Origin of the sequence: Ectothiorhodospira marina, assembly GCF_900109495.1 — a bacterium.
Lineage (GTDB): Bacteria > Pseudomonadota > Gammaproteobacteria > Ectothiorhodospirales > Ectothiorhodospiraceae > Ectothiorhodospira > Ectothiorhodospira marina.
In genome coordinates this window covers 1-115,343 of record NZ_FOAA01000008.1, presented here as the reverse complement: position 1 = coordinate 115,343, position 115,343 = coordinate 1, and the positions used below count along the sequence as shown (strand labels likewise).

Here is a 115,343-nt window from a genome sequence, read left to right as displayed (position 1 = left end):
GTCAGCGCTTAGGTTGAGCATGCCCGGCGTTCATCGCACAAAGAGTTTAGAGTCAGTCTAACCAAGCTGACCGATCATGCGCCTCCAAGGCCGAGGGTTGATCAGGAGCAGCAGTGGCCCCTGGCGATCTTCAGCCTGAGCCGGGGCCAGGCCATTCCCCGAAACTGTCTCTAAGCGGTTACACTTTCGGGATGAATCTGGATACAGGGAAGCCCATGCAATCCACCATCCTGATTGTGGATGACGAGCCTACCAATCTGGCATTGCTGACTGAACTGCTCCGTCCGCATTATCGGGTGCGGGCGGCTCAGTCCGGTCACCATGCCCTGCGTGCGGTGCGCGTGGATCCGCGACCGGATCTCATCCTGCTGGATGTGGTGATGCCGGAACTGGACGGCTATGGGGTGCTCCGGGAATTGCGGTCCCATCCTGATACCCGCGGGGTTCCGGTCATCTTCCTGACGGCCCTGTCGGATTCCAGGGACGAGGAACAGGGTCTCGAGGCCGGCGCCTGCGACTACATCACCAAGCCCATCAATGCGGCGGTGCTCAGGGCTCGGGTGCGGACCCAACTGGATGTAAAGCGGGCTCAGGCATTCCTCCAGGATAAGAATGCCTTTCTGGAGAGTGAGATTGCCCGGCGCATGGCCGAGCATGAACTGGCTCAGCAGGTGGGGATTCGCGCCCTGGCGCACCTGGCTGAAACCCGGGATCCGGAGACTGGCAACCATATTCTGCGCACTCAATTCTATGTGCGAATGCTGTCCGAGCATTTGAGTCACCATCCCCGGTTCCGGCATGTTCTCAGCCCCGCCCATATCGACCTGCTGGCCAAGTCTGCCCCCCTGCACGATATCGGCAAGGTGGGCATTCCTGACGCCATTCTCTGCAAACCTGGTCCTTTGACCGCAGAGGAATGGAGCATCATGAAGACCCACGCCCGTCTGGGATTTGATGCCATTGAACGGGCTGAGGCCGATGTGGACAAGCCGGTCCCCTTTCTCATGCTAGCCAAGGAGATTGCCCGCTGGCACCATGAGAAATACGACGGCAGCGGTTATCCGGATGGGCTCAGCGGCGGAGACATTCCGGTGTCCGCGCGTATCATGGCCGTGGCGGATGTCTTCGATGCCATGACCTCCCCCCGGGTGTACAAGCCGGCCATGCCTCTGGAAAAGGCTCGCGAACTGATTGTTCAGGGGAAGGGCTCGCAATTTGATCCGGATGTCACCGAGTGTTTTCTGGCCATTTTTGATCAGTTTGTTGCCGTGGCGCGCCGCCACCCGGATACCGTTCCTTGCTGAGGCACGCCGCTTTGCATGATCCGCGATAGTGCCTGCCCCCTTGCCCTTTCATTGCGGAGTCTGATCCGATGACCACTCCTTGCGGGGATTCCAGTGCCCGTCTCCGCGAGCGGGAAGAGCTCCTGGGGCAGTTCATCGAGCATGCTCCGGCCGCACTGGCCATGTTCGATAATCGCATGTGCTACCTGGCCACCAGCCGCCGCTGGCGGGAAACCTATGGTCGGGGCAATCAGGAAGTGCCGGGTACCTGTCATTACGATGTCTTCCCCGAGATCGGTCCAGGGTGGCGCGAGGTCCATCGCCGCGGACTGGGCGGAGAAGTCCTGCGGGCGGAGGAGGATTGCTTTGAGCGCGCCGATGGGGTGGTGCAGTGGCTGCGCTGGGAGGTGCGTCCCTGGTACCGGGCGGGCGGTGACGTGGGGGGCATCATGATCCTCTCCGAAGATATCTCCGAGCGCCACGAAAACGCCCTCATGCTCCGCCTTCAGGCGCGCCGTGCCGAAGCGATGCTGGCCATGCCCCGGGAGGCGGAGGCCCAGGGCGAGGCAGGCCTGATGCAAGTTGGTCTGGAGGCAGCCGAGGACCTCACGGACAGTCATGTGGGCTTCATTCGGTTTCTTCACGACTCTTCAGCCGGGGGTGAACGGATGGCCTGGTCTCGCCGTGATGTGGACGAGGACGGCAACGTCACCCTTCAGCGTTTTTGTCCTCTGGATGGTGGACGGGCTTGGGCTCACGTCTTGCGTGACACCGCCCCCCTGACGATCAATGATGCCCCGGCCCTGGCGGAACGTCTTCACGGGGGGCAGGACTATCCTGCGTTCACGCGTCTATCGACGGTGCCCGTGCTCGAGGAGGGACGGGTGGTGATGGTCCTCGGCGTGGGCAATAAATCACAGAATTACACCCCCATGGATGTGGAAACCTTACGCCTGATGGCCGAGCAGATCTGGCATCTGGTGCAGCGGCGTCGTACCGAGGCCGAATTGCGGCAACACCGGGATCATCTGGAAACGCTTGTCCAAACCCGCACCACTCAACTGGAAGAGGCGCGGCAGCGGGCCGAGGAGGCCAACCGCGCCAAGAGTGCCTTTCTGGCCAACATGACTCACGAAATACGCACGCCTTTGAATGCCATTGTCGGCCTGGTGCACCTGTTGCGCACCGGCGAAAAGGCCGCTGGGCAAGATGAAAAGCTACAGAAAGTGGACAGCGCCGCCAAACACCTGCTGTCCATCATCAGTGACATCCTGGATATCTCCAAGATCGAGGCGGGCCGCTTTGTTCTGGAAACCAGGGATTTTCATCTATCGGCCGTGCTGGATCATGTGGCTTCGGTGATCTCTGAGGCGGCCCAGGCCAAGGGATTGCTGTTGGAAACCGATGCTGAATCCGTGCCCCAGTGGTTGCGCGGCGATCCGGCCCGGTTGCGCCAGGCCTTGCTCAACCTGGCAGGGAATGCCATCAAGTTCACCGAGCATGGCAGCATTCATCTGCATGCGCGTCTCATGGGGGAGGATGCGCATGGCCTGAGGGTGCGCTTTGAGGTGCGTGATACGGGCGTGGGGATTGCCGCGGAGCACCGTGATCAACTCTTCGAGGCCTTTCGACAGGCGGATACCTCCATCACGCGACGCTACGGCGGCACCGGTCTGGGGCTGGTGGTCACCCGGCGCCTGGCAGAACTGATGAACGGCAGTGTGGGGCTGGAGAGCGAGGAGGGGCAGGGCAGTCTGTTCTGGTTCGAGGTGGCCCTTGAACGCAGTCGGGGTGAGCGGGCGCAGCCTGTTCGGTTCCCGCTGCTTGCCCCGGCGCCCGGGCCTGCGCCCGAGGCCTTCAAGGCTCATGCCGGCGCACGTGTACTGGTGGTGGAGGATAATCCGATCAACCGAGAGGTGGCACTGGAACTCCTGCAGCGGGTGGGCCTTGTCGTGGACACAGCCGAGGATGGCCGGGCTGCCCTGGCCATGGCTCGGGGGGTGCACTATGACCTGATTCTCATGGATGTGCAGATGCCACGCATGGATGGTCTCACCGCCACGCGGCGCATGCGCGCACTGCCTCAGGGGGGCAATACCCCGATCCTGGCCATGACGGCCAACGTGTTTGCCGAGGATCGTCTTGCCGCCCTGGAGGCTGGCATGAACGATTTCATACCCAAGCCTGTGGAGCCCGATGCCCTGTATCGGGTGCTTTTGAGGTGGCTGGGAGACAAGGATATCGCAACTCACTCATCTCCCTCAGGGGCAACGCCACCGGCGAGTGGATACGAGACCGGCGGGCATGTTCATGGGTTTCGGATGCCCCGTGGGCTGGAGGTGGACACCGCCCGTCGGCTCGACAGCGCAAGGCTTGTACCGTTATTTCTGGAATATCATCAGGAGGATGCGAACAAGCTGAGGGAGATGGGGGCGCGGGGGGATTGGCAGGGCGTCAAGCGCCGCGCCCATTCGCTCAAGGGTGCCGCCGGCAACCTGGGCGTGGGGCGTATTGCCACCATGGCGCGCAGCCTGGAAAAGGTAGGGGGCGATCCGGGGAGCCTGGAAGACTTCATTGGCTTGTGCGAGCAACTGCAAGTGGAACTGGATCAACTGGTGCGCGAGGTGGAGGGCGAGCACCGCACTTCGGAGTCCGGCCGGGCGGTGGCGGTCGGGCTGTCGGCTGACGAGGCACGGACGGTGCTGAGACGCATGGAGGCACTGCTGGCCTGCGATGACACTGCCGTCATCGATCTGTTCGAGCAATACCGGGAGACGCTGGCGCCCCACTTGGGAGGTCGATACTCGGCTCTGACCCGCAGTGTGGAAGGTTTCGATTATCCTGGCGCACTGAGCATCGTGCGCCTCTGCCGCCAGGCTCTGTCATGAGGAATGGGGTTCTGGGAAAAAGGCTTCAGGGAATGGTGCGGATGCCGATAAAACCCACATGCGCTCCGCTCAACGGCCCGGGCGAGCCCCATGGTGCGAGCCTCAAAGCACAGATATCCGGAGAATGACAAGTGCTCAAGAATATCAGTCTTAAAGTGCGTTTGATCGTGGTGATCGCTTTCCTTTCGGCCCTGTTGATGGTGATCGGAGGCATGGGGTTGGCTGGAATGCAGGCTGCCAACGGTGGTCTGGAGACCGTCTATGAAGATCGACTGATCCCCTCGCAACAGATTGCCGAGATCGAGAGCCTGATGCAGGCCAATATCATTCAACTCAATCTGGCGGCCATGCATGATCCCCGCCTGGAAGAGAGCCGTCTGCACGATCATCCCATTGGTCTGCATACCAATGCGGTACGCGATAACATCAGTCGCATCGACCAGATATGGAATACCTACATGGAGACGTTCCTCACCCCCGAGGAGGAACGCCTGGCACAGCAGTTTGTGGACCGGCGCGGGCGTTTCGTGCGCGAGGGCCTGCTGCAAAGCGTGGAACTCTTCGAGCAGGGGCAATACGCCGAAGGGAACATGCGCATGGTCGAGGTGACCAATCCGCTGTTCGGCGAGGCGGTGGAGTCGGCCCGGGCACTGCTGGAACTGCAGCGTACCGTGGGCAGCCAGGAGTTCGAATCAGCAGTGGCCGCCTACGAAACCACCCGCAATCTGGCCGTGATCATGATCGTGGGGGGCGTACTCATCTCGGCCCTCATGGGCTTCCTGTTGATCCGCGCCATCGTCACGCCGCTGAACCGGGCCGTGGGGTATTTCGATGCCATTTCGCACGGCAATCTGGATAACGAGATCGTCATCACCAACCATGACGAAGTGGGCAAGGTGCTGGGTAACCTTGCTGAGATGCAGAGCAAGCTGAAGGCGGATATCACGGAAACCCGTCGGGTTGCCGCGGAGAATCTGCGTGTGCGCTTCGCCCTGGACAGTGTGTCCTCCAGTGTGATGGTGGCGGCGCCGGATATGGAAATCATCTACACCAATGCAGCCCTGAACGACATGTTCCGGGTCGCCAGCCGGCAAATCCAGACGGAGTTGCCCGGTTTCGACGCGGATGCCTTGCTGGGCGCGCACATTGATGTCTTCCGCGACAAACTGGGTCAGTCTCGCCAGCAAATGGAAAACAGCAACGTCAGCGTGAGTACGGAGTTGAATATCGGCGGACGGATATTCAGCCTGACCGCGAACCCGATTTCCAATGACGAAGGTCAGCGGGTGGGCACCGTGATGGAATGGGCCGATCGCACCAGTGAGGTGCAGGTGGAGAAGCAGGTCACCTCATTGGTGGAAGGCGCCGTCAAGGGGGACTTCTCTCGCCGCGTGGCCACCGAGGAACTTGACGGGTTTTTCGAACGCCTTGGACTGGGGGTGAACAACCTGATGGAAAAGACGTCCGTTGGCCTGGCCGAAGTGGCGGGCGTCTTGAATGCTGTTTCCAAGGGTGATCTGACCCGACAAGTGACGGGTGAGTACGAGGGTACCTTCGGTGACCTCAAAGACGACACCAACAAGACGGTCGCCAGCCTTCAGGATCTCATTGGCCAGATCAAGGATTCCGTGGATGCCATCAATACCGCTTCGCGGGAGATTGCCGTGGGCAATACGGATCTCTCCCAGCGCACGGAGGAGCAGGCGTCCAGTCTGGAGGAGACCGCTTCAAGCATGGAGGAGCTGACCTCCACGGTGAAACAGAACGCCGACAATGCGCGCCAGGCCAATGAGATGTCCAGCCAGGCCAGTGACGTGGCCCAAAGCGGCGGCGAAAAGGTACGCGAGGCGGTGGAGTCCATGAAGGAAATCACCTCAAGTTCCGAGAAAATCAGTGACATCATCACCGTGATTGATGGCATCGCCTTCCAGACCAATATCCTCGCCCTGAACGCCGCTGTGGAAGCCGCTCGCGCTGGAGAGCAGGGGCGTGGATTCGCGGTGGTGGCTGCCGAAGTGCGCAACCTGGCTCAGCGCTCCGCTTCAGCTGCGAAGGAAATCAAGGATCTGATTGCCGAAGATTCCGTAACGGTCGAGAGGGGTAGCAGGCTGGTGCTGGAGGCAGGAGATGCCATGGACGAGATGGTCTCTCAGGTGAAGCGTGTCTCTGATCTCATCAGCGAGATCGCCGCCGCCTCGGATGAGCAGAGCACGGGTATCGAGCAGGTGAATAGTGCCGTCACCCAGATGGACGACGTGACCCAGCAGAATGCCTCGCTGGTGGAGGAGGCCGCGGCAGCGGCGGAGTCCCTGGAGGAGCAGGCCCAGAGCCTGGCACGGGCGGTGAGTGTTTTCCGGGTGGATGCACTGGGGAGTGGCGGTGGTTTGATGGGCCGGACGGGCCCCTCGCCGGCACTTCCGAGGCCCTGAGAGGGGATGTGCCCACCGCGCCCCTCATCCCCGGCCCTTCTCCCCGAAGGGGAGAAGGGAGTGCTAGAGAGGATAGGCCTGTCGCCTTAAAGCCCCTCCCCCCGAAGGGGAGAAGGGAGTGTTAGAGAGGATAGGCCTGTCGCCTTAAAGTCCCTCTCCCCGAAGGGGAGAAGGGAGTGTTAGAGAGGATAGGCCTGTCGCCTTAAAGCCCCTCCCCCCGAAGGGGAGAGGGGAGTGTTAGAGAGGATAGGCCTGTCGCCTTAAAGCCCCTCCCCCCGAAGGGGAGAGGGGAGTGTTAGAGAGGATAGGCCTGTCGCCTTAAAGCCCCTCCCCCCGAAGGGGAGAGGGGAGTGTTAGAGAGGATAGGCCTGTCGCCTTAAAGTCCCTCTCCCCTTCGGGGAGAGGGGTTGGGGTGAGGGGTGCTTAGGCCAGCACGTGACTTATCGGGCCCCCATCTGCTTCTCCAGTTTGGCCCAGGTATCCCGCAAGGTGACTGCCCGATTGAACACCGGTCTTTCCGGCGTGCCGTCCGGGTCCGGCACGAAATACCCCAGGCGTTCGAACTGAAAACACTCACCCGGCCGGGCCTTGGCGGCGGCGGGCTCCAAGCGGGCATTTTCCAGCGTGACCAGGGATTCGGGGTTGATGTGCTCGACGAAATCCTTGTCCTTGTCACCTGCCGGATGGGGCACCTGAAATAGCCGGTCGTACAGGCGTACCTGGGCGGGCACGGAGTGCGCTGCCGAGACCCAGTGGATGGTCCCCTTCACCTTGCGATCCGCCCCGGGCTGACCGGAGCGGGTTTCCGGGTCCAGGCTGCAACGCAGTTCCACCACCTCGCCGGCCTCGTCCTTGATCACCTCGTCACAGCGGATGATGAAGGCGTTGCGCAGGCGCACCTCGCCACCCGGTTTGAGCCGGAAGAACTTCTTGGGGGCCTCCTCCATGAAGTCATCCGCCTCGATGTAGATCTCCCGGGTCATGGCCACCTGGCGCGTGCCCATCTCCAGTTTCTGGGGATGCACTGCGGCCTCCAGCCACTCCGTTTCGCCCTCGGGGAAGTTGGTCAGCACCAGCTTCAGTGGCTTGAGCACGGCCATGGTGCGCGGGGCACTCTCGTTCAGGTCATTGCGCAGGGCATTTTCCAGTACACCGAAGGGGATGATGGAATCCGCCTTGGTGACCCCGATTTCCTGGCAGAACTGGCGAATCGACTGGGGCGTGAAGCCTCGGCGACGGATGCCGGCCAGGGTGGGCAGACGCGGATCATCCCAACCTTGCACGTAGCCCTCGTCCACCAGGCGGGTGAGACGTCGCTTGGAGAGAACGGTGAAATCCAGGTTCAGCCGGGAGAATTCGATTTGTATCGGGCGCGAGGGCACCGGCAGGTGCTCCAGCAGCCAGTCGTAGAGGGGGCGGTGGTCCTCGAACTCCAGGGTGCACAGGGAATGGGTGACATGCTCGATGGCATCACTCTGCCCGTGGGCGAAGTCGTAGCTGGGGTAGATGCACCACTGGTCACCGGTGCGCGGGTGAGTGAGCCGGCGGATGCGGTAGATCACCGGGTCGCGCAGGTTGATATTGCCGGAGGCCATGTCGATGCGTGCCCGCAGCACATGGGCGCTGTCGGCAAATTCGCCGGCACGCATGCGCTCGAACAGATCGCGGCTCTCCTCCGGGGGTCGGTCGCGAAAGGGGCTCTCGGTACCTGGTTCGGTGAGCGTGCCGCGCTGCTGGCGGATGGTGTCGGCGTCCTGGCTGTCCACGTAGGCCAGGCCGTGATCGATCAGGTACAGGGCCCACTCATAGAGTTGCTCGAAGTAATCGGAGGCATGACGCTCGTGTTTCCAGGTGTAGCCCAGCCAGCGGACGTCTTCCTTGATGGCATCGATATACCGCTGCTCTTCCTTGGCCGGGTTGGTGTCGTCAAAGCGCAGATTGGTGTGGCCCCCGAACTCCTCGCCCATGCTGAAGTTCAGGGCGATGGACTTGGCGTGACCCAGGTGCAGGTAGCCGTTGGGCTCTGGCGGGAAGCGGGTGATCACCTGCTGGCAGTGTCCGGCCTCCAGTTCCTTGCGGATACGGTTGCGGATGAAGTGGCTGGGGGCCTGGGGTTCGGATGTGGTCATGGGGTCCGGTGCGCTATGAATAAGTCAGCGCCGGATTATAAGTGTCCGGCCAACCGGGAGCCAGCGTGGGCCATTCGTGTACGCGTTTTCCCAGGGCGCACGGCTCCCCTTTTCGACCGACTCGACGGACTCTCCGCCGAGCCGGTTTTTTGACTCATCCATAGCTTTGCGTGTGGGTGGGCATTGATCAAGTGGCTACCGCCTCTATACTTGGGCTGTTTCGGGGGGATCCTGCCCCTGGTCCAGGAGCATGCCCATGGGTGGCCATACGCGGGAATCCCCACTCGCAAAACAATCCAGATCCCGTTCCGCGTTGCGGACTGCCTTTTCCCTTCGGTGGCTGATTGGCATCCCTGTGGTGCTGATCACCGTCCTTTCCGCTGGCTTCGTGGCCTGGCTGGCGATTGCGGACGGGCGGGATGCGGTGAACGATATTGCCCGGCAACTGCGTACCGACATACTCACGCGGGTGGAGGATCAGCTCACCCACTACCTGGGCATTCCTGCACAGGTCAATGAAGATAATGCGCGGGCATTGCGCAGCGGGATCCTGGATCTGGATGACCCCACCCTCGTGCAGCGTTATTTCCATGGTGTGATCGAAAGCCAGCCATCGCTGGCTTATTCCTTTTTTGGTACCCCTGAGGGCGAGTTCTACGGGGCGCGTCGGACAGCCGATGGCAGTGTACAGGTGGTGCGCGCGGGGAAAGTGACCGGGGGCGATTCCCATAATTTCTCCACCAACGACTTGGGCGATGCCCTGGAACTGAAGCAGGTCTACCCGAACTTTGATCCCCGCACCCGCCCTTGGTACCAGGCTGGCGTAGCCGCCGGACGTTCCACCTGGACCCCCATCTACCGACACTTTGTCATCCACGACCTGGCCCTGACCGCCTCCCGGCCCCACTATGACGCCGATGGAGAGTTGCTGGGGGTGTTTGCCGTGGACTATGTTCTCACCCAAATCCATGATTTTCTGCGCTCCCTGGATTTGACGCCGAATGCTCAGGTGTTCGTCATGCAGGGTGATGGTCATCTGGTGGCGGCCTCCACGGCCCCGAAAGGGGGCTTTTTTGAGGAGGTACAAGGCCAGTTCCTGCCCATCCCCGCGGCGGAGTCGGGGGTGGCCTCTGTTGAGGCAGCGGTCGGGTTGCTGCAGCAGCGCCCGGGTGGGTTGGTATCCATATTCGAGGACGAATTCCTGAGCTTTTCCCTGGACGGAGAAACGAAGTACCTTCAGCTCAGGCCGTTCTCTCCCGCTCCGGGGCTGGATTGGCTTTTGGCGGTGGTGGTGCCGGAAAAGGACTTCATGAGCGGGATTCAGGATCAGACCCGTGCCACCCTGACGATCATCGCAGCCGTGCTTTTGCTGGCGGGGTGGCTGGGGTTCGTGATGGCCGGTCGCCTGGCCGCGCCCATGGAGCGTCTGGGGCACGACGCTGATGAACTCGCCAGGGGGCAATGGGACCGCAAACCGCGTCGCACCCCGATCCGTGAATACAATCGACTGGACCGGGCCTTCCAGGCCATGGCCCGGCAGTTGCGGGATCAGTTTCAACGTCTTCAGGAGCAGTCCGCGGAGATTCAGGAGCAGAATCGCCAGCTCGAGCAGCGCGTGGCGGAACGTACGGCGGAACTGAGCCGCACCACCAGCCGGCTGCGTGCCTTCTTTGAGAATATCCCGGGCTACATTGTCATTATTGATCGGGATTACCGCATCGTCAGTGTCAGTCAGAGCTTGTTGGAGGTATTCGGCATCGACGATCTGGAAAAGGTACTCCATCAACCCTGCTATCAACTGGCCTGGGAACAGTCTGGTCCCTGCGTACAGTGTGCACTGGAAGTCTGTTTCCAAACCGGGGAACCCGTGGTGCGCTACTCAACGCCTGCCGAGGAGGCCAGATTTGGGGGCCGTTCCATGCAGATCTTCAATGGTCCCATCCTGGACGATCAGGGGGAGATCATTGGCGGCATGGTCTACTACTCGGATGTGACCGATCTGCGTGTCCTTGAACGTCAGTTGATCGCGGCACGGGAGGTGGCCGAGGCGGCCAATCAGGCCAAGAGTGAGTTCCTGGCGCGCATGAGCCATGAAATCCGTACCCCCATGAATGCCATCCTGGGCCTCAGCGAATTGGTGATGCTGGAGGGGCTGGAGGGACAATCCCGTGAATTCATGCAGATCATCCAGCATTCGGCCCAGCACCTGCTGACGGTGATCAACGACATCCTGGATCTTTCCAAGATCGAGGCAGGACGCATGGAATTGTTGGTGGCGGATTTTGATCTGCACCTGGCACTGGAGCAGATGGTGGGTACTCTGCGGGTGTCTGCCCGCGAAAAGGGGCTGGAGTTGGTCATGGACCTGGCCCCCGATGTGCCTCGTTATCTGCGCGGTGACAGGCACCGCCTGGGACAGGTGCTCATCAACCTTGTGGGGAACGCCATCAAGTTCACCGCAGAGGGCGATATCCAGGTACGTGTCCGGCTTCTCGACACCATCGGAGCAGAGGTGGACATCGGCTTTGAGGTCATCGACACCGGCGAGGGTATACCGGAGGACCGCCAGGGAGAGATCTTCGATACCTTCACCCAGGTGGATGGATCGGCACGACGCCGGTACGGAGGCACTGGGCTGGGGCTGGCCATTACGCGGCAATTGGTGGAGAAAATGGGCGGGCGTATCCGCGTGGCCAGCCGACCCGGACAGGGCAGTGCCTTCCGCTTCAATGTGGTGCTTGAGTTGGGCGATCCGGAGAAGGTGCCCGTGACCGAGGACGCCCATTCGTTGGGGGCGACCGTGCCCCATCAGCCCCGTGCCTGGCGGACGCTGTTGGTGGAGGATACGCCTGCCAATGTGGTGGTGGCCGAACAGTTGCTCAAGCGTCTGGGTCATGAGGCCGTTGCGGTGACGGATGCCGAGTCTGCCTTCGAGCAACTTCTCTTTGAACACTTTGATCTGGTGCTGATGGATGTGGAAATGCCTGGGATGAACGGCTTTGAGGCCACCCGGCACATCCGTGACGGTGGCACCGGTGAAGCCAACCGGACGCTGCCCATCATCGGACTGACTGCCCATGCCCTCAGTGAGTACCGTGAGCGGGGGCTGGACGCGGGGATGGATGACTACATCTTCAAGCCCATCAGTCTTGGGGAGCTGGGGCGAACCATTGATCATGTCATGAGCCACTGCACCACGACGGCCTCGGCACGTTCAGATGTCTCGGAGCCGGCGCCCACCGCACCTGGCGTGGATCTGGGCGTGGATCTGGCACTGGTGATGCAGCGCCTGGGCGGGGATCGGGAACTGCTCATCGAGATCCTGCTCACCATTCTTCCGGACCTGCCTGAGAAGATGAGTGCACTGGCCCAGGCCCTGGATGACGCAGACGGCCACGCCGCTGCACGGATTGCGCACACCCTCAAGGGGCATCTGGGAACCATTGGCGCCCAGCGGGCAGCTGGGCAGATCGAGGCCCTGGAAACGCTGGTGCGTCGGGATCACCTCCAGCAGGCCTCAGCCTGGCTGGATGCCATCACGGCCGAACTGCGTCATGTCTACGATGGCATCCCCACCGCCCTCAAGGGGGTATTGGCGGGGATGCCGGGGGAGGATGCCGCCGTGCGTGATGGTCTGTCTCAGGTGGAGACGCTGGCGCGCGAGTTGCGTGCCGCGGGGGGGGGATCCGGCAATGCCTCAAACTCCAGGGGGGCGGCCTCTGGCTGATAGAGATAATCCCGGGTTTCGGGGACCACCCCGTGAAGTTTCGCCAACTGCACCTGGAATACCACCTGGCCCCAGTAGCGAAAACTGCCTTCGCAGGTGGCCAGGTAAAACTCCCACATGCGGCAGAATCGTTCATCAAAGTGTTCGGTGGCCTCATCCCGAATCACCTGAAAGCGCCGGTACCATTCGGCGAGGGTGTCGGCATAGTGCAGGCGCCATACGTCCACGTCGGTTGCCATCAATGGCGTTTTTTCCACCGCGGCAGCCACTTCCGACAGGGCTGGCGTGTAACCGCCCGGGAAGATATGTCGGGCCAGCCAGGCGTTGGTCTTGCCCGGTGGATCGACGCGGCCAATGGTGTGCAGCAAGGCCACCCCCTCGGGCTTGAGCAGGTCGTGCACGTGTTGAAAATAGCGCCGATAATAGGGTTGCCCCACGTGTTCGAACATGCCCACGCTAACGATTCGATCGTAACGGTTCCGGTGTTCCCGATAGTCCTGCAGGTGAAAACGCACCCGATCCGACAGTCCGCGACGTTCAGCCTCCGCACTGGCAGCGCGCAACTGTTCCCGGGACAGTGTGACGCCGTCCACCTGGACATTCGCCTGTTCCGCCAGATGAAAGGCCATGCTTCCCCAGCCGCTGCCAATGTCCAGGACACGCATGCCCGGCTGTAATAACAGTTTGCGGTGAATGATATTTGCCTTGGCCTGCTGGGCCTCTTCCAGGGTCATGTCGGGGCGGCTGAAATAGGCGCAGGAGTAGAACATGTCCTGGTCCAGAAAGCGTCGGAACAGCCATTCTTCCAGATCGTAGTGATGTGAAACGTTGCCGTAGCTGCGGGTGATGCGGTTGCCTTGCTCCCAGAGTCTGCGCAGCATGACGAAGGGCAGGCTGCGCCGTTTGCGGAACAGCGGCGCGAAGTTGCGCATCACCAGATGCACGAGCGGTCGCAACCCTTCAGGCCCTGGATCCCATCCGCCCTCCATGTAGGTTTCGCCGAAATTCAGGGCTGGATCCCAGGCGAGGCGTGTGAGCACCTTGCGATCGTGCACATGCAGATTGACCCGAGGTTTGCCGTGACCAAACTGCTTGCTGGAGCCATCGGGCAGGTGCAGTACAAGGGAACCCTCGCGCACCTGCCGATGCAGCTGTCGTTCAAGCCACATCGGTGTTGCCCTCCCTATGACGCTTCTGGTTGTCTTTCTGGTGAGTATAGTTCTGATCGACATAAGGACAATGCGTGCTGGGTCCTGAATTCCTTCGGGTGCCCGGCCTGACAGCGGATGGGCTGGCGTGAGAATATTGGAAACGATCTATCCATCCCGCCTCCAGGCAGCCGGATCCTTGAGCATGACCCAAACCGCAACGTGTCCCATCGTGATCCGGCAGACGCCGGAGATGCATCTGAAATCCCCACGGCACCTTGACAGCACACATCTGCCCCGAAAGATCAGGGTGTCCCGGGCCGCGGCCTGATCCATGGATATCTCATTGGAATGGATTCAACCATGATCCTTGAAGCCTGGTTCACGGCCCTGTTGATCCTGGGCATGCTGGCGGTGCTGACCTTCACCCGTGCCGCTCCCGACCTGGTGTTTGTGGGCGCGGTGGTGATCTTGCTGCTGGCAGGCATTGTCAGCCCGCAAGAGGCATTTGCCGGTTTCTCCAACGAGGGCGTGATTACCGTGGCGGCCCTGTATGTGGTGGTGGCCGGCCTGCGTGAGACCGGCGGTATTCAGTGGATTGTGCAGTCCTTGCTCGGGCGACCGCGTTCCCTGTGGCGGGCGCAAGTGAGACTGACCACCCCGGTGGCGGTGATGAGCGCCTTTTTGAACAACACGCCTGTGGTGGGCATGCTGATTCCTGCGGTGAACGAATGGGCCCGCAAGCTGGATCTGCCGGTCTCGCGATTGATGATGCCGCTGTCGTTTGCTGCCATCCTGGGGGGCACCATCACGGTCATCGGTACCAGTACCAACCTGGTGGTCAATGGCCTTTTGATCGAACAGACCGGCACTGGCCTGGGCCTGTTCGACATCGCCTGGGTGGGTGTGCCTGTGGCGTTGCTTGGTCTGGGCCTCATGCTGGTCTTCGGGCGGTATCTTTTCCCCGATCGCCGTCCCCCCATGAGCCGGATCGATGATCCCCGGGAATACACCCTGGAGATGCTGGTAGAGGAGGGCGGACCTCTGGTGGGACGGAGCATCGAGGAGGCGGGATTGCGGCACTTGCCTGGAGGATATCTCATGGAACTGGACCGCCAGGGTACCCTCATCCCCGCCGTGTCTCCCCAGCAGAAGCTGTGTGCGGGAGACCGTCTGATCTTCGTCGGGGTGGTGGAATCCATGGCCGATCTGCAACGCATCCGCGGCCTCACCCCGGCTACCGGACAGGTGTTCAAGCTGGATGGGCGACGTTCTGACCGGGCCCTGCTGGAAGTGGTGGTATCCAATACCTGTCCGCTGGTGGGCATGACCATTCGCGATGGCGGATTTCGCAACCGCTATAACGCGGTGGTGATCGCCGTGGCCCGCAATGGCGAGCGATTGAATGACAAGATCGGGGATATCGTGCTGCGCCCCGGTGACACCTTGCTGGTGGAGGCCGGTTCGAGCTTTCTGGCCCAGAATCGCAATCGCCGGGATTTCTTCCTCATGACCCAGGTACAGGATTCCGCAACCCCTCGTCACGAGCGGGCCCTGGTGGCCATGGGGATTCTGGCAGCCATGGTGGGCAGCGCCAGCCTGGGCCTGCTCAGCATGCTGGAAGCGGCCCTGGCGGCGGCGGGGCTGATGATTCTGAGTGGGTGTGTGAGCATGTTCAATGCGCGCGGCAGTCTGGATTGGTCGGTGCTGTTGACCATTGCTGCCGCCTTCGGCGTGGCCGCTGCCATGAATAACACGGGCCTTGCTCAGACGATTGCATTGAATGTGACCGCACTGGCAGGCGAGCAGCCCTGGATGAATCTATTGGTGGTCTATCTGCTCACGGCCCTGTTCACTGCGCTGATCACCAATAATGCCGCTGCCGTGCTCATGTTCCCCATCGCCTGGGCCGTGGCACAGGACTTGGGCGTGAGCCTGATGCCCTTTGCTGTGGCCATCATGTTCGCTGCTTCGGCCAGTTTCGCCACGCCGTTTGGCTACCAGACCAACCTGATGGTTTATGGCCCAGGGGGCTATCGTTTCAGTGACTATCTGCGCGCCGGCATCCCCATGACCGTGGTCACCGGGGCGTTGGTGATCCTGCTGGTGCCGCTCATCTGGCGCTGGTGAACCCGGCCTTCCCGCGAGGAATCATCGCCCCATGAATCTGCAGGAGCTGCAACGTCTTCACCTCTTCGAGCCGCTGGACAGCGATCAATTGGGTCGTATCCAGTCGAGCCTGCGCGAACGTCATTACCGCGCGGGCGAGCCCCTGTTTGCTCAGGGTGATCCGGCCGCGCATTTTTTCCTGGTAAAGAGCGGGACGATGAAGCTATACCTGCTCTCACGAGATGGCGACGAGAAGGTGGTGGAGGTCATTCAGTCCGGACAGTTGTTTGCGGAGGCCGTGATGTTCATGGATGAGGGACGTTACCCGGTGAGCGCTTCGGCCTTGTCGGACACCCATCTGGTCATCTTCGATAACAGCTGTTTTCTGCAACTGTTGGCGGAATCCCCCGATCTCGCTCTCAAGCTCCTGGGTAGCGTGAGCCGCCGCATGCACGGGCTACTCAGTCATATCGATGAACTGACCCTGCATAATGCCACTTACCGCCTGGTCTCCTACCTGCTGGCTCAAGTGCATGCCCAGGCCGGCCAGGTGCGCCTGGCCATTCCCAAGCAGGTGATTGCTTCACGGCTGTCCATGAAACCAGAGACCCTGTCCCGCATCCTGGGCCGCCTGCGGGAGCGAGGTTTGCTGGCGGTGCAGGGGGAAACGCTGGTCCTGCTGGACGAGGCGGGGTTGCGACGGGTGCTGGAGTAGTGTGAGTCGGTGGCCTGTCAGAACGGTAGGAACGGTTATCCGTGTGTGGGCGCGCGGCGTGCAGCCCCCGGATGTCATCCGGGTGAACATCCGGCATAATTAGCAGTCTCTAATAAACACTCACATTGCCCACAAGGCTGCATATTTTATGTCCGATCAAGGCAAACGCCGTTCCAATCCCGTCCCCAGTTCCCGTTTTGGCCGTCTGTGGCACCTGGGTATGGCCTCCGGCACGCTGGCAGCCGGGATCGGCTTCAAGGGGCTGACGGAGCTCACCCGCAAGAGCAACGGCAGTCGCCCGGCCCGCATCGATCTGCCGGGCAAGCATGCGCAGCGTTTCACCAATCGTCTGGCGCGCATGCGGGGGGCAGTGATGAAGATGGGGCAGCTCATGTCCATGGATGGCACAGACTTGCTCAACGAGGAGGCCTCGGAGATCATGGGCGCACTGCGCCAGGCAGCGGAGCCCATGCCCTTGGGGCAGTTGAGCGGCGTGCTCAACCGGGAATATGGCAAGGGTTGGGAGCAGCAGTTCAGGCACATGGATCTTACCCCCATTGCAGCGGCTTCCATCGGTCAGGTACACAGGGCCGAAACCCGCGATGGTCGCACCCTGGCGCTGAAGATCCAGTTTCCCGGTGTGCGTGAGAGTATCGACAGTGACATCAATAACCTGGCGTTTTTGTTCCGCCAGTTCCGGGTCATGCCCGCTGGTGTGGATCTGGGGCCCTTGTTCGAGGAAGCCCGTCTGCAATTGCACCGGGAGACCGATTACCAGACCGAAGCAGAGTCCCTGCAGGCCTATGGCGCCATGGTGGGGGATGATCCGAACCTGTTCGTGCCCCGATTGCATCCCGATCTGTCCACGGAAAACATCCTGGCCATGGACTTTGCTCCTGGCGAGCCGGTAGACCGTATGATTTCAGGCGACTATCCCCGGGAAGACCGTGATCGGGTGGCCACTCTGCTGAGCCGCCTGGGCTTCCGGGAGCTGTTTGATTTTGGGCTGGTGCAGACGGATCCCAACTTCAGCAATTATCTCTACGATATGGAATCGGGGCGGGTCTCCCTGCTGGACTTCGGTGCTGCCCATCGTGTCCAGCCCCACTGGGTGGAGGTCTATCGCCACCTGGGGCAGGCGGCTTACTCTCAGGATCGGGAGGACATGCGCCAGGCCTGCATCGAGTTGGGTTATCTCAAGGAGGACTCGGATTCAGATGATGTGAACGAGATGCTGGATCTGCTGCTGCTATCCGGCGAGCCATTGCGGCATGAGGGCCCCTACGACTTCGGTGCCTCGGATTTGTTTGAACGGGTGTATTACCGGGGCAAGGACTTGTTCATGGACGAGCGTTTCCGCCACATGCCTGAACCCGCCACGCTGTTCCTGCACCGCAAGTTCATGGGGATGTTCCTGCTGTGCCGCAAGCTGCGGGCGCGCGTGGATATTGGCGGGATGATGCGACCGTATCTGGGCCTGGAAAAGCCATATCGAACTTGAGTTCCGTGCTCAACTTCAACCACGAACCTCAGTCGCCTGCCTGAAACAGGGGGGCGACGTGCAACCGAGCCAGGGACAGACCCGAAAGTCCTCGGGTCTTTGGGGAGGGGCCTTGAACCCCTCCCCAGCCTTTAACCTTATAGTGTCAGCCGTTTTTTCAGAATAAGCGCCGAACGCTAACCCATAGGCCCCGGACAGAGGCCTGTGTCACATCTACACCAAATTGGCGCCCTACGCAACCTGGCCCCAGCCGAAAAGTGCGCTGTGGGCAAGCCTGGCAGGCGCGCAAGCGGCCCTGGGGGGCGCGGATCGCCCGCTGGTATTGCCCACAGGGGCACCGCACGTTTTCCCTGATACCCGATTGTCTGGCGGCCCGCTGGTCGGGGACACTGCAGGTGGTGGAAGTGGCGGTGATGACCGCGGAGACCGCGCCCAAACAGCGTATCAATGCCAGGGCATCCTTGACCGACAGGCGTGCGAAAAAAGTCCGGGCAGGGAGGGAAACCGTCACTGAATTCAATGCTTGCCTTCCTCTCGTAGCCGGATAACATCCGCAACTGGCAGCCCAGCAATCTCTGCAATCATGGCGTCCTCCATTTCAGTGTGGGTAATCAGGTTACGGGCGGCCTGCTCAGCACGGAGTTGCTCGCCTTCCTGGCGCCCTTCCTGGCGCCCTTCCAAGCGCCCCTCCAGCCGCTCTTTCTTCACCAAGTTCTCCAGGTTCTCTGCCAGCATGTCTTTGTCCTCCACCAGGCTTTCGAGCTGGTCTAGGTTGAGCTTGGTCCCAAGCCGATGCAAATGACGCTTGAGCCAGCGGGTGATGATCCGGTCAATACGCTCCTTGTCGGGATCAGCCTTGATGATCGCCACAATACGATCCACCGCCTGCTGAAGGGCTTCCCAGCTTTCTCCGGCATTCTCCACACTGAACACCCCACTCAGCGGGCTCAGTACCAAACCAAGCTGCTCATCAGTGTAGCGTCCTTCGTCGACCAGGTAGTAGCGCAGGTGCGGCTGATAGACCTGCAGGAATCCAGGCGGTTCCGGCTGTACCATCTCGTACACATCCAGCGGGGCCGTCCAGGGCTTTGATCCGTTATAGAGCACCACCGGAAAAACCGGCGGAAGACCCTGACCGGGGGTGATGACCTTCTGCTTGAGCAACTCACTGTAGAAGCAGGCGACGTAGTGCATCAGCCGGATTGGCATGGTGCGATCCACCGAGGACTGGAACTCCAGCAGGATGTACAGGAACACCCGCTGGGTGAGGCCCTGCCAGGTGACCTCCACCGACCACACCACGTCCTCGATCTTCTCCTCGAACAGCGGGGTGATGTAGTTGCCGTTGTGGTTCTTGAGTGTCGAGAAGTCCATCAGCCCGGCGATCTGGGCCGGCGCAAAGCCTTCGATCAGCTGTTGGACGAACTCGGGATAGCTGAAGAGTTCCTTGTATCCAGTGTCGTGGTAATTGTGGGTGGCGTCCGCCATGTGGGCTCCCGTGATGATGCCCCGATCCTACCACAGTCCGTTGACATGCTCGTCCGCCCTTCTGGCTTTCTCCCTCACCCTATCTGTCTGATGAATAGAGAAAAAATAACACATGTCAGGGCAGGCGTGAGGCAGGCATGCGCTTCAAGGCGAGTGATGGCTTTCCACGTTCGGCGAACGAACCGTAGCTTTATGCCCGACGACGACATGATCCAGGGTGCGGATGTCCATCGGTTCTCGCGCATCCTTGAACCCACCGTGAGCCGCCGTGCAGGCCGTTGGCCAGGGCTACGGCCGGGGGCGCTGGGGTTAAGAGTCAGAGCGACTGCATCGTCCACCTACCACTTTCGGGCTCGGCCGCGTAGCGGCATAAACGTTCCGACAAATCGGGTCACGCATTATCCAAAATGCCCCGCGTCTTAATCCCTTCTTCATCAGGGTCTACGTTCCGACTCGACGCCATGGAGCCTTTTCAATCAATGACTTACAAAGGGGGTTCCAGAAAATTTTCCGGTTTGAAAAGTGATGGTCCAAAAGCATGGCTCCGGTTTGCGTCAGATGCCCATAGCGTAACCCGAAAGCCCTTCGTTCACGGCGCCACCAAGACCTTCTTCACCAAGGTGAAAGAGGAACTGCATTTTATTCCCGCCCAACTGAAGGTGCTGGAGTACTGGCAGGAAAAGGCCGTCTTCGAGCAGGACGGTGAAGAACGTATTGTGGCCTTACCTGGGCCTGGAAAAGCCGTATTAGAAGGAGGCCAGCCATTGCAGCAGTTCCTCGGGGTAGGGCAGTAGCCAGATCAACATTCCCAGGAGCATGCAGGCAGCGATGGAACCCAGTGGAAAGTCGGGCTGCAGGATCTTGAAGGCAGAGCCGAAGGAGCGCTTGATGCGGGCGTTGTTGATGTCAACGCTGTAGAGTTCGTCCAACAACAGGTGGATCACGAATCCTAGAAAGATGGCAACGCCCTGCAGCCAGACCACCAGGACATCGGCCATCAGACACTGCAAGCCCACGTAAACCCATCCCAGGCTCCAGCATAGACCGACCACGAGGCTGTGGCACAGCCCCCGGTGTCGACTGAGGCGCTGGAAAAGCATGGCCAGGGGATAACGCACCACAAACCAGGCCAGCAGGGCCAGAGCCAAGATCTCACAGCCGATTGGCTCGATCTGGGGAAGCCAGTCCACCCGGTGATTGTAGGAAGCGGGCAGGAGTGCAATCACCGCGGTGGCAGCCACCAACGAGAGCGCCCCAAACAGGGCCCGCTGGGGGCGTCCGCCATCCACGTCGATGTCGGGCAGAAGGGTGCCGGCCACCAGAAAGAGCATCAGTCCCAGGGACTCCCACCCATCCAGTCGACCTGTGGCCAGGGTGGCCCCGGCCAGTCCTGTCGCGAACATTCCTGCGACACTTACATGCGTTGCGAAATTGGCCATTTAGTATTTGTTGTTATTAAAAATCACATTCATTCAGAATGTTATCACTAAAGCTGAATGAATGAACAGAGGTGATCAGAGAGGAGCAAGGCTTAAGCCAATGGCCGCGTCGTTTCACCGATTCGAAGGTATTGGGCTCCTTTCTCCCCTTGAAGCCCTGCTAAACTCCTCGCCCATGGATATTTTTGCCTGGGTTCTTGCCGTTGTACTGGTTGTTTTGGGCGTTGTCGGCCTGGTGCTGCCCGCGATTCCCGGGCCGTTGGTGTTGTTTCTCGGGCTCTGGGCGGCGGCCTGGGCAGAGAGTTTCGTGCACGTGGGGCTGGGCAGCTTGCTGGTGCTGGCGGCCATGGCGGGCCTGGCCTCGCTGGCCGATTTCGTGGCGGGCGCCTTTGGGGCCCATCGTTACGGGGCCTCGGGGCGCTCCGTGATCGGAGCCACGATCGGCGCCGTGGTGGGTCTGTTCTTCGGGTTGATCGGCCTGCTCCTGGGGCCGTTCATCGGCGCGGTGCTGGGGGAGTTGTCTGCCCGTCGGGATCTGCTGGCGGCAGGCCGGGCCGGTTGGGGTGCCACCCTGGGGCTCATCCTGGGCACGGCTGCCAAGGTGGCATTGGGCCTTGCCATGGTGGCTCTTTTTCTGGCGGTGCGATTCTTCTGACTGACTGGCCTCTAGTTTGCGGAGGGCTTCAACCGACGGTGCCAGCACCTGAATTGTTGGGCACCCTGAGCGAGATTCCAGGTGAGCAGCCCATTGGAGGCGGCCAGCAGGAGCAGGGCTGGCACGAACAAACCCGACCAGAACAACGCCCCCACAGTGCCGGTCAGGGCCAGCCAGTGCAGGTACAGTTGCCAGCGGGTGAGCTTGAGGGGGATCACCTCGTGCATGTTGGGGATGGGCGCGCGCAGGTTGCCGGTGCTCAGGCGCTGGTTGTTCAGGCGCTGGTTGTTCAGGTGCAGCCACACCAGGAAGGGGACGATCTTGTAGAGCATGCCGTTGATGATGGACATGGCAAAGCCGGCCAGGAACAGCCAGACAGGCAGGAGCATCAGCGGGCCACGCGGGGGCCAGCCGGGCAGCAGGTGAGCCAGGGCCCACAGAGCGATGGCCGCCAGCAGGGCGATGAGCCCGGTGCGCCAGAAATACACAGTGACATCGGCGTTACGGCGGCGTCGGCGGGACTGCAGCCACAGGGTGACCACGGCAAAGGCCGCCAGGGCGATGGCCAGGGCCATGCCCATCAGCAGGGTTAGCCACTCCGGGAGGTGCAGCCATGCCGGCAAGGTCAACAGGACCAGCAGACTGAACACCACCGGGGCATAGCCACGGGCGAAGAGGCGGGGATATTCCGGGGTCATCTGGAACATGGGCACCACTTGATAGGCCACGGCGGCGATCAGCAGGGCGATCCACCCGAACAAGGCCCAGATCAGGTGGATGTTCGTCAGGTAGCGGGGCAGGGGCCACCCCTGGCCCAGATGGCCGCTGGCGAGCCAGCCGCCAAGCACCATGGCCATCAGCAAGGAGATCACCGCCAGCCAGAGTCCGGTGAGGGTTGGCCCCCGGGCCCGGCTGCGCGCCAGGCTGATCAGGGCACCCAGAATGAAAAGTGCCACGGCGCCCAACACCAGCGTGCCTCCCAGCATCACGGCCCAATGAGCCTGAGTTGCCAGGCCAATTCCCAGAAACGGTGTGCCCAGGGCCAGCAGTCCATGGGTGACACGGCTGGTGAGCAGATCTTTGGGTAGCGGGGATCCTGCCACCACCGGGAGCAGTTGCTGCATGGCACCGAACATCACCATGGCCAGATAACCCAGGACCAGAATATGGGTGGCACCGATCAGGCCGGGCATCCAGCGGGAGAGCAGGGTCTGAGGGCCCAGCCAGAGCATCAGCAGTGCGAACAGCACGGCGAACAGGGGCGCCGTGATCATGAACTGCAACGGTACCCAAAGGGGTGGGGTGCGATCCAAAGACAGACGGGAAAGGTTCATGGAGTGCCGGGCTCCGGGCCGTCGGCCCGCCAGATAAGGATCTCAAAGGGGACATCCGGCGGGGTGATCACCCGGTGGGCAAAACCCATGTCCGCCAGCATCGGGTAGAGGGGAAAGGGTTCGCGCCGGTGCTTCATGTGCAGCACATCCCCCGGGGCCAGGTCGGGCAGCCTGTCCAGCACCTGCTGCAGGGGCTCTGGAGGGGGTAGATCGCGAACATCCAGGATGTAGGTGGTGCCCATGGGGTCAAGCCGGTTCCAGGGTGCGCACCTGGCCCATGAGATGGTCGCGCCCCGCGCTCAGGTGCTTGTCGGCCATGGGGTAGAGGATCTGTTCCTCCTTGACGTTGTGGAGCTGGATGAGCGTCATGAGGGTTTCGATGTTGCCCAGGCAGGGATCCACCGCCCGCCGGGCCAGTGTGTCCTGCACGTCAGTGAGCAGGGCGCGCATCTGATCGTGTTCCCGGCGCATGACCTCGGTGGGGCCGCCGCTGCTGCCCGTGAAGGTATCGATGGCAGGAAACAGCAAGGTCTCCTCGCGCTGCAGGTGACGCTCCAGGTCGTGATGGAAGCGTGCGCAGGCGGTTTCGGCGGCGGGCCAGTCCTGGTCAGCGACCGCGCTTTCCAGGTCGGCAAGGCGATGGTCGCAGTCGCGGTGGTCGTGGGTGAAAAAGTCCTGGATGGTCTGCATGGCGATGCCCCGTGGATGTGTCAGCAGGATGGCGTGTCGTTACGTTAGCCAACCGCTGAGGTATTTGAACTTGACCCGGATCAAGGCGGCCGGTGGGGATCAATCAAATTATGCAATAAGAATCATTATTGATTGCATTTGATTTCAGTTCGGGTAGAATCCAACGTGACTTTGCGCTTCCCTCCGGGGTGGATTCACCCTCGGAACCTTTTCATTCATTGTCCGTTCAATGGAGTTTCACATGAAAAAACACCTCATGATGGCCACCCTGGCCTCCGGTATGTTCCTGTTTTCCTCTGCTGCGCTGGCCGAGCGGGTGGAGCATTATGAAGGGGAGTCCGTCGACAGCCTGGAACAGGCAGTGGAAAACTTCGTGGAACACAATCGCAAGCTGGAGGCGACATTGGCTGAAGACGAACTGAGTCTGGAAGATGTGGCGTATATCCACGAACTGACGTATACGCTGGAAAATGCCCTGGAACGCATGAATCAGGACCTGTCAGCGCTGGCCGTTACCCTGGAAGAAGTGCATCTGGCATCGGAAGTGAATGACGTGGACAAGATTCGTGAAGAAGGTCGCAAATATCTGGAGGTGGCAGACAAGATCGCCGACTGATCACTGATCCCGGTACTTGCCCCTCCATCTCCCGGGAGGGGCAGGGGGTATCGCAGTTGGGCGAACTGACGAATGAGGCTCAGCAGGTAGTCGTCGTTCCATCCTGTTTTTTGCGTGTGCCTTTCATGGATCCCTTTGAGGGTTCCAGTTTGGCCACATTGAACGCCAGTCGACTCAGTCGGCCGGTGCCGGCCGAGGACATTCCGGCCATCCTGAATGCCCGTCGCCGGGCGCATTCACGGTGGTGATGGCCGGCACACGGTGCTGGCCTCCGTATCCATGGATTCCATGAGGCGGTTGGGGCTATCCTCGTGCGATTGCCAGGAAGACAGGACAAGAGCATGAGCCGATTTGTCTATGCCGACCCCGATTCCCTGCCACATCACGATCGGCAGGCCATCAGCCAGTTGTATCGGGCCGATGAGGCCGTGACGGTCCGGATGCTGCTCGACCGCTTGCCCCAGGATGAGGAACGAGGCACCCGCACCCGTTACCTGGCCCGGGGCCTGGTCAAGGGGATGATTCAGGCCCAGAAGCGCCAGTCCGGCATGGCAGCGCTGATGCAGGAATATGATCTCTCCAGCGACGAGGGGATCGCGCTCATGTGCCTGGCCGAGGCCCTGCTCAGGGTGCCGGACAAGGCCACGGCGGATCGCCTGATCCACGACAAGCTCACCGCTTCCCACTGGGATGCCCATCTGGGTCGTGATCGGCCTTTCTTCGTGAATGCGGCCACCTGGAGCCTCTGGCTCAGTGAGCGCATCATCGATACGGATGATCGCCGGCGTTGGTTATCCCGCGTGGTGCATCGCATGCTGGCCCGCGTGGGCAGCCCGGTGATTCGCACGGCCGTGCGCCGCACCATGGGGATGCTGGGCGATGGTTTCGTCCTGGGGAGGACCATCGACGAGGCCATGAAGCGGGCGCGCCGCAACGAAAAGCGTGGCTATCTGTATTCCTACGACATGCTGGGCGAGGCAGCCCGCACGGAAGAAGATGCCCAGGCTTACTTTCAGGCCTACAAGGAGGCCATCGAGCACATCGGCAAGTCGGTGGACCCTCGCATCGCCATGCGGGAGCGCCCTGGCATTTCGGTGAAGCTTTCGGCTCTGGATAACCGCTATGAGCCCGGGCACGAGGAACGGGTTCATCGCCGACTGATGCCGCGCATTCTGGATCTGTGCCAGCTGGCCCGAGATTACTACATCCCCCTGTGTATCGACGCTGAGGAATCCTGGCGCCTGGATCTGTCGCTGGATGTGGTGGAACGCCTGCTGGACGACTCCAGCCTGGAAAACTGGGAAGGATTGGGATTTGCCGTGCAGGCCTATCAGAAGCGGGCCTGGGAGGTGCTGGGCTGGCTGGAGAACAAGGCGTCGCTGAAACGTCGTCAACTGATGGTGCGCCTGGTCAAGGGGGCCTATTGGGATACGGAAATCAAGGAGGCTCAGGTCCAGGGTCTGGCCGACTATCCGGTGTTCACTCGCAAGGCGGCGACGGATGTCTCTTATCTGGCCTGTGCCCAGCGCCTGCTGCATGACTGTCCGCACCTGTACCCTCAGTTCGCCACCCACAATGCCCATACGGTGGCGGCCGTCATGGAGATGGCCCGGGACAAGGAATTCGAGTTGCAGCGTCTCCACGGCATGGGGGAGGCGCTGTACGATCAGCTGGTGGCCCGTGACCGCCCAAAGGTGCCCTGTCGCATCTATGCCCCGGTGGGCAGTCACGCGCATCTGTTGGCCTACCTGGTGCGCCGATTGCTGGAGAATGGCGCCAATTCCTCATTTGTTCATCGCATCCACGAGGATGATCTGGATCATCTGATCGCCGACCCCGCCGCCTGGTTGCGCACCTGCGAGCCGCTGCGCAATCCTCGTATTGCCCTGCCCAAGGACCTCTATGGCAAGGCCCGCCGCAACAGTGAGGGACTGGATTTTTCGGATCGGTCCCTGCTGTTGAAACTGTCGGCTCATATGACGCGTATCGCCGAGAAGGGTTGGCGTGGCGGACCGCTGGTGGCGGGGGCGATGCGCACGGATCAGGCTCAAGCGGTGGTGTCCCCCTCGGACAGGCAGCGTCAGACGGGCAAGATCACCTGGGCCGGTGAAGGGGACGTGAAAACGGCTCTGCAAGCGGCCGATGCCGCCTGGCCTGACTGGGAGGCGACGCCCGCCGAGCGGCGGGCCGAGATCCTGGAAGCGGTGGCTGACTTCTATGAGAGACACCAGACGGAGCTCATGAGTTTGTGCGTGGAAGAGGCCGGCAAGAGCCTGCGCGATGCCCATGCCGAGGTGCGCGAGGCAGTGGACTTCTGCCGCTATTACGCCGCCCAGGCCCGGCGCCTGTTCTCCCGGTCGGCGGTGTTGCCCGGTCCGACCGGGGAGCGCAACGAATTGAGTCTGCATGGGCGAGGCACCTTCCTGTGTATCAGCCCCTGGAATTTTCCCCTGGCCATCTTCACCGGGCAGGTGACCGCCGCCCTGGCAGCCGGCAACGCGGTGTTGGCCAAGCCCGCGGAACAGACCAGTCTGGTGGCCATCCGGGCCGTGGCCCTGATGCATCAGGCTGGCATCCCCACTGAAGTATTGCACTGCCTGCCCGGGCCCGGTGGCGAGATTGGCCCCCTGCTGGTGGGTGACCCCCGGGTCAGCGGTGTGGCCTTTACCGGTTCCAACGAGACGGCGCGCCTGATCAACCAGGGGCTGGCCCAGCGGGAGGGGCCCATCGTGCCGCTGATTGCGGAGACCGGCGGCATCAACGCCATGATCGTGGATTCCACCGCCTTGCACGAGCAGGTGGTCATGGACATCGTGCGCTCGGCCTTCCTCAGTGCCGGTCAGCGTTGCTCAGCCCTGCGGCTCCTCTGTGTGCAGGCGGATATCGTCAAACCGCTGTTGAAGATGCTCAAGGGCGCCATGGATTCCCTGGTGGTGGGAGACCCCCACTGGCTGGTCACGGATGTGGGGCCGGTCATCGATGCCGAGGCTCTGGAGCGGCTTGAGGCCCATCACCAGACCATGGAGGAGCATGGCCGCGTCCTGCATCGCGCGCCGCTGGGGGGAGACTGCGAGCGGGGCCTGTTCATGGCACCCACCCTTTACCGCCTGGAGAGCATCGAGGAATTGGTGGCGGAGGTGTTCGGTCCCATGTTGCATGTGGTCACCTGGCGGTCCGGAGAACTGGATGCCCTGGTGGATCGTATCAACGCTCAGGGGTATGGCCTGACCTTGGGTATTCACAGCCGTATCAATGCCCATGCTGATGCGGTGACCCGCCGGGCGAGGGTCGGTAACGCCTATGTGAACCGGGATATGGTGGGGGCGGTGGTGGGCACGCAGCCCTTCGGTGGCGAGGGGTTGTCAGGAACCGGCTTCAAGGCCGGCGGGCCTCATTACCTGTTGAAGTTTGCCACGGAGCGTGTGGTGACGGTGAACACGGCGGCGGTGGGTGGGAATGCCAGTCTGTTTGCCATGGCTGAGGGACATGGTGTTGGTCATGCTCATGGTCATGGGCAGAAGCGATTGCCTTCACCTTAGTTCCTCACCCCTCACCCTAGCCCCTCTCCCCAGAGGCGAGAGGGGCTAGCAGGTTATCCCACCCAGTGGGCGGGGCGGCACACCGCCTCAGGAAGGGCTGCCATTACCGGAACCACTCTTGCTCCGTGCACGGCTGCGGCGGGCTCGGGGCTTGGGCGCGGGTTTCTCTTCGTATTCCTCCTCCATCATCAGCACCGGATCATCCTCGTCCCGCCGGGATTGACTGGAGGGCCAGAAGCCGTCTCTGGCGCGACGCAGCCAGGCATTCAGGTATTCCTCGATGATGTCCTGGGTATCCAGCGGCAGGTCTCGGTAGATGAGGGTGCCGACAAGGGCGAGCACCATGACGCCACCAAGCAGCGTGAGCAGGGGTTGCAGGAAGACGATGGTGGCCAGGGCGGCAATGCTGAGCAGGATGATGCGTGTTCTTGCGGGCATGGTCTCTCTCAAATGATGTTGGCTGCCCACGACGATGGGCGTATTGTCAAGGGTGGGTTGGTCCGATAGGAGAATATTTTGCCCCAAGCGCCGGCTCAAGAATACCCCTCAGGTCTGTACGGGCAAGTATCCATGCCCCTCTCCTGAGCATGGAGAAGAGGCTTCATGAGGCTGTGCCCCTTGTTTTCCGTCCATCCGGATAAGGCCCCTCAACGCGCCGAAGCGAACGTGAGGTTTTTGCATCGATCACTTGCAGGGTCACCCGATCCCGTCCATTGCGCTTGCTGGCATACAGGGCCTCATCGGCGATGCGGATCATGGTCTGGCGTGGCGGGGGCGGGGTGTGAGCAGGGCAACTGGCCACGCCGATACTCACGGTGACGGGGATGTGCGTGCCGCCCACCTCCACCGGATGGTCGCTGATCTGCTGGCGCAAACGCTCGGCCACCATCAATGCTCCTTCCGGATCCGTTTCCGGCATCACAAGCAGGAACTCCTCACCTCCGTACCGGGCGGCCAGATCCGGCTGTCGGGCCAGATCAGTGAGAATCTGGGCGATATGATTCAGCACCTCGTCGCCCACTGGATGGCCATGGGTATCGTTCACCTGCTTGAAATGATCCATATCCAGCATGAGCAATGAGAAGGCATTGCGATAGCGGCGGCTGCGCTGGATCTCTCGCTCTACCAGTTCCTGCATGTGGGCATGATTGAAAAGTCCGGTCATGCCGTCCCGTTGTGCTCGGTCGGCGAGTCCGTGGGCCTCGACCAGGGCCCGGATGATGGGTCGCAGGGCAGCGACGGTCAGGGCAAAGATCACCAGAACCAGGATGCCAAGGACCAGTATGAGGCGGCCTAACTGTTCGTTGGTCTCCGCGAAGAACCGCTGCTCGTTGATCACGGCAAACAATTGCCAGTCCGTGCCCTCCAGGTCTCGGGTGCGGACCAGATGACCTTGCCCTGGTCTTTCTCCCTTGATGAAGCTCTCGAAGGCTGCCAATGAATCTGCCGGTGCCTGGGCTCCTGGCCAGAACAGGATGTCACCTGTAGAGTCGGCAATGCCAAAGGTCATGGTGCGCAGATCGCGCTCCTGGGGTTTTTCGATGACCGTGTGCAGAGCCCCGGCATCCACATAGAGCAGATCCGAACCCACCCAGCCCGCCCGGGGGTCGATGATGGGGGAGCAGTAAACGAGCGCACGGTAGTTGCCCAGCGCGATGGGTTTGAGCAGATGGATTTCGGAGGCTCCTTGCGCAAGGCATGCTTCGCCGGGGCTCTCTTCAGGCACCCGGCCCACCTGCAGGAACCGCTCTCCCGAGGCTCCCAAGCGTTCGATCCCCAGCAATTCGTCATTGGCAATGAGCGCGTCGGCCAGCTTTGGGTTGCTGAAGGCGCGTAGGGATTCCAGGGAGATGCGTCCTTCCAGATGCTCCACCTGCCGTTGACGGATGGCGGTGCGGCTGGCGGTCTGACGGGCGAGGGCGAAATGTCGGTCGAGAACACCCTGCACCAGCCATTGGGAGGCTCGCATGGAGAACTCGATCTCCGATTCATGACCAGAGCGCAGGCGATCTGCCAGCGGCTTGAAGCCGCCCAGATAAAAGGTGGCCGTCAGCAGCAGGCAACTGATACCCGCTACAAGGTAGATCATGAGAATGTTTGGCTTGATGGTGTGAATCACGGATAGGCCAAGGATATCTCGAAACAAGGGATGAACCGTTGGGGGAAGGAATGGGGGGGCGGTTTTGGCCCATCTTGTCCCTGTGGTGATGAGGCGGTTCAGTCCATTGGTATGCCAGATGATCAGGGGCGTTGGGAGTGGTATATTGAACACCACACGTTTCACTGATGCCAGTCCCACGCCCAGACACGGGCCCTCTCGCCATGCCGCAGATCCGCAGACAATCCGGCCATCACGTCCTCGTGGTGGAGGACAGCCGCTCGGTGGCCGGGCTGCTGGCGAACAAGATCGCAGAACTGCCCGATCTTCAGGTGAGAGTGGCTGGCTCCCTGGCCGAGGCCAGGGCAGCGCTGGAAGAAGGTGCCGAACAGTTCTTTCTGGCTGTGCTGGATCTGAATCTGCCTGACGCACCGGACGGGGAGGTGGTTCCCTGGGTGCTTGAACAGGGTATCCCTGCTCTGGTATTGACCGCGGGAGTCAGCGACGATGACCGGGACAGGCTGATCGATCTGGGCATTATCGATTACATCAACAAGGACAACCCCTCCGAGATCGACCATGTGGTCCGTTCGGTAGGCCGCATTCATCGTAATCGCAATATCGGTGTCCTGGTGGTGGACGACTCCACCTCGGCCCGAGCCTATCTCATGGCTCTGCTGCATCGGTATGGGTATCGGTTGCTGGAGGCCAAGGATGGTCAGAGCGCCCTCAGGCTGCTGGATGAACAGGGAGACCAGATCCATCTGATGCTGTGCGATCAGCACATGCCCGGCATGGATGGCATCACCCTGATTACCCGTGTTCGCCAACGGTATTGCCGTACCCGGTTGTGCATCATCGGCATGTCCAATCATGGCTCGGGCATCCTTTCAGCCCGTCAGCTCAAGGCCGGGGCCAACGACTTCATTACACGGCCCTTCCTGGAAGAGGAGTTCTTTGTGCGGGTCAACCAGAATGTGGCCCTGATCGAACTGATCCAGGAGATGGAGAACGCCGCCAACCATGATCCGCTGACCAGCCTGTTCAATCGCCGATACCTGGCCGATGCCGGACAGATGCTGCACGAGGCGGCCCGCAGGGGTGGGCGTGGTCTGAGCGTGATCCTGATGGATCTGGATTTCTTCAAGCACATCAATGATCGTTTCGGTCACTTCGGGGGTGATGAGGTACTCACCCAGGTGGCCAAGGTGCTCAAGGCTCGGGCGCGTGCCTCGGATATCCTGGTGCGTTACGGTGGCGAGGAGTTCTGTCTGGTGGCACAGGACGTTGATCAGAAGGCGGCCATCGCGCTGGCCGAGACCCTGCGTCAGGCGGTGGCCAGCATGGAGTTCTGTCTGGACAGCGAGTGCGTCAAGCTGACCTTGAGTGTAGGGGTGAGCACCCGCCTGGGAAGCGATCTGGAACAGATGCTCCACGATGCGGACAATGCCCTGTATCAGGCCAAGGAATTGGGCCGTAACAGGGTGGTGGCCACCCCGGTCACAGACTCGTAGGGAAGGAGTCGACCCGGAGGGGGATCAAAACTCCCCGACCCAGGTCACACCGATGGCGCACGCAACGCCTGCACATCCGGATATTGGCAGTGCCGGGCCCGCCATTTGAGTGGCGGGCCCGGTTCTTTTTGCGCGTCAGCCAATCATGACGCGCGTGGAGTCTGCTTACTTACCGCGCCCCATGGTGCGCTCCATGCGCTGCATCATCTCGCGCAGGCGAGCATTCTCTTCCAGGGCGCGATCGGCCTTTTGGTTGGCTTCGTTGGCAGTGCGGTTTGCACCTTGAGCAGTGGACTGTGCCTGCTCGGCAGTACGCAGAGCATTGTCAGCCGTCACACTGGCGCTGTCGATCATCTGGCGTTGTTGTTCCATGTTATCGGTGGTAGCACAGCCGGTGCCCAGCACCAGGGCCAGAGCGGCAGCGGGAACTACGGCAAATCGGATCATACCTTTACGCATCGTAACCTCCATTACAAAGGGTTATTTTTCGGGGCGTGCATGGCTCCGGTCCGGGATGCCCCGAGGCGCGGTGGCCATGATTCCACCAAGCTGAATTCTGAAAAAAATCCAGGCGATTCGAGTGTATCAGGTCAGGTGGAGTATCCATACCATGGGATCGCCAGTCCTGCGAGCCGTTCACAAAATAAGGATTCTGCAGTGCATCATTGCTGTGCAGCGTCATGGTCAGGGGCGGGTCAGCCATCACGCTCCAGGCGGCTGACCGTGGCCACCGGTGAGCCGGCCTCCACCAGTGGATTGCGGCGAATGGAAGTCAGCAGGCCACTCACCGGTGTCTTGAGTTCCTTGATGAGGGCGCCGTTGTCCCGGTCATAGAGATAGCCGATGAGATCTCCTCCATGCAGCCAATGCCCCGGATCCTGACGGAAGACGAACAGGCCGCGAGCGTCGCTGGTCAGCTCGAAGAGCTGCTTTTCGCCAAAGTAGTGCAGGTCGTCCTCTTCTTCCGCGAGGCTGATTTCCCGAATGATCTCAGTATGGGTGAGAAAGGTCACCAGGGCGCGGAACAGGCGCTCGCACAGGGCGGGCTGTAACTCACCGGCGCGACCGGCCTGGAGGTAGAGATTTTCACCGCCCGCTTCGCGCCAGGCCGGCAGCCAGGGCAGGCCGCCGTTCATGTGTCCCGGGTGTTCGATCACGGCCGCCAGACCAAACAGGCAGGCAGAGGCACGTTCGTCATCGCTGGGGTCGATAAGCGACACCTGGGGCAGGGCATCCATACCGTCCGCTCCATGACTGACCTCCACCCGATAAAAGGCCTGTCGGGTCTGTTGGGCGACAATCTCCGCCTGGTCGGGTTCGGGGCAGGGAGCAATGAGGATCCTTTCTTGCAGGCGGCCCCGTGCGGCTTCACCTGATTCCAGGCTCTTGAGAAAGGCGCTGAGTCGGCCCAGGACGAATTGGCCGTTGATATTGGTCTCTCCCCCGGGGTTGACCAGGGCGACCCGCGGCCGTCGCTCGGCGGGCCCCAGGTCGTGAACCGGGTTGGCGAGTGGGGTGCTTTGATCTGCCATCGGCATCCGATCCTTCTGGGTTGCATGTGGCCCTTGGGGCACGATCCGTTACAATCGCGGGTCTCGATCCCGAGTGCAAGAGTAAGCTGCCATGCCCCTGGGGCCTATCATGCTGGATCTGGAGGGGACGACCCCGACCACCGCCGAGGAACGCCTGTTGTGCCATCCCATGGCAGGCGGGGTGATCCTGTTTACCCGTAACTTTCAGTCGATGGAGCAACTGACTGAACTGGTGAGGCAGATCCACGCCCTGCGCGAACCCCATCTGCTGGTGGCCGTAGACCACGAAGGAGGTCGGGTGCAGCGTTTTCGTGAAGGATTCACGAAGCTGCCCCCCATGGCTCGCCTGGGTCATGTCTATGATCGGGATCCCGCCGAGGCACGCCGTCGGGCCCGCCTGCTGGGTTGGTTGATGGCGGCGGAGTTGCGCGCCGTGGGCGTGGATTTCAGCTTTGCGCCGGTGCTGGATCTGGCTCATGGGTGCAGTGGCGTGATCGGTGATCGAGCCTTTCATCGCTCGCCCCATGCGGTGGCGGATCTGGCGCACCACTGGGTGAAGGGCATGCGTTCGGCAGGCATGGAGGCGGTGGGCAAGCACTTCCCGGGCCACGGTGGGGTACGCGCTGATTCCCACCTGGAACTGCCGGTGGACGAGCGACGGCAGCGAGACATCCTGAATGACGACATGCTCCCCTTTGAACGCCTGATCGAGCAGGGGATTGCCGGGCTCATGCCCGCCCATGTGGTGTACTCCCGGGTCGATGGACTTCCGGCAGGTTTTTCCCGTTACTGGTTGCAGGATGTATTGCGCGGACAGTTGCGTTTCCAGGGAGCCATCTTCAGCGATGATCTGAGCATGGCAGCCACCGAGACATTCGGGGATTACGCTGAACGCGCACTCAGGGCCCAGGCCGCTGGCTGCGACATGATGCTGGTATGTAACCACCCCGAGGGCGCTGCCCAGGCACTGGATGCCCTGGCGGGGCACGACGCGCCCGTGGCCATGGCCAGACTGGCAAGAATGCACGGCCGGCGGGCACCTGACTGGCAGACACTGCGCAGCGACCCCGACTGGGAAACTGCCGTGACGCTGGCGGCGTCAATGGATAACGCCTCGAACATGGAATTGCCGGTGTGACAAGGGTTTGTCTGATCCTGGAATAAGCCGGCCTTATGCATTGGCGGGAGTGGAATAGCCTGCCTATAATGCCGGCTGAACCACCAAAGGAGTGAGAAAATGGCCGACAAATTAATGATTATCATGGTCAACACCGATCCCAAGAACCCTTCCGAACTGGGTGCGCCGTTTTTCCAGGCCACCGTGGCCGCGGCCATGGAATATGACGTGGAAGTCGTCATGACCGGTCGTGCCGGCGAACTGGCCAAGAAGGGAGTGGCCGAAAACCTGTTCGTGCAGGAGGGCAGTCCGAAGTCTGTTTACGATTTCATCAAGGATGCCCACGAAGCGGGCGTCAAATTCAAGGTGTGCACGCCCACGCTGGATCTTTGGGGGGATGATATGATCCCCGAGGTGGAAGAGACCGTGGGCGGTGCCTACGTGATCGGGGAAGCCATGGATGGTGATACGGTGACATTCACCTACTGAGCCCTCTTCCGAGGCCCCTCTCCCTGCTGGGAGAGGGGCAAATACCCCGAATCAAGGCTTTTTTTAACGAAAATAAAGGGTTGTCATGTCCGTTACTCCGGAGCACGCGGCGCAGGTTTACGCCGAAGCCGATTGTCTGATCTCGAAACAGCAGGTGGAGGCAGCAATTGATCGTATGGCCGAGACGATCACCCGGGATCTGGCGGAGCAGAATCCCCTGTTGCTGTGCGTGATGACCGGTGGCGTGGTCTTCACCGGCCACCTGCTCACGCGTCTGCATTTTCCGCTGCAGGTGGATTATGTGCATGCGACCCGCTATCGGGGTGAACTCAAGGGGGGGAACACCCTGCACTGGATCATGGAACCCCAGATTGATCTCAAGGACCGCGTCGTGCTGGTCCTGGACGATATCCTCGATGAGGGCCACACTCTGGCCGGCATTCTGGACTATTGCCGCCAACAGGGCGCCCGCGCCGTCCACAGTGCTGCCCTGGTCCTCAAGCGCCACGATCGGCGCGTGCCCGGCCTGGAGGCCGACTACGTGGGTGTGGAGGTGGAGGACCGCTATGTCTTTGGCTACGGCATGGACTACAAGGAATTCCTGCGTAACGCCAACGGTGTTTATGCCGTCAAGGGCTGCTGAGCGCGCCTGCCTCCGCTGTATCCTTGCCACCCCTGGGTGGCCTTTCTTTACCATGAAGAGCGTGACATGACCGACAGTACCATTGCCATTATCGGTGGCACCGGATTAACCTCACTCAACGGCCTGGAGATCACCCGACGCGAGGTGATGCACACCCCTTATGGAGAGCCTTCCGGCCCCATCACCCACGGGGTGCTGGCCGGCAGGGAGGTGATGTTCCTGGCGCGCCACGGTTATGGACATACCATCCCGCCGCACCGCATCAACTATCGGGCCAACCTTTGGGCACTGAAGAATGCCGGGATCAGCCGTGTGGTGGCGGTGGCTGCTGTGGGTGGCATCACGCCCGAGATGTATCCACCCCGAATCGTTTTCCCCGACCAGATCATCGACTACACCTGGTCGCGTGGGCACACCCTGTTCGAGGAAGACCTGAGCCATGTGACCCACGTGGACTTCACCGAGCCCTATTGCGCGGAGTTGCGCCAATGCCTGCTCGCTGGTGCCCAATCCATTGGCCTGGATGCCCATGACGGGGGGACTTACGCTGCCACTCAGGGCCCGCGCCTGGAAACCCGTGCCGAGGTGGACCGCCTGGAGCGGGACGGCTGTGATCTGGTGGGCATGACCGGCATGCCCGAGGCCGGCCTGGCCCGTGAACTGGGGTTGGGCTATGCCACCTGCGCCGTGGTGGCCAATTGGGCCGCCGGTCGTGGTGAGGGTGTCGGGGAGATTTCGATGGAGGATGTGGAGAAGAATGTCAGCGAGGGGATGGTGAACGTGCGGCGTCTGCTGGAGGTGGTGATTCCGACCATGTAGGCGTGGTGTGCCTATGATCAGCCCGGGTGATTTGGGGCCCCTCTCCCCCCCTGGGGAGAGGGGGAACGAAGGCACCTGCCTCAGGGCATCACACCCCAGAACGGTTGCACCTGTACCGTTTCCCCCGGCTCCACCCGCTCTTGCTCCATGTCCAGCACAATGAAGCAATTGGCCTCGCTCATGGAACTCAGCACGCCGGAACTCTGAGAAAGCGTTGCCCGTACCTGCAATCGACCCTCCTCATCCTGCTCCAGCACACCACGTTGGAACTCCATTCGCCCCGGGCGTTTCTTCAGCGTATCCTGGCAGACGACCGGAAACAGGGGGGGCAGCGCCGGCTCAGGAACCCCCATCATCCGTTGCAGCGTGGGCTGCACCAGCTGATAGAAAGTGACCACCGCCGAGACCGGGTTACCCGGCAGGCCTACGAACACGGCGTCACCCACCCGACCAAAGGCCAGCGGACGCCCAGGCTTGATGGCCACCTTCCAGAAATCAACCCGCCCGACCTGATCAAGAATGTCGCGAATGTAATCCGCTTCTCCCACCGAGACGCCACCGGTGCTGATCACCATATCGGCACAGGCTGCCGCGTCGACGAAGGCGGCCTGCAGGGTCTCGCGGGTGTCAGGGATGACCCCCATATCCAGTACCTCCACGCCCAGTTCAGTGAGCATGCCGAAAAGGGTATGGCGATTGCTGTCATAAATACCCCCGGGCGGCAGGGGTTGGCCCAGGGGGGTGAGTTCATCCCCCGTAGAGAAAAAGGTCACCCTCGGGCGCCGGCGAACCGTGACCTCCACCGGTCCCAAAGAGGCCAGCAGGCCCAGGCGTGCAGGCGTGATGGCGGCCCCCGCCTCAAGCACCGTCTGCCCCTGCTGCACATCTTCGCCGGCATGGCGCACATTCTCGCCAGTGCGGGGGCCAGCGGAGAGGATGATTTGATCGCTTTCGCGGCGGACCTTCTCCTGCATGACCACGGTGTCACAGTCCTTTGGCACCACGGCCCCGGTCATGATGCGTACGCATTCCCCCGGCCCCACTGGACCGCTGAAGGGGTTGCCGGCCCAGGCAGTGCCCACCACTTCCAGCCTTACTGAGCCCTCCCCGGGGAGATCGGGGCCGCGAACGGCATAGCCATCCATGGCAGCGTTGTCGTGACCGGGTACGGCAATCGGGGCTTGAACCGGTTCCGCGAGCACTCGATGCAGCGCCTCCCGCATGGCGAGGCGTTCGTGACCGGTGACCGGGGCGACGGACTCGAGCATCCGTTGCCGGGCCTGCGCCAGCGTCATGGAATCCGGATCGTGATCATCGTGGCAGTGGGTGGAAACAGGCGCGTTGGTCTGGGTCATGATTGGGTCGCGGTTGTTGTGGGTTTAAGGCAGTGACCGATCATCCACCGGTCACGCTCATGTGCCGCAGGATCACCGGCTTTGCGCTGAGGTCGAAGGTATGCCCTTGTGGCTTGATCTGCATGGCCTCCACAATGGCCCGGGTAAGTGCCCGTGAATCCCCTGGGTATTCCCGAACCACCTGGCGCAGGTCCACCGAGTGCTCCTGGCCCAGGCAAAGTAACAGGCGGCCCTCGGCGGTCAGACGCACCCGGTTGCAGTCCACGCAGAAATTGTGACTATGGGGAGAGATGAACCCGATCCGTGTAGGGCCGTCGTCCAGGCGAAAATAGCGGGATGGGCCACCGGTAGATTCGGTGGTGGGGATCAGGCGGTAGCGGGCCTGGATATCGGCCCTGACCTGATCGCTGGAATAGAATACCTCGGCCCGGTCGTGATCTGCGTTCACTCCCAAGGGCATCTCCTCGATAAAGCTGATGTCCATGTCCCGGGCGCGGCAGAACTCCACCAGATCAATGATCTCATCCGCGTTACGGCCCTTGAGGATGACGCTGTTGATCTTCACCCGCTCCATACCGGCAGCCAGGGCTGCATCGATACCATCCAGCACCCTTTGCAATTCCCCCTGCCGGGTGATGTGCCGAAACCGTTCCGGTCGCAGGCTGTCCAGGCTGATGTTGATGCGTCGAACCCCCGCGGCCCGCAGGGCCGGGGCGTGTCGGGCGAGCTGCGAGCCGTTGGTGGTGAGGGTGAGTTCTTCAAGGCCGGGGAGGGTGCCCAGCCCCCGGAACAGCCCGGTGACACCCCGCCGTACCAGGGGTTCGCCACCGGTGATGCGGATCTTGTCCACCCCCAGCGCCACGAAGGCCCGGGCGATCTGCTGGATCTCCTCCAGGGTGAGCACCTGGCTGCGGGGCAGGAACTGCATGTCTTCGCTCATGCAGTAGACGCAGCGAAAATCGCAGCGATCCGTGATGGAGATCCGCAGATAGCTCACGCGGCGTCCGAACCGATCAACGAGGGGCGGCGAGGGTGTCGGACTCATGAGGCGCGGTCCTCCAGTGGGCTGGGCATTTCGGGCGAGGGGCTGGCTTGGAGCGTGGCAGCCAGGAAACGATGCTCCCGGGGGGTGTTGATGTTGGCGAAGGCCTCCGGGCAGTCAGAAAAGTCTGCCAGCGAGGGCCTGTGGCGCTGGCACCAGATCCACGCCTTGCGTTCACCCGCATTGAGAAAGGCCTCAAGGTCCGGCAGTAGCGACTGGTGCACCAGGGCAAAGACGGGCTGCGGGCGCTGTTCGACCTGGGCGATGGCCAGCCGTCCTCCCTGAGTCTGGCGGGCCTGGGCGAGTCGCTGCAGCAGGTCGCCCGGGAGTTGCGGGCAATCGCAGGGGACGGTGAGTACCCAGGGCGTGGTACTGGCGCTCAGCGCCGCGGCGATTCCCGCCAGGGGGCCGGCAAAGTCGGGTTGTGTGTCGGACACGACGGGGGCACCGAAGCTTGCGTAGGCATCTGCATGGCGATTGGCGCTGATGATGAGCGTGTCCACCTGACGCGAGAGCCTCTCCATGACCCAGCGCACCATGGGTTGTCCGGCGAGATCGACGAGCCCCTTGTCCCGCCCCCCCATGCGCACACCCCGGCCACCGGCCAGGACGACGCCGGTAACGGAGGTTGGGTCGGGGGCTGTGGGGGCGATTGGAGTCATAAGGTTATATCGGAGTGTAACCCGACCGACTTGATTTGAGTAACCTCAAGTTTGATTGGAGAGAGAGTATCTGCTGTTGAGTCCCTCTTGGACAGGAGGATACGGGTGCCTTTTTTTGAGCCCCTCTCCCGCTGGCGGGAGAGGGGTTGGGGTGAGGGCGTCTTTTATTGAATCAAGAAGAGCCACAAGGGCAGGGTGATGGCCGCTGCCAGGGTGTGGGTGGCGATCAGGGCGGCCACGATCTGACCATCGCCGCCCATGCGCACGGCCAGGATATAGGCCGAGGAGGCGGTGGGCAGGGCGGCCAGCACCAGGGCAGCGGCCAGATAGACACCGCTGATGCCGAATAACATGGCGGCGCCCACGGAGATGGCAGGCACGGCGATCAGCTTGACCAGGGTCAGGTACGCGATGGCCGGGGCATGGCGGCCCACGCCGGCCAGTTGTAGGCCAGCCCCCACGGCAATGAGCCCCAGGGGCAGGGCGGCCTCGCCCAGAAAGCCCAGGGTGGTGTCGATCATCGTGGGAAGGGGCCAGCCGCTGAGGGACCAGGCCAGCCCTGCAAACGTGGAAAGCACCAGAGGATTGCGGGCCAGTTCCCGCAGCAGGCCGTGATTGCCGTGCCGCGCCAGGGCCCACACGGCGCCCACATTGGCCAGGGGCACCATGAAGCCGGTCAGGATGGCGAATACCGCCACCCCCTCAGCGCCGTAAAGGCCGCCGAGAATGGCAAAGCCGATATAGGAATTGAAGCGAAAGGCGCACTGGAATGCCGAGGCAAATTCCCGCTGGCCAAGGCGCATCCAGCGCTGTCCCAGATAGCCCAGTGCCATGCCGGCCAGCATGAAAATGAACCCGGTGTAGATCATGCCGGCAGCGCTCTGGATCTCCAGCGGGTGCCGGGCCAGGGAGCCAAACAGCAGCGCCGGGAAGAGGATGTAGTAGATCAGCCATTCCAGGTCGGACCAGAAACCGGGGTTGAAACCGGCGTGCCGCCTGAGCAGAAACCCCGCAACGATCAGGGCAAAGGTGGGAATGAGGATCTGCAGTGTCGTCATGGCGCAAAGGTGTGGATGGCATACCGCAAGTCAAAGGTCTCAGAAGCTTAACTCCACCGCCTCGTCCCCCGGGGCCTCGATCCCACGGCGCAGCAGCAGCGTACCACTCTGGCGATAGAGTTCGGTGAGGGCCTGACGGTGACGGATGATGGCCTCGGCTTCCTCCAGCTGGCTCTCCAGCAGATCCCGCTGGGCCTGGGACAGGGCCAGGGCGGTGCCGGTGCCCACGCGGAAACGGGCCTGCTCTCCCCGGAGAACCTCCTCCTGAAGTTCCCGGGTAAGTTGCGTGGCCTGGATCTGTTCACGGGTGCGATTGGCGTCAAACCAGGCGTTCTGTACGTCCAGGGCGGTGAGTTGCTGCAGGTTGCCCAGGGCCTCCAGCGCCTGCTGACGGCTTAGACCGGCGCGCTGAACGTCGGCGCGGGCGGCGCGGTTGCCGATGGGATATTCCAGTTGCAGATCCACACTGTAGTCATAGCCGGGGCCATCCACCTCCCGCCAGGCGTCGCCGAAGGCGGAGGCATAGCCGCTTTGCCCCAGCGTGACGAACAAGTCCAGCCGCGGCAGCAGGCCCTGACGGGTACGAATCACCTCCAGCTCTCCCCGTTGTACCCGCAACCGGGCCTCATTCAGCGCCGGACGCAGTTCCCGGGCCAGTTCCATATGGGCGGACACCGGTTCCAGGGTAGGTACCTGTGGGTCCGGCTTGTCCAGGGGGGTGACCTGGGTGCCCCAGTGGGCGGCCGGCGGATTGATGAGTTGCAGCAACTGGATGCGGGCCTGGGCCCGTTGTGAACGGGCGTCGATCAAGCCCTGACGACGCAGGGCTTCCTCAGCGCGGGCAGAGATTTCCTCACTCTCGGGCCGGTCGCCGACACGGATGCGCTGACGGGTCTCTTCAAGCTGCTGACGGGCCACCGCCAGGGATTCCTCGAAGATCTGTGTCTGGCGACTTGCCAGCACATAGTCCCAGTAGGCTTTTTCCACATCGGCCACCAGGGATTCAGTGAAGCCCCGAAATTCATAGAGTGAGCTTCGGGTATCCACCCGGGCCTGACGCAGGCTGGCCAGGTTGGAGTCGATGCGGGCGCCACGCAGCAGGGCCTGGGTGAGGGTGAGGCCGGCACGGGAGGTGAATTGTTCATCGGTGCGCGTCGATTCGCTGCGCACACTGCGCAGGGACAGCTCGATGTCGGTGCCGGTGGGCAGGCTTTGGCGCACGCCGGCCTCGATGCGATCCCTTTCATCCTCGGAGAGGCTGGCCTCGCCGAACAGCACCGGATCAAACACCGCCCGCTCCACGGCCTCGAAGGTGCCGGTGATCAACGGTTGCAGTTGCTCCATGGTGAGGGAGCGATTGTTTTGCAGGGCCATGAAAACGGCATTCTCCACCGATAGCGCCAGCGCGTCGGGTGCGGCCTGCCCGGAGGTGGGGGCCCACGCCTGCGGGGCGCTCAGTTCGGGGGCGCCTTCGGGTAATGCCTCCGGTGCCGGGCCCCAGGCATCCAGACGTTCCTCCAGCCAGGACGGGGTGGGGAGGTCATCCGCCGGAACCTGGGCGGTGGGCAATAGCATCAGACCAGCGATGGCCAGGGCACTGAGGCCGCGGCGTGGGGGTGAGCATGGGAACATCATGTCGACCTGATCGGGTTGGGCGCGGGTGAGCCCGCTTCTTCTCGATGAAACAGCGTATACAGTACCGGCATCAATAGCAGCGTGATCAGCGTGGAGCTGAACAGTCCACCGATGACCGCTCGAGCCATGGGTGCCTGGGTCTCGCCACCCTCACCGATGCCGATGGCCAGGGGGATCAGGGCCAGGATGGTGGTCAGGGAGGTCATCAGGATAGGCCGCAGGCGGCGACGGGCGGCCTCCCGCACGGCAGATCGAGGGATCATGCCCTCGCTGCGATGCAGGCGAGCACTCTGGTCCACCAGCAGGATGGCGTTGTTCACCGAGATGCCCGTCAACATGATGATGCCGATCAGCGACTGGGCGTTCAGGGTCGTGCCCGTGATCAGCAGCATGGCAACCACGCCGATCAGCGCCAGGGGAACCGAGAACATCACGATAAGCGGGTCGCGCAGGGATTCATACAGACTGGCCATGACCATGTACACCAGCGCCACGGCCATGAGTAGTGCCAGCCCCAGTTCCTTGAAGGCCCGCTGCTGTTCTTCCACGTCTCCGCCGAAGGTGATGTCCACATTGCGAGGCAGGGGCAGATTCTCCAGTTCGGTGCGCACATCGGCGACAATGGAACCCAGATCCCGGCCGGCAATGTTGGCGTTCACCGTGTTGACGCGTTGTTGTTCCTTGCGTTCGATCTGTAGTGGAGCAATCCCCGACTCCAGTTCCACCAAGTGGCGCAGGCTCACCGGGTCGCCGGTACGGCTGGGTACGGTGATGTTCAGCACTTCGTCGATGGACATCTGGTGCGCATCCTGCATTTGCACCCAGATACGGGTCTCCGTGCCTCGATCCCGGTATTGTCCAGCACTGCCGCCACTCAGGGCGGTCTCCAGGGTGCGGGCGACCTGGGAGACACTCACCCCCAGGTCAGCAGCGCGGGCGCGGTTGATGCGAACCAGTTGCTGCTCGCGGCCATCCTCGCGTGCCAGGCGCACATCCGTGATGCCCTCGATGCCTTCCAGACGGCGCTCCAGTTCATCCGCTACCTGGTCGATGGTCTCCAGTTCAAAACCTCTGACTTCCAGGCTCAGGATATCCTCGTCCCCACCCCGGCCCATGCCCCGCATCATCATGCCGCGGCTGGGGCGCACGCGGATGGTGGCGCCGGGGATGTCATCCAGGTGGCGGCGCAATTCCATGGCGATCTCGTCCGTGCTCCGGTTGCGTTCGGACTGGGACACCAGGGAGATGCGCAGGCTGGCCGTGGACGGCGAGGTGGAACGGAAGCTGGAACCGCCCACGCTGGTCACCAGATTGTTCACTTCGGGCACCTGTGCCACCAGGGTCTCCTCGATGCGGCGCACCACCTGATCCAGGATATCCAGGCGTGTGCCCGGCTCCATCTCGATGTTCACCCGCAACTCGCCCTCATCAGTGGCCGGCATGAATTCAGTACCCAGACGTGGCACCAGGGCCAGGGCCAGGATGAACAGGCCCATGGCCAGGATGATCACCGTCCAGCGATGACCCAGGGCCGCATCAAGCAGGCGCAGGTAGGTGCTTTCGATTCCCTGCACAATACTGCCGGCACCGCGACTGGCCCGCTGCGTGAGCCCATTGCCTGGGCGTTCGCTGACAGTGCCCTTGCGGCCCATGAGCATGGGCACCAGGGTGAGGGCAACCAGCAAAGAGCAGAACAGGGCAAAGGCCACCACATAAGCCAGCTGCTTGAACAGCACGCCGGCCATTTCCTGTGCGAAGAACATGGGCAGGAAGATGGCCAGCGTCGTGAGGGTGCTGGCAGTGACGGCCGCGGCCACGTCCGAGGTGCCTTCAGTGGCTGCCGCGGCGGCCGGCAGCCCGTCCTCGGTGCGGCGTCGGGCAATGTTCTCAATCACCACAATGGCATTGTCCACCATCAGGCCCACCCCCAGGGCCAGTCCACCCAAGGTCATCAGGTTGAGCGTGAAGCCACCGAAGTGGATCAGGCCGAAGGTGGCAATCACCGAGACCGGGATGGCCGTGGCCGCCACCAGAGTGAAGCGCAAATGCCGCAGGAAGAACAGCAGCACCAGTACCGCCAGGCTGCCGCCGTAGAGGATGGAGCGACCCACGTTAGCGATGGAGCGCTCGATGAAGCGGGAGCTGTCGATGGCTGCGGCCACATGGATCTGTGGAAACTCACGATTGAGCCGGTCGATCTCATCCCGCACCACCTCGGCCACCTGAACCGAGTTGGCATCGGCCTGTTTCTGGATGGCCAGACGGACCCCCGGTACGTCGTTAATACGGATCAGGCGGGTGATGCGCTGGTGGGTATCTCGCACCTGGGCCACCTGGTGGAGGTAAATGGGGGCATCATCGCGGGTGGCCACCACGGTGCCCAGGATCTGATCCAGGTTCTCGAACTCCCCCGGTGTCTGCAGGCGCAGGTCCATGCGGCCCCGAACAATCTCCCCGGCAGGCACGGTGATGTTGGCATCGCGCAGGGCCTGGCGGATGTCCTCCAGACCCAGGCTCAGGGATTGCAGGCGATCCGGATCCACCTCCACGCGGATCTCGCGTTCCAGGCCGCCCCAGACATCCACGGCCGCGACGCCGGGCACGCGCTCCAGCCGGGGGCGGATGCGATCATCGATGAGCTGGCGCAGCTCGATGGGATCCAGTTCGGCTGCCACACCGATGAGCATGATGGGCACATCCGAGCTGTCGAAGCGCCGTACACGGGGCCGGTCAGCATCTTCCGGCAGGCTGTTGACGATGCGGTCCAGGCGGTCGCGCACCTCGTTGGTGGCCTCATCCAGATTGGTGCCCCAGCCGAAGGCAATGCGCACCGTGCTGGAGCCCTCGGATGAGGTGGAGGTCACCTCCTCCACGCCGGGCACGGCCGAAACGGCCTCTTCCACGGGGCGGGTGATGAGCTGCTCCATCTCCTCGGGACCGGCGTTGTTATAGCTGGTCATCACCGAAATGGTGGGGAAGGTGATGTCCGGCAGGAGATCGATGGGCAGGCGGAACAGGGACATCAGGCCCAGCGTGACGACAATGGCCGTCACCATGGAGGTGAAGATGGGTCGGGGGACGGTGAAACGGGCGGGATTCATCGGCGGGCACCTGCGTCCCGCACTTGTTCATCGTCGGCGATTCGCAGTGGAACCCCGTCGCTGAGCAGATGCTGGCCCAGGGTGACCACCCGGCCATCGATCTCGGGCTGCAGGATTTCCACCTGGCCATCGTCCTCGATGCCCGGGGTCACGGCCACGAATCGTGCGATGGGACCGTTGTCCCCTTCTTCCACCCGAAAGACACCCGACTGGCCATCGCGCTCGAGAATCGCATCAAAGGGCACCACCGTGGCAGCCTCAACGGAGCGGGTGCTGACACGGGCCTCCACGAACATACCCGGACGCAGACGCTGGTCAGGATTGGGTACCTGAATCTCCACGCGGGCCTGACGGGAGGCCTCGCGAAATTCCGGGGCCACGCGGATCACGCGTCCCTCAAACTGCTCACCCGGATGCGCCACGGTGCTCAGATGGGCCTGTTGACCGGGTTCCAGATGGGCGTAATCCCGCTCGGTGACGAATACCCGGGCACGCAGGGGTTGAAGATTCACCAGGGCCAGGATGGGGGTGTTGGCCTGCAGGATGCTGCCTTGATCCACCATGCGATCGGCCACCAGCCACTGGCCCTCACCAGGGTCCAGTTCGGCCTGGATGCGCGTGTAGTCCAGGCGTATCTGCGCGTTACGCAGGGCCGCCTGGCGCTGGGCGATCTGGGAGCGTGCCAGGGTGACGCCCGCCTGGCGAGCCTCCACATCGGTTTCCGCCGACTCCAGTTCGGACTGGGAGGCCACGCGTTGCGCGCGCAACTCGCGGGTCCTGTCCAGGGCCCGCCGGGCGGAGGTGAGTGCCGCTTGAGCCTCGAGGAGGCTGGCGTTGGAAACCGCGAGTTCGGCCCGCGCCTGTTCCACTTCCTGCTGGAACGCATCATCGTCCAGTTCGGCCAGCAATTGACCCTGGGCCACCTGATCCCCGATGTCCACGTGCAGATGGTCCAGGCGCCCCGCCACGCGGGTGGCGATCTCCACACGGTGGGCTGCCACCAGGGAGCCCGTGAAGACCGAGCGATCGGTGAGATCCGCCTGGGAAACCCTCTCCACGGTCACTGCCACGGCCCCCTGACCGTTCCCGGGGCCCGGGCCGGTGATGGAATCGGACCCGGTTCCCCACCAGACGAGCACCGCCAGAAGGATCAGTACCGGGGGGATCAGGATCGGGAGTCGTTTCATCGGGTCTTGTCCATGGCCGGGAGGGCAGTATCGTGTGGGCTTGAACGGTGGCTGATTCAGGCCAGGGCGATCACGCCGGTTGGCAGTGACAAAAAAGGCCTGGCATGGGATAAACGCGCGGCGCTGCCATCCGTTGACAGATCATCTACCGACAGGGTGCGGGCGGTGGTCCGCCCAGCGGATAGACACCAACGGACCGCACGGGTTTCACGCACGGGCCAGGTGGGCGGCGATCATGTGGCGCGGGCGCAGTATACTCAGTCCCACCCGAAAGACGCCATCCGGGACCGCACTCTGGGTGGCCGTCATCATAGTAGAATCCGCTTGTCACCCACTGTTCGTCCATCCGACGTGATCTCCGAGGATCCTCACGCCATCATGCCTACCCGTTCCACCGGTTTCCGGCTCGAGCGCCTACCTTATCCGGGGGATGGCGCCCGGCTGTTTCAGGTGCTGGCGCACCGGCCCTGGTCCGTGTTCCTGGACAGCGGTGGCACGATCGGTGGGCGCAGCCGCTTCGACATCCTGGCTGCCGATCCCTTCGTGACGGTGGTGACCCGGGGTGGGGTGACGCGAATCGGGGCACGCGATGGCCTATGGGAAAGCACTGCCGACCCGCTGCAACTGCTCGCGCGGCGCCTTGGGCCACGGTTGCCGCCGGTGGAGGGGTTGCCCTTTGCGGGGGGTGCCCTGGGGTATTTTGCCTACGACCTGGCGCGTCGATTTGAGCGTCTGCCATCGATAGCCCACGACGGTGAGAACCTGCCGGAGATGGCCGTGGGTCTTCATGACTGGGCGGTGGTCGTGGATCATCAGGAACAACTCGCCTGGCTGGTCGGGCGTGGCCTGGATCCCCACACAGCCCGGATCTGGCCGGACCTTCTGCGCATGTTGTCAAAGGCGGGCCGGGGGCGGGTACGATCGGGTTTCCGTTTGAGTGACGGTATACAGTCCAATATGTCCCGGGAGGATTATCAGGCGCGCTTCGCCCGGGTGCAGCACTTCATTCGTGAGGGGGACTGCTACCAGGTGAATCTGGCGCAACGCTTCAGTGCCTCGGCTCAGGGGAATGCCTGGGGCAGTTACCAGCGCCTGAGGCATATCAGCCCGGCACCCTTTGGGGCCTTTCTCAAGTTGCCCGAAGCCAACATCCTGAGCAACTCACCGGAGCGTTTTCTGGAGGTGCGGGCCGGTCAGGTGAGCACCCGGCCCATCAAGGGAACCCGGCCCCGGGGTACCACCCGCTCCGCCGATCAGGTGCAGCGGGAACAGTTGGCCGCAAGCCCCAAGGACCGGGCCGAAAACGTGATGATCGTGGACCTGTTGCGCAATGATCTGGGCAAGGCCTGCACCACTGGCAGCGTGAAGGTGCCGGAGCTGTTCAGCGTGGAGAGCTATGCCACCGTGCATCATCTGGTGAGCGCAGTCAGTGGGCAGTTGGCGGCGGGACGGGATGCATTGGATCTGCTGCGAGGGTGTTTTCCCGGTGGCTCCATCACCGGGGCCCCCAAGCTTCGGGCCATGGAGATCATCGAGACGCTGGAGCCGCATCGGCGCGGGGTGTACTGCGGAGCCATCGGCTATGTGGGCTTCGAGGGTGACATGGACACCAGCATCGCCATCCGCACTCTGGTGAACAGCCATGGGCAGGTGCGCTTCTGGGCGGGCGGCGGCATCACCTCGGGCTCCCAAGGTGAGGATGAGTACCAGGAGACCCTGCACAAGGCCAGTGCCATGATGAGTCTGCTGCGCCGTCGCACGGGGGAATGACAGAAGAGTGCTCAAGGAATGCCCTCTGGCGGCCGATAACCTGGATAATTGCTGTTCGCCGTTTCCGGGTGGCCCAGCGCTTCAACAAGAGAATTCAAAATGCTGAATAATATTACAATCCAGGCAAGGCTCATCCTGTTCGCGGTGGTGGGTCTGACAGGGGTGGGGCTGATTTTCCTGCTGGTCTCCTATCAAAGCATGTCCAACACCTCTCGTCAGTTGGTGGATCATAGCCTGCTGGTGAAAACAGAAGGGGATCTGCGCGCCGCCCGGGTGTACCTTGCCCAGTATTACGGTAGCGTCGCGGTTTCCGATGGGCGCCTGGTGGACGCGGACGGCGAGCCGCTGGAAGGACGCCACGAGATGGCGGATGCCATCGGTCGGGATCTCGGTATTGCCTTCACCATTTTTGGTCGCGACGGCAACCAGTTCCCCCGGGTGATCACCAGTGTGACGCGTTCGGACGGACGGCGTGCGGTGGGCACGCCCCTGGGGCGGGATACGCCCGCCTATGCGGCGGCAATTCAGGGTGAACGCTACACCGGGGTTTCCGAGGTGGTGGGGGTGCCACATCTCACCTCGTATGAACCCCTGTTCAACGAACGCAACCAGGTGATCGGCATCATGGGCCTTGGCATCCCCAAGGAACAGGCCGATGCCATTGTGGCTCGCGGCGTCACTGAACTGGTTGGCGGCATGCTGGTTGCCCTGGTGGTGATCGTTGTGGTGGGTATTGTGGGTGCAGTGTTCTTCGCCCGCATGATCGTCGGACCCATCCGTGAAGCAGCCCATACCCTGCGCGACATCGCCGATGGTGGTGGGGATCTAACGCAGCGACTCATAGTGAAGGGCCGAAACGAGGTGGGGGATCTGGCGACGGGTTTCAATCGCTTTGCTGACCGGGTGCACGAACTGGTGCGCCAGGTGGGCTCGGCCACCGCGCAGCTCTCCTCGGCAGCGGAACAACTGTCCACCACCTCGGAAGAAACCCGTGAGCAGGTGAAGCGGCAGCACTCGGAGACCGATCAGGTGGCCACGGCCATGAACGAGATGACGGCCACGGTGCAGGAAGTGGCTCGCAATGCCTCCCATGCAGCCCAGTCGGCTCAGGATACCCAGCATGAGACCTCCACGGGGAGTCAGGTGGTGAAGGAGACCATCAGCTCCATCGAGGAACTGGCCCAGGAGGTGGAGAACGCTTCTGAGGTGATTACGCGCCTGTCTGCCGACAGCGACGAGATTGGCAAGGTGCTGGATGTGATTCGCGGCATTGCCGAGCAGACGAATCTGCTGGCCCTGAATGCCGCCATTGAGGCAGCCCGTGCGGGCGAGCAGGGCCGTGGCTTTGCCGTGGTGGCCGACGAAGTGCGCACGCTTGCCAGCCGCACTCAAAGTTCCACCACCGAGATCCAGGAGATGATCGAGCGGTTGCAAAGCGGTGCCAGCGGCGCCGTGCGCGTGATGGAGCAGGGGCGCACCAAGGCCAAGGACAGCGTGTCCAAGGCCGCCAAGGCCGGTGAGTCACTGGACTCCATCAACAACTCCATTGTCAGCATCAATGACATGAATGCCCAGATCGCCAGCGCGGCGGAGGAACAGTCCGCTGTGGCCGAGGAGATCAACCGCAACATCAGCACCATCAGTCACTCGGTGGACCAGACCTCCAACGGCGCCCAGGAAATTGCCGCCGCCAGCGAACAACTGGCTCGGCTGGCCGCCGATCTGCAGAATCGGGTATCGGGTTATCAGGTTTGAATGGAGCGCCCCTCTCCCCTCAGGGGAGAGGGGTTGGGGGGAGGGGAGGGGCATCATCCAGCAACTGCTCCGTCAACGCCGCCAATGCCTGACCGCGTGACTTGGACTCGACATCATCAGCCTGCTCATTCAGTCGCGACCAACCGGGATGGATCCGCGCCTTGCGCACGGGGGGTGGCAGCTTGCCCCGGCGCCAGGCGTTGTCGGTGGGGGTGTTGAGCTCCAGGGCCTTTTCGGCGCCATGACCACGGCGCGACAGGGCCCGGGCAAGCTGCCGCTGACGCAGGGCCAGCAGACGCAGGGTGGCATGATTGACTCTGAGTTCCCGTTGCCCACGCATGCGCTGGCTCAGGCGCCGTCCCAGACCGATGCCATTGCCCATGAGCGCACCGGCTGTGGCACCCGCCGCCGTGCCGGCACCCAGGGTTGTGCCCAGAGCCATCACGTCGACAGCCAATCCGATGGCCCCGCCGACTGCCGCGCCCTCGCTGGTGCGCAGACCGTAATGACGCATGGCCTCCGTATTGAACAGATCCAGGCCCCATTGACCATCCTCCAGCGGCAACTGGGTGGCCACATAGTCGCTGGAGCGAAAGCGGTACAGGCTGAGCAGGGCATCCACGCAATCCTGCTCCCGTTGGCGGACAATGCGTTGTAATTCTTCCATGCCGGCCTCCATGGCCTTGGGGTCGAGGGGGACCAGCAGGGTGCAGCTGGCGATATCCAGCAGCATGTCGGCGACGATCTCCGCCGCGGCGCGCTCCAACCACTGGGCCTCTCGAGCCCGGGCCTCCATGAGACGGCTCAAGGGTTCCCGGTACGGGTCCAGCAGGCTGCGAAGCTTTTCGTGCAGGCGCAACTCGCCCTGCAGGTCATAGACCACCGAGTCAAAGGTGATCACGGCATGCAGGCCCAGTTTTGCCAGGGTATCCCGCCAGTCGGGCTCGCGGTTGTCCTGGGAGGCCACGAAGTTCAGTACGGGGATCAGCGGCCTCGCGCACAGGCCCAGAACGGTCAGTTCATCCCGATATTTGCCCAGCACGGGTTCGCGGGCGTCGATCACGTAAAGACCCACATCGCTGCTGCGCAGCTGCCGCAGGACCTTGGCCTCCTGCTCAAATCGCCCATTGGCTTCGGGGGACTGCAGAAACCGCTCCAGCGCCTCAGCGCCGGCGTGACGGTCCTGTTGACCAGCCTCCAGCCAATCGAGGATGCCGGAAGCATCTTCAAGGCCCGGGGTATCGTACAGGGCCATGATGGGTTCGCCGTCCACCAGCAGTTCGGTGCCTTCCACATGTCGGGTGGTGGCCGGCGCGTCGCATACCTCGCCAAAATCCGTGTCGCGGGACAAGGTGCGCAGCAGGGAGGTCTTGCCGGTGTTGGTGTGGCCGACCACGGCCACCTGCAAAAGCGAGCTCATGATGCGTGATCCTCGGGATGGTCGAAGGCATCGAGCAGGACTTGGGCATCCTGGTGATCGGCCCGAGCCGGGTCATCGGGCAACAGACGGTCCAAGCAGGCCCGTTCCGACAGATCCTGCCAGGCGCGATAACGGGCATCCAGATCGATCTCTCGCCCTCGGGCGACACTGGCCTCATCCAGCAACAGCCACACCGGGGCCGTGGTACGGGAACGCAGGTCCGCCAAGAAGCCCTCGGCACTGCGATCGGGGGTGCGAGCCAGGGAGCAGACCACCACGACCACGGAGGGGGCGGGGTTCTGCGCGGCAAGTGCTGCCAGGATATCGCGCCGGGTCTGGCGGTCGTCCACCTGACCCAGAGGGGTGCAGCGGGCGTGATGGGTTTTCTGGATCCAATGGTTCCGGGCGTGCTCCAGCTCAAAGCCGATCAGGGCCATGGGGACGGTGGCATCCGGGGTATTGCGACGTGCCTGGCTGGCGGGTTGCGGGGCGAGTGAGGCCGGGGGGGGATCGATCACGCCGAGGCGATGGTGATCGGGCTGCAAGCGCGGGGCCAGGCGCGCGTACCCTGGAGCCGTGAGATCCGCACGGGAACGAGCCGCTGAACGGCGCGCCAGACCCAGACACAACAGACCCAGCAACAAACGGGGTAACAGGCCGTAGAACAGCAGGCTGCCCAGCAGAAAGCCGGACCAGGCGATGCGACCGTCGGCCCCCTCGCTCACACCGAGACGGCTGGCGTGGATCAGTGCCTCGTCGGGTACCGGGATACCCAGCCAGGAGGGCAGGGCGCCCAGGGTATGGATCAGGGTGATGAAATGGGTCTCGCTGAGCAGGGTGGTTCCCCAGGCAAAATCATATTGGCGCACGCTCAGACTCCAGATGCACATGAGCAGCGCCCCGGCCCCGAAAGCGGCCCAGAGCAGGTGAGTGACGGAGCCTGCGGACCACCGGGCCAGCCCACCCCGACCGAGCAGGTTGATCAGCGCGCGCACGGCCAGTTCGTGTGCCTGGGCACGGGACAGCCAGCGAGCCAGGCCGCCACCCACCCCCAGCACCCCGTGCCCCAGCAGGCCGCCGCCAGCCCGGGGCAGCAACAGCATGATCAGCAGCCACAGCAGCAGCATCAGTGTTTGTACGCCCAGCAGGCTGCCCAGGGTCCAGAAGATGTTGACCCGGGAGCCATCGTCCATCAGCGGTGCGCCCAGGGAGGCGCTGGCGGCGCCCATGCCCACCAGGCCCGCCAGCAGCAGCGCGAGTATCCCCATCCAGGTGCCCAGGCGACGCACCCCCTGCAGGGCATCCTTCACCTGCCCCCCCAGGCGGGTGGCGGCAGCTCGGGCCAGCACCCGCGCCTCCAGGTCACCGGCGGTCTCGCGACCCGCCTTCCAGGCCGTGGAGTCCTCGATGACCCGGCCTTCACGATCCTCGTGAATGCGCACTGCCTCGGCAATGAGACGTTGCGTGAAAAGGGACTGGGGCGCCGCAACAGGTTGGGTCTGGGTTGGGTTTTTCATGGCTTGGTCACTATAAGGCGAGGCCCGGAATCCGCCAACCGGATCGGCCAACCGGGCGAGCCCAGTGGCATCCTGCCGGTTCGATCATCTCGCCCACTGGCCGGTGGCCGGGCCAGACGGTAAAGTAAATGGTGCCCGAGACTAAGAAGGCGTGTTTTCATGCCGATCAAGCGCGTGAAAAACGGGCGATTGTAAAACAAACCTTGTAAGGATTCTCATGCTTAGATGGCTCTTGATCATCCTTGGCAGCCTGTTGACGCTGGGGCTTCTGGCCCTGCTGCTGGGGCCCTTTCTGATCTCCAACCAGCCGCTGAAAGGATTGGAATCGGTGGAAGCGGTAGCCACCGAGGAGAGTCGGTTTGTCACCATCCCCTTTGCGGGGACAGATGGATTGACATTGCACTATCTGGAGTCCGACGGTGGTGGCGGGGTGGATGCGCCCACCTTTGTACTGCTCCACGGCTTCACCTTCAATGCCTATACCTGGAATGAACTCCTGCCGGGCCTGGCGGAACAGGGGCGGGTGGTGGCCCATGATCAGGTACCCTATGGGCTGAGTGCCAAGCCCACTCGCGAGGATTGGTCGGGGCCCAATCCCTTTACCAAGGAGGCGGCGCTGATGCATCTGCTGACCTTCCTGGATGCTCAGGGGATTGATCAGGCCATTCTGGTGGGCAATTCGTCCGGGGCCACCCTGGCCATGGAGGCTGCCTTGCAGGCCCCGGAGCGGGTCAAGGGCCTGGTATTGATCAATCCTTGGGTGTACGTGGATCGGCCCACCTTCCCGGAGACGGTGACCCAACTGCCCCAGATCCAGCGTCTGAACCTGTTGCTGGCGAGACAAATGGGTGCTCGGGGGGCACTGCTGGACCTGTCCTATCACGATCCGGAGCGCATCAGCGATGAGCGGCGCGCGCTGACCACGATTCACACCCGGGTGGAAAACTGGGATCTGGCCTGGGGTGAGTTGTTCGTGCGTGCCATGGCCAGCCCGGTGGATGTGAGCACCCATCTGGGGGATCTGACCCAACGCAGCCTGGTGATCATCAGCGAGGAAGATCGCGTGGTCTCTCCCGCGGATTCGCGGCGGGCCGCGGCGGGACTGCCCAATGCCACCGTGGCGACGATTCCCGAATGTGGCCACGTGCCCCAGGAGGAGTGTCCTGATGCGGTTCTGGATGCGCTCCTGGAGTGGTTGTAGGGCTGCGGGTCAGGCATCCCGGTTGCGGATGATGCCGACGCTGACGCCCTCGACGCACAGTTCCTCGTCACGCAAATCCACGACAATGGGTTCGAAATCCGGGTTTTCCGGCAACAGGCGGGCCGTATGCCCCTCCTGTTGGAAACGTTTCACGGTGACGTCGTTCTCCAGGCGAAAGACAGCGATCTGACCGTTGCGGACCTCGGGGGTGCGATGGACGGCCAGCAGGTCTCCGTCCATGATGCCGGCCCCGATCATGCTGAGCCCCTCGACTCTCAGCAGGTAATCCGGTCGCGGATTGAACAGGCGGGGATCCAGCCGGTAATGATCTTCGATGTGCGCCTCGGCCAGGATGGGCACCCCGGCGGCCACGCGACCCACCAGGGGCAAACCCAGGGGTTCGCGCAGACGAATCCCGCGGGAGGTGCCTGCCAGGATATCGATGGCCCCCTTGCGGGCCAGGGTGCGCAGATGACATTCCGCCGCGTTGGGGGACTTGAAACCAAAGGCACGCATGATCTCTTCCCGGGTGGGTGGCATGCCACTGGTCTGCATGTAATCACGGATGAATGCCAGGATTTCCGCCTGCCTGGGGGTGAGCTTTTCCATACTGATCCTCGCTTCTATATCTATAGACAGTATTTCAAGGCGGTGCATTTGGCAAGGGGCAACACCCGGCAAAAGGTCGGGTTGCTGGCGTCATCGGCCCGGCGCTTAGTAACATGGCCGGTCAACTCAAAGGACAGTGCATGGATACAGTCGCTCTAACCAACGATTTTACTGCCCAGGCTGCGGGCGAACCCCATATTGCCCGGGCCTGTGGTCTGCTCAAGCGCTACGATGGCGAGACGGTGGTGGATCACATTGATCTGGAGGTGCGTCCAGGGGAATGCTTCGGGTTGCTCGGGCCCAACGGGGCAGGCAAGACCACCACCCTGCGCATGATGCTGGGGTTGACGCCCCCTGATGGTGGCACTTTGCATGTGCTGGGCGAGCCGATCCCTGCAAGGGCCCGCGAAGCCCGGTTGCGCCTGGGCATCGTGCCCCAGTTCGACAATCTCGACCCGGATTTCACCGTGCGTGAGAATTTGACGACATACGCCGGTTATTTCGGCCTCAAGGGCGCCGCACGGCGCCAGCGCGTGGATGAACTCATGGCCTTTGCCAACCTGGGGCAACGGGAGAACCTGGGCATCGAGGCCCTCTCCGGCGGGATGAAACGGCGCCTCACCCTGGCCCGGGCACTGATCAATCATCCGGAGTTGGTGGTACTGGATGAACCCACCACGGGATTGGACCCCCAGGCCCGTCATCATATCTGGCAGTGCCTGCGGGGGTTGAAGCAGCAGGGCACGACGCTGATCCTCACCACCCATTACATGGAAGAGGCCGAACGTCTCTGTGACCGTCTGGCCATCATGGATCGGGGTCGGATCGTGGCCCAGGAGAGCCCCCAGGCCCTGATTGCACAGCACATCGACCCCCATGTGCTGGAGATCAATGGCAACGCTGCCATGCGTTGGCTGGATGGCCAGGCGGACGACCTGCCCGCTCGCGCCCATCGGGTGGGAGATATGGCGTTGCTGTACTGCCATGAGGCCGCCCCGGTGCTGGAACGCCTGGAGCGAGCCGGTCTGCGCTACCTGCATCGCCCCGCGAACCTGGAAGATGTCTTCATGAAACTCACTGGACACGAGTTGAGGGACTGAGCCATGACGACCTCCCTGATTCCGCAACTGAGCCTGCGGTTCATCCCCGTGTGGCGTCGCAATCTGCTGGTATGGCGAAAGATCATGGTGCCCTCCATTCTGGGCAACTTCGGCGAGCCGGTGCTGTACCTGCTGGCCTTTGGCTACGGATTCGGTCAACTGGTAGGGGACCTGGGCGACCTGCCCTACATGGTCTTCCTGGCCTCCGGCATCATCTGTTCCAGTGCCATGTATACGGCCAGTTTCGAGGGCATGTATTCTGCCTACACCCGCATGTCCGAGCAGAAGACCTGGGATGGCCTGCTGGGCGCGCCGCTTAACCTGGATGACATTGTGCTGGGCGAGATCATCTGGGCTGCCACCAAGGCCCTGATGAGTGCCGCGGCCATCCTGGTGGTGGCGACCCTGCTGGGTCTGGTCAGCGACCCCAGGGCACTGCTGGCCCTGCCCGTGATCCTGTTGGCCGGGTTTACCTTCGCGGCCTGCGCCATGATCGTCACTGCGTTATCGCGCAGTTATGATTTCTTTTTGTATTACTTCACCCTGGCGATCACGCCCATGCTGCTGCTTTCGGGGGTGTTTTTCCCGTTGGAGCAGTTGCCGGACATGATCGTGATCCTGGCTCATCTGCTGCCCCTGGTGCATGTGGTGGAGGTGGTTCGGCCGCTGATGATTGGTGAATGGCCGACGCATGTGTTGCTGCATCTGGGGGTGGTGGCGGCTTATGGAGGGGGGGCATTGAGCCTGTCCACCTGGCTGCTGCGGCGTCGCTTGATGTGCTGACAGTCGCATGGGTTGAAACCGACCGGGCTGAATCGGATCTCATTCAATGAATTGCTGGAGTCGATGATGACGTTGAAGGTGGGTTGTATCGGTTTGGGCATCATGGGCGGTCCCATGGCCATGAATCTGCTCAAGGCCGGCCATGAGGTTCACGTGTGGGCGCGACGCCTGGAGGCCACGGAGGTTTTCAAGGATGCAGGCGCCCATGTGGACACCAGTCCGGCCAAGCTGGCCCGCCAGGTGGACGTGGTGCTCACCAACGTCTCCGACACCCGGGACGTGGAGCAGGTGCTGGTGGGGAATAACGGTGTGATCGAAGGCGCTCAGCCGGGCCTGGTGGTGGTGGATCACAGTACCATCTCCCCCGCGGCGACCCGCAAGCTGGCCATGGCCCTGGCAGACCGGGACGTGGATATGCTGGATGCCCCGGTCTCCGGAGGGCAGCAGGGGGCGAGGGAGGGCAGCCTGACCATCATGGTGGGTGGCAAGGCCGAGGTGCTGGAACGCGTACGTCCGGTCCTCGAGGTGGTGAGCAGGTCCATCACGCATGTGGGTGACCACGGGGCCGGTCAGATCACCAAGGCCTGCAATCAATTGATTGTGGCCCAGACCATGAACGCGGTCTCCGAGGCCATCCGCCTGGCTGAAGCCGCCGGGGTGGATCCGGCAGCCATGCGCGAGGCAGTGCTGGGTGGCCTGGCTTATTCCCGGGTGCTGGAAGTGCATGGCCAGCGGATGATTGATCGGTCCTATCCGCCTGGTTTCAAGGCCCGCTTGCACGCCAAGGACATGGGTATTGTGCTGCAAACGGCGGCGGATCTGGGTTTGCCCCTGCCGGGTACCGCCCAGGCGGCCCAGTGGATCAATGCAGCCGTGGGGCAGGGGTACGGAGAAGAGGACTCCGCGGTGATTGCCGAGGTGCTGCGCCGCTTGACGCCGCCATCCAACGTGTCTGACAAAGAGGCCGGAGGCCGCTCATGACATCCCCGCTCCGAGAATCTTCCATCGACCCGGAAGAGGTGGCCCGCTATACCGCCTTGGCTGATCTCTGGTGGAATGACCGAGGGCCTTTCTGGGCCCTGCACACGCTGAACCGGGTGCGCACCGGGTATATCCTGGAGCGGCTTTGTCAGTATCTGGGACGTGACTGTCATGCTGAGCGCCCACTGGAGGGCCTCACCCTGCTGGACATCGGCTGTGGCGGGGGAATTCTCAGCGAGTCCATGGCGAAGCTGGGCGCGCAGGTTCATGGTGTGGATGTGACCGGACGCAATATCACTGTGGCACGGATGCATGCGGAGCATTCAGGGCTGCCGGTCACCTATGAAGAGGTTGCCGTGGAGACTCTGGCAAACCGCGATACCCACTATGATGTGGTGCTCAACATGGAGGTGGTCGAGCACGTGGCGGACCTGTCCGGCTTCATGCAAGCCTGTAATCGACTGCTGCGCCCGGGGGGGTATGGCTTCATTGCCACGATCAACCGTACGGCGGCCTCGTTTGTGGCGGCGATCATCGGCGCCGAGTACATCCTGCGCTGGCTGCCTCGAGGTACCCACCAGTGGAAGCGCTTCCCCAAGCCAGAGGAACTGGAGGCCCTGCTTACGCCCGATGGGCTGGAAGTGATCGAACGCACGGGGGTACGGGTCAACCCGTTCAACCGTCGCATGAGCCTGGCCGGATACATGGGTGTGAACTATATGCTCATGACGCATCAACCCGGCCCCCGACTGTCTTGAGGCCTGATTTCATGAATAGCGCTGACAATATCTCTGCCGCTTCCAGCCCCTCGCAAGGTGATGGATTCGATGGTAGGCCCATGGTTTTCTATGATGGGGGCTGTCCTTTGTGCCGCCGCGAGATCGGTCACTACCGACGGCTGGATAAGGCTGGAAAGGTCAACTGGCTTGATCTGCACAGCCATCCCGAGGCGTTGGAACGCCTGGGGGTTACCTGGGAGCAGGCCATGGAGCGGATGCACGCCTGCGACGCCGAGGGTCGGTTGACCACCGGGGCCTATGCCTTTGTGACTGTCTGGCGTGCCTTGCCGGGCTATCGCTGGTTGGCCAAGGTCGTATCGGCGATCCCCGGTGTGCTGCCGGTGATGGATTTTGGTTACGGTATCTGGGCCCGTTACCGCCGCCGCCAACCCGCCGCGTGTGAGTTGCCCAAGGACTCTTGAAAACCCAGGACTCCTGAAAACCCAAGGGGGCGGAGACGACGGCGTTCAGGTCGTTCCCCCGCCTTGACCTTCCCCATCGTCTTCTTCAGCGGCCGAAGCGCTCTGCTCCTCCGGCCCTCTGTGGAAGTCCCGCATGAAGATGCCCCAGAAGGCGGTGAAGAGCACCGCAATCAGCGGGCCGATCACAAAGCCATTCAGGCCGAAGGTGACGATGCCGCCCAGGGTGGAGAGTAGCACCACGTAGTCGGGCAGCTTGGTATCCCGACCCACCAGGATGGGGCGCAGGATGTTATCCACCAAACCGATGACCCCGGCGCCAAAGATTGTCAGGATCAGCCCTTGTACCCAGTCGCCGACGGCGAACAGATAAATGGCCACAGGGGCCCAGATGAGCCCTGCACCGACCACGGGAATCAAGGAGAGCAGGATCATCACCACGCCCCAGAGCAGGGCCCCGGGGATGCCAAGGATCCAGAAAATGAGCCCCCCCAGCGTCCCCTGGATAGTGGCCACCACCAGATTACCCTTGACCGTGGCGCGGGCTACCTCGGAAAAGCGCGCAAAAAGCAGTCGTTCCCGCTCATCACCGATGGGCAGGGCGCGCTCAATGAGTCGGAGCAACTTCTCACCGTCCCGCAGCAGGAAGAAGGTCAGGTAGAGCATCAGTCCCAGGCTGACGAAGAACTGCAGGGTGTTACGTCCCACCTGCAGCGTGTTCTGAGCGATGAATCCGCTGGTCGTGAGCGCCGTATCGGCCAGTCGCTCCTTGAGGCTGGCCACGTCCACCTGCAGGCGATCCAGCAGGTTCTGGATCACGGGGAAGGCCTCGCGGATGCGGTCCACGTAAGCCCCTGGGTCGACCTTGCCGGTCTCCAGCGCCTGGTACAGGCTGGCTCCTTCCCGCAGGAACGACCCCAGCACGAACAGTACCGGGATGATCACCATGATGACGCAGAGGGTGAGGGTGGTCAGGGCCGTGAGGTTGGGGCGCCTGCCCCAGTGGGACTCCAGGCGCATCTGCACCGGATGGAACAGCACCCCGATGATGCAGGCCCAGAGCACGGCGCCGAAGAAAGGCTTCATCAGGTAAAGGAAGAGGCCAGTCACCAGCAACAGCAGGATGATGAAGGCGCGTCGTTCCAGGGCTGCTTGCATCTGGGTGACTATCCATGAATAGTGTAAAGATTCCAGAATTATACGGAGCCTGCGGCGTCGCGCACAAGCAGAGCACCTTGCTTGCCTGGCCGGCTTCCAGGGCACTTGTCTGGGGGAGGTGCATCCCATATATTCAGTTTCATGAATAAGTTGCCGGAAACTGTTTTCAAGGCCCTGTCGGATTCCACACGCTTGCGGTGCCTCACGCTCCTCAGTCTGGAGGGGGAGTTGTGCGTCTGTGAGCTCACTCACGCCATTCAGATGCCCCAGCCCAAGGTGTCCCGTCACCTGGCACTGCTGCGCGAAAGTGGCATCGTGGCCGACCATCGTCGTGGCCAATGGATTTTCTATCGCATCAATCCCGGTCTCCCGTCCTGGGTACGCGACATCCTTGAGCGCACTGCCCGTGAGATTGCCCCCACCGAACCCTTTGTCCTCGACCGCGAGCGCCTGGCCAACATGGTCGGCAGGCCCGGCGCCACGTGTGTGGTATGAGCGCGCCGTCCAGCATGGTTTTCGATGGCGGGTGGCCGGGGACTCCCTTGAATATCTTGCGATAAATCAATTAACTAAGGCTATCTTGCTGGGTGGGAAAAGTCATTGGCCTAAGCATAAGCGTTTCCTTATTATGGGTCGCGAAGGTCACGATCAATCCATAACCCTTCCAAGGAGATCCCGATGCAAGCCAACGAACAAACCTACGGTCTTCCGCAACTCAACGCCCCGGCCCCGCATTTCAAGGCCCAGACCACCCACGGTGAACGTTCTCTCAATGATTATCGGGGACAGTGGCTGGTGCTGTTCTCCCATCCAGCGGACTTCACGCCCGTGTGCACCACTGAATTCATCGGCTTTGCTGAACGGGCAGAGGAATTCAAAAAGCGGAATTGCCAATTGCTGGGGTTGTCGATTGACAGCCTGTTCTCTCACCTGGCCTGGACGAAAAACATCCATGAGAAGTTCGGTGTCGAGATTCCTTTCCCGATCATCGAGGATCTCAAGATGGAAGTGGCCAGTGCCTATGGCATGATCCACCCCAACGCCGCCGATACTTCAGCGGTGCGTGCCACCTTCCTGATTGACCCGGAAGGTATCCTTCGTGCCATGGTCTACTACCCCATGACCAATGGCAGAAGCGTGGACGAGTTCCTGCGGCTGCTGGATGCATTGCAAACCTCTGACGAACACGGTGTGGCCACGCCTGAGGCATGGTGCCCCGGACAGCCTGTCATCGTGCCGCCGCCCAAGACCTCGGAGGGCATGAAGCAGCGCGAGGGCGAAGGTTACGACTACGTGGACTGGTACTTCTCCCGCAAATCCCTGTAAGTCATGACGCCGCCCTTGAGGGGGCGGCGTTTTCCATCAGCGGGGCAACTCAGGAACGCAAGACGCGTCGTACCAGAACCGGTCCAATCAATTCAAAGGTGATGGTCGAAGCGACCACAACCGAGAGGATCGTACCGCGGAACTCGGGAAATTGCTCGGCTGCCAGCAAGCCCATCCCGATGGCTATGCCGGCCTGAGGTGTGAGTGCCAGGCCAATATGCCGGGGCAGGGTCTGTTGTTGACTTCGGGTCAATATCACTGCCAGATATCCACCAAGAATCCTGCCCACCAGCCGCAGCAGGATATAAGCGATCGTCAGCCCGATGGCATCTCCAACGTTGTACAGATCGATACTTGCACCGGAAAGTACAAAGAAGAACACCAGAAATGGCCATTCGATATGCTGGATCTCCCGGAATGACCGGGTATGGTGGTAGGCCAGATTGGCCACCAGCGTGCCGGCAACCATGGATGCCAGCAGGGCCGACACACCCAGCAAGTCGGAAAAGCCCGCCAGTAAGAGAATCAGCGCGATGGCTTCAACCTGGATGGGCTCTCCCGGACTGAGGCGACCGGTCAGCCAGGAGGCTGGCAGCCCGATCAGGGCACCTAATACGATGGCCCCTCCCAACTCCCATAAGGCGTGCAGTAAGGCCAGCTGGCCGTCATTGCTCAGCGCCCACCCCAGCACCGCCATGCTGATCCCGAATATCAAGATACCCCAGACATCATCAATGGCCACGGTGCCCAGCAAGACCTTGGCCCGCAGTCGTGTATCGCCACTCTCCCTGATTGACTCCGTGACGGCGGCAGGATCTGTTGCCACGGAAATGGCGGCCAAGGAGATGGCAACCACGAGCGGGAATCCCAGCGCCAGCAGACCGACGCCCACCAGGACGCCGCCGCCCACAATCACAAAGAGTGAAATGATCAGAATCAGTGACCCCGTATCCCGCAGCTGATTCAGCTTGAATTCACTACCCAGCAGAAAAGCCACCATGACCAGCGCCAACTGGATCAGGGGTTCACTTAACCCACCCAATAATTCGGCGTCTTGAGCCCCCATCAGCACCTGCTGCACAAAAGCAATACCAACACCCACCATGATCAGGATGGATATCCGTGGAACGCCCACACGGCGTGCCACCGTGTCAGCAAAAATACTGAAGGATAAAATAACGCCCAATAAGAGGATGTTTAATGGGGTTCGAGACACCTCAACGGGCAGCCAACCGGGAAGGGATTCCATCATCATCAGATATCCCGCTGCTTCCAGACATCCTGATTGGCCCGGCGGCGATCCTGGCCGGAGCGGCGGGGGTCCTTTTCCGGCTCGAAACGGAACATTTCACGACGGTCGTGCTGGGCCTTGCGACGTTCGCCCTTGCGGCGCTCCGGACCGGGGTAGGGTTTGGAGGGCGGGGCGGTTTTTTGATCGTCTTCGCTCATGCCGGTGTCCTTTGCAACGGATGGGGGTCTGATCGGGTGGACACTCAGCCCGGGCCCGGTGTGCGATCGCGGGCGATCTCCTTGCGCAGTTCGCCAATCTCCTGACGCAGGGCCTTGAGATCTTCATGGAGCTGGGTGTTCTCGGTGTGGACCACCTCTTCAATGGCGTCGTGCTCGAACTTCTGCTGGTCCTCCTGCATGGACTGCATGGTGTTGACGATGATGGCGATGAAGAGGTTGAGAATGGTGAAGGTGGCAATGAGGATGAAGGGCACGAAGAACACCCAGGCCCAGCTGTATTCTTCCATCACGGGTCGTGCAATGCCCATGGACCAGCTCTCCAGGGTCATGACCTGGAACAGGGTGTACATGGATTGTCCCAGGCTGCCAAACCACTCCGGGAAGCTCTTGCCGAACAGGCCGGTGGCAATGACGGCAAACACATAGAACAACAGCACCAGCAGGCCGAGGATGGACAGGATGCCCGGGATGGCCTTGAGCAGGGCCTCCACGATGAAGCGGAGTTTGGGCATCATGGAGACGAGGCGCAACAGTCGCAGCACCCGCAGCACGGCCATGGGTCCGGAGGTGGGAACAAGGGCGATGCCGACTACCAGGAAGTCAAAGACATTCCAGGGGCGTCGGAAGAACCCCCAGCCCTGGGCAAAGAGCTTGAGCAGGATCTCCACCACAAAGACACCGAGAATGATTCGGTCCGCCGCGATCAGCCAAGGGGCCGCCGGGTGTTCCATGATGGTGGATGAGGTCTCCAGGCCCAGAATGACGGCATTGACCAGGATGAGCGCGATGATCCAGCGCTGGATGCGATCGGATTGTATGAAGGCGCCCACTCGGGCGCGTGGACCGGCCACAACATGCATGTGCGAATTCCTTGGGTAGATCGGTCATTAATGCCCCCTCCCCACAGGGAGGGGCAGGCCCGGACGGGTGGGCCTTACTCTCTCAGTCGATGGACATGCCCTGGAGGCTGTTCCGCAGAACCTGGGAGGAGGCCTGCATGCCCTCGTGCTCCGTCTCGTTGATCAAGGGCGCCACACGGGATTCAATGCCATCCCGGCCAACGATGCAGGGAATGCTCAGGCAGACATCCTCAAGACCGTAGTCCCCTTGCGGATCCACACTGACCGCCAGGACGCTTTTTTGATCCTCCAGGATCACCCGCACCATGTAGGCAATCACGAGGCCAATGGCGGTGTTGGTGTAGCCCTTGCGCGAGATGATATCAAAAGCGGCGGTCTTGACCTGCTGAAATAATCTTTCCATGGCCTGGGGATCGAACTGCCGCCCATTCACCGTCTGCTCGAACAGGCTCAGTCCCCCCACCTTGGCCGTGCTCCAGATGGGCACCTCGGAATCACCGTGCTCACCCATGATGTAGGCATGCACCGAGCGGGGGTTCACGCCGTAGTATTCTCCCAGGGCGGCGCGAAACCGCGAGGTGTCCAGCATGGTGCCCGTGCCGATCACGCGGTGGGCCGGTCGTTGTGTGAGGCGCTGCATGACATAGGTGAGGATATCCACCGGGTTGGTGGCGATCACCAGTACAGCATCGGGGGCGTGACGGTCCAGGTGCGCGGCGATCTCACGGAACACGGCGGCGTTGCGGTTGAGCAGTTCAAGGCGTGATTCGCCTGGTTTCTGGCCGACCCCGGCGGTGATGACGATCACGCCGCAGTCGGTCAGGTCGGCATAGTCGCCGGCGCGGACCATGACCCGTCCCACCAGGGACTGGCCATGCATCAGGTCCATGGCCTCACCCTCGGCGCGTTGCTGATCCCGATCCACCAGGATCAGATCGCCGGCGATCTGTCGTTGAAAGATGGAATAGGCGGCGGCAACACCCACGTTGCCGGTGCCGATGATACCTACGCTGTCTCTGGCCATGGCAAAACCCTCCTGGGGCGGGGCAGACCCGTCAAGGGCCAATGTATCCGTTTTGAAGTGACAATGGCCTGCCATGATGAACGATCTTTGCAAAACATCACAAAAAAACAGATCGTTTCAGGTCATAATCCGAGGCTGGTCAGGGTCTGTGCCTCTTCAGGCCTTTCAAGAGGATACGCGGCATATGAAAGCTTCTCCGGATAATGCAGGTGACGATCACGAGGAACGTTCCCCCACGCAGCGGATCAGCGCGGAGAGCATGCGTGCATTGTATGATCTCAACGCCCGTATGATGTTCGGGCTGCATGGCGAGGAACACTGGTTTACAGCAGGTGCTCGCGTGTTTGTGCTGGGGCGCAGCCAGGATTGCGACCTGATGGTGTCGGTGCCCGTGGCGTCACGGCATCATGCCCGGGTGATCTATCGCAAGGGCAAGTTCGTGCTCATTGATCAGAGCACGAATGGTACTTATGTGCGGTTGCAGGGCAATGATGAAATCTGCCTGCTCAACGGCGAGGAGTTGCCGTTGGTGGGGGAGGGGTTGATCAGTCTGGGGCGACCGGCAGCCGAGGATGATACCCACCTGGTGAGTTTTTCCGTGCCCCACTGAGCGGGGCGCACGGCCTATACAACCCTGAAACCTGCCCGCTCAAGCAGCGTGCATAGCCGGATCAGCGGAAGTCCCACCAGTGCGGTGGGGTCATCTCCCTCCATGGCCTCGAAGAGCGCGATACCCAACCCCTCCGATTTGATGCTGCCAGCGCACTGGTAGGGCTGCTCCTTGCGCAGGTAGTGGTCAATCTGCTCCGGGCTCAATGCACGAAACCGAACCTTGAAGGGCACGACGTCCACTTGGGCCTCGCCGGTGACCGCATTCAGCAGGCACAGGCCGGTGTGAAAAACCACCGTACGGCCCGAGGCGGCGGTGAGTTGTTCCAGGGCCCGTTGATGATCGCCGGGTTTGCCCAGTATCTGCCCGTCCAATTCCGCGCACTGATCGGAGCCGATGATGAGGTGATCCGGCTTTTGCCTGGCCCCCGCCCGGGCCTTGGCCTCAGCCAGGCGAGCCACCATGGCGTTCGGGCCCTCTCCCGGCTTCGGTGTCTCATCCACCTGGGGGGAGCAGGTATCGAAGGGTAGGGCCAGGCGCTGCAGCAGCTCACGGCGGAACGGCGAGGTCGAGGCCAGGACAAGTCCGGGGTTCATCAACTGGCCTCGATCTCCACCAGGGCGTCATCGGGGTTGACGCTGTCACCCTTGGCCACATGAATGGCCTTGACCACGCCACCCACCGGCGCCTGGACTTCGGTCTCCATCTTCATGGCCTCCAGGATGAGTACGCCATCACCCGCCTTGACCTCGTCGCCTTCCTTCACCAGCACATCGATGATGGTGCCGGGCATGGAGGTGCTCACGTGGCCGGGCTTGGTGGCCCGGGGGCGACCGCTGCCCCGTGGACCATCGCGTCTGGCGCCGCCGTCACCCTCCAGGGCGAGTTCATCCAGGGTTTCCACGACGATCTCTTCCGGCATGCCGTCCACGGTCACATAGAAGGGGCGCTCGTGGTCCCGCTTGTGGCCGGTGCCGGTGACCTTGATGTGGTAGGTCTCGCCATGCAGAGTGGCCTTGAATTCCACCGGGGCGTTCTTTTTCTCGGCCTTGGCGCCGACGGGTTCGAGGGGTTCGGGCACCAGTTTGCCATCGCGGCGATGTTCCAGATACTCGCGACCCAGGTCCGGGAACATGGCGTAGATCATCACGTCCTCTTCAGACTGGGCCAGGTCACCCACTTGCTCGCGCAAGGTGTCCATTTCGTCCTGCAGCAGGTCGGCGGGGCGGCATTCAATCACCTCCGCATCACCGATGGCCTTGCGACGCACCACCGGGTTCACCTGGCCGGGGGTGCGTCCGTATCGACCTTGCAGGTAACTTTTCACTTCATTGGTGATGGTCTGGTAGCGCTCTTCGGTGAGCACGTTCATCACGGCCTGGGTGCCCACAATCTGGGAGGTGGGCGTGACCAGGGGCGGATAGCCCAGGTCCTCGCGAACCCGGGGGATTTCGGTCATCACCTGGTTGACCTTGTCCAGCGCCCCCTGAGCCTTGAGCTGGCTGACCAGGTTGGAGATCATCCCACCCGGCACCTGGGTGGTCTGCACGCGGGTGTCCACGCCGGTGAACTCACTCTCGAACTGGTGATACTTCTTGCGGATCTCGCGGAAGTAGAAGCCGATCTCCTGCAGGGCCATCAGATCCAGATCGGTGCTGTACTGGCTGTCGTGCAGGGCGGCCACCATGCTCTCGGTGGGCGCGTGGCTGGTTCCACCGGCAAAGGCCGACATGGCGGTGTTGATGTTGGCCGCGCCGTTTTCCACGGCCTTGAGGTGGCACATTTCCGAGAGGCCGGCGGTGGCATGGGTATGCAGGTGGATGGGCACGGCCACCGCATCGGTGAGGGCCGAGACCAGTTCGCCCGTGGCATAGGGCGTGAGCAGGCCGGCCATGTCCTTGATGGCGATGCTGTCGCAACCCATGTCCACCATCTCCCGGGCCATGGTCACGAACTGCTCCGGGGTGTGCACGGGGCTTGTGGTGTAGCTGATGGCGCCCTGGGCGTGCTTGCCTTCCTTCTTGACCGCCTCGATGGCCACACGCACGTTGCGGGTGTCGTTCATGGCATCGAAGATGCGGAACACGTCCATGCCGTTGTCGGCGCTTTTGGCCACGAAGCCGCGCACCACGTCGTCGGCATAGTGGCGGTAGCCCAGCAGGTTCTGGCCACGCAGCAGCATCTGCAGGCGGGTGTTGGGCAGGGCCTCGCGCAGCTGGCGCAGCCGCTCCCATGGGTCTTCTTTCAAAAAGCGCAGGCAGGCGTCGAATGTAGCCCCGCCCCAGACTTCCAGGGACCAGAAGCCCACGGCATCCATCTTCTCGCAGATGGGGAGCATGTCCTCCGTGCGCATGCGCGTGGCGATCAGGCTCTGATGGCCGTCTCGCAGGGTCAGGTCGGTGATCGTTACCTTGGACATCAGTGCATTACCTTCTGGTCAGAGACCCTTGTGAGCGGAAATCGCAGCGGCGATCACGGCCGCCAGTTCCCGGGTGGGGCGACGAACGGAGTACTGAGTGAGTTCCGGGTGGGCATCCACATAGCCCGTGTCGAAGCTGCCCTTGCGGAAAGCTTCGCTGTCCAGGATCTCCAGGTGATACGGGATGGTGGTCTTCACGCCGTACACGCCGATATCGTTGAGGGCCCGGCGGGCCCGATGGATGAGGGCGTCCCAGTCCAGCGCCCAGACGATGAGCTTGGCGCACATGGAATCGTAATGGGGCGGAATGTGGTAGCCGGTGTAGATGGCACCATCGGTGCGCACGCCCGGACCGCCGGGGGCGAAATAGCGGGTGATGCGCCCAAAACTGGGCAGAAAGTCATTTTTCGGGTCTTCCGCGTTGATGCGAAACTCCACCGCGAAGCCGCGACAGGTAATCTGATCCTGGCTGTAGCGCAGTGGTTCGCCGGCGGCGACGCGGATCTGCTCCTGCACGATGTCGACACCCGTGATCATCTCGGTCACCGGGTGCTCCACCTGCAGGCGGGTGTTCATCTCCATGAAATAGAAGCTGCCATCGGCATCCATGAGGAATTCCACGGTGCCGGCATTCTCGTAGCCCACGGCCCGGGCGGCGCGTACCGCCAACTCGCCCACATATTCACGCTGCTCGGGGCTGAGTTGGGGGGAGGGGGCGATCTCCACCAGCTTTTGATGACGTCGCTGGATGGAGCAGTCCCGCTCGTAGAGGTGGATGACATTGCCGTGACGGTCGGCCAGGATCTGCGCCTCGATGTGGCGCGGATTGACGATGGCCTTTTCCATGAAGATTTCGGTGCTGCCGAAGGCCTTGGTGGCCTCGGAGCGCACGCGCTCATAGTTGCGGCGCAAGCTGGCCTCATCATCACACCGGCGGATGCCGCGGCCGCCGCCTCCATTGGTGGCCTTGAGCATCACCGGGTAGCCGATGTCGCCGGCCAGGCTCACAGCCTCCTCGACGCCGGAGAGGTTGCCCTCACTCCCGGGAACCACCGGCACGCCTGCCTCGATCATGGCCTCGCGGGCGGCCACCTTGTCGCCCATGCGACTGATGACCTTGCTGTCCGGTCCCACGAACTGGATGCCCCGCTCGGCGCAGACGCGGGCAAACTCCGGATTTTCCGAGAGGAAGCCATAGCCCGGGTGAATGGCATCGCAGCCAGCAGTACGGGCCATGTTCACCATGCGGTGAACATTCAGGTAGCCGGAAAGGGAGTCGGGGCCGATGGAATACGATTCGTCGGCCTTTTTCACGTGCAGTCCGTGCCGGTCCGCATCGGTGTAAACAGCCACGGAAGTGATGCCCATCTCCGCGCAGGCGCGGATGATACGAACGGCGATCTCACCGCGGTTGGCGATCAGAAGCTTCTTTATCACGAACAGGTCCCGCGCCTGCGCTGAGGCGATTGATTCATGGGTTGGTGCTTGGCCTGGTCGGGACAGGTTCTGCTGCCCGGACGGGCCTGCGCGCCTTGAAATCACCGACCCCCGACCCAAGCATCTGTGAAGAGAGGTGGGCCGTGTGCGGCCCGCAGATTGTCATCAAACCGTCAGTATCCGTGAACGCAGCACGGTTTTTCAAGTCGCGGGCGCGAATTCGTTTTGACAGTCCCGCGATAAGCCCTTTAGAATTGCGCGCTTATGTCCGAGACCACCCTTTCCGAGCGGGTCGACCCGTTTCGCCTCGCAGGTCATGCGCGTCCCCTGGATGGCGTGCTGGAGGCATCGAACTTGCCGCGTCTTGCCGCGGCGGGCATGTCCCTGGCCGGTCCGGCCCGGGTGTCCGTGCGATTCGGGCGTGAGCACGGTGGGCAGGTCAAGCTATCTGGCAGCATCCAGGCCGAGCTGCAGATGCAGTGCCAGCGTTGCCTCGGGCCCATGACGTGGCCGGTGGATACCACCTTCGAGGGTGTCGTGCTCGACGAAGGGCGTTCCATCGAGGAACTGCCGGTAGAGTTTGAACCAGTCATGCTGGAAGAGGGTCTGATCTCCGTCTGGTCGCTGGTGGAGGATGAATTGCTGTTGTCGGTGCCGTCAGTCCCCATGCATGCGGATGACAACTGCCCGGATCAGCCATTGAAGGAATTTTCGCAGGCGGAGGTGGAGACCCTCCGCAAGCAGGAAGACAACCCGTTCGCTGCGCTGGGTGCCCTGAAAGGTCGCCTGGACGACGACGGTTGATTGACACGGCTGCCGGTGGGAAGCCCCGGCGGCATCGAACGCTTTTCATTGGAGAGACATCATGGCTGTTGCACAAGGTCGTACCACCCGTTCCCGTCGCGGTATGCGTCGTTCCCACGACGCCCTTACCGGTCCCACCCTGTCCGTTGAGCCCACCACTGGTGAGCTGCACCGTCGTCACCACATCAGCGCCGACGGTTTTTACCGGGGTCGCCAGGTGATCAAGGCCAAGGATCTGGAAGAAGACGAAGAGTAACACTTAGGTCCCGGGCTGCCCGTGATGCCGATGCATGACCCTGCCAACACCGGTGCCTCACCGGTCAGGGGCGTGGCTCGATATGGTGCCGGCCAGCCCATGAGGCCATTGTCGGCGGACCGGTGGGTCCTCCGCTTTCGACCTCGCGGGATGTTGTATCCCGCGAGGCTTTCCTGTGCAGGTTAAAAAAAGAGTTTGTCCATGAGCGGTCTCTTTACCATCGCACTGGATGCCATGGGGGGCGATCACGGTCCCCATGTGGTTGTTCCGGCGGCACTCAAGGCCTTGGCCGAGTTTTCCGACATCCACCTGATCCTGGTGGGTGACAAGGCGCGGCTCGAGAAGGAACTGTCCGCCGTCGGCAAGGCGCCTTCCGACCGGCTGCGTATTCATCACGCCGCCCAGGTGGTGGGGATGGACGAGCCCCCGACTCAGGCGCTACGCAACAAGAAAGACTCCTCCATGCGGGTGGCCATCAACCTGGTGAAGCACCAGCAGGCCGATGCCTGTGTGAGTGCCGGCAACACCGGCGCCCTGATGGCCACCGCCCGCTATGTGCTCAAGACCCTGCCGGGTATTGATCGCCCCGCCATCATCACCGCCATCCCTGCCATCAAGGGCCACACCCACATGCTGGATCTGGGCGCCAATGTGGATTGCTCAGCCAACCATCTGTACCAGTTTGCCGTGATGGGGTCAGAACTGGCCAGCGCCGTGGACAATGTCAACAACCCGCGGGTGGGGTTGCTGAATATTGGTGAGGAAGATATCAAGGGCAATGATCAGGTGAAGGAGGCGGCCCACATGCTGGAGCAGAGCCACCTGAACTACATCGGCTTTGTGGAAGGCAACGACATCTACTGCGGCGATGTGGATGTGGTGGTATGCGACGGTTTTGTGGGCAACGTGGCGCTCAAGACCAGCGAGGGCGTGGCACGCATGGTGTCACACTACATGCGTGCCGAGTTCAAGCGCGGCCTGTTCAGTCGTCTGGCGGCTCTGGTAGCCATGCCCGTATTGCGCAAATTCCGCAGCCGCATAGATCCCCGGGCCTACAATGGGGCCAGCCTGCTGGGATTGCAGGGCGTGGTCATCAAGAGTCACGGCGGGGCCGACGCAGTGGCCTTTGAAAACGCCATCCGCATTGCTCGCATCGAGGCTCGCAAGCGGGTGCCGCAGCGCATCGACAAGCGGTTGGAAGAACTGCTGAGCGAGGAGTCCGCGACGTGATCTATTCCCGGATAACAGGGACCGGGAGCTATCTTCCGGAAAAGATTCTCACCAACCGCGATCTGGAAAAGATTGTGGAGACCTCGGACGAGTGGATCCGCGAGCGCACCGGCATTGCTCAGCGCCACGTGGTGGCGGACGACGAGACCACCTGCGATCTGGCGGAACAGGCGACCCTGCGCGCCATGGCAATGGCCGGGCGTCGACCCGAGGATATTGATCTCATCATTGTAGGGACCACCACCCCGGATCAGGTTTTCCCGAGCACGGCCTGCTTGCTGCAGCAGCGGCTGGGCGTACACAACGGCTCCCCGGCCTTCGATATACAGGCGGTGTGTACCGGGTTTGTCTATGCCCTGGGCGTGGCGGATCAGTTCATCCGCTCCGGTAGTGCCCGTTGCGCGCTGGTGGTGGGGGCGGAGACCATTTCCCGCATCCTGGACTGGAATGACCGGGGCACTTGTGTGCTCTTTGGTGATGGTGCCGGTGCGGTGGTCCTGGAGGCATCGGACACACCCGGCGTGCTCTCCACGCATCTGCATGCGGACGGACGCTACGAGAGTCTGCTGAGCGTGCCCCGTGGTGTGGGGCGTGGCTACAAGGACATGATCGCTGGTGAGGCGTATCTGCAGATGAAGGGCAACGAGGTCTTCAAGTGGGCGGTGAACACCCTGGGCCGGATCGTCGAGGAAACCCTGGAAAAGCAGGGCCTGGAGCAATCCCAGATAGACTGGCTGATCCCCCATCAGGCCAATATTCGCATTATTCAGGCCACGGCGCGCAAGTTGAAATTGCCCATGGAAAAGGTGGTGGTCACGGTGGAGGAGCACGGCAACACCTCGGCGGCCTCGGTGCCCATGGCCCTGGATGTGGCCGTGCGCGATGGCCGAATCCAGCCCGGGCAACTGGTGCTCATGGAGGCCTTTGGCGGCGGTTTCACCTGGGGTTCGGCGCTGGCCTATCTTTGAGCCTCGCTTGACCTGCAGGGCCAACACCCGCACCGGGGCGGGCCGAATGTCCTGCGATCATGGTAAGGTATGGGTCGTCTGGATCTTTCGGTGGTGCCATGGGACAGGAGATAGAAAAAAAATTCCTCGTGGTTTCAGATGCCTGGAAGAAGCATGTCACCAAGAGTGTGAAGCTTCGGCAGGGCTATCTGTGCGGTAACAAGAGCGCTTCGGTACGGGTGCGTGTATCGGATGAACAGGCGGACCTGAATATCAAGAGCGCCACGCTGGGCGTCCAGCGTCAGGAGTTTGAATATCCCATCCCAGCCACCGATGCCCATGAGTTGCTGGAATCCCTGTGTCATCACCCGTTGATCGAGAAGACCCGGCATTTTGTGCCGGTGGGAGACCATCTGTGGGAGGTGGACGTGTTCGAGGGGGACAACGCCGGTCTTGTGGTGGCTGAAGTGGAACTTGAGCATGCGCAGCAGGAGCCGGAAATCCCTGCCTGGGCCGGGGAGGAAGTCTCCCATGACCCGCGCTATTACAACACGAGTCTGGTGCAGCACCCTTACAAGGACTGGTAGCTCAAGATGTCCGGGAATCACAACGGCGACGGTGAAAGGAACGGCTTGAGTCCGCGTATGGTGGATGTGCTGCTGGTGGATGACCACGAGTTGGTGCGCATTGGCATCCGCGGCTTGCTGGAGTCGCGTGCTGCTCAGACGGGGATACATGTGGTGGGCGAGGCCGGTTCCGGTGAGGAGGCCCTGGCAAAGTTGCCGCGACTGCGCCCGGACGTGGTGTTGCTGGACCTGAATATGCCCGGCATGGGAGGTCTCGAGACCACCCGTCAGGTACTGGCCCAGTATCCCGGCACCAAGGTGATCGTGCTCACCGTCCAGGACGAAGGGCCTTTTCCCCGCTGGTTGATGGATAGCGGGGCGTCAGGTTATCTCACCAAGGGCTGCCAGGTGGATGAGTTGATCGAGGCCATCCGGCTGGCCATGCGCGGTGACCGGCATATGAGCCCGAAGATCGCCCACCACCTGTCGGGGGGCGAGGGGGTGGAGGAAGCCGATGCCCTGGCTCGCCTGTCTCCCCGGGAGCGGCAGATCCTGGTGCTGTTGGTGAAGGGCTGCAAACAACAAAAGATTGCCAGTGAACTGGGCGTGAATGTGAAGACTGTCAGTACCTACAAGGCCCGTCTGCGGGACAAGCTGGAGTGTTCCAGTGATATCGAGTTGCTGCGCCTGGCCATGGATCATGGCATTACCGCTCCGGATTCTTCCAACGACGCCTGAGGTCTGTTCCCTGTGGTGTCTCGAACCGTCTTTGACCCCCATTGTGTCCGCTGCCCCCGCCTGGCGGGATTTCTCTCCCAGGTGCGTCAGGCGCATCCCGAGTATCATGCCGCGCCCGTTCCCCCTTTTGGTGACCCGGATGCCCGGTTGCTGATTGTCGGGCTGGCGCCGGGCATGCACGGCGCCAATGCCTCGGGGCGCCCCTTCACCGGCGACCATGCGGGCATCCTGCTGTATCGCACCCTGTATGAAACCGGCTTTGGGAGCCAACCCGAATCCTGCTCCCGGGATGATGGGCTCATCCTGCGGGATTGTCGTATCACCAATGCGGTGAAGTGCCTCCCCCCTCAGAACAAGCCTCAGGGGGCGGAGGTCCGCGCCTGTAATGATTATCTGGCGGCGGAAATGGAGACCTTGCCTGACCCTGCGGTGGTGCTGGCTCTGGGATCCATTGCCCATCAGGCCATCCTTCGGGCTCGGGGCCTGAAACTCAAGGATCATCCCTTCGGTCACGGTTGCATACACGATCTGCCGGGTGGCATCACCCTGGTGGACTCATATCATTGTAGCCGCTACAACACCCAGACCCGCCGGCTGACGCCCGAGATGTTCCAGGCCGTGTTTGCGGAACTGCGCCAGCGCCTGGATGCCCGCTGATCCCATGGTGACGGATGCGTCCCCACCCGAATTCGGCTTTGATGCCAAGACCTTCCTGGCCAGCTTGACCCGCCAGCCTGGGGTCTACCGGATGCTGGATGAGGAGGGTGTGGTGCTCTACGTGGGCAAGGCCAAGAACCTCAGAAATCGGGTTTCCAGCTATTTTCGCCGGAATGTGCCCAGCCCCCGCATTCGTTCCATGGTGGCGCAGATCCGGGATGTGCAGGTGACGGTGACCACCACCGAGGCCGAGGCCCTGTTGCTGGAGAATAATCTCATCAAGCAGCATCGGCCACGCTACAACGTGCTGCTGCGTGACGATAAGAGCTACCCCTACATATTCCTCTCCCAGCACACCTATCCGCGCCTGACATTTCATCGTGGGGCACGGAAGAAGCCAGGGCGCTATTTTGGTCCTTATCCATCCACCCTGGCGGTGCGCGACACGCTCAATCTGCTGCAGAAGCTGTTTTTGATCCGGCCCTGCAAGGACAGTTTCTTCGAGAACCGCTCACGCCCTTGCCTGCAGTACCAGATCAAGCGGTGTACCGCCCCCTGCGTGGGGCTGATCGATCCCCTGGCCTATGAGCGTGATGTGAAGCATGCGGTGGACTTTCTGGAAGGTCGCAGCGATCAGGTCATGCGGAATCTGGTGGCTGAGATGGAAGCGGCTTCAGCTCGCCTGGAGTTCGAGCGGGCAGCTCAGGTGCGGGACCAGATTGCCCGCCTGCGGCAGATCTCCGAGCGGCAGTATGTGAGCGGGGAGGGCGGTGATGTGGATATTGTCGCCGCCGCCCTGGAGGGTGGCCAGGTGTGCGTACAGGTTTTTTCCATTCGCGGCGGCTTGAACCTGGGTAACCGGGCGCTATTCCCCAGTCTGCCGGAAGAGACCAGCGCCGAGGCGTTGATGACCGCTTTCCTTGGGCAGTATTACCTGTCTCGGGAGGTGCCGCCCCAGATCATCCTCAGTCATGCCCCGGAGGAGTCGGCCTTGCTGGAGGAAATGCTTACCATGCAGCGGGGTCACAGGGTGAGTCTGGCCTGGAGCGTGCGCGGCGAGCGGGCGCGCTGGCTGGAAATGGCTCAGCGCAATGCGCAGATGTCCCTGGCCACGCGCCTGGCCGGCAAGGCCGGCATGCGTGAGCGCCTGGAGGCCCTGCGGGAGGCCCTGGAATTGGACGAGGTGCCTACGCGCATGGAGTGCTTCGATATCAGTCACTCTCATGGGGAGGCCACTGTGGCCTCCTGCGTGGTCTTCAACCCCGAAGGGCCACTCAAGTCGGATTATCGGCGTTTCAATATTCGCGATATCACCCCCGGGGATGACTATGCGGCCATGTATCAGGCTCTGCATCGGCGCTATACCCGTCTCAAGGAGGGCGAGGCGCGCCTGCCGGATATCCTGTTCATCGATGGCGGCAAGGGGCAGGTGCGCCAGGCACTGGAGGTGCTGGAGGACCTGCAGGTGGCGGAGGTCATGGTGGTGGGCGTGGCCAAGGGCGAGGATCGCCGGCCCGGCCTGGAAACGCTGATATTGAGCGATGAACGCGGCCCGTCTATACTGCCGCCGAGTTCAAAGGCGCTGCACCTGATTCAGCAAATCCGTGACGAAGCGCATCGGTTTGCCATCACAGGACATCGGCAGCAGCGTGCCAAGGCACGCAATACCTCGCCGCTGGAGCAGATTCCCGGCATGGGTCCCAAGCGTCGCCAGCAGTTGCTCAAGCATTTTGGTGGCTTGAAGGCTGTCAGCAGTGCCAGGGTGGAAGAACTCGCCAAGGTGCCCGGCATCAGTCGCAAGCTGGCGCAGCAGATATTCGATTCGCTACACGACGACTGATTCATGACATTGTCCATCCCCAATCTGCTGACCTGGCTGCGGATCGCCCTGATCCCGCTGATCGTGGTCACGTATTACTATCCTCATCCACTCTCAGGGCCGGTGAGCGCCTTTATCTTCGCTCTGGCGGGGGGGACGGACTGGCTGGATGGTTATTTGGCCCGGCGCCTGGAGCAGACGTCCCAGTTCGGTGCCTTTCTCGATCCGGTGGCTGACAAGCTGATGGTGGCCACGGCCCTGGTGTTGCTGGTGGATCATCCGGGCGGCGTGCTGATCACCCTGGCAGCCGTGGTGATTATTGGTCGGGAGATCGCCATCTCCGCCCTGAGGGAGTGGATGGCTCAACTGGGACAGTCCGGCGCGGTGGCGGTCTCCTGGATTGGCAAACTCAAGACCACCGCGCAGATGGTGGCCATTTTCCTGCTGCTCTACGGGCAACCCATTATCGGTCTGCCCAGCATGGGCATCGGCATGATCCTGCTCTATGTGGCCGCCGGTCTGACCTTGTGGTCCATGTTCCACTACCTGCGCGCAGCCATGCGCATCAGCGAGTAGCTCAGGCGGAGGCGGCCTGGGCAACCGGGCGCTGAGCGGGTGACTTGTTGAAGCGGACCGATTGGCGGTAAGGGAAGACATCTCCGTGAATGCCCTTCTTTACGTCTTCCTGACGCGCCTGCCAGTAGCGATAGTCGAACAGGTCGGGGTGCAGCTTGATCAGGGTGCGCCGCACCCTGGGGTCGGTGCTCAGGAAGGTGGGGAATTCCTCGGGGAAGACCTCGTTGGGGCCGGCTGAGTACCAGGCATCGGAACTGAGTTCGTCTTCCGGGAACGGGGATTCGGGGATCTTGCGGAAATGGCATTCGGTGAGATAGCAGATCTCGTCGTAATCGTAGAACACCACCTTGCCGCTGTCGGTGACGCCGAAGTTCTTGAACAGCAGGTCGCCGGGGAAGATGTTCACGCCCATCAACTGCTTCACCGCCAGCCCCCATTCGTGCAGGGCGTGACGTGCCTCCTCTTCATTGGCGCTCTGCAGGAAGACATCCAGCGGCAGCATGCGCTTCTCGATATACAGGTGCTTGATCACCAGCATGCCGTCACTCACCTCCACCTGGGAGCTCACCTCGTTCTGCAGGGCTTCCAGCAACTGCGGGGAGAACCGTGACAGGGGGAAGGCCACCTCGGAAAACTCCAGGGTATCGGCCATGCGACCCACCCGGTCGTGCATCTTGACCTGCAGGTAACGTCGCTCGATCAATTCGTGGGTGACATCTTTTTGCGGCGGGAAGCGGTCCTTGATCACCTTGAACACGTAGGGGTAGGAGGGCAGGGTGAACACCATCATCACCAGGCCCGGCGTGCCCTGGGCCAGGCTGAACAGGTCATGGCTGTCGGCCAGGTGGTGGAGAAAGTCCCGATAGAACTCGTTCTTGGCCTGCTTGTGGAAGCCCAGGCTCATGTACAGCTCCGCTACGGCCTTGTTGGGCATCAGGTCCTGCAGGAAGGCCACGGTGGCGGCGGGGACCGGGGTTTTTACGAGGAAGTAGGCTCGGGCAAAGCTGAATACCGCTTCTGCCTCCTCTTCGGTGGTGAGCAGGGCGTCGGCCACCAGGCCGCCATGTTCGTTGTTGGTGAGGGGGACGATGAAGGGATGGCAGTGACCCTCGTGCACCACGCGGCCAATCAGGTAGGCGGCCTTGTTACGGAAGAAGGGGAACTCCAGTATGTCAATGCGCAGGTCCGACATGGCCTCGGGGCCGAATTCCGACCGCTCGATCAGGGCTTCGGTGATGTTGCTCACATCCTGGGAAAGGTCTGCATGGGGCAGGTTGAAATAGAAGGCTGAGAGGATTTCCCAGATGCAGGTCTCTACGCCACCGTCGCGAGTGTGGAAGGATAGGTAGCCCCGGTAACGCTCGGCCAGTTCTTGCCGGTTAGCCACCGATTCCAGGAAGATCATGTCATTATTGTAGTACTTGCGCTCAAACAGGCGGCAGAATACCGAGTTGTAGAAGGTTTCCGCCAGTTCTGGGCGGGAGTGGTGTTGCAGCAGGTCCATGTAGGAGATCTTGACCAGTTGCCAGAGTTTTTCCTCCAACCCATCGATGCCAAAGGTGGCGCGCACCTTGGCGAGGGTTTCCTGCACGCGTCCGTCGTAGGAGCTGATGCGTTTGACTGACGCGGCGCGTACGGCCTCCCAGTCGGCATGCTCGAAACGTTCCCGGGCGCTGCTGGTGATCTCCTGGAAAAACGAGAAGTGGCGTTCAAAACCCGTGAGGATTGAGCGGGCGATCTGCCTCGCGCGGTCATTCATGGTCTGGTGGTTGCCTGTGGTCGCCTGAGCGGTGTGTGCCGTCAACATGTCAAATCTACTACAGTATTTACTCTGTTTGTACCAATTGCTATGTTGCATTGCACCAGCAAATGGTTACTATTGAAATTTCTTGCTGGCTTTTGTCTGAGTCTAGACTACGCTTGGCCCCTCCATTCGAAAAGTCGTGTGGAGTCCTCGGGTAAGCAGATGAACGGGTTTCCGGTCTGTGTCACCGAGGCCCACACGAGTCAGTTCGGCCATACGTTGTCCTGTCCGGACCAAGAGACCCCCGCCCGGGAAACGGGCCACAATGATAGAGTGACAGAGGATTAGGCATGATGAACCGAGATGAACAGATCAAGGCGCTCAAGAAGGACTGGGCAGAAAATCCGCGCTGGAAGGACGTGACGCGCGGCTACACTGCTGAGGATGTGGTGCGCCTGCGTGGCTCCGTTCAGCCTGAGCACACCCTGGCCCGCCGTGGCGCCGAGAAGCTGTGGAAGCTGGTCAACGGCGATGCCAAAAAGGGTTATGTGAATTGCCTGGGGGCCTTGACCGGTGGTCAGGCCGTGCAGCAGGCCAAGGCCGGTATCGAGGCCATCTATCTGTCCGGTTGGCAGGTGGCGGCGGACGCCAACACCTCCGAAACCATGTATCCGGACCAGTCCCTGTACGCCTATGACTCGGTGCCCACTGTGGTGCGCCGTATCAACAATGCCTTCAAGCGCGCCGACGAGATCCAGTGGTCCCGTGGCATGAGCCCGGAAGATCCCGAGGGCATCGATTACTTCTTGCCTATCGTGGCCGACGCTGAGGCCGGTTTTGGTGGTGTGCTCAACGCGTTTGAGCTGATGAAGAACATGATCACTGCCGGCGCGGCCGGGGTGCATTTTGAGGATCAGCTGGCTGCGGTGAAGAAGTGCGGTCACATGGGTGGCAAGGTGCTGGTGCCCACCCAGGAAGCGGTCCACAAGTTGATTGCTGCTCGTATGGCTTCCGATGTGATGGGTGTGCCCACCCTGCTGCTGGCTCGCACCGACGCCGAAGCAGCCAACCTGCTGACGTCCGACTTTGATGAGAACGATCGTCCGTTCGTCAATGGCGAGCGCACCGCCGAGGGCTTCTACCGGGTGAAGAACGGCCTGGAGCAGGCCATCTCCCGCGGTGTGGCCTACGCCCCCTATGCTGACCTGGTGTGGTGCGAAACCGGCACGCCGGACCTGGGCTTTGCCCGTGAGTTCGCCGAGGCCGTGCGCGCCAAGAACCCGAATCAGCTGCTGGCCTACAACTGCTCGCCCTCCTTCAACTGGAAGAAGAACCTGGACGACAAGACCATTTCTCACTTCCAGGAGAAGCTGTCCGAGTACGGTTACAAGTACCAGTTCATCACCCTCGCCGGTATCCACAACATGTGGTACAACATGTTCGATCTGGCCTATGACTATGCCCGCGGCGAGGGCATGAAGCACTACGTGGAGAAGGTGCAGCAGCCTGAGTTCGCAGCGCGCGACAAGGGTTACACCTTTGTGTCTCACCAGCAGGAAGTGGGTGCCGGTTACTTCGACGACATCACCACCGTGATTCAGGGTGGCACCTCTTCGGTGACCGCGCTGAAGGGTTCCACCGAGGAAGATCAGTTCAGCGGCTAAGGCCTGCCTGGGCTGGCCCGAACTGAACGGGATCTTCAAGGGCCGCATCAACCGGGAACGGGGGATGCGGCCCTTGTTGTTTGCGGGGCCTGTGTTTCCGGACGAGCCCCTTTCCCCTCAGGGGAGAGGGGTTGGGGTGAGGGGCGAGGGCCGGCACAGTGCCTCCCCCCCCCACCCCCCTCATCCCCAGCCCTTCTCCCCCATGGGGGAGAAGGGAGCTTCCTTAGCTGAACCTGGGTGCTTTGACGTTAAAGAATCAGGAGTGTGTAGATGGCATCTGAACGATTGAATTTCCAGGGTACGGCGGATCTGTGTGATGAGCACGAGGATGGTGATATCCAGGTGTGTGAGCCGATCTTTCGGGATTTTGGCGGGGAGAAGGCCTTCTCCGGCGAGATCGTGACCTTGAAGTGCTTTGAGGACAACTCCAAGGTGCGGGAGATGCTGGGCACCGATGGTCGGGGCAAGGTGCTGGTGGTGGATGCCGGTGGCTCCATGCGCTGTGCCATGCTGGGCGATCAGCTGGCCATCCTGGCGGTGAAGAACGGCTGGGCCGGGGTGGTGATGTACGGCTGTATCCGGGATTCCCGGGCCTGTGGCGAGTTGTCCCTGGGGGTGAAGGCCATGGCCACCCATCCACTCAAGAGCAAGAAGATGGGGGTGGGTCGGGAGAATATCCCCGTGCGCTTTGCGGGCGTGGAATTCCGACCGGGGGATCTGCTGTTCGCGGATGAAGATGGTATTGTGGTGCGCCCTGGTTGAGTTGAGGCCTTGCCTGGTCTTGCATGCCGCGTCGTTTTCGCCACCACCTGGAGGATCGGGTGCTGATTCATGGCAACAAGACGGTGGTTCTCAGTTAGGTCGCTGGCTAGAACATCCCCATCAGGTCCCTCAGGTTCATGACCTGGCGGCCCTCTGCCTTGAGCACGCCGGCCTCCAGTTCCAGTGCCAGGGTGATCCGCTGATCTTCCCATTCGGTCACGAAGGGCATCATGCCCAGGATGGCCGACCATTCCCGCCATTGTGCCTTTACCCTCTTGTCCAGCTGTGCCTCATTGATATGGGGCCACTGGGCGCGGATGGAGCGTGCCATGAGCGCCTGAATCAGGGGTTCATCAAGGGTGAACCGGACATCGCCATAGAGCGTATCCCACTGGTGGAGGCCGCCTCCTGGATTGAATTCCGCATTCTCGTCAAGACCCAGGGTGGCATGACCTTCGATGGTGCCGTGGGCCTCCTGCGTGAGTGATAAGCGCTCCAGCTTGATCTCGCCGCCACGGCGAAGCAGGGAGGTCATGGCCTGCTCCAGTCGTTTCGCTTCGCTCAGGCTGAGATCATCCTCCAGGTTCAGGGTGTCACTCACGGCCATGAGATCCTGCAAGGCTTCAAAGCTCAGATCCGAGTTGAGTTGCAGGCGCGCCTGATCCAGGATCCGGTCGCCATTCAGGCTCATGTACCCCAGGGAGAGATCCATCCAGTCGCGGAGCCGATCGTCTTCGCGGTGGTTGTTCCAGTTCAGCGCCATGTCTCTCAGCACCAGCGTGCCACCTGGATCCTCTACGGAGAGCTGTTGCATGGAAAGCGCGGATGCGCCGATCATTGTCAGGCCCTGGTCCAGGGTGATGTCTTCCAGATGCAGATTCAGATCTTCCACCAGGGCATCCAGTGCGCTGTTTTCCTCCCGAAGCCACAGCCGTGGCAGCGAGGCATCAAGATCTGCAAGGCGGTCTTCGCTGGCCAGGCGGGCCTCAAGAGACCAGGGTTGCCAGGCGGTCTCGCCGGTGCCTTCGCCCCGGTCATCCAGAATGCGACCTTCGTAGCCCCGGCCAGCCAGGGCCAGGTGATGTCGCCCACGGGTGTCCACGTTCATGTGATAGCGAAGCCACTCATCGCCTTCAAAATCCGGCAGGAGGGACCGCCAGGTGTCGGAGACCATGAGACCACCCTCCACACGGGCGATGGTGCCCAGCAGGCCCATCAGGCCGCGTGTAGTGATCTGGGCAGTGCCAGAGGTCTCCAGTGTGGGGCTATCGGTTCCCTGCAGATCTGCCAGCATCTGCCAGGGGACGCTGTTTTCCTCAGGGATATAACGAATGCGGTACTGCAGATCGCCGCTGTCGCGATCATAGTCAGCCCAGCGCAGATGCACGCCGGGGACGTCCGGGGGCTGGTCCCGCCATCTCTGGAGTGTGCTCTCCACCTGATCTTCAGCCGCCCGGTGCACCTGATGGTTGGCGCCTACAACGATCACCGCCAACGCAAGCAGCAGGGCGAGGATGAGCAGGGCCTTGCGGCGGTGCCTGGGCGAGGGGGTGCTGGAGGAAGTCGCAGACATCAAACGCTCCTGATGGCTTTGGTCCAGGCCTGGCGGAGGGGGCGCCCCCCTGGATGCGGCAGGGACGATGCAGATGGATGAACAGCTGATAGGTGGTGGGCAGGGGCATGGCCCTCTCGGTATGCCATGCCCCGCCCGCCGGTTGGCGTGACCCCTGGGGTCACGCCAGGAGCATCAATGCTCTGCGGCCTTGTTGATGCCGATACCCGTCTGGGAGCGGATGTACTGGGCCTCGAACCGGCGACGGTCCTCGGCGGCCCGCTTGGAGCGGTCCAGCTTGGAGAAGATCCAGATGCCCAGGAAGGCAATGGTCACCGTGAACAGGGCAGGGTTGCTGTAAGGCACGATCGCCTCTTCATTGCCCAGTACCTGTACCCACACGTTGGGGCTCAGCACCACCATGATCACGGCAGAGATCAGACCCAGGGAGCCACCGATCACCGCACCGCGGGTGGTCATGTCATGCCAGTACATGGACAGGATCAGCACCGGGAAGGTGGTGGAAGCGGCGATGGTGAAGGCCAGCCCCACCAGGAAGGCGATGTTCTGATTCTGGAAGGCAATCCCCAGCAGCACGGCGATGATGCCCAGGATGATCGTGGCCACCCGGGAGACGCGCATCTCCTGCTGGTTGGTGGCGTTCTTGTTGATCACGTTGGCATACAGGTCGTTGGAGATGGCCGAGGCACCCGCCAGGGTGAGACCGGCCACCACCGCCAGGATGGTGGCGAAAGCCACCGCAGAGATGAAGCCCAGGAACAGGTCACCGCCCAGGGCATGGGCCAGATGGACTGCCGGCATGTTATCACCGCCGAACATGCGACCGGTCTCATCGAAATAAGCCGGATTGCCCATGACAAAGGCGATGGCGCCCATGCCAATGATGAAGGTCAGCACGTAGAAATAACCGATGAAGCCGGTGGCGAAGAAGACTGACTTGCGCGCCTCCTTGGCGCTGGGCACCGTGAAGAAACGCATCAGGATGTGCGGCAGACCCGCGGTACCGAACATCAGGGCGATACCGAGTGAGATGGCCGAGATGGGATCGCTGACCAGGCCGCCCACCGCAAAGATATCCTCACCCAAGGCATGACGGTCGGCAGCCGCCTGGAACAGGCCTTCCAGGCTGAAGCCATAGAAGTAAAGGGACATTCCGGCGATAAAAGTGGCGCCAGAGAGCAGCAGCACGGCCTTGATGATCTGCACCCAGGTGGTGGCCAGCATGCCGCCGAAGGTCACGTAGCCGATGATCAGGATGCCGACGATGATGACAGCGGCCTCAAAGCTCATGCCAAACAGGGTCTGAACCAGCGCGCCGGCTCCCACCATCTGGGCGATCAGATAAAGCAGGACGATGGTGATGCCCCCAAAGGCTGAAAACACCCGGATGGGCACCTGCTGGAAGCGGAAAGACACCACATCGGAGAAGGTGAACTTGCCCAGGTTTCTCAGCCGTTCGGACATGATGAACATGATCACCGGCCAGCCCACCAGGAAGCCGATGGAATAGATCAGTCCATCGAAGCCGGAGGTATACACCAGGGCGGTGATGCCCAGGAACGAGGCTGCCGACATATAGTCACCGGAGATGGCCAGACCATTCTGGAAGCCGGTGATGCCACCTCCCGCGGTGTAGAAATCCGAGGCTGTCTTGGTGCGGCGCGAGGCCCAGTAGGTGATACCCATGGTGCCGATCACGAAGACAATGAACATGATGCTGGAAGTCCAGCTGCTGCCCCCGACCGCTTCGGTGACTTCCGCCGTCTGGGCCATGGCTGTTCCGGAAGTGAGCAGCAGGGCTATGGAGATAAGGATCATGAGCGGTTTCATTCGGCGTGCTCCCTCACGGCGGCGGTAAGCCGGTCAAATTCGGTGTTGGCCTTGTACACGTAAATGCCCGTCAGCAGGAAGGCAAACAGAATGATGCCCACGCCCATGGGTACGCCCAAGGTGATGATGCTGTCACCAAAGGGCTGCATGGCCAGAACGTCGGGCAGGAAGGCTACCAGCAGGATAAAACTGTAATACACGATGAGCATGGCGAAGCTCAGGGTCCAAGCCAGGCGTGAGCGCTTTTTCACCAGCCTTTGGAAGTTTGGGTCCGCCTTGATGCGGTCGATGGTGCTTTGGTCCATAAATGCTCCCGCTTTATGCAGAGAAGAATGGATATACCCTTATCGTTTTTTATCCAGGTATAAATACAATGGTCAAACGGGCGGATAGTCTTACATCGTGGGATGTGTTGCAAGGCAGCAACAGGGGATTGCCGCTTTAACTGCGCGGGATCAAGCTTTTTATGGGGAGACGCGCCTTCGCCTGGGAAGGTTTTGATGGGTATTGCCCAAATGAAAGAGCCACCGGCGTAGCGGTGGCTCTTTCATGCAATATTGGCGGAGAGGGAGGGATTCGAACCCTCGATACGGGGTTACCGTATACACACTTTCCAGGCGTGCGCCTTCGACCGCTCGGCCACCTCTCCAAAGTGCGTCACCCTGGCCGGTATGTCCGGGCCTTGAGGGTGCCTGTTTCAGGGCTGCGGCAGACCGCGCCTGACAAGGTGCGCAAAGATACATCAAACCTCCGTGTTTGGCAAACGGGATTGTGCCATCCCATTCAGAGAGGGGCGATGCGAGGACGTCGGGGCGGATCGCTGGCGAGGGGGGCCGTTAAAGGGCGTCGCCATGGACAGGGGAGCGGGTCGGGCGATGCCGTAGCCTTGGGCAAAATCCACCCCCAGTTCGGCCAGGGTCGCCAGTACGGCGTCGTCTTCCACAAATTCGGCAATGGTGTACAGCCCCATGACCCGCCCGATGCGGGCAATGGCATCCACCATGGAACGATCGATGGGGTCCCGGGCGATATCCTTGACCAGACTGCCGTCAATCTTGAGGTAATCCACCGGCAGTTGCTTGAGATAGGTAAAAGAGGACAGACCGGTACCAAAGTCATCCAGTGCGAAACGGCATCCCCGCTGGCGGAGCTGATTCATGAACAGCCCGGCCCGGTTCAGGTTGGCAATGGCGGCGGTTTCGGTGATCTCGAAACAAATGCGCGATGCCGGGATCTGGTAGCGCTCCAGTTGCTGGATGACAAAGCCGGGAAGTTGTTCATCATTCAATGAGGCGCCGGAGAGGTTGATGGCGTAGACCGTGCCTTCGGAAGTGGACTCGTTGCGGGGATCTTCCTTCAGGATGTGAGCAAACTGGCTGAAGAAATGATGCACCACCCAGCGATCCACCGCCGGCATCAGCCCGAAGCGCTCGGCCGCGGGAATAAAGGCACCCGGCATGATCACCCGGCCATCCTCATCCAGCATGCGCAGCAGGATCTCCTGATGGGGAGGATGCTTTTGGCTGGCAACGGGAATGATGGGCTGCACATAAAGCCGGAAGCGCTGGTCGGCCAGGGCCTGGTTGATCCGGGAGACGGCCTCCATCTCCCCGTGTCGCTGGATGAGTTCTTGATCATTGGGATGGTAGACGTGGATGCGATCACGACCGCGTTCCTTGGCCGCAAAGCAGGCCATGTCGGCGGCGCTGAGTACCGCGTTCATGTCCTCGGCAGTGGACTCCAGCATGACCGCGCCGATGCTGATGCCCACCTCGAAGACCCGCCCCTGCCATACGAACCGGAATTGACGCACTGTCTGGCGCAGATGATCGGCAATCTCCAGGGCCTTGTCACGCGGGCAGTTCTCCAGCAGCACACCGAATTCGTCACCGCCCAGGCGGGCCAACATGTCGGAGTCACGGATCTTGGCCAGCAGAGTGAAGGCCAACTGCTTGAGCAATTCGTCTCCGGCCACATGCCCGCAGGTGTCGTTGACGACCTTGAACTGGTCCAGGTCCATGTAGAGCAGGGCGTGGTGGGCGTTGATTTCACGGGCCTGCTTGAGCGCCACCTGCAGGCGGCGTTCGAATTCAAACCGGTTGAACAGTCCGGTGAGGGGGTCATGGGTGGCCTGCCAGGAGAGCTTGCGGGCCAGCTGTCTGGGTTGAGTGACATCATGGAAGACCAGTACGGCTCCAATGGTGGTCCCCTGGCGGTCCCGAATCGGTGCCGCGGAGTCCTCGACGGCGCGGGTGCGACCATCCCGGGTGATCATCACCATGTGATTGGCCAGCCCGACGCTGCGACCCTCCCTCAGGCAGGCGTGCAGCGGTGTGCGAACCGTCGCACCGCTGGTTTCATTGATCAGCTGGAACATCTCGTCCGGGCGCTTGCCACAGGCTTCCATCAATGGCCAGCCGGTGAGCGCCTCGGCCGCCGGGTTGAGGTAGTCCACGCGTCCGTCGGCATCCGTGGTCATCACGGCATCACCGATGGAGTCCAGCGTGACCTGGGCCCGCTCCTTGGCATTGAATATGGCTTCCTCGGCCCGCTTACGCTCGGTGATGTCTTGCACGGTACCGATCACGGCGCGGATCTGCCCATCGGGCCGGCGGATCACCTGCGTCTGTTCATGAACGTGGCGCAGGTTCCCGTCAGCTGCCATGATGCGGTAGTCCAGTTCCCCGGCAATGCCTTCCTCCATGGCCTTGCGGTCGGACTGGCGAGCGGCTTCCAGGTCATCCGGATGGATGCGTGCCATGAAGCTTTCATAGTTGAAATGGCCTTCCGTGGGAGCAACGCCCAGCAGGCGGGAGATCTCGTCGCTCCAAAAGAATGACTGCTCGGGCAAATGCATCTCCCAGGTGCCGATGCGGGCCGTGCGCTGAGCCCGAAGCAGCCGTTGGTCACGCTCCCGCAGGGTCTGCTGGCTCTCGGCGATGCGGGTGACCATCTGATCGAACGTGCGCCCCAGATCCGCCAGTTCGTCACCTCCGGTCACGCCGCTGCGGGTATTCAGGTCACCTTCGGCAAACTGGCGCGTGGCCTGAGCCAGGCGCTCAACACGCTTGATCACCGTCCAGTGAAAGAAGAACAGCCCAAGGGTCGCGAGCAGGACCAGGAAGCCCATGAACTGCAGTACGAGTTCGCGCACGTTGTCGCGGGCTGCTGCCTTTGCTGGCATCAGGTCCAGTTGAATCAGTATCACCCCTCCCGAGGGGGGTTGCGTGTCGACGCCGGAAGCGGCGGATGCCAGGGTGATGGGGAAGAGGGCCAGGAGGGTATTGCGGGATTCACTAGTGAAAACTTTTCCGACACGGTCCGTGTCCCCGAGCCAGGTGGCAACCGATAGGTCGGTATAGTGGGCCGGATTCAGGCGATGCGGGGTTAGGGCGCCCCAGGGGGCCCCCACGTATTGAGCATCCAGCCCGGCCAGGATGTGTCCTTGCGCGTCCAGGATCACGGCCAGATTGATGTCGCGCCCCTCGCTCATGGATTGCAGTGTTTGTTGCAGGCGAGCGCGTTCACCCCATTCCACCATATCCTGAGCATGATCTCGCAAGCGCTGGGCCAGGGCCTCCAGGTGGCGCGACTCTGAGGTTTCCACATGATTGGCAGCGGCGTTGAGGCCGAATCGATAGGCCAGCAGGGTGCTCAGGACGATGAACACCAGCAGGATCAGGACCGTTAGATAGCGCAACGGGATGCGCGTCATGTGGGGGCTACTCCCTGGGTTGCCTGGTGGCCTCCCCGCGCCGCCCTTGAGGCCCGGGGAGGTCGCATCTCACGCGGATTGGAGGAAATCCATTTTGAGTGAATATTTACGCAAGAATCGTGCTGGATATGCCCTTATGACGCGGATTGGATGAAAGACGGTTTCACTCGGACCAGTCCATGATCCTGCACGGGCAGTGGGATACAACGAAAGGGTCCTGCTACCAGAGGGTGCCATTGCGCCAGTCCCTGATCACCAAGCCGATCAGGACAAAGATGCACAGCGTGGTGATGAGGGTCGCCACGGTGACGATGATGGAAAGAAATTCGACAGATGCCATGAGGTTCACCCCGGTTGATCAATGTGTTGGTGGGGCTTCTTTAAGCTGTTCCCAATCGAATTCCTGGGGCCTGATCCAGGTGGTCAGTAGCACGACCACCATGGAAACCGCCGCACCCACCAGTGCCCCCACGTAGAATCCGATCTGGAAATAAGCGATGATGCCGGCCGCGCTACCGGCCACCATCGCCAGCGTGGCACCCCAGCGGTTGGTTCGGCGCCAGTACAGGCCGGCGGCAATGGGCCAGATGGTGCTGGCCACGAACGCACCGGTAAAGTGCAGCAACTCTGCCAGGGTGGTGATGCGCGGCAGACACAACAGCCAGGTGACGACTCCCAAGAGCAGGATGGTCACCTTGGTGGCATCGCGCAGATGATCGGCCGTGGCCTGAGGACGCAGGTGGCGGTAATAGATGTCCCGTACCACCAGCATGGCAGTGGCCGCCAGCAGGGAGTCCAGGCTGGAAGCCAGGGCGGCGAACACCATGATCAGCACGATGACGGCCCCTGCCAGGCCCAGCAGCTCGGCGGAAATGATGGGCCCCACCATATCGGCTGCCGGGATGTTCGTCCCCAGGGCCGGACCGGCCAGGGCAATGAAGCCGGCGACAATGGGAATGGGGGCCCAGAACAGGCCGGCCAACAGGTAGGCCCATAAACCCACGCCCTCGCGGAATGAATAGGCGCGCGTCCACCAGACATTGGAATGGAAGATTTCCCCCATGCCGAACAGCAGGTTATTGAACAGGAACATGATGGCCGCCGGCATCATGAGGCTGAGCAGTTCGGGGCGTTCCCGCTCAAGGCTGAAGTGAATCTCATCAAAGCCGATGCGGCCAATGACCATCCACGCCAGGATGACCAGGCCAATGAGGATCAGGATGGACTGAATGAAGTCGGTGCCGATGACTGCCCGGAAACCACCAATGAGGGTATAGGACACGCAGGCGGCCAGGATGACACTCATTCCCTGCCAATAGGGAATCCCGGAGAGGGCATGGGTCAGCACGCCGCCCGCCATACCCAGGCTGACCAGCCAGCCGAAGCTGTAGAAGATGGAAATGCCGAGAAAGACCCGCCAGGCCAGGTTGCCATAACGCAGGCGCACGAAGTCGCCGCTGGTGTAGCCATGGGGCATGAGGGTGCGGATGCGCTTGGCCAGGGGCGCAAACAGGATCAGCCCGACCGCACCCAGGGAATAGCCCACCATGCCCCAGATACCCATTTGGTAGGCCAGCTGGGGCGCCATCATGGTGGTGTTGCTGGTCACCCAGGTGGCCATGGCGGTGGCGGTTCCCACAGCCAGTCCCACCTTGCGACCGGCCAGGACGAACTGATCCAGCTCCTTATCCTTACGGCCAAAAAACCAGCCCAGCCCCACATACAGTGCGGTGAACAGGGCAATCAGCAGCCAGGCGATTCCTGGCTCCAGGATGGCGGTTTCCTGGATGCTCATAGGCGCTCCTCATGCCGGGCCCGCCAGCGGGCGGCCCCTGAATGTGATCGGGTCGGGGTCACGAGTCCTCGGGGAGGATCCGGTTGGCCCGGGTGCCGAAGGCGATGATGCCGGCGGTGGCCACGAAGACCAGGCCTCCCAGGGTGAAGATCCCAAAGGCCTGAGCGATGGAATGGTGCTTGACCTCCACGCGTTGCGCGTCACTCCATTCGGTCTGACTCCCATCCTCCATCCGGGCCCGCACTCGGTAATGGAAGGTCCCGTTGCTGCGGCCACTGATCACCGTGGCCCCATCGGCTCCCTCATAGAAGATCCGGGCGTCGGAGAAATCATCGGCCGTGGCCTCCTCCAGGCGGAAACGATCCACCTCCCCCTCATCCAGAGACCAGCGCAGCTGATAATAGCCCGCTCGCGCCAGATCCGAAGTGCTCTCCAGGTCGGGTTTGGGGGCGCTGGCCAGGAGGGGAGGGAGAAGCAGGGTCAGCACACCACAGAGGGCCGCCAGGAGGACGGGCGTGGCAGGACCGAAATGTTGAGGGGATCGGGGCAAGTCACGCTCCTTGGGCCACCGGGTGACCGTCACGCCATGGCAGGGCCGTTGCACGCATGCCCTGAACAGGCCTGCCTGAAGTCGATTGGGACGATGTCTTGTTTTTTTACCCTAGTCGTGAGCTGAGCCGGGGTCAAGCGCGTCGGGCGGACGAAATGCCTCGGTCGGTGGTGCCACTGCCTTTGCCCAGGCGGCTGCGGTGGCGTACATTATGCGCCCGTTCACCACCCGGGTTTTTTCATGCATTGGGCCTCCGTGCTGCGCGTCGTCGGGCTGTTACTGATGCTTTTCAGCGGTACCATGCTGCCTCCCGCCATCGTCTCGCTGATCTATGACGACGGCGGTCTTTTGCCGTTTATCGTGTCTTTCGGTGTGTTGCTGGCCCTGGGGCTGTTGCTCTGGCTGCCGGTGTGTCGGTCCCGTCAGGACCTGCGTACCCGGGATGGTTTTCTCATTGTGGTGCTGTTCTGGACGGTGCTGGGCCTTTCCGGCGCCTTGCCGCTCACACTGTCCCAGGCCCCGTCGGTGTCATTCACCGATGCGGCCTTTGAGAGTATGTCCGGGCTCACGACCACCGGCGCCACGGTTTTGGTGGGCATTGATGACCTGCCGGAATCCATCCGTTTTTATCGACAGCAACTGCAGTGGTTGGGTGGGATGGGCATCATCGTTCTGGCGGTCGCCATCCTGCCCATGATCGGGGTGGGGGGCATGCAGCTCTACCGAGCCGAGACCCCGGGACCGGTCAAGGACACCAAGCTCACCCCCCGCATCGCTGAAACGGCCAAGGCCCTCTGGTACATCTATCTGACGCTCACGGTGGCTTGTGCTTCGGCCTACTGGTTGGCGGGGATGAACGCTTTCGACGCCATCGGCCATAGCTTTTCCACCGTGGCCATCGGTGGTTTTTCCACCTATGACGCCAGCATCGGGCACTTTGACAGCCCGGTGATCTCCATGATTTGCGTGGTCTTCATGCTCATTGCCGGCATCAACTTTGCCATGCATTTCATGGCCTGGCGTACTCGATCGTTGACCCACTACCTCAAGGAGCCTGAAGTGCGTTGGTTTCTGGGTATCATGGGCATATTGATGGTTGTCGTGGTGGTTACCCTGGTCATCCAGCAACATTTCAACCACTGGGGAGATGCCCTGCATCATGGCATCTTTCAGGCAGTCTCCATCGGCACGACGGCTGGGTTCGCCACCAGTGACTTCGCCAATTGGCCAATCTTCCTGCCGGTGCTTCTCGTCATGGCCGCGTTCATTGGTGGCTGCGCCATGTCCACTGGCGGTGGCATCAAGGTGATCCGCTTCATGTTGCTGATCAAGCAGGGCTACCGGGAGGTGATTCGTCTGGTGCATCCCCAGGCCCTGGTCCCCATCAAGGTGGGGGGTAAGCCGGTGCCGGATCGGGTGATCGATGCGGTGTGGGGCTTTTTCGCTACCTACATTGCCCTGTTTGCCCTGATGATGCTCACTTTGATGGCGACTGGCCTGGATCAGGTGACGGCCTTTTCGGCAGTGGCGGCCACCATCACCAATCTGGGCCCGGGTCTGGGTGCGGTGGCGGAGAATTTTGCAGCCATCAGTGATCTGGCTAAATGGGTGCTGATGTTTGCCATGCTGCTGGGTCGCCTGGAAGTCTTTACCCTGCTGGTCCTGCTGACGCCGGCTTTCTGGCGCCACTGAGCCGGGGTCGGGCGCTTTGAGCCGATCCCTTTGACCGACCCTGGTGGTCTGTCAAATGCGTAGGGTTGCTTTACTATAGGGGCGTGTCACCCTGCGGGGATAGGTGTTCGATGCAGAAGGGCAGAGGCTTCCTGGAGCGATGTGGCCTGGCGCTGATGGTGTTGGGCGTCGGGGTGTCTGCGGGCGCGCAGGATCTGCGCGAATACTGGCCGATGGAGGTCTTTCTGGAACGGCATGCCGAGCAGCGTCCGTTGATGGAGGCCTTTGATCGCCGGGTGACTGGGCCTGGCATCCCGATACCCGCCGAACAGAGGCCGGACGCCCCGGTGAGGGTGTCCGTGATCTATCCGGGACTGGAGATTTCCGATTATTGGAGGCGTAACCTGGCAGCCTTCGAGAGGCGAGCCCGCGAACTGGATCTGCCTCTGGATCTGCAGGTGTTTTTCAGCGGCTCCACGCGGGATCAGGCTGCCCTGCAGGCGGAGCAGTTGCGTGCAGCACTGGCCGAGAGCCCGGACTTCCTGGTCTATACCCTGGATACCCCCACGCACACGGCCTTGATTGACCGATTGCTGGCGCGAACCCCCGGTGTCGACGGACCCCACATCATTCTGCAGAACATCACCACACCCGTGCGTGCCTGGAATGGTCTTCAGCCGCTTTTGTATGTGGGATTCGATCATCTTCAAGGCTCGCGCCTTTTGCTGGAACATATTCGTGCCCAGGCTGAGGAAGGGGATGAGATTGTGGTGCTCTATGGCACGGATGGCTATGTCAGCCGTGCTCGAGGGGATCTTCTGACCCGATCCCTCATGGAAGTGCCTACACCACGACTACGGGACACCTACCTGACCGATCAGGATGTGGATATTGCGGAGAAGGCGACGCTGGATGCCCTGGCACGCTACCCTGATTTGAGCTTTATTTATGCCTGCACCACGGATACGGCCCTCACCTCGATACGCACTCTTGCCGCCGAGGGGCGGACCGACGTGGAAGTGACCGGCTGGGGCGGCGGTAGCGCGGAGTTGCGTGCCATCCAGGAAGGCGCCCTGTCGGCAACGGTTATGCGTTTGAACGATGACGCGGGCGTGGCCATGGCCGAGGCCGTGTCACTCCAGGTGCGTGGCCTGGGGCACGACGTACCACAGATTTACTCAGGAGGGATGCAACTGGTCACGCGTGATACCCCGCCCGAGGCACTGGAACAGTTGATGCAGCGGGCCTTCCGTTACTCTGGCGTGCCCGATTGGACGAGTCACTAGGGCTTACGGAGATGATGTTCGCTGCGCTCAGAACCCAGCTCTGTCGCCCCACCCTGACCCGGACCATCGTCCTGGCTGTGGGGCTGGCCATGATCCTGATTGCCGGCCTGGCGGTGATGCTGACCATTCAGGGGGCTCATCAGGCCAACCTTCATGAGGTGGCATCGGAGTTTTGATGGCAGTGCCGCCATTGCCTCCCTGATCCTGGATAAGGAGATCGAATCCGCTGAGCGGGCGACCAGCGAGCTTTTGAGGTTTCCAGCCTTGCGCCAGGCGGTGCATGCTGATGATCCTGAAACGGCCATGCATCTACTCACCGTTCACGACCGCCTCCAGGGGCGCAGCCTGTTTGATGCTCTGGTGATCGCCCGAGAGGATAAGGTCCCCTGGGTCGCGAGTGGTTTTGCCCTGCGGGATCGTGGTCCATTGCTGCGATGGCTTGCACAGCAAGCGGATACAACCATGGCCAGCCCCAGCGGTCTCGTTGTGGTCAAGACGGGGGAGGGCGAGTCGATCATGGCGCTGGTCACTCAGGGGAGTTTTCGGGATCCGGAGTCGGGCCGGGCAGTGGGACAGTTGCTGGGGTTAGTGGCCCTCTCGGACCGGATTTCCGTGTTCACGGAGATGCGGGCCCGGGCCAATCTGACCGGCGTGGGGCTGGTTCTGGATGGGCAACTGTTTCCCGGTCCATCGGAGGCGGCCTTGCAAATTGCCCGTCTGGAAGAGATTCCCATCGGTGATCCCGAACAGATTGTGATGCTGGATACATGCCGCGTGGCCTGGCGGCATCTCAAGCCGGATCAAATAGCGGAGGATATCGGTATTGTCATGAGTACCACGGGTGCCGGCCAGGATGCGTCCATCCTGATTCGCACCGTGTCCATGCTCGCTGCGCTCATTCTGTTGGTGATGGGCGGATTGCTGGTGTTTCTCACCCGATCCATTGCCATTCCCATGCGGGATCTCTCCATCCAGACCCGGCAATCTCCCGCGGGTCCATTCAGTCCTCTGGCCGTTCCCCGCCTGCATCGTTACGATGAACTGGGACAGGTGGTCGGCGCTTTCAATGACCTCATTGAGCGCATCGGCAAGCATCAGATGGAACTGGACAGGATCGCCCATTATGATCCGCTGACCGGGGTGCCCAACCGGCGTCTCCTGGCCGACCGGATGGAGCAGGCCATCGCGCGCAGTCGGCGCGATGGGGGTCCCCTGGCGATCTGCTACCTGGACCTGGACGGTTTCAAGCCCATCAACGATCGTCATGGTCACGCCATGGGGGATCAGCTGCTGTTGGCGATCACGGCACGCCTGCGCAAGCTGCTGCGAGTCGACGATACCCTGGCACGCCTGGGTGGAGATGAGTTCGTCATTCTTTTCAATAACCTGCATACCATGGCAGAAGCAGATCAGGCCCTCTCCCGATTACTGGAGGCGGTGGCGGAGCCGGTCATGATCGAAGGTGGGCAACTGGAGATTTCCGCCAGCGTGGGCGTGACGTTTTATCCCCAGGATGAGGCCGACCCGGATACGCTTTTACGGCATGCGGATCAGGCCATGTACCAGGCGAAGGCATCGGGCAGGAATTGTTACCATTTCTTCCAATCCAGCTAGCTCCGAGGGCTTGCAGGTGTCAGAATGCTGCAACGCAGCAAGAGGCAATCCACACATGAACGAACCCGATGACAGGCGGAACAAGCGCGTCAGGGAGCGGGCGGCACAGGCCCTGAAGACAGGCGATTTCGACCTGGCGGAGCGCATGCTCGTTTCAGGCGAGGTGGACCTGGCTCGGCTCACCGAGACCCTGCGTACCTATCAGGTGGAGTTGGAAACCCAGAACGCTGAACTGCGCGAGAGTCAGCTGACTTCATGGAAGCTTCAGGGCTGCTACTCCGCCCTGTTTCACGGCCTGCCCCTGGCCGCACTGGTGGTGGATCCTACCGGCATTATCCTGGATGCCAACCAACGGGCTGTGGACCAGTTCGGCCTGTCCACCCAACAGATGCGTGGACAATTGCTACGGCGTCTGTTCCATGTGCGGGGGCTTGATCAAGTGAATCGCACCCTCCAGGAGGCGGGACGCGAGGGCGAGGCCGTGCTCCGGGACATAGAACTCAGGCATCAGGAGGGACGCGTCTTTCCGGGGGATCTGCATGTGCATCGGCTCCCCGGACGCGAAGGTCGGGAGTCGGATTTTGCCTGCGTGTTAGTGGATCTGAGCGTTCACAAGGATGCTGAGGCCCGTCTGGAGGCCGCCCTGCAGGCGCTCGGCGCCAGTGAGCGGCGCTACCGTATCGCCGCCGACTATTCGCCGGATTGGGATTACTGGTATGGCGCCGATGGGACCCTCAAGTACGTCTCCCCCGGCTGCGAGACCGTGAGTGGCTACACCCGGCAGGACTTCCTCAAGAATCGGGATCTGCTCAAGCGGATCATGCCCCCCGAGGACGCTGCTCGCTGGCAGGCCCATATGGATGAAATCGCCGCGGATGGTGACTCGCTGCCACGCCACCAGATGGAGTTTCGCATCCATCATCGCAATGGTGAGGAACGCTGGATCGAGCATGAATGCCTGCCGGTGGTGGGCGAGGGGGGCGAATACCTGGGGCGTCGGGCGGTCAATCGGGACATTACCCGGCGTAAGCGCGCCGAACAGGCACTGCGCGACCGCGAACAACAGGATCTACTTTTTACCCAGTCCATCATTGATTCTCTCCGGTCCAGTATCTGTGTGCTGGATTGTCGCGGCGAGATCATTACGGTCAACCGCGCCTGGCGAGATTTTGCCCGGCGAAACGGGGGGGATGACGACCATGTGGCGGAAGGCGTGAACTACCTGGCGATCTGTGATCGGGCCATTGCCGAGGGGGAGGAGGGCGTTCGGCCGATCGTTGAGGGTATCCGTGGAGTGCTCTCGGGCAGCCAGGATGCCTACGAGGCGGACTATCAGATGGGGGATGACTACTACATCCTGCGGGTCTCTTCGCTGCAGCATGAGACAGAGCATCCCAGACATGTGGTGGTAAGCCACGTGGATGTCTCGGGGATCAAGCGTGCCGAGACTGCCATGCGCCAGGCCAAGGACGAAGCCGAGCACGCCAATCGGGCCAAATCGGAATTTCTATCCGCCATGAGCCACGAGTTACGTACCCCCATGAATGCCATCCTGGGCTTCTCGCAACTATTGGAAGCCGATCCCACCCTGAGCGAGGAGCAGAAGGAAAATCTGGAGGAGATCCTCAAGGGAGGACGGCATCTGTTGGCCCTCATCAATCAGGTGCTGGATCTGGCCAAGGTGGAATCGGGGCGCATGGATTTATCCCCCGAGAACCTCGGGCTGGAAGAGGTGGTGGACGAATGCGTGCACCTGGTGATGCCTCTGGCGGATCAGCGGGGCATCGTTGTGGACATGGGAGAGGCCGCGGGCCGTCGGGTGAGGGCGGATCGGGTGCGACTCAAGCAGGTGCTCATCAATCTGTTATCCAATGCGGTGAAATACAATCGGGATGGCGGTCGTGTGCAGCTGGGCTATCAACTGAACGAGGCCGACGCCACGTTGCGCATCAGTGTTGAAGATACCGGTCCTGGAATCAGCGAGGCCCGCCAGGCCCAGTTATTCGAACCCTTCAACCGGCTGGGGGCGGATGCCACCGGGATGGAGGGGACCGGCATCGGACTGTCGTTGTCCCGCAGCATGGTCCAGGCCATGGGGGGACAGATCGGCGTGACCAGCACTCCGGATGAGGGCAGCACTTTCTGGATCGAGCTGCCCGTGGCCGACGATGACATCCTGGAAATCTCGTCGGCCCACCCCCTGTTGAGCGCCCCTGATCCGAAGAGTGGGGCAACGGATCAGGTGAGCCGTACCGTGCTCTACGTGGATGACAATCCCTCCAACCTCCACCTGGTGGAGCAGATCCTCAAACGGCGTCGTCGGAGCATCCGGATCATCAGCGCCCACACCTCGGGAACAGGGCTGGAACTGGCCCGCGCACAAAAACCGGATTTGATCCTCGTGGATATCAATATGCCTCATATGGATGGTTTTGAAGTGCTCAACTGCCTGAAACAGCATCCCGAGACATCCGGCATTCCGGTGCTGGCGCTGACGGCCTATGCCTCGGAGCGGGACTCAGCCAAGCTCAGCAAAGCGGGCTTTCAGGGGCATCTCACCAAACCGCTGGACATGGAAGGGTTTCTGGTGGAGATGGACACATGGCTTGAGTAACCTTCGCCGTGCCCGACTCCGAGCCCCTCTCTACTCCGGGGCGAACCGGGCGATGACCTCCGGATGGCCTGCATTCGGGATGGGCAGACGGGTCAGGTTGGCCTCCATGAATAGATAGGTCCGGTTCACGTTCATCCGGTGCCAGTCATCGTAATGACGCAGATGCCGAAACGCCGGCAGATCGGCCAGACGCGCCACCACCTCCTCCAGCGTTTCCCAGTTCTCCAGGCCTTTCCCCACCTCGCGCACCAGTGTGTCCAGATAATCGCCGGTGTCCCGCTGGGCCGTGGCCAGATCGGTCGCCTCACCATGACCTGGCACAATCACCTCTGGCGCCCATGAGACCATGGTCTCAAAGGCCGCGAGTTGCTCCACCGGATGACTCCAGGGGTGAATGCCCAGCATGCGCTCGGTGTAGACCACATCCCCTGTGAAGACCACACCGTGATCAGGTAGATGCAGGAGGATATCCCCGGGAAAATGGGCATCCCCGGCATGGATCATCTCAAAGCGTACACCGCCCAGTTCAAAGTCATGGCGATCGGCGGCGATGGGCTCGGGTGCGGGCCGCGGCCTGGTGCCTTCCATGACCGCCTCCCCCAAGGTGTCCGTGAGTTGCTCCAAGTGCTGCCGGGCAAAATCCGCCTGGGTGGCAGCGGTGCGCTCAAGGGCCAGGAGCCTGGCGCCCTGAGAGAAGAAGTAATCGTTGCCCAGCCAGCGGTGATCCTGGCTACCCAGGTTGATCACGTGGGTGATGGGTTGGCCGGTGACCTCAGCCACGGCCTGCTCGATACGCCGGGCCACGTGGCGACTGGGACCGCTGTCGATGAGCACCACACCTTCGTCCGTGATCACGAAACCCACGTTATTGTTCATGCCCAGGTTGGTTTGGGTGCGGTTTTCCAGGGAGCCGTAAAAGTAATGAATTCGATCCGTGATGGCCCGAGGCTCAAGGATGCGCTCGATGGGGCGATCCTCGTCGGCCAGGACCATAGACAGGGATGAAAGCATCACTCCAAACAGGACCACGAGGACTGCACGGGTGCCGGAAATCATGGTTTTGTCTCCGTGAGGTCAGCTGCAAGGGAGTATTTTCATTCCATTTGTTGTACAGGACCGAATGCTGTGGCGAACAGTTCGATCAATGGACTTGAGGTGGCAAGGACGAGCTGGTGCAGGGGTCAGGCCTGGCCAGATTCTTTCTTAAGCAGACTTTCCAGTCGGGCCACCTCCGCTTGGGCTTCCATCAGGTCGGTGACGTCGTACTGCACCCCCAGGTAATAGATCAGGCGCCCTTCGGAATCGAACAGCGGGCGGATGTTCAGGCGGTTATGGAACAGTGAGCCGTCCTTGCGGTAATTGCGCAGTGTGACTTCTACCTGCCGGTGCTCCGCCAAGGCCTTGCGGATCTCGTCAAGCCCCGGCTGATCATGTTCCTCGCCCTGCAGGAAACGGCAGTTGCGTCCCAGGATCTCCTCCTGGTTGTAGCCGGTGAGCTGCTCGAAGACCGAGTTCGCATAAACGATGGGATTGTCGGGTTGATCCGGGTCCGACAGGGTCACGCCGTTGACGCAGGTATCCAGGATCTGGGCCAGCACGGACGGGATCAGGCCCGGGTCTTTTTCAGCGGTGAACTGCATGGTGCGGTGGCTCCGGTATGAGAATCAATTTTCAGCTTGAGGGTGGCGTCAGGCTGAGGGGTTCCAGCTCGGTCTCGGCTAGACCCTTGATATTTCGTGCGGTTCTGTCGGTACCTTCCTGTACAGCAATGCGGATGAGCTTTTCGAAAGGCCGCATCGCGAAACCCAACTTGGCCAATTCAAACGTAAAGGTGAGTTCGGTATGCCCATCGCGGGGTTTGAACTCGTAGTCGATGCGGTACGGGTCGGTGGTGCCGCGAAAGGAGATCCGTGCCCCGGGCTCCAGTGTGACCACACGAAACTCCGTTTCGGTACGCCGCCCCTGGTCCACGCGCACTTGACGTCCCGTCCAACCCGGTCGCAGCGGACCGCTGGTGAGTGCACGCAGGGATTTGACCTCGGGTGACCAGCGCGGGTAGTTGCGAATGAAATCATCCACAATGAAACTGAATACCTGCTCCAGCGGACGTTTGATGAGTGTCCTGGATTGGGCTTTGACCATAAGCGGCGCCTTTCCTGCTGTGCGGTTTTTCCGTGGATTGAACTCTTTCGAGTATAGACACGTCCCCCGTAGGTTGTAAGGTCAGCGATCGGCGGCGACGAGCTCTTCGGCACTGCGCCGGCCCCGGTGCAGTGCCCAATGAATCGAAGGGGCAGAATCATATTCCCCGCAACTCCAGACGTTCTGGCGTTGTTGCAGTCGTGCTTCGGCGGGATTATGAACCGGTGGCGCTTGCATGGGCAGGGCATGCGGCAAAGAATAAGTAGCCAGGTGTTGCCAATGCTGGATTTCATCACCAAACCAGGACGTTAATTCGTGGCGTACCCGACCCTCGAGTGCGTCAAGATCATGGTCGGCGCCATGGACATTGACACTTACCAGGGTCTTTCCAGCGGGTGCATAGTGTTCGGAAAGCACCGAGGGACACAGCACATTATTGATGCATCCCTTGCCCTCGCCGTTGAGCATGAGGTTGCGCCCCTCGAAGGGCGGTTGATTGGCGGAGAAGTAAAGACAGGTGGTTCCGCGCGTGGGTACATCCGTCGCGTTCTGCCCCAGTAGCCGCGCGGTTTCCGGACCTTCCGTTGCGAGGACGATGACCCGGGCCCGCAGCACCTCACCTGAGGTCAGGTACAGAAGGTCACCTTCGATACGTTCCACTCGGGTGTGGAGTTGTATGGTGTCCCTTGGCAGGCGGGCTGCCAGCTGCCGCGGGATCTGCTCCATGCCTTTTGCTGGCAGGGCTGTCTCGCCCAGGGCGAAGGCCCGGAATACGAATTCGAAGGCGCGGGATGAGACATGCAGTTCCGGCTCGAAGAATACGCCACTGAAAAAGGGTTTGAAGAAACGATCGATGATTCGCTGTGAGAACCCCAGTTCTGCCAGGTGAGTGATCGCATCTCGTTCATGGCGGCGATAGAGGTCAGTCAGATCACCCTGGAGGCAGCGGTGGCGCAGATGCAGCAGCCGAATCTTGTCGCTCAGATGGCCGACAGGCGACCAGAGCATTTCCGGCAATCGGCCGGGTTGGCGCCACACGTCACTGACACGGCACGCATGCCCATTGATCCTTACCAGGGCGCCGTTCTGAAAGGCACGCAGGTCCAGCGAATCGTAATCCAGGAAGCGCCGGGCCTCCGGATACCAGGTTTGCAGGACCTGAAAGCCCCGATCCAGCAGGAAGCCATCGTGATAGTCCGTGCGGATTCTGCCCCCCACCTCATCGGAAGCCTCCAGGATCAGCGGTTCACGACCCTGCTCTCGCAAGCTGAGCGCGCAGGCGAGCCCTGAGAGGCCGCCGCCGATGATGGCCACGTCGATGCTCATGAGTTCTCTCCTGGGGATCAGATGAATTGCATGGCTGCAAGGATCGTGATGCCGGCGACCATAATGCTGCCCAACTTGATTGTGAGCCGGTTGGAAAGCAGTTGGATATCCTTCTGCAGGGCGATCTTGACACCTTCCATGTCCTTTCGCAGCGCGCTATCCATGTTCTTCAGATCCTCGCGGCTGGCGAGATCCCGGCGCAGGGAGGATTCCATTGCTGCCATGCCCTGGCGCAGGGACGATTCCAGGGTGGTCATGTCCTGGCGCAGGGACGATTCCAGGGTGGTCATGTCCTGGCTCAGGGAGGATTCCAGTGTTCCCATGTCCTGGCGCAGGCCTGTTACTTCCTGACGCAGGGAGGATTCCAGTGTTCCCATGTCCTGGCGCAGGCCTGTTACTTCCTGGCGCAGGAAGGATTCCAGTGTTCCCATGTCCTGGCGCAGGGAAGATTCCAGGGTGGTCATGTCCTGGCTCAGGGAGGATTCCAGTGTTCCCATGTCCTGGCGCAGGCCTGTTACTTCCTGACGCAGGGAGGATTCCAGTGTTCCCATGTCCTGGCGCAGGCCTGTTACTTCCTGGCGCAGGAAGGATTCCAGTGTTCCCATGTCCTGGCGCAGGGAAGATTCCAGGGTTCCTATGTCCTGACGCAGGGACGACTCCAGGTCGTGCAGGTCATCCTTGGTTGCCAGGTGGCGGATGTCATCCTTGGTGACAAGCCGATTCTCCAGCAGATCCAGTAAGGCCTGCGTTTGCGCTTCGGCCTGGGCCTCGGTGAAGCCGGCGGCCATCAGGCGCTTGACGTGAGAATGTGAATCGAATGCGAGCATGGACATGGCTGGGCCTCCCTGGCTCCTGATCAGACTGCCTGTTGTGGTCGATGCCTCTGATCATATCGCCTGAGGGCCTGCAGTGCTATGGGCCCGAAGGAACGGTAAGATACCCATTACACGACCTGCGATACGCCACCTGTCAAAAGGACACCTCTATGAGCACCGCGGATTCCGATCAGCCCGTCAGAGTGATCGAAAACACCTGGATTACCATGGCGGACGGCTGCCGACTGGCAGCGCGGATCTGGTTGCCGGAAGATGCTGAGGAGCATCCCGTGCCGGCGGTACTGGAATACATTCCCTACCGAAAGCGGGACCATAAGGCGCTGCGGGATGCGGAAATCCATGGTTTTTTTGCTGCTCAGGGTTTCGCTGGCGTGCGGGTGGACATCCGTGGCAGCGGCGATTCCGAGGGCATCCTTCGCGACGAGTATCTGCAGCAGGAACTGGATGATGGCCTGGAGATCCTGCGCTGGATCGCTGCTCAACCCTGGTGCTCCGGCAAGGTGGGGTTGTTCGGATTGTCCTGGGGCGGCTTCAATGGCCTGCAATTGGCCGCATTACAGCCGCCGGAACTGGGCGCGGTGATCTCCGTGTGCTCCTCGGACGACCGCTATGCTGACGATGTGCACTACATGGGCGGTTGCCTGCTCACCGATAACCTTTCCTGGGCCTCCACCATGTTTGGCTTTAACTCCTGCCCGCCCGACCCCTTGGTGGTGGGGGAGCGCTGGCGCGATATGTGGCTGGAGCGGCTTGAGGGCAGTGGTCTGTGGATTCACAACTGGCTGCAGCACCAACGCCGCGACGACTTCTGGCGTCATGCCTCGGTGTGCGAGGACTACGACGCCATCCAGGTCCCCGTGATGGCGGTCAGCGGATGGGCCGATGGTTATTCCAATACCGTGTTCCGTCTCATGCGTCATCTGAAGGGGCCGCGTCGTGGCCTGGTGGGCCCTTGGGGCCATAAATACCCTCACATGGGTGGGCCAGGACCCACCATCGACTTCCTGGGGGAATGCGTGCGCTGGTGGGACCACTGGCTCAAGGGCATCGACCGGCAGGTGGAGCAGGACCCCATGCTGCGAGTCTGGATGCATGACCGTCGCAACCCCTTGTTGCCCGAGACAACGGGGGGCTGGGTGGCTGAGCCGCACTGGCCCAGTCCGGCCATTCGCTCACGGGAATACCATCTCCATAATGGGCGTCTTGTCCCAGCGGAGGATGACATGGGCGAGTCGGATACGGTGACTATTCAGAGCCCCCTGAGCGTGGGTCTGTTTGCCGGCAAATGGTGTTCCTATGCGGAGATCACCGATCTGCCTTCGGATCAGCGACTGGAAGATGGTGGCGCCCTGGTGTTTGATACACAGCCCCTGGAGGAAGATATACAGATGCTGGGGGCGGCCGAAATGGATCTGGAAATCAGTGCCGACAAGCCTGTGGCCATGGTAGCGGTGCGCATCTCGGAGTTGGCGCCGGATGATCGGGCCACAAGGGTGACCTTCGGCATCCTGAACCTCACCCACCGCGAGAACCACGAAAACCCAACTGAGTTGGAGCCCGGTCGGCCTTACCCTGTCACAGTGCGACTCAACGAGGTGGCCCAGCGTTTCCGGGCCGGGCATCGCATTCGGGTTGCTGTTTCCAGTTCCTATTGGCCTCTGGCCTGGCCTGCGCCCGAGCCAGTGAGGCTGACCTTGCATACCGGGGGTTGCCGTCTGCGTTTGCCGGAGCGTCGCTCCGATACCGATGATGCGGCCCTGCCCAGCCTGGGCCAGCCCCGTCAGGCGCCCACGCCGCCCAACACCTTACTGGCTCCGGCCCATCGGGAATGGAACGTGATCCATAACCTGGCCACCAACCAGGTGGCCCTGGATGTGGTCAATAATGACCCCCGGCTTCGCCTGGACGATATCGACCTGAGTTTCGGACGCCAGGTCCATGAGCGTTATAGCTACAGTAACGAGCGTTACGACACCCTGCGAGGCGAGGTGACCCACGAACGTCACTTCGGCCGCGGCGATTGGGAGGTACGCACGGTCACACGCACGGTGCTCACCTCGACCCGAACCCGCTTTATCATTCGTGCCACACTCGATGCCTATGAGGGGGATGTGCGCGTCTTTTCCAAGACCTGGGACGAGACCGTTCCCCGGGATCTGGTGTAAACACACCGCTTTTTTGGAGAATTCACACAGTGCCCAAGAAAAATGTCTTCATCATTGGTCTGGACGACTTCAATCGGGACAAGCTCGAGCGCTTGCCGCAGGCGAAGGAATGCGAGTTTCATGCGGCCCTGGATATCAGTGATATCCGCAATGTGGATCAGTACGACATCAAGTTTCTGATCGACAAGGCCACGCGTACCATGGAGGCCTTCGATGGCACGGTGGATGCCGTCACCAGCTATTACGATTTTCCCGGTACGGTGATGACCCCCATCCTCGCCGAGCACTTTGGCCTGCCCGGGCCCACTCTGGAGTCGGTGCTCAAATGTGAAAACAAGTACTGGAGTCGCCTGGAACAGCGCAAGGTGATCCCGGAGCATATCCCCCAGTTCCGGGCCTTTGATCCCTTTGATGAAGAGGCCTATGCAGGTCTTGGTTTATTACCGCCGTTCTGGATCAAACCCATCAAGTCGTTCCGCTCCTATCTCGCCTTCCAGATCAACGACGAGCGCCAGTTCAAGGCGGTGATGCCCCTGTGCCGGGAGAAGGTGGGGTTCATGGGCGAACCCTTCCTTTACCTGATGCGACATTTCGGCGCCCCACCCGAGATTGCCGAAATGCCCGAGAGCTTCGTGGCCGAGAGCCCTATCGGCGGTTGGCAATGTACCCTGGAGGGGTACAGCCACAACGGACGTGTGCACATCTACGGGGTGGTGGATTCGGTACATGAGCAGGACAGTTCCTCCTTTGCCAGGTATGAGTACCCCTCGTCACTGCCGCTGGAGATTCAGCATCGCATGATGGATGTGACCCGCATGGTGGTGCAGCAGTTCGGGCTGGATAATTCGGCCTTCAATGCGGAATTCTTCTACGATCAGACCTCCGACCAGGTATGGTTCCTGGAAATCAATCCACGGGTGTCTCAGGCTCACACCGACATTTTCGAAAAGGTGCATGGCGTCTCGCACCTGTCGGTGATGGTGGATCTCGCCCTGGGTCGCAAGCCCAAGCCCATGGAGCGCAAGGGGCAATTCAACGTGGCTGGACACTTCATGTTCCGCACCGTGGAGAGCGGCAAGGTGGTGCGGGTGCCCAGTATCAAGGCCATCGAAAAGCTTCGGCAGCGCCAACCGGGTACCTACGTGAAGATCCCGGTCAAGCCCGGGCAGCATCTCAAGGATCTGCAGGGGCAGGACATGTACAGCTTCGAGATTGCCAATGTCTTCATCGGTGGGCGCGATCAGACCGATATGCTGGACAAGTATGACGAGGCGCTTGCCGTGTTGCAGTTTGATATTGAAAAGGATCCGGATCCGGTGATCACCTGAGCAGGGCTTGGTGGTCAGTGTCCGGCCCCGCTGCTACCATGGCCCGACATTCATGTTTCGGAGAAAGCTCATGCGCATCCGCCCCTTGATCCTGACCACCGCCATGGTCTTGTTGGTCCCGTTGGCGGCACAGGCGGACGAACTGGATCTGCAACCCGGGCAGTGGGAATTCACCAACGTGACCGGCGTGGAGGGTGATACCCCGTTCCCGGAACAGACCCACACCAGCACCGAATGCATCACGGCCGAGGACGTGGCCCGGGGGCCGGATTTCCTCCAGGTGGAGGACAACTGCGAAGTCACCAATATGGACATGACCTCCACCACCATGACCTATGACATGGTCTGCACGGAGGAGGGCATGGAAGTGGACATGCGTGCTGAACTGCAGTTCATGGGGGATCGCCTGGAAGGCCAGATGACGGCCAACCTTGAGAGCCCCATGGGCCCGCTGGTCATGCGCACGGACATCACGGGCGAGCGCATCGGCGACTGCGAATGAGGGGAGGAGCGGCCCATGCGCATGGGGTTTGTCGTAGGGGCGCTTCGAGAAGCGCCCGCGCGATGCAGGGGACAACCTTTTACCCGACTGGTCGGTGAAGTTCGAGACGCCGCTGGGGCCGTTCCCGAACGGCCCGTACGTGTACCTCCAGTCATGAATGGTGCAACCCCTTGTCCGGGCTGATTACCGCCATCATCATCCTGCTCACCTGCCAACTGGCGGGTGAGGTGATTGTGCTCTGGCTGGATCTGCCCTTCCCGGGGCCGGTGCTGGGGATGTTGATCCTGTTCGGGGCGCTGTTGATTCGTGGTGGCGTACCCGAGCATCTCAGACAGACCAGTCACACGCTATTGGGTCACCTGGCCCTGTTGTTCGTGCCGGCCGGCGTAGGTCTGATGGTCCATTTTGGCCTGGTGGCCCAGGACTGGCTGCCGATCCTGCTGGGTCTGGTGGTGAGCACTACCCTGGCGCTGGGTGTGACCATGCTGTTGCTCAGTCGACTGATCTGGCTGCGGAGTCGACGTGCCGAAGATGGGTGACGAGATCACGGATATCTGGGCCTTCCTGGCCGCCAGCCCTTTGCTATGGCTGACCATGACGCTGGTGGTGTTCCAGGGAAGCCTGTGGATCAACAGACGCCTGGGGGGCAGCCCCGTGCTGCATCCGGTGCTGATCTCCATGGGCATCCTCATCACCATCCTGTTGCTCACCGACACTGACTACGACACCTATTTTGACGGTGCCCAGTTCATCCATTTCCTGCTCGGGCCAGCCACGGTGGCACTGGCCGTTCCCCTTTACGAGAATCGTCAGCAGATACGAGCCCTGCTGTGGCCGCTGTTGGTGTCGGGATTGGCGGGGGCGGCGACGGCGGCCCTGAGCGCGGTGATGATCGCCTATCTGATGGGGGCGGAATGGGTCACACTGATGTCGTTGGCACCCAAGTCGGTGACATCCCCCATCGCCATGGGGGTGTCCGAAAAACTCGGTGGCCTGCCTTCGCTGACAGCGGCCCTAGTGCTGTTGACCGGGGCCATTGGTTGCATACTGGCCCCGGGGCTGATCCGCTTGCTGCGCATCCGCGATGATCGGGTCAAGGGATTCGCGATGGGCCTGTCAGCCCACGGCTTTGGCACCGCCCAGGCCTTCGGGATCAGCGCCACAGCCGGTGCATTCGCCGGCCTGGGCCTGACCCTGGCGGGCATCATGACCGCCTTCCTGCTGCCCCTCGCGGTCAACTGGCTACCTACCCTGATGGGCGGCTAGAACTCCAAAGCCCCCCACCCCACCCGTCGCAGTTTTGAAGCCCCTCTCCCCCCCCGGGGAGAGGGGTTGGGGTGAGGGGGCGAGGAGCCCCCCCTACCGCAAAATAATCAACGGAATCGAAGCCCGCATGATCATGTTGGTGGTGGTGCTGCCCACGAACCAGCGCCGGAGCCGCGAGTGGCCATAGGCCCCCATGGCCAGCAAGTGGATGTCGTGTTCCTGGCAGTAGGCACACACGGAATCGGTGACATCGCCGCTGCGGATTTCCGCGCGCACATCGAAGCCTTTCTGGGCCAGCGTGCCGCGGGCATTATCCAGGCGCGAGCGGTTGTCCTGAGTGTCTTCACCCACCATCAGGATGTGCGCCCCCAGTCCCTGGAGCAGTGGGCTCTCCGAGACCTTTTCCACCGCAGTGTGCGCCGTGGCGCTGCCGTCGTAGGCAATCAGGAAACGCTCCGGCTGCCGGTATTCCAGCGGGCAGACCAGTACGCCCCGGTTGAGGGTGCGGATGAGGCTTTCCAGATGGCTTCCCACGTGTTGCTTGAGCATGTCGCCATCCTTGCCCTGCTTGCCCACCACCACGAGGCGGGCCTCATCCTGGATATCATCGAGGGCAGCGGTGACGCTATCGTTACGCAACAGGCTCCCGGGGTCGGCTACACCGTTGGCCCGAACCCGCTCCAGGGCATCCGAGAGGATGGCCCGTCCTTGTTCCCGCAGCAGTTTGCCGCGCTGCTCCTCAGCTTCCACCATCTGTTCCAGCAGGGCCTCGCGGCCGCCCAGGCTGAGGTTTCCACTCAGGTCCCGCTGGGCATCGGCATGCGGGTTGTGGATCACATGCAGGAGGGTGAGCGGTGAGTCCATGCGTCGACTGGCCCAGGCGGCGTAATCACATACGGACAAAGACGAGCGCGATCCATCGATACAGGCAATGACCTTGTTCATAAAGGGCGTCCTCCAGCAGGTTAGTGGCCCATGAGCCGGTCAGCGGCATCGGGCTTGTCATGTACGGCGTGACGGTCGACGATGGTGCTCGTGGCTTCATTCATGCCGATGATTTCCACCTCCGCACCTTCACGACGGAAGTTGATGACCACCCGGTCCAGTGCGGCCACGGAACTGATGTCCCAAAAGTGTGCACGGGACAGATCGATGGTCACCTTATCCAGATCCTCCCGGAAATTAAAGGCTTGCATGAACTTTTCCGTGGAAGCAAAGAAGACCTGCCCATACACACGATAGGTCCGGTGCAAGGTGTGTTCGTCCGGGCTGGTGTCGGTGTCGGCCCCCACGAACATGAACTGGCTGACCTTGTTGGCAAAGAAGAGGGCCGCCAGCAACACACCGGAGAGCACGCCGATGGCCAGGTTATGGGTGAACACGGTGACCGCCACGGTGGTGATCATGACGATGTTGGTGCTCAGCGGGTGATCCTTCATGTTCTTGATGGAACTCCAGCTGAAGGTACCGATGGCCACCATGATCATCACTGCCACCAATGCGGCCATGGGGATGACGGCCAGGATGGGGCTGAGGAAGACCACCATGACGAGCAGATAGACACCAGCCATCAAAGTGGACAGTCGACCTCGTCCGCCGGATTTGATGTTGATCACAGACTGCCCAATCATGGCGCAGCCCGCCATGCCGCCAAAGCTGCCGGCGACGATATTGGAGAGCCCCTGGCCCTTGCACTCGCGGTTCTTATCGGTACGAGTGTCGGTGAGATCATCGACGATGTTCTGGGTCATCATGGATTCCAGCAGGCCCACCACGGTCAGTGCCAGGGCATAGGGCAGGATGATCCAGAGGGTTTCCAGGTTCAAAGGAACCTCAGGCCACAGGAAAACGGGCAGGGTGTTGGGCAGTTCGCCCATGTCGCTGACCGTGCGAATATCCAGGTTCAACAGCCAGGCCAGCAAGGTAAGCACCACGATGGTGACCAATGGTGAAGGGATGGAGCGGGTCAGGTAGGGGAACAGATAGATGATGCCCAGCCCCAGTGCGGTCAAGACGTAAACATGCCAGGTGACGTCAGTGAGCTCGGGAAGTTGTGCCAGGAAAATCATGATGGCCAGAGCGTTGACGAACCCGGTCATGACCGAATTGGAAATAAAGCGCATGTAGCGCCCCACCTGCAGATAGCCCGCGATGATCTGCAGCACACCGGTGAGGAGGGTGGCCGCCAGGAGATATTCCAGCCCATGCTCCTTGACAAGCGTCACCATGAGCAGGGCCATGGCCGCGGTGGCCGCGGAGATCATGCCTGGCCGGCCACCGGTGAAGGCGATGACCACGGCGATGCAGAACGAGGCATAGAGCCCTACCTTGGGATCCACGCCGGCAATGATGGAAAAGGCGATGGCCTCCGGGATCAGGGCCAGGGCGACCACCAGGCCGGCGAGCATGTCACTGCGTATGTTGGAAAACCATTCCTGCTTGATGCGGGTGAGGTTCATGAAGGATGTCCTTTGATTGCGCGAATTCGTTGCCGGCTGGCCCTGGATCTTGCCCAATCACGTCATTCACCTCCGTATGCGTGCATCGGAGCGGTGGAGTGCGCTGGGTGGAGCGGCAGTTGAAGGGCGTTATATCGCGGGGGCGGTGGCCCCAAGCAGGTGCCCGAGTGTGGCCGGAATCAAGCGAGCCATCAGCAGCCCTGTGGGGGGCGCTGCGGGGAGGCCAGTATGGAAAGGGCAGGGATCATACACAGGCCATAGGGTTTTGGCCAGCTTGTCAAGCCCTGAGGGTGGGAGCAATCGAGAATCACCGTGCCGCTTGAGATGGGGCACCGGGTGTGAGGCGGATCTCCATATCGCGGACACAAAAAAGCAAAGGAGGGCGGGTCAGTGCCAGCCCTCCTTTGCTCGATACTGCTACTTCAGTGGTGCAGCGGAAAACGCCTTCTTAGTAGAAGGGTCTCCACAGGTACACCAGGAAGTGAGCAGCAGCAGCCAGCACCATGAACACGGTGAAGGTGGTCTTGAACTGCTCGTGGAATTCTTTGGCCTGTTCTTCGGTCAGACCGGAAATGCTGTCATTCATGATAAATATCCTCACATTAGGATGAAAGTCAGACTGGAACTTGCTCAGAGTCCGGAATTACTCGGACGCTTCAGCGGTCGTTTCAGCGGACGCATCATAGGTCAGCGGGTTGTAGCTGTCGTTGGCGTACACGAAGGCATGCACGGCCAGGGCGACAACCAGCACGGCCATCAGGATGGGCATCAGCCAGGTGCCAGGATTCACGACCAACCACAGCTTCCAGTCGTCCTTGGGGTTGCTTGGCTTGCTTGCTCTGTATTCGCTCATTGATATCACCCTCTCGGTTAAAAACCAGGCCTCTCGCCAAGACCCGGAGCATGGAAAACTTCATGACTTCATGACAGGTGTCGCTGGTCCCAGCGGGCTGCCTGTCGTGTTGGGTGTGAGTCTACGTTGACAGGGTTTAATGTCAAGGAGGCGGAACACACCGCTTTCGTGAATGGATGGGAAACTTGAGCAGGATCAGGTTTGTTCCCTGAGAGGGCTTGCGAGCGCGGTTACATGCATGGGCGCCGGTCATGTAGCATCCCACACTCCCCCTGACTCCCACACAGGAATGTCCAGCCTGATGTCCACGCCCGGCCGCATCGACCAGCAAGGAGACCGCCTGCAAATCGTGGGCAACTGGGTACTGGCTCATTACCGTGACCTGCGAGACCAGGTGAGGCAGTCGGCTCGGAAGGGGGGCGTCGGCACGGTGAGTCTGGAGGGCCTGGAGGATCTGGACACCGCCGGGGCCGCCCTGCTGGTGGAATTGCTGGGGGCGGCGCGTGTGGAGGCATTGGCCTCCGAGGCGGATTATCTGCCCCGTGAGCGACAGGCGCTGCTGGAGACGGTGGCCCGCGCCATGGGAGCTACCCGCCCGCCTGACGCCCCCCCGTGGCGACCGATCCACGACTTTCTGGCCGGGACGGGAGAGCGGGTAGAGGCTCTGTGGCATCAGCAGCGAATGCTCATGGGCTTCATCGGCATGACGCTGGTGACCATTCTGCACCTGTTACCCCGTCCACATCGGTGGCGTTTGACCGCCCTGGTGGCGCATCTTCACCAGACAGGCTTCAACGCCGTGCCGATTGTGGCTCTGCTGACCTTTCTGGTGGGCGCCGTCGTGGCCTTTCTGGGTGCAACGGTGCTTGAGGAGTTCGGGGCGACCATCTACACGGTAGACTTGGTGGCCTATTCCTTCCTGCGGGAATTTGGCGTGTTGCTGGCCGCCATCCTCCTGGCAGGTCGCACCGCCAGTGCCTTTACCGCGCAGATTGGCTCCATGAAGGCCAACGAGGAGATCGATGCCATTCGCACCCAGGGACTGAGTCCCATGGAGTTGCTGGTGGTCCCCAGGGTCATGGCCATGATGTTCACCCTGCCGCTGCTCACCTTCATTGGCATGATGAGCGGCATCATGGGCGGAGCGGTGGTGTGCAACCTCTCGCTGGATATCCCCTTCAACCAGTTCTTCGCTATCCTGGAACGGGATATTCCTCTGCAGCATTTCCTGGTGGGGATGGCCAAGGCCCCGGTATTCGCCTTTCTGATCGCCGTGATTGGCTGCCTGGAAGGTTTCAAGGTGGACGGTAGCGCCCAGTCCGTGGGTGAGCACACCACCTCCAGCGTTGTGCAGTCCATCTTCATTGTCATTCTCATGGACGCGCTGGCGGCCTTGTTCTTCATGGAGATGGGCTGGTGACGGACGATCCCGGAAGACAGGCCCCACTGATCCGCGTGCGAGGACTGCAGAATCGATTTGGCAGCCTGGTGGTGCACGAGGGGCTGGACCTGGATATCCGCCGCGGCGAGATCCTGGGTGTCGTGGGCGGGTCGGGAACGGGTAAGTCGGTGCTCCTGCGCAGCATTGTCGGGCTCATGCGGCCCTCGGCGGGTTGCATCGAAGTGTTCGGGAAGGACCTGCAAAACCTGCCCGAGCAGGAACGCTCCCAACTGGAGCGACGCTTTGGCGTACTGTTTCAAGGGGGCGCCCTGTTCACCTCGCTGAATCTTCAGGAGAACATCGCCCTGCCGTTGATGGAGCACGCGGACCTGTCCCGGAAGGATGCGGAATACCTGGCGCGGATCAAACTGGCCCTGGCAGGACTGCCGGGTGAGGCTGCGCTTAAATATCCGGCCGAACTCTCCGGTGGTATGGTCAAGCGGGCTGCGCTGGCCCGGGCCCTGGCCCTGGATCCTGAGGTCCTGTTTCTGGACGAACCCACCGCCGGGCTCGACCCCATCGGTGCCGCCGCTTTTGATCGGCTCATCATGACCTTGCGCGATGCCCTGGGGCTGAGCGTGTTTCTGGTGACCCACGATCTGGACACGCTGTACACCAGTTGTGACCGGGTGGCAGTGATCTCGCAGCGTAAGGTGCTGGTGGCAGATCGTCTGGAGGTGGTGGAGAACACTGATGATGAATGGATTCGTGACTATTTCCATGGCCCTCGTGGCCGCGCTGCCCGCAAGGCGGCGGATGTTTTGGAGAATCGCTGATCATGGAACCCCGAGCCCATCATGTGCTGATCGGATTATTCACCCTGCTCACGTTCCTGGGGGCGCTGGCATTTGGACTGTGGCTGCACAAAGCCACCTCCGACCGGGAGTATGATTACTACGAGATCGTTTTCACACGGGCGGTGAGTGGCCTGGCCGAGGGCAATATGGTGCAGTTCAGTGGCATCCGTGTCGGGGATGTGGTGAATCTGAGGCTGGCCCCTGATAACCCCAATGAAGTACGGGTGCTGGTTCGGGTGGACAGCGAGATTCCGGTGTATGCGGACACGCGGGCCACGCTCAAGCTGGTGAACATCACTGGCGCCATGAGTGTGCAACTCTACGGCGGTACGCCGGACAACCCACAGCTGGAGGGCACCCGCTCAAGCCCGCCCCGGATCGAGGGGGATCCCTCGCCACTGAATACCTTGCTGGATGAAAGTGAGACCCTCATCGAGGCCGTGGGGCAGTTGCTGCATAACGCCAATCGGTTGGTCTCCACCAACAACGCCGATACGGTCACGCGTATCCTGGATGATGTGGAGCAGGTGACCTCTGCCCTGGCAGGCCAGAGCGATGACCTGGTGGAGGCCATGAAGGCCATCTCACAAGCCAGCCTGCAGGCTGAACAGACCCTGGTATCCCTGCAACGGTTGGGCGATGAGGCCCACACCCTGCTGGGTGGGGAGGGTAAGGCGGTACTGGAGCATGCTCGCAGCACCATGGCGTCGTTAGAGGCCACCACCACACGTGTGGAAGTTCTGTTAGCCACCCATGAAGACTCGCTAGGTCAGGGATTGCAGTCGTTTGGTGAGCTGGATCCGGCCTTGCGAGAGTTTGAGAGCACCCTGAGCCATCTCAATCGTGTGATCCGTCGACTCGAAGACAACCCTACCCGCTTCCTGCTGGGTCGGGACAGTATTCAGGAGTTCAACCCGTGATGTCCCGACTCTTCCTTGTGCTCGTGCTGTCCCTGTGGCTTTTGGGGTTGTCCGGCTGCACCCTGTTGCCCGAACAGACACCGCAACGGGTATTCCTTCTGTCGCCCCCCGAGCAGGAACCGGCGCCTGCGGTGGTGCAGGACACGGTGCTCAGGGTGGAAACGCCCGAGGCGGCCTTCCCGCTGACCACTTCCCGCATCCTCGTGTTGCCTACCGGCAAGGAGATCAGCTTCTATGGGGGTGCCCGCTGGGCAGACCGCACGCCGTCCCTGGTGGCGGCCTATCTGGTAGAGGCCCTGCGTCAGGACGGCCGCGTGGCTTCGGTGATCAGTGATTCCAGCCCTGCCCGCAGCCAGGTCTCCCTGGTGATGCACCTGGGCGCCCTGCAGAGTGAATATGTCTCGGAGGCCACTGGCCACCCCAAGGCCGTTGTTCGCATGGATGTGCAACTCATGGAAGATGCCAGCCGCAATATCCTCGCCAACCGGCGCTTCCAGTTCCATCAGCCCAGCGAGAGTGAAGATATCGAGGCAGTGGTGGATGCGATGAACCAGGCCATGGAGGCCCTGAGTCAGGACGTGGTGGATTGGGTGGTGGGGCAGTTGGCGCCGGGTGAATAAGTCGGTTCCTGATGACCCCCGATTTTCAAAATGGGCTACAGATGGGCTACGGCTTTACCGGGCGGCCATCAGCGATCTGGAAAAGGGGGGGGGCAGTCGGCCAGGCTGGCGTGGGGCGGAAGGCGCGTTGGTTCAAGAAATTGCTTATGAATCAAGTTTTTGAAAAAGGATTTGACACCCGACAGGCAGGCTGTATAATGCCCCACTCGAACACGACAGGCGCGTAGCTCAGCTGGTTAGAGCACTACCTTGACATGGTAGGGGTCGTTGGTTCGAGTCCAATCGCGCCTACCACGTTCCTGTATTTACACAAAAAGGCCCCATCCACTGAAGGATGGGGCCTTTTTGTGTGCGCTAAATCCGTTATTCTGGCCCTGTAATCCCGTATGCAGAGGGGGATGAGATGGATGTCCATCAGGCGAGTATCACGATCAGCACCCGCGGCCGGGGACAGTTGGAGATGACGGCGGCGGTGTGCGTATCCAGTAACAGAATGATGACCGATCATCACCATCGAACATCTTGGCGATCTCGTCGCTGCCCATGGTGTCGAAATCGTTCGGAATCTGAAAGTCACCCTTGAGAAAGCCAAGGCGACGGGCTTTGCTGGCCGGCGGAGTGTCGATGGGCGTGAGTTTGGCGATGGGGTGGCCCGCCTTGGCAATGATCACGGTTTCCCCCATCGCTGCGCGCGCCAAAAGTCGGGAGAGCTGGGTTTTGGCTTCGTGGATATTGACCGTATCCATGCGGGCATCCTCATCTTGTTTAGCTAGACTGAGTGAGTCTAGTCTTTTTGAAGGGGGGTCACCCCTGGAGAGATTCCCGCGGGAGCGGCCCTCGGTCGCGAAAAGCGGAAGGCACTCATATCGTTTCCCTGTACGGGCTACTGCGTGCCCCGTCGTTCACGATGCTGCCAAAAGGTCCTGCCCAAACATATCCCGAGCCGTCCTGATGCCCCGCAGGTACTGACACTGCCTTCGCGCCGCCAGATCCACCAGGCTCGCCGGCGCCCCGATGGCGGAGCCAAAGGAATGGAATAGATCGAACGCATGCGCGATAAAGGCCTCAGTCCCTATGCCTAGGCGCTGCAGCAGCTTTGGCGTGCCTTCCGGTATGCGTCCCCGTTTGGTGGGGTGAACGCAGCGGCCCAGGGTCTGCGTGAGTTCCACATAATCCGGCCATGAGAAGGGAATACCCGCCTCGAATCGACCCGTGCCGTCAAAAGGCATCAGCGGGGCCGGCTGCAAGGACCGCAACACACGCTCCTCGCGCAGGACCTCACTATTGAAGACGCCACTGATGATGGCGGGGTCGGTGGGGGCGTCCGTATTGGTTTTTTGAAGAAGGAGGGGAGGGCGGTCATCCTCGCGCTCGGGCAGCGCATCACCCACCTGGGTGGCCGTGGTCTCTTCCTGAGGTTGGCTCAATCTTCGAGCGATGGAGGTGTGAGTGCTGTCCTCCAGGCCCTCACACACCCCCGCCCGAACCGGATTCAGATCCACGTAGCTCATGGCGGCCAGCAACGCCTGTTCGTCCAGCAGCGCCTGACTCTTGAAGCGACCCTCCCAGAACCGCCCCCGGACCTTGTCTTCCGCATTGGCGCGGCGGGCAATGGACTCGTTCAAGACCCGCATGAACCAGGAAAGATCATGCAACCGGCCGCGGTACTCATCGGCATATTCCTCGGCCCGCGCCAC

Annotated in this window: 98 protein-coding genes, 2 tRNA genes and 1 pseudogene; 53 read left to right on the top strand and 48 right to left on the bottom strand. The window is 61.6% G+C overall.

The features are described 5' to 3' along the window. The first annotated feature begins 215 nt into the window (after positions 1-215). The 3 genes from BMY52_RS08645 to BMY52_RS15840 all read left to right on the top strand — a co-directional run bounded on the left by BMY52_RS08645 (position 216) and on the right by BMY52_RS15840 (position 6,600). Positions 216-1,304, top strand: a complete 1,089-nt coding sequence (locus BMY52_RS08645; RefSeq protein WP_090253460.1) for a response regulator — start codon at positions 216-218, stop codon at positions 1,302-1,304. A 68-nt stretch (positions 1,305-1,372) separates the two neighbouring features. Then, a complete protein-coding gene (locus tag BMY52_RS08640; protein WP_090253458.1) occupies positions 1,373-4,171 on the top strand; it encodes a response regulator in 2,799 nt (932 codons plus the stop codon). A 131-nt stretch (positions 4,172-4,302) separates the two neighbouring features. Next, a complete protein-coding gene (locus BMY52_RS15840) occupies positions 4,303-6,600 on the top strand; it encodes a methyl-accepting chemotaxis protein (RefSeq protein ID WP_090253456.1) in 2,298 nt (765 codons plus the stop codon). A gap of 440 nt (positions 6,601-7,040) precedes the next feature. Here the strand turns inward: BMY52_RS15840 and BMY52_RS08630 are convergent, their stop codons facing one another. Beyond that, on the bottom strand, positions 7,041-8,729 hold the full coding sequence (locus tag BMY52_RS08630; RefSeq protein ID WP_090253454.1) for a glutamine--tRNA ligase/YqeY domain fusion protein: 1,689 nt from the start codon (positions 8,727-8,729) through the stop codon (positions 7,041-7,043). A gap of 358 nt (positions 8,730-9,087) precedes the next feature. Here BMY52_RS08630 and BMY52_RS08625 point away from each other — a divergent pair, with 358 nt between their 5' ends. Further along, positions 9,088-12,456 carry an ATP-binding protein gene (locus BMY52_RS08625; protein ID WP_177169908.1) on the top strand — a complete coding sequence of 1,123 codons (3,369 nt, stop codon included), beginning with the start codon at positions 9,088-9,090 and terminating at the stop codon, positions 12,454-12,456. Here BMY52_RS08625 and BMY52_RS08620 read toward each other — a convergent pair. After that, complete coding sequence (locus BMY52_RS08620) at positions 12,369-13,625, bottom strand: SAM-dependent methyltransferase (RefSeq protein ID WP_090253451.1); 1,257 nt, start codon at positions 13,623-13,625, stop codon at positions 12,369-12,371. The genes BMY52_RS08625 and BMY52_RS08620 overlap by 88 nt on opposite strands. 342 nt (positions 13,626-13,967) lie before the next feature. On the opposite strand from BMY52_RS08620, the gene BMY52_RS08615 reads away from it, so the two are divergent. From BMY52_RS08615 to BMY52_RS08605, 3 genes are all read left to right on the top strand, one after another. Then, positions 13,968-15,734, top strand: coding sequence for an SLC13 family permease (locus BMY52_RS08615; protein ID WP_090253449.1), 1,767 nt, complete (start codon positions 13,968-13,970; stop codon positions 15,732-15,734). 31 nt (positions 15,735-15,765) lie between these two features. Then, positions 15,766-16,428, top strand: a complete 663-nt coding sequence (locus BMY52_RS08610; RefSeq protein ID WP_090253447.1) for a Crp/Fnr family transcriptional regulator — start codon at positions 15,766-15,768, stop codon at positions 16,426-16,428. 148 nt (positions 16,429-16,576) lie between these two features. Continuing rightward, positions 16,577-17,929, top strand: coding sequence for an ABC1 kinase family protein (locus BMY52_RS08605; protein ID WP_090253445.1), 1,353 nt, complete (start codon positions 16,577-16,579; stop codon positions 17,927-17,929). A gap of 516 nt (positions 17,930-18,445) precedes the next feature. On the opposite strand, the gene BMY52_RS08595 is transcribed toward BMY52_RS08605, so the two are convergent. After that, the gene (locus BMY52_RS08595; protein ID WP_090253438.1) at positions 18,446-19,417 is read right to left on the bottom strand and encodes an Rpn family recombination-promoting nuclease/putative transposase; all 972 of its coding nucleotides are present in this window, start codon (positions 19,415-19,417) and stop codon (positions 18,446-18,448) included. Positions 19,418-19,896: 479 nt separating this feature from the next. Here BMY52_RS08595 and BMY52_RS08590 point away from each other — a divergent pair, with 479 nt between their 5' ends. Beyond that, entirely contained in the window at positions 19,897-20,211 is a 315-nt protein-coding gene (locus tag BMY52_RS08590; protein ID WP_090253435.1) for a hypothetical protein, read from the top strand. Here the strand turns inward: BMY52_RS08590 and BMY52_RS08585 are convergent. After that, positions 20,164-20,820, bottom strand: a complete 657-nt coding sequence (locus BMY52_RS08585) for a metal-dependent hydrolase (protein ID WP_177169907.1) — start codon at positions 20,818-20,820, stop codon at positions 20,164-20,166. The two genes, BMY52_RS08590 and BMY52_RS08585, sit on opposite strands and share 48 nt — an antisense overlap. 211 nt (positions 20,821-21,031) lie before the next feature. Here BMY52_RS08585 and BMY52_RS08580 point away from each other — a divergent pair, with 211 nt between their 5' ends. Then, positions 21,032-21,511 (top strand): DUF456 domain-containing protein, encoded by a 480-nt coding sequence (locus BMY52_RS08580; RefSeq protein ID WP_090253429.1) that lies wholly within the window; start codon positions 21,032-21,034, stop codon positions 21,509-21,511. A gap of 11 nt (positions 21,512-21,522) precedes the next feature. Here BMY52_RS08580 and BMY52_RS08575 read toward each other — a convergent pair whose 3' ends face one another. Genes BMY52_RS08575 through BMY52_RS08565 form a run of 3 tightly spaced genes read right to left on the bottom strand, consistent with a single transcriptional unit; the run spans position 21,523 to position 23,535 of the window. Then, positions 21,523-22,845 (bottom strand): hypothetical protein, encoded by a 1,323-nt coding sequence (locus BMY52_RS08575; protein WP_090253425.1) that lies wholly within the window; start codon positions 22,843-22,845, stop codon positions 21,523-21,525. Then, a complete protein-coding gene (locus BMY52_RS08570; protein ID WP_090253421.1) occupies positions 22,842-23,087 on the bottom strand; it encodes a DUF2249 domain-containing protein in 246 nt (81 codons plus the stop codon). The genes BMY52_RS08575 and BMY52_RS08570 overlap by 4 nt, the downstream gene beginning before the upstream one ends. Before the next feature lie 4 nt (positions 23,088-23,091). Next, complete coding sequence (locus BMY52_RS08565) at positions 23,092-23,535, bottom strand: hemerythrin domain-containing protein (protein WP_090253418.1); 444 nt, start codon at positions 23,533-23,535, stop codon at positions 23,092-23,094. Positions 23,536-23,776: 241 nt separating this feature from the next. Between BMY52_RS08565 and BMY52_RS08560 the strand changes: the two genes are divergently transcribed. Both BMY52_RS08560 and putA read left to right on the top strand, forming a co-directional pair. Next, positions 23,777-24,151: a DUF6746 family protein gene (locus BMY52_RS08560; RefSeq protein WP_245740715.1), complete on the top strand. Its 375-nt coding sequence runs from the start codon at positions 23,777-23,779 to the stop codon at positions 24,149-24,151. A gap of 341 nt (positions 24,152-24,492) precedes the next feature. After that, on the top strand, positions 24,493-27,690 hold the full coding sequence (gene putA, locus BMY52_RS08555; protein ID WP_090253409.1) for a bifunctional proline dehydrogenase/L-glutamate gamma-semialdehyde dehydrogenase PutA: 3,198 nt from the start codon (positions 24,493-24,495) through the stop codon (positions 27,688-27,690). Positions 27,691-27,777: 87 nt separating this feature from the next. On the opposite strand, the gene BMY52_RS08550 is transcribed toward putA, so the two are convergent. Continuing rightward, positions 27,778-28,128 carry a hypothetical protein gene (locus BMY52_RS08550; RefSeq protein ID WP_143050452.1) on the bottom strand — a complete coding sequence of 117 codons (351 nt, stop codon included), beginning with the start codon at positions 28,126-28,128 and terminating at the stop codon, positions 27,778-27,780. Positions 28,129-28,291: 163 nt separating this feature from the next. Then, on the bottom strand, positions 28,292-29,779 hold the full coding sequence (locus BMY52_RS08545; protein WP_143050451.1) for a GGDEF domain-containing protein: 1,488 nt from the start codon (positions 29,777-29,779) through the stop codon (positions 28,292-28,294). Between the two features lie 233 nt (positions 29,780-30,012). Between BMY52_RS08545 and BMY52_RS08540 the strand changes: the two genes are divergently transcribed. Further along, positions 30,013-31,302 carry a diguanylate cyclase gene (locus BMY52_RS08540; RefSeq protein WP_177169906.1) on the top strand — a complete coding sequence of 430 codons (1,290 nt, stop codon included), beginning with the start codon at positions 30,013-30,015 and terminating at the stop codon, positions 31,300-31,302. Positions 31,303-31,467: 165 nt separating this feature from the next. Here the strand turns inward: BMY52_RS08540 and BMY52_RS08535 are convergent, their stop codons facing one another. Together BMY52_RS08535 and BMY52_RS08530 are read right to left on the bottom strand one after the other, a co-directional pair. After that, on the bottom strand, positions 31,468-31,761 hold the full coding sequence (locus BMY52_RS08535) for an Lpp/OprI family alanine-zipper lipoprotein (protein ID WP_090253399.1): 294 nt from the start codon (positions 31,759-31,761) through the stop codon (positions 31,468-31,470). 236 nt (positions 31,762-31,997) lie between these two features. Next, positions 31,998-32,834, bottom strand: coding sequence for a succinylglutamate desuccinylase/aspartoacylase family protein (locus BMY52_RS08530; RefSeq protein WP_090253396.1), 837 nt, complete (start codon positions 32,832-32,834; stop codon positions 31,998-32,000). 91 nt (positions 32,835-32,925) lie between these two features. On the opposite strand from BMY52_RS08530, the gene nagZ reads away from it, so the two are divergent. The 4 genes from nagZ (at position 32,926) to BMY52_RS08510 (ending at position 35,902) form a co-directional block, all read left to right on the top strand. Then, positions 32,926-33,972 carry a beta-N-acetylhexosaminidase gene (gene nagZ, locus BMY52_RS08525; protein ID WP_090253393.1) on the top strand — a complete coding sequence of 349 codons (1,047 nt, stop codon included), beginning with the start codon at positions 32,926-32,928 and terminating at the stop codon, positions 33,970-33,972. A gap of 99 nt (positions 33,973-34,071) precedes the next feature. Next, the gene (locus tag BMY52_RS08520) at positions 34,072-34,440 is read left to right on the top strand and encodes a DsrE family protein (RefSeq protein WP_090253390.1); all 369 of its coding nucleotides are present in this window, start codon (positions 34,072-34,074) and stop codon (positions 34,438-34,440) included. 85 nt (positions 34,441-34,525) lie between these two features. After that, complete coding sequence (locus tag BMY52_RS08515; RefSeq protein ID WP_090253387.1) at positions 34,526-35,083, top strand: hypoxanthine-guanine phosphoribosyltransferase; 558 nt, start codon at positions 34,526-34,528, stop codon at positions 35,081-35,083. Between the two features lie 66 nt (positions 35,084-35,149). Next, positions 35,150-35,902, top strand: coding sequence for an S-methyl-5'-thioinosine phosphorylase (locus BMY52_RS08510; RefSeq protein ID WP_090253384.1), 753 nt, complete (start codon positions 35,150-35,152; stop codon positions 35,900-35,902). 80 nt (positions 35,903-35,982) lie between these two features. Here the strand turns inward: BMY52_RS08510 and moeA are convergent, their stop codons facing one another. The 7 genes from moeA to BMY52_RS08475 all read right to left on the bottom strand — a co-directional run bounded on the left by moeA (position 35,983) and on the right by BMY52_RS08475 (position 45,942). Next, positions 35,983-37,257: a molybdopterin molybdotransferase MoeA gene (gene moeA / locus BMY52_RS08505; RefSeq protein WP_090253382.1), complete on the bottom strand. Its 1,275-nt coding sequence runs from the start codon at positions 37,255-37,257 to the stop codon at positions 35,983-35,985. A gap of 40 nt (positions 37,258-37,297) precedes the next feature. Further along, a complete protein-coding gene (moaA, locus tag BMY52_RS08500) occupies positions 37,298-38,302 on the bottom strand; it encodes a GTP 3',8-cyclase MoaA (protein ID WP_090253379.1) in 1,005 nt (334 codons plus the stop codon). Beyond that, on the bottom strand, positions 38,299-38,961 hold the full coding sequence (gene mobA / locus BMY52_RS08495; RefSeq protein ID WP_090253377.1) for a molybdenum cofactor guanylyltransferase MobA: 663 nt from the start codon (positions 38,959-38,961) through the stop codon (positions 38,299-38,301). The genes moaA and mobA overlap by 4 nt, the downstream gene beginning before the upstream one ends. 164 nt (positions 38,962-39,125) lie before the next feature. After that, positions 39,126-40,019 (bottom strand): AEC family transporter, encoded by an 894-nt coding sequence (locus BMY52_RS08490; RefSeq protein WP_177169905.1) that lies wholly within the window; start codon positions 40,017-40,019, stop codon positions 39,126-39,128. 39 nt (positions 40,020-40,058) lie between these two features. Beyond that, the gene (locus BMY52_RS08485; RefSeq protein WP_245740730.1) at positions 40,059-41,393 is read right to left on the bottom strand and encodes a TolC family protein; all 1,335 of its coding nucleotides are present in this window, start codon (positions 41,391-41,393) and stop codon (positions 40,059-40,061) included. A 257-nt stretch (positions 41,394-41,650) separates the two neighbouring features. Further along, positions 41,651-44,755 (bottom strand): efflux RND transporter permease subunit, encoded by a 3,105-nt coding sequence (locus BMY52_RS08480; protein WP_090253374.1) that lies wholly within the window; start codon positions 44,753-44,755, stop codon positions 41,651-41,653. Further along, on the bottom strand, positions 44,752-45,942 hold the full coding sequence (locus BMY52_RS08475) for an efflux RND transporter periplasmic adaptor subunit (RefSeq protein WP_090253372.1): 1,191 nt from the start codon (positions 45,940-45,942) through the stop codon (positions 44,752-44,754). Before BMY52_RS08475 ends, BMY52_RS08480 begins: the two co-directional genes overlap by 4 nt. Positions 45,943-46,320: 378 nt before the next feature. Between BMY52_RS08475 and pabB the strand changes: the two genes are divergently transcribed. Beyond that, positions 46,321-47,712 carry an aminodeoxychorismate synthase component I gene (pabB, locus tag BMY52_RS08470; protein ID WP_090253369.1) on the top strand — a complete coding sequence of 464 codons (1,392 nt, stop codon included), beginning with the start codon at positions 46,321-46,323 and terminating at the stop codon, positions 47,710-47,712. Positions 47,713-47,811: 99 nt separating this feature from the next. After that, positions 47,812-49,467, top strand: a complete 1,656-nt coding sequence (locus tag BMY52_RS08465; protein WP_090253368.1) for a methyl-accepting chemotaxis protein — start codon at positions 47,812-47,814, stop codon at positions 49,465-49,467. A 19-nt stretch (positions 49,468-49,486) separates the two neighbouring features. On the opposite strand, the gene BMY52_RS08460 is transcribed toward BMY52_RS08465, so the two are convergent. Together BMY52_RS08460 and BMY52_RS08455 are read right to left on the bottom strand one after the other, a co-directional pair. Then, positions 49,487-50,887: a GTPase/DUF3482 domain-containing protein gene (locus tag BMY52_RS08460; protein WP_090253365.1), complete on the bottom strand. Its 1,401-nt coding sequence runs from the start codon at positions 50,885-50,887 to the stop codon at positions 49,487-49,489. Next, complete coding sequence (locus tag BMY52_RS08455) at positions 50,884-52,404, bottom strand: DUF2868 domain-containing protein (protein ID WP_090253362.1); 1,521 nt, start codon at positions 52,402-52,404, stop codon at positions 50,884-50,886. The genes BMY52_RS08460 and BMY52_RS08455 overlap by 4 nt, the downstream gene beginning before the upstream one ends. A 217-nt stretch (positions 52,405-52,621) precedes the next feature. Between BMY52_RS08455 and BMY52_RS08450 the strand changes: the two genes are divergently transcribed. Continuing rightward, the gene (locus BMY52_RS08450; protein ID WP_090253360.1) at positions 52,622-53,605 is read left to right on the top strand and encodes an alpha/beta fold hydrolase; all 984 of its coding nucleotides are present in this window, start codon (positions 52,622-52,624) and stop codon (positions 53,603-53,605) included. Between the two features lie 9 nt (positions 53,606-53,614). Here the strand turns inward: BMY52_RS08450 and lexA are convergent, their stop codons facing one another. After that, positions 53,615-54,214, bottom strand: coding sequence for a transcriptional repressor LexA (lexA, locus tag BMY52_RS08445; protein WP_090253358.1), 600 nt, complete (start codon positions 54,212-54,214; stop codon positions 53,615-53,617). A 140-nt stretch (positions 54,215-54,354) separates the two neighbouring features. On the opposite strand from lexA, the gene BMY52_RS08440 reads away from it, so the two are divergent. From BMY52_RS08440 to BMY52_RS08420, 5 genes are all read left to right on the top strand, one after another. Further along, positions 54,355-55,314, top strand: a complete 960-nt coding sequence (locus BMY52_RS08440; protein ID WP_090253355.1) for an ATP-binding cassette domain-containing protein — start codon at positions 54,355-54,357, stop codon at positions 55,312-55,314. 3 nt (positions 55,315-55,317) lie between these two features. Beyond that, positions 55,318-56,097: an ABC transporter permease gene (locus BMY52_RS08435; protein WP_090253353.1), complete on the top strand. Its 780-nt coding sequence runs from the start codon at positions 55,318-55,320 to the stop codon at positions 56,095-56,097. Between the two features lie 66 nt (positions 56,098-56,163). Then, positions 56,164-57,078, top strand: coding sequence for an NAD(P)-dependent oxidoreductase (locus BMY52_RS08430; RefSeq protein ID WP_177169909.1), 915 nt, complete (start codon positions 56,164-56,166; stop codon positions 57,076-57,078). Further along, entirely contained in the window at positions 57,075-57,836 is a 762-nt protein-coding gene (ubiG, locus tag BMY52_RS08425) for a bifunctional 2-polyprenyl-6-hydroxyphenol methylase/3-demethylubiquinol 3-O-methyltransferase UbiG (protein WP_090253350.1), read from the top strand. The genes BMY52_RS08430 and ubiG overlap by 4 nt, the downstream gene beginning before the upstream one ends. 80 nt (positions 57,837-57,916) lie before the next feature. After that, on the top strand, positions 57,917-58,279 hold the full coding sequence (locus tag BMY52_RS08420; protein ID WP_245740728.1) for a thiol-disulfide oxidoreductase DCC family protein: 363 nt from the start codon (positions 57,917-57,919) through the stop codon (positions 58,277-58,279). Positions 58,280-58,324: 45 nt separating this feature from the next. Here BMY52_RS08420 and BMY52_RS08415 read toward each other — a convergent pair whose 3' ends face one another. Further along, complete coding sequence (locus BMY52_RS08415; RefSeq protein ID WP_090253345.1) at positions 58,325-59,434, bottom strand: AI-2E family transporter; 1,110 nt, start codon at positions 59,432-59,434, stop codon at positions 58,325-58,327. 141 nt (positions 59,435-59,575) lie between these two features. Here BMY52_RS08415 and BMY52_RS08410 point away from each other — a divergent pair, with 141 nt between their 5' ends. Both BMY52_RS08410 and BMY52_RS08405 read left to right on the top strand, forming a co-directional pair. Beyond that, complete coding sequence (locus BMY52_RS08410) at positions 59,576-59,929, top strand: metalloregulator ArsR/SmtB family transcription factor (RefSeq protein ID WP_090253343.1); 354 nt, start codon at positions 59,576-59,578, stop codon at positions 59,927-59,929. A 183-nt stretch (positions 59,930-60,112) separates the two neighbouring features. Next, positions 60,113-60,760, top strand: a complete 648-nt coding sequence (locus tag BMY52_RS08405; RefSeq protein ID WP_090253340.1) for a peroxiredoxin — start codon at positions 60,113-60,115, stop codon at positions 60,758-60,760. 49 nt (positions 60,761-60,809) lie between these two features. On the opposite strand, the gene BMY52_RS08400 is transcribed toward BMY52_RS08405, so the two are convergent. The 4 genes from BMY52_RS08400 to BMY52_RS08385 form a co-directional block, all read right to left on the bottom strand. Continuing rightward, complete coding sequence (locus BMY52_RS08400) at positions 60,810-62,015, bottom strand: cation:proton antiporter (RefSeq protein ID WP_245740713.1); 1,206 nt, start codon at positions 62,013-62,015, stop codon at positions 60,810-60,812. Beyond that, entirely contained in the window at positions 62,015-62,209 is a 195-nt protein-coding gene (locus tag BMY52_RS08395; protein WP_090253338.1) for a hypothetical protein, read from the bottom strand. Before BMY52_RS08395 ends, BMY52_RS08400 begins: the two co-directional genes overlap by 1 nt. 44 nt (positions 62,210-62,253) lie before the next feature. Further along, the gene (locus BMY52_RS08390) at positions 62,254-63,090 is read right to left on the bottom strand and encodes an ion transporter (protein WP_090253335.1); all 837 of its coding nucleotides are present in this window, start codon (positions 63,088-63,090) and stop codon (positions 62,254-62,256) included. An 82-nt stretch (positions 63,091-63,172) separates the two neighbouring features. Next, positions 63,173-64,114, bottom strand: coding sequence for an L-lactate dehydrogenase (locus BMY52_RS08385; RefSeq protein WP_090253332.1), 942 nt, complete (start codon positions 64,112-64,114; stop codon positions 63,173-63,175). A gap of 184 nt (positions 64,115-64,298) precedes the next feature. Here BMY52_RS08385 and BMY52_RS08380 point away from each other — a divergent pair, with 184 nt between their 5' ends. After that, positions 64,299-64,724 (top strand): FHA domain-containing protein, encoded by a 426-nt coding sequence (locus tag BMY52_RS08380; RefSeq protein WP_090253330.1) that lies wholly within the window; start codon positions 64,299-64,301, stop codon positions 64,722-64,724. Positions 64,725-64,738: 14 nt separating this feature from the next. Here the strand turns inward: BMY52_RS08380 and BMY52_RS08375 are convergent, their stop codons facing one another. Genes BMY52_RS08375 through BMY52_RS08365 form a run of 3 tightly spaced genes read right to left on the bottom strand, consistent with a single transcriptional unit; the run spans position 64,739 to position 68,580 of the window. Further along, positions 64,739-65,320, bottom strand: coding sequence for a Maf family protein (locus BMY52_RS08375; RefSeq protein WP_090253328.1), 582 nt, complete (start codon positions 65,318-65,320; stop codon positions 64,739-64,741). Then, entirely contained in the window at positions 65,320-67,143 is a 1,824-nt protein-coding gene (oadA, locus tag BMY52_RS08370; RefSeq protein ID WP_090253327.1) for a sodium-extruding oxaloacetate decarboxylase subunit alpha, read from the bottom strand. Before oadA ends, BMY52_RS08375 begins: the two co-directional genes overlap by 1 nt. 18 nt (positions 67,144-67,161) lie before the next feature. Beyond that, a complete protein-coding gene (locus BMY52_RS08365) occupies positions 67,162-68,580 on the bottom strand; it encodes an acetyl-CoA carboxylase biotin carboxylase subunit (RefSeq protein ID WP_090253324.1) in 1,419 nt (472 codons plus the stop codon). Positions 68,581-68,844: 264 nt separating this feature from the next. Between BMY52_RS08365 and BMY52_RS08360 the strand changes: the two genes are divergently transcribed. The 9 genes from BMY52_RS08360 (at position 68,845) to pgsA (ending at position 76,173) form a co-directional block, all read left to right on the top strand. Next, positions 68,845-69,384 (top strand): YceD family protein, encoded by a 540-nt coding sequence (locus BMY52_RS08360; protein WP_090253321.1) that lies wholly within the window; start codon positions 68,845-68,847, stop codon positions 69,382-69,384. 61 nt (positions 69,385-69,445) lie between these two features. Continuing rightward, on the top strand, positions 69,446-69,640 hold the full coding sequence (gene rpmF, locus BMY52_RS08355; RefSeq protein ID WP_063465610.1) for a 50S ribosomal protein L32: 195 nt from the start codon (positions 69,446-69,448) through the stop codon (positions 69,638-69,640). A gap of 201 nt (positions 69,641-69,841) precedes the next feature. Beyond that, complete coding sequence (gene plsX / locus BMY52_RS08350; protein WP_090253319.1) at positions 69,842-70,870, top strand: phosphate acyltransferase PlsX; 1,029 nt, start codon at positions 69,842-69,844, stop codon at positions 70,868-70,870. Next, positions 70,867-71,838 (top strand): beta-ketoacyl-ACP synthase III, encoded by a 972-nt coding sequence (locus BMY52_RS08345; RefSeq protein WP_090253316.1) that lies wholly within the window; start codon positions 70,867-70,869, stop codon positions 71,836-71,838. The genes plsX and BMY52_RS08345 overlap by 4 nt, the downstream gene beginning before the upstream one ends. A 98-nt stretch (positions 71,839-71,936) precedes the next feature. Next, positions 71,937-72,404, top strand: a complete 468-nt coding sequence (locus BMY52_RS08340; RefSeq protein ID WP_090253314.1) for a CYTH domain-containing protein — start codon at positions 71,937-71,939, stop codon at positions 72,402-72,404. A gap of 45 nt (positions 72,405-72,449) precedes the next feature. Beyond that, complete coding sequence (locus tag BMY52_RS08335) at positions 72,450-73,121, top strand: response regulator (protein WP_245740712.1); 672 nt, start codon at positions 72,450-72,452, stop codon at positions 73,119-73,121. 12 nt (positions 73,122-73,133) lie between these two features. Continuing rightward, entirely contained in the window at positions 73,134-73,778 is a 645-nt protein-coding gene (locus BMY52_RS08330) for a uracil-DNA glycosylase (RefSeq protein ID WP_090253309.1), read from the top strand. 4 nt (positions 73,779-73,782) lie between these two features. Beyond that, a complete protein-coding gene (gene uvrC, locus BMY52_RS08325) occupies positions 73,783-75,618 on the top strand; it encodes an excinuclease ABC subunit UvrC (protein WP_090253503.1) in 1,836 nt (611 codons plus the stop codon). A 3-nt stretch (positions 75,619-75,621) separates the two neighbouring features. Then, positions 75,622-76,173: a CDP-diacylglycerol--glycerol-3-phosphate 3-phosphatidyltransferase gene (gene pgsA, locus BMY52_RS08320; RefSeq protein ID WP_090253306.1), complete on the top strand. Its 552-nt coding sequence runs from the start codon at positions 75,622-75,624 to the stop codon at positions 76,171-76,173. A 1-nt stretch (position 76,174) separates the two neighbouring features. Here pgsA and aceK read toward each other — a convergent pair whose 3' ends face one another. After that, positions 76,175-77,932: a bifunctional isocitrate dehydrogenase kinase/phosphatase gene (gene aceK, locus BMY52_RS08315; RefSeq protein WP_090253501.1), complete on the bottom strand. Its 1,758-nt coding sequence runs from the start codon at positions 77,930-77,932 to the stop codon at positions 76,175-76,177. Between the two features lie 338 nt (positions 77,933-78,270). Between aceK and aceA the strand changes: the two genes are divergently transcribed. After that, entirely contained in the window at positions 78,271-79,581 is a 1,311-nt protein-coding gene (gene aceA / locus BMY52_RS08310) for an isocitrate lyase (RefSeq protein ID WP_090253499.1), read from the top strand. Positions 79,582-79,851: 270 nt separating this feature from the next. Beyond that, positions 79,852-80,343, top strand: a complete 492-nt coding sequence (gene rraA / locus BMY52_RS08305) for a ribonuclease E activity regulator RraA (protein ID WP_090253303.1) — start codon at positions 79,852-79,854, stop codon at positions 80,341-80,343. Positions 80,344-80,449: 106 nt separating this feature from the next. On the opposite strand, the gene BMY52_RS08300 is transcribed toward rraA, so the two are convergent. The 7 genes from BMY52_RS08300 to BMY52_RS08270 all read right to left on the bottom strand — a co-directional run bounded on the left by BMY52_RS08300 (position 80,450) and on the right by BMY52_RS08270 (position 89,806). Then, complete coding sequence (locus BMY52_RS08300) at positions 80,450-81,916, bottom strand: DUF945 family protein (protein WP_090253301.1); 1,467 nt, start codon at positions 81,914-81,916, stop codon at positions 80,450-80,452. A 174-nt stretch (positions 81,917-82,090) separates the two neighbouring features. Further along, entirely contained in the window at positions 82,091-83,746 is a 1,656-nt protein-coding gene (locus tag BMY52_RS08295) for a cation acetate symporter (protein ID WP_090253298.1), read from the bottom strand. Further along, on the bottom strand, positions 83,743-84,051 hold the full coding sequence (locus BMY52_RS08290) for a DUF485 domain-containing protein (protein ID WP_090253296.1): 309 nt from the start codon (positions 84,049-84,051) through the stop codon (positions 83,743-83,745). The genes BMY52_RS08295 and BMY52_RS08290 overlap by 4 nt, the downstream gene beginning before the upstream one ends. Positions 84,052-84,304: 253 nt before the next feature. After that, positions 84,305-84,395: transfer RNA gene (locus BMY52_RS08285), tRNA-Ser, on the bottom strand. Positions 84,396-84,488: 93 nt separating this feature from the next. Then, entirely contained in the window at positions 84,489-87,461 is a 2,973-nt protein-coding gene (locus BMY52_RS08280) for an EAL domain-containing protein (RefSeq protein ID WP_245740711.1), read from the bottom strand. A gap of 358 nt (positions 87,462-87,819) precedes the next feature. Next, positions 87,820-89,256 (bottom strand): sodium:solute symporter family protein, encoded by a 1,437-nt coding sequence (locus BMY52_RS08275; protein ID WP_090253293.1) that lies wholly within the window; start codon positions 89,254-89,256, stop codon positions 87,820-87,822. 58 nt (positions 89,257-89,314) lie between these two features. Next, entirely contained in the window at positions 89,315-89,806 is a 492-nt protein-coding gene (locus BMY52_RS08270) for an SH2 domain-containing protein (protein ID WP_245740710.1), read from the bottom strand. Positions 89,807-90,046: 240 nt separating this feature from the next. Here BMY52_RS08270 and BMY52_RS08265 point away from each other — a divergent pair, with 240 nt between their 5' ends. The 5 genes from BMY52_RS08265 (at position 90,047) to BMY52_RS08250 (ending at position 96,991) form a co-directional block, all read left to right on the top strand. After that, complete coding sequence (locus tag BMY52_RS08265; RefSeq protein WP_090253291.1) at positions 90,047-91,498, top strand: TrkH family potassium uptake protein; 1,452 nt, start codon at positions 90,047-90,049, stop codon at positions 91,496-91,498. 110 nt (positions 91,499-91,608) lie between these two features. After that, complete coding sequence (locus BMY52_RS08260) at positions 91,609-92,763, top strand: substrate-binding domain-containing protein (protein WP_090253290.1); 1,155 nt, start codon at positions 91,609-91,611, stop codon at positions 92,761-92,763. Positions 92,764-92,774: 11 nt separating this feature from the next. Beyond that, a complete protein-coding gene (locus tag BMY52_RS15400; protein ID WP_177169904.1) occupies positions 92,775-92,939 on the top strand; it encodes a hypothetical protein in 165 nt (54 codons plus the stop codon). Then, positions 92,917-94,377 (top strand): GGDEF domain-containing protein, encoded by a 1,461-nt coding sequence (locus BMY52_RS08255; RefSeq protein ID WP_090253288.1) that lies wholly within the window; start codon positions 92,917-92,919, stop codon positions 94,375-94,377. The genes BMY52_RS15400 and BMY52_RS08255 overlap by 23 nt, the downstream gene beginning before the upstream one ends. A 55-nt stretch (positions 94,378-94,432) precedes the next feature. Continuing rightward, complete coding sequence (locus tag BMY52_RS08250; RefSeq protein WP_177169903.1) at positions 94,433-96,991, top strand: hybrid sensor histidine kinase/response regulator; 2,559 nt, start codon at positions 94,433-94,435, stop codon at positions 96,989-96,991. A gap of 93 nt (positions 96,992-97,084) precedes the next feature. Here the strand turns inward: BMY52_RS08250 and BMY52_RS08245 are convergent. From BMY52_RS08245 to BMY52_RS08225, 5 genes and pseudogenes are all read right to left on the bottom strand, one after another. Continuing rightward, positions 97,085-98,047 (bottom strand): annotated as a pseudogene (locus BMY52_RS08245) (MBL fold metallo-hydrolase); the annotation flags it as partial. A gap of 125 nt (positions 98,048-98,172) precedes the next feature. Next, positions 98,173-98,631 (bottom strand): PAS domain-containing protein, encoded by a 459-nt coding sequence (locus BMY52_RS08240; RefSeq protein WP_090253282.1) that lies wholly within the window; start codon positions 98,629-98,631, stop codon positions 98,173-98,175. A gap of 31 nt (positions 98,632-98,662) precedes the next feature. Continuing rightward, complete coding sequence (locus BMY52_RS08235; RefSeq protein ID WP_090253280.1) at positions 98,663-99,133, bottom strand: SRPBCC family protein; 471 nt, start codon at positions 99,131-99,133, stop codon at positions 98,663-98,665. Between the two features lie 81 nt (positions 99,134-99,214). Further along, positions 99,215-100,459, bottom strand: coding sequence for a protoporphyrinogen/coproporphyrinogen oxidase (locus BMY52_RS08230; RefSeq protein WP_090253277.1), 1,245 nt, complete (start codon positions 100,457-100,459; stop codon positions 99,215-99,217). Between the two features lie 17 nt (positions 100,460-100,476). Further along, positions 100,477-101,292 (bottom strand): coiled-coil domain-containing protein, encoded by an 816-nt coding sequence (locus BMY52_RS08225; RefSeq protein WP_090253276.1) that lies wholly within the window; start codon positions 101,290-101,292, stop codon positions 100,477-100,479. 152 nt (positions 101,293-101,444) lie between these two features. On the opposite strand from BMY52_RS08225, the gene BMY52_RS08220 reads away from it, so the two are divergent. The 5 genes from BMY52_RS08220 (at position 101,445) to BMY52_RS08200 (ending at position 106,556) form a co-directional block, all read left to right on the top strand. Further along, positions 101,445-103,460, top strand: a complete 2,016-nt coding sequence (locus BMY52_RS08220; protein WP_090253273.1) for a CocE/NonD family hydrolase — start codon at positions 101,445-101,447, stop codon at positions 103,458-103,460. A 29-nt stretch (positions 103,461-103,489) separates the two neighbouring features. Beyond that, positions 103,490-104,788, top strand: coding sequence for an ATP-grasp domain-containing protein (locus BMY52_RS08215; RefSeq protein ID WP_090253271.1), 1,299 nt, complete (start codon positions 103,490-103,492; stop codon positions 104,786-104,788). A 70-nt stretch (positions 104,789-104,858) separates the two neighbouring features. After that, a complete protein-coding gene (locus BMY52_RS08210) occupies positions 104,859-105,290 on the top strand; it encodes a DUF3617 domain-containing protein (RefSeq protein WP_090253268.1) in 432 nt (143 codons plus the stop codon). A 170-nt stretch (positions 105,291-105,460) separates the two neighbouring features. After that, positions 105,461-105,829, top strand: coding sequence for a CidA/LrgA family protein (locus BMY52_RS08205; RefSeq protein ID WP_218140413.1), 369 nt, complete (start codon positions 105,461-105,463; stop codon positions 105,827-105,829). Next, on the top strand, positions 105,822-106,556 hold the full coding sequence (locus BMY52_RS08200; RefSeq protein WP_090253265.1) for an LrgB family protein: 735 nt from the start codon (positions 105,822-105,824) through the stop codon (positions 106,554-106,556). The genes BMY52_RS08205 and BMY52_RS08200 overlap by 8 nt, the downstream gene beginning before the upstream one ends. Before the next feature lie 93 nt (positions 106,557-106,649). Here BMY52_RS08200 and BMY52_RS08195 read toward each other — a convergent pair whose 3' ends face one another. The 4 genes from BMY52_RS08195 to pufA all read right to left on the bottom strand — a co-directional run bounded on the left by BMY52_RS08195 (position 106,650) and on the right by pufA (position 109,868). Further along, positions 106,650-107,501, bottom strand: coding sequence for a universal stress protein (locus BMY52_RS08195; protein WP_090253262.1), 852 nt, complete (start codon positions 107,499-107,501; stop codon positions 106,650-106,652). Positions 107,502-107,521: 20 nt separating this feature from the next. Beyond that, positions 107,522-109,015, bottom strand: a complete 1,494-nt coding sequence (locus tag BMY52_RS08190; RefSeq protein ID WP_090253260.1) for a SulP family inorganic anion transporter — start codon at positions 109,013-109,015, stop codon at positions 107,522-107,524. Between the two features lie 448 nt (positions 109,016-109,463). After that, positions 109,464-109,601 carry a light-harvesting antenna LH1, beta subunit gene (pufB, locus tag BMY52_RS08185; RefSeq protein WP_025281777.1) on the bottom strand — a complete coding sequence of 46 codons (138 nt, stop codon included), beginning with the start codon at positions 109,599-109,601 and terminating at the stop codon, positions 109,464-109,466. A gap of 57 nt (positions 109,602-109,658) precedes the next feature. Continuing rightward, positions 109,659-109,868, bottom strand: coding sequence for a light-harvesting antenna LH1, alpha subunit (pufA, locus tag BMY52_RS08180; protein ID WP_090253257.1), 210 nt, complete (start codon positions 109,866-109,868; stop codon positions 109,659-109,661). A 301-nt stretch (positions 109,869-110,169) separates the two neighbouring features. Between pufA and BMY52_RS08175 the strand changes: the two genes are divergently transcribed. The 5 genes from BMY52_RS08175 to BMY52_RS08155 all read left to right on the top strand — a co-directional run bounded on the left by BMY52_RS08175 (position 110,170) and on the right by BMY52_RS08155 (position 113,940). After that, the gene (locus tag BMY52_RS08175) at positions 110,170-111,288 is read left to right on the top strand and encodes an ABC transporter permease (protein WP_218140412.1); all 1,119 of its coding nucleotides are present in this window, start codon (positions 110,170-110,172) and stop codon (positions 111,286-111,288) included. Further along, the gene (locus BMY52_RS08170; RefSeq protein ID WP_245740708.1) at positions 111,285-112,085 is read left to right on the top strand and encodes an ABC transporter ATP-binding protein; all 801 of its coding nucleotides are present in this window, start codon (positions 111,285-111,287) and stop codon (positions 112,083-112,085) included. Before BMY52_RS08175 ends, BMY52_RS08170 begins: the two co-directional genes overlap by 4 nt. A gap of 2 nt (positions 112,086-112,087) precedes the next feature. Further along, a complete protein-coding gene (locus BMY52_RS08165) occupies positions 112,088-113,026 on the top strand; it encodes an MlaD family protein (RefSeq protein ID WP_090253252.1) in 939 nt (312 codons plus the stop codon). Then, entirely contained in the window at positions 113,026-113,646 is a 621-nt protein-coding gene (locus tag BMY52_RS08160) for an ABC-type transport auxiliary lipoprotein family protein (protein ID WP_090253249.1), read from the top strand. The genes BMY52_RS08165 and BMY52_RS08160 overlap by 1 nt, the downstream gene beginning before the upstream one ends. Positions 113,647-113,863: 217 nt before the next feature. Beyond that, positions 113,864-113,940 (top strand) — tRNA-Val (locus BMY52_RS08155). Between the two features lie 137 nt (positions 113,941-114,077). Here BMY52_RS08155 and BMY52_RS08150 read toward each other — a convergent pair. Next, positions 114,078-114,392 carry a type II toxin-antitoxin system Phd/YefM family antitoxin gene (locus tag BMY52_RS08150; RefSeq protein ID WP_090253247.1) on the bottom strand — a complete coding sequence of 105 codons (315 nt, stop codon included), beginning with the start codon at positions 114,390-114,392 and terminating at the stop codon, positions 114,078-114,080. Between the two features lie 156 nt (positions 114,393-114,548). Further along, the coding region (locus BMY52_RS15395) for a transposase (protein WP_177169902.1) at positions 114,549-115,343 on the bottom strand (795 nt) is incomplete at its 5' end.

Coding starts and splice junctions, on each gene's coding strand:
- BMY52_RS08395 (WP_090253338.1), bottom strand. CDS start 62,209: ATGAGCGAAGACGATCAAAAAACCGCCCCGCCCTCCAAACCCTACCCC.
- BMY52_RS08595 (WP_090253438.1), bottom strand. CDS start 19,417: ATGGCGGACGCCACCCACAATTACCACGACACTGGATACAAGGAACTC.
- BMY52_RS08265 (WP_090253291.1), top strand. CDS start 90,047: ATGCATTGGGCCTCCGTGCTGCGCGTCGTCGGGCTGTTACTGATGCTT.
- BMY52_RS08640 (WP_090253458.1), top strand. CDS start 1,373: ATGACCACTCCTTGCGGGGATTCCAGTGCCCGTCTCCGCGAGCGGGAA.
- BMY52_RS08150 (WP_090253247.1), bottom strand. CDS start 114,392: ATGGATACGGTCAATATCCACGAAGCCAAAACCCAGCTCTCCCGACTT.
- BMY52_RS08405 (WP_090253340.1), top strand. CDS start 60,113: ATGCAAGCCAACGAACAAACCTACGGTCTTCCGCAACTCAACGCCCCG.
- BMY52_RS08430 (WP_177169909.1), top strand. CDS start 56,164: ATGACGTTGAAGGTGGGTTGTATCGGTTTGGGCATCATGGGCGGTCCC.
- BMY52_RS08610 (WP_090253447.1), top strand. CDS start 15,766: ATGAATCTGCAGGAGCTGCAACGTCTTCACCTCTTCGAGCCGCTGGAC.
- BMY52_RS08230 (WP_090253277.1), bottom strand. CDS start 100,459: ATGAGCATCGACGTGGCCATCATCGGCGGCGGCCTCTCAGGGCTCGCC.
- BMY52_RS08275 (WP_090253293.1), bottom strand. CDS start 89,256: ATGAGCATCCAGGAAACCGCCATCCTGGAGCCAGGAATCGCCTGGCTG.
- BMY52_RS08340 (WP_090253314.1), top strand. CDS start 71,937: ATGGGACAGGAGATAGAAAAAAAATTCCTCGTGGTTTCAGATGCCTGG.
- BMY52_RS08260 (WP_090253290.1), top strand. CDS start 91,609: ATGCAGAAGGGCAGAGGCTTCCTGGAGCGATGTGGCCTGGCGCTGATG.
- BMY52_RS08380 (WP_090253330.1), top strand. CDS start 64,299: ATGAAAGCTTCTCCGGATAATGCAGGTGACGATCACGAGGAACGTTCC.
- BMY52_RS08360 (WP_090253321.1), top strand. CDS start 68,845: ATGTCCGAGACCACCCTTTCCGAGCGGGTCGACCCGTTTCGCCTCGCA.
- BMY52_RS08390 (WP_090253335.1), bottom strand. CDS start 63,090: ATGCATGTTGTGGCCGGTCCACGCGCCCGAGTGGGCGCCTTCATACAA.
- BMY52_RS08615 (WP_090253449.1), top strand. CDS start 13,968: ATGATCCTTGAAGCCTGGTTCACGGCCCTGTTGATCCTGGGCATGCTG.
- pgsA (WP_090253306.1), top strand. CDS start 75,622: ATGACATTGTCCATCCCCAATCTGCTGACCTGGCTGCGGATCGCCCTG.
- BMY52_RS08160 (WP_090253249.1), top strand. CDS start 113,026: ATGTCCCGACTCTTCCTTGTGCTCGTGCTGTCCCTGTGGCTTTTGGGG.
- rpmF (WP_063465610.1), top strand. CDS start 69,446: ATGGCTGTTGCACAAGGTCGTACCACCCGTTCCCGTCGCGGTATGCGT.
- BMY52_RS08485 (WP_245740730.1), bottom strand. CDS start 41,393: ATGGCCCTGCAAAACAATCGCTCCCTCACCATGGAGCAACTGCAACCG.
- BMY52_RS08300 (WP_090253301.1), bottom strand. CDS start 81,916: ATGTCTGCGACTTCCTCCAGCACCCCCTCGCCCAGGCACCGCCGCAAG.
- BMY52_RS08540 (WP_177169906.1), top strand. CDS start 30,013: ATGCCGCAGATCCGCAGACAATCCGGCCATCACGTCCTCGTGGTGGAG.
- BMY52_RS08175 (WP_218140412.1), top strand. CDS start 110,170: ATGTCCACGCCCGGCCGCATCGACCAGCAAGGAGACCGCCTGCAAATC.
- BMY52_RS08475 (WP_090253372.1), bottom strand. CDS start 45,942: ATGAAACGACTCCCGATCCTGATCCCCCCGGTACTGATCCTTCTGGCG.
- nagZ (WP_090253393.1), top strand. CDS start 32,926: ATGCCCCTGGGGCCTATCATGCTGGATCTGGAGGGGACGACCCCGACC.
- BMY52_RS08550 (WP_143050452.1), bottom strand. CDS start 28,128: ATGCCCGCAAGAACACGCATCATCCTGCTCAGCATTGCCGCCCTGGCC.
- BMY52_RS08480 (WP_090253374.1), bottom strand. CDS start 44,755: ATGAATCCCGCCCGTTTCACCGTCCCCCGACCCATCTTCACCTCCATG.
- moaA (WP_090253379.1), bottom strand. CDS start 38,302: ATGAGTCCGACACCCTCGCCGCCCCTCGTTGATCGGTTCGGACGCCGC.
- BMY52_RS08560 (WP_245740715.1), top strand. CDS start 23,777: ATGAAAAAACACCTCATGATGGCCACCCTGGCCTCCGGTATGTTCCTG.
- pufA (WP_090253257.1), bottom strand. CDS start 109,868: ATGAGCGAATACAGAGCAAGCAAGCCAAGCAACCCCAAGGACGACTGG.
- BMY52_RS08435 (WP_090253353.1), top strand. CDS start 55,318: ATGACGACCTCCCTGATTCCGCAACTGAGCCTGCGGTTCATCCCCGTG.
- BMY52_RS08575 (WP_090253425.1), bottom strand. CDS start 22,845: ATGAACCTTTCCCGTCTGTCTTTGGATCGCACCCCACCCCTTTGGGTA.
- BMY52_RS08450 (WP_090253360.1), top strand. CDS start 52,622: ATGCTTAGATGGCTCTTGATCATCCTTGGCAGCCTGTTGACGCTGGGG.
- BMY52_RS08385 (WP_090253332.1), bottom strand. CDS start 64,114: ATGGCCAGAGACAGCGTAGGTATCATCGGCACCGGCAACGTGGGTGTT.
- mobA (WP_090253377.1), bottom strand. CDS start 38,961: ATGACTCCAATCGCCCCCACAGCCCCCGACCCAACCTCCGTTACCGGC.
- BMY52_RS08280 (WP_245740711.1), bottom strand. CDS start 87,461: ATGACGCGCATCCCGTTGCGCTATCTAACGGTCCTGATCCTGCTGGTG.
- BMY52_RS08190 (WP_090253260.1), bottom strand. CDS start 109,015: ATGAACCTCACCCGCATCAAGCAGGAATGGTTTTCCAACATACGCAGT.
- BMY52_RS08235 (WP_090253280.1), bottom strand. CDS start 99,133: ATGGTCAAAGCCCAATCCAGGACACTCATCAAACGTCCGCTGGAGCAG.
- oadA (WP_090253327.1), bottom strand. CDS start 67,143: ATGTCCAAGGTAACGATCACCGACCTGACCCTGCGAGACGGCCATCAG.
- BMY52_RS08590 (WP_090253435.1), top strand. CDS start 19,897: ATGACTTACAAAGGGGGTTCCAGAAAATTTTCCGGTTTGAAAAGTGAT.
- BMY52_RS08415 (WP_090253345.1), bottom strand. CDS start 59,434: ATGCAAGCAGCCCTGGAACGACGCGCCTTCATCATCCTGCTGTTGCTG.
- putA (WP_090253409.1), top strand. CDS start 24,493: ATGAGCCGATTTGTCTATGCCGACCCCGATTCCCTGCCACATCACGAT.
- BMY52_RS08375 (WP_090253328.1), bottom strand. CDS start 65,320: ATGAACCCCGGACTTGTCCTGGCCTCGACCTCGCCGTTCCGCCGTGAG.
- pufB (WP_025281777.1), bottom strand. CDS start 109,601: ATGAATGACAGCATTTCCGGTCTGACCGAAGAACAGGCCAAAGAATTC.
- rraA (WP_090253303.1), top strand. CDS start 79,852: ATGGCATCTGAACGATTGAATTTCCAGGGTACGGCGGATCTGTGTGAT.
- BMY52_RS08645 (WP_090253460.1), top strand. CDS start 216: ATGCAATCCACCATCCTGATTGTGGATGACGAGCCTACCAATCTGGCA.
- BMY52_RS08420 (WP_245740728.1), top strand. CDS start 57,917: ATGGTTTTCTATGATGGGGGCTGTCCTTTGTGCCGCCGCGAGATCGGT.
- aceA (WP_090253499.1), top strand. CDS start 78,271: ATGAACCGAGATGAACAGATCAAGGCGCTCAAGAAGGACTGGGCAGAA.
- uvrC (WP_090253503.1), top strand. CDS start 73,783: ATGGTGACGGATGCGTCCCCACCCGAATTCGGCTTTGATGCCAAGACC.
- BMY52_RS08255 (WP_090253288.1), top strand. CDS start 92,917: ATGAGGTGGCATCGGAGTTTTGATGGCAGTGCCGCCATTGCCTCCCTG.
- BMY52_RS08410 (WP_090253343.1), top strand. CDS start 59,576: ATGAATAAGTTGCCGGAAACTGTTTTCAAGGCCCTGTCGGATTCCACA.
- BMY52_RS08165 (WP_090253252.1), top strand. CDS start 112,088: ATGGAACCCCGAGCCCATCATGTGCTGATCGGATTATTCACCCTGCTC.
- plsX (WP_090253319.1), top strand. CDS start 69,842: ATGAGCGGTCTCTTTACCATCGCACTGGATGCCATGGGGGGCGATCAC.
- BMY52_RS08220 (WP_090253273.1), top strand. CDS start 101,445: ATGAGCACCGCGGATTCCGATCAGCCCGTCAGAGTGATCGAAAACACC.
- BMY52_RS08585 (WP_177169907.1), bottom strand. CDS start 20,820: ATGTTCGCGACAGGACTGGCCGGGGCCACCCTGGCCACAGGTCGACTG.
- BMY52_RS08200 (WP_090253265.1), top strand. CDS start 105,822: ATGGGTGACGAGATCACGGATATCTGGGCCTTCCTGGCCGCCAGCCCT.
- BMY52_RS08460 (WP_090253365.1), bottom strand. CDS start 50,887: ATGAGCTCGCTTTTGCAGGTGGCCGTGGTCGGCCACACCAACACCGGC.
- BMY52_RS08195 (WP_090253262.1), bottom strand. CDS start 107,501: ATGAACAAGGTCATTGCCTGTATCGATGGATCGCGCTCGTCTTTGTCC.
- BMY52_RS08210 (WP_090253268.1), top strand. CDS start 104,859: ATGCGCATCCGCCCCTTGATCCTGACCACCGCCATGGTCTTGTTGGTC.
- BMY52_RS08520 (WP_090253390.1), top strand. CDS start 34,072: ATGGCCGACAAATTAATGATTATCATGGTCAACACCGATCCCAAGAAC.
- BMY52_RS08515 (WP_090253387.1), top strand. CDS start 34,526: ATGTCCGTTACTCCGGAGCACGCGGCGCAGGTTTACGCCGAAGCCGAT.
- BMY52_RS08240 (WP_090253282.1), bottom strand. CDS start 98,631: ATGCAGTTCACCGCTGAAAAAGACCCGGGCCTGATCCCGTCCGTGCTG.
- BMY52_RS08225 (WP_090253276.1), bottom strand. CDS start 101,292: ATGTCCATGCTCGCATTCGATTCACATTCTCACGTCAAGCGCCTGATG.
- BMY52_RS08465 (WP_090253368.1), top strand. CDS start 47,812: ATGCTGAATAATATTACAATCCAGGCAAGGCTCATCCTGTTCGCGGTG.
- BMY52_RS08510 (WP_090253384.1), top strand. CDS start 35,150: ATGACCGACAGTACCATTGCCATTATCGGTGGCACCGGATTAACCTCA.
- aceK (WP_090253501.1), bottom strand. CDS start 77,932: ATGAATGACCGCGCGAGGCAGATCGCCCGCTCAATCCTCACGGGTTTT.
- BMY52_RS15400 (WP_177169904.1), top strand. CDS start 92,775: ATGATGTTCGCTGCGCTCAGAACCCAGCTCTGTCGCCCCACCCTGACC.
- BMY52_RS08620 (WP_090253451.1), bottom strand. CDS start 13,625: ATGTGGCTTGAACGACAGCTGCATCGGCAGGTGCGCGAGGGTTCCCTT.
- BMY52_RS08570 (WP_090253421.1), bottom strand. CDS start 23,087: ATGGGCACCACCTACATCCTGGATGTTCGCGATCTACCCCCTCCAGAG.
- BMY52_RS08605 (WP_090253445.1), top strand. CDS start 16,577: ATGTCCGATCAAGGCAAACGCCGTTCCAATCCCGTCCCCAGTTCCCGT.
- BMY52_RS08490 (WP_177169905.1), bottom strand. CDS start 40,019: ATGACGACACTGCAGATCCTCATTCCCACCTTTGCCCTGATCGTTGCG.
- BMY52_RS08455 (WP_090253362.1), bottom strand. CDS start 52,404: ATGAAAAACCCAACCCAGACCCAACCTGTTGCGGCGCCCCAGTCCCTT.
- BMY52_RS08295 (WP_090253298.1), bottom strand. CDS start 83,746: ATGAAACCGCTCATGATCCTTATCTCCATAGCCCTGCTGCTCACTTCC.
- pabB (WP_090253369.1), top strand. CDS start 46,321: ATGCCTACCCGTTCCACCGGTTTCCGGCTCGAGCGCCTACCTTATCCG.
- BMY52_RS08250 (WP_177169903.1), top strand. CDS start 94,433: ATGAACGAACCCGATGACAGGCGGAACAAGCGCGTCAGGGAGCGGGCG.
- ubiG (WP_090253350.1), top strand. CDS start 57,075: ATGACATCCCCGCTCCGAGAATCTTCCATCGACCCGGAAGAGGTGGCC.
- BMY52_RS08580 (WP_090253429.1), top strand. CDS start 21,032: ATGGATATTTTTGCCTGGGTTCTTGCCGTTGTACTGGTTGTTTTGGGC.
- moeA (WP_090253382.1), bottom strand. CDS start 37,257: ATGACCCAGACCAACGCGCCTGTTTCCACCCACTGCCACGATGATCAC.
- BMY52_RS08290 (WP_090253296.1), bottom strand. CDS start 84,051: ATGGACCAAAGCACCATCGACCGCATCAAGGCGGACCCAAACTTCCAA.
- BMY52_RS08530 (WP_090253396.1), bottom strand. CDS start 32,834: ATGGCAGATCAAAGCACCCCACTCGCCAACCCGGTTCACGACCTGGGG.
- BMY52_RS08565 (WP_090253418.1), bottom strand. CDS start 23,535: ATGCAGACCATCCAGGACTTTTTCACCCACGACCACCGCGACTGCGAC.
- BMY52_RS08545 (WP_143050451.1), bottom strand. CDS start 29,779: ATGATCTACCTTGTAGCGGGTATCAGTTGCCTGCTGCTGACGGCCACC.
- BMY52_RS08630 (WP_090253454.1), bottom strand. CDS start 8,729: ATGACCACATCCGAACCCCAGGCCCCCAGCCACTTCATCCGCAACCGT.
- BMY52_RS08535 (WP_090253399.1), bottom strand. CDS start 31,761: ATGCGTAAAGGTATGATCCGATTTGCCGTAGTTCCCGCTGCCGCTCTG.
- lexA (WP_090253358.1), bottom strand. CDS start 54,214: ATGGAAAAGCTCACCCCCAGGCAGGCGGAAATCCTGGCATTCATCCGT.
- BMY52_RS08440 (WP_090253355.1), top strand. CDS start 54,355: ATGGATACAGTCGCTCTAACCAACGATTTTACTGCCCAGGCTGCGGGC.
- BMY52_RS08400 (WP_245740713.1), bottom strand. CDS start 62,015: ATGATGATGGAATCCCTTCCCGGTTGGCTGCCCGTTGAGGTGTCTCGA.